Below are 89,756 nucleotides of genomic sequence, written 5' to 3' on the forward strand. Positions count from 1 at the left end.
GATCAGAAGCGAGATTTCTCAGGGGATGATCTGCGCAGAAGATGAGCTTGGCCTTAGTGAAGATCATGGTGGAATTATGGTTTTGGATGAAACCAAATATGAAGTAGGAAAGAATTTTGCCGATTATTTTGAACTGGCAAACGATGAAGTCTTAGAAATCGGTTTGACGCCGAACAGGACAGACGCCATGTCGCATTACGGTGTTGCAAGAGATCTTCACGCTTTCCTTTCAACCAACCAGCAGAAATCCACATTTGAGAAAGTGTCTTCTGAAAGTTTGAACGGGGAAGGCTCACATAATTTCACTTTAGAAGTGGAAAACGCTGAACTCTGCCCAAGATATATCGGAGCTGTAATTGAAGATGTGAAAGTAGCTGAATCTCCGGCCTGGTTAAAAGACAGACTGAAAGCAATCGGTTTAAGCCCGATTAACAATATTGTAGATATTACCAATTATATCCTTCACGGTTACGGGCAACCTCTTCATGCATTTGATGCAGACAAAATCACTGACAGTAAAGTGAAAGTAGGTACCGTAAAAGAAGGAACAAAATTCACGACCCTGGATGGTGTTGAAAGAACTTTGAACGGTTCTGAAGTCATGATCAAAGACGGAAAAGACAACCCGATGTGTATTGCAGGAGTTTTTGGCGGTGCCAATTCAGGAGTTTCTGATGAAACGAAAACCATATTTCTGGAAAGTGCTTATTTCAACCCGGTAGCTGTAAGAAAAGCCGCTAAATTTCATGGCTTAAGTACAGATGCTTCTTTCAGATTTGAAAGAGGAGTAGATCCAAATATCACCAGAACAGCAATAACCCATGCCATCAAAATGATCCAGGAGATGGCCGGAGGAAAATTAATGGGAGACCTGTTGGAAGAATATCCAAAGAAAATCGAAGATAATTATGTGATCATCAGATTCTCAAAGATTGAACAGATCTTAGGAACAAAGATCCACAGGGAGAAAGTAAAGGAAATCTTAAAATCCCTGGAAATCCAGGTTTTAAATGAGATCCAGAACGGGCTTGAAATATCTGTGCCTGCTTACAGAGCAGATGTAACGAGAGAAATTGATGTGATTGAAGAAATTCTGAGAATTTACGGGTACAATAAGATCGATGCTCCACAGAAAATTTCGTTTACACCGGTAAAACTGAGCGCCAACGATCAGGATGAGCTTGAAAATAACTGGGCGAGAACACTGCAGGGACTTGGCTTCAACGAAGTGATGAACAACTCACTCACTTCCGTAAAAGATGAAACCGATGCCGTGAAATTACTAAATCCATTAAGCGGAGATCTGGCGTTCATGAGAAAATCTTTATTGGAAGGTCTTCTTCAGAATGCAGTGTATAACATCAACAGAAAGAATCAGGATATCAAATTCTTCGAATTCGGAAAGATTTATCATAAAAAAGATAAATACGAAGAAAGAAAGCAGCTTGCCCTTCTTGTTACAGGAAGAGATGTTGCTGAAAACTGGCTGCAACCTAAATCCGCAGTAAGCTTTTACAATCTTAAAGCTTATGTAAAAGTCCTGTTAGAAAGGCTTGGAGTAGATTATAAAGAAATTGCTTTAACAGACGAAAGATTCTCCGATTCATTAGCTTACGAAGCGGAAGGAAAAACTTTAGTAAGAATTGGAAAAGTATCTCCGGTTTTATTGAAAGACTTTGACATTGATCAGGAATGTTTCTACGCAGAAATCGAACTTGAATTGGCTCAGGAATTACGTTCCGGAAATGTACTTAAATTTAAGGATATTCCTAAGTTCAATAAGATCAGAAGAGATCTTGCCCTATTGATCGATAAAAATATAAACTATCAGGATCTGTATCAGACGGCGAAAAAGAATAAATCTCCTTTTATCAGAGGGATCAATTTATTCGATGTATATGAAGGAAAGAATCTTCCGGAAGGAAAAAAATCCTATGCGATGAGCTTTGAACTCCTTAATGAAGAAAAAACATTGGAAGAAAAAGAAATTTCAGAAGTGATGGAATCTCTGATCAAAGCATTTCAAAAAGAATACAATGCAGAATTAAGATCTTAATTAAGAATAAATATTACTGAAACGGGCTTTAGCCCGTTTTTTTGTTTTTAATCATTTAGAATTATAAATTCTGCATCCCAATCGGCTCAATCAGCAAAAAAAGAAATTAATCTCCCGGAATCCGGATATTTATTCAATAGAAATGGGCTTTAGCCCGTTTGAAAATGGAAACATCAGTCACCTTGATATTTAAAAATAATCCTGGAAATAGAGCTTTCGAAAGTAATAAAATCCTTTCCGGACCGTTTAAATAATATAATTTCCTTAAATTTGAGTAATTCTAAAAGAAAAAAATGAAAAATCTTTTTTTAAGTATAGCTGCGGCTGCCGTTCTGGCATCGTGCGGTACAATGTCCAGCGCTTCTGCATCTAAAGTGGGGAAAGCGCAGCCATCACTGGCCAATACAAAGTGGACATTGGCGGATAATGTGAAAGGCAAGGTTCCTACCCTGAATATTGAAGGGGAAAAGATCAATGGAAACGGAGGATGCAACAACTATTTCGGAACAGCTACAATAAGTCCTTCTACAGGTGATTTCTCTGCAGGACAGTTAGGATCTACCAAAATGATGTGCAACAATATGAGCGTTGAGCAGAATTTTATGGATATGGTGGGGAAAGCCAATAAATATGTGATTTCCGGAACTACCTTAGAACTTTACAAAGACAATCTTCTGCTGTTGAAATTCAATAAAGCTGAATAAAATAAAAAAGGAACTCAATTTGAGTTCCTTTTTTTATGTTTGGGTAGTTATTATTCTTCCTCTTCCTCGTCGTACTTAGCCAGCTCTTCATCGCACCATTTAAATGCAGCCTCTACCACTTTTGTAGCCTCGTCTGCCATAGTTTCCTCATCGTCGCCTTCCAAATCATCCAGCCACTCAACTTCTTCCTCCTCAACATTTAAGATGAATCTTGGATATTCTGTATGAACTACGAATAAATCTTCAGGAAATTCCGAATTGTCTGCTAATAAAAACTTTGGTAATTTCATTTTTTTAATATTTTAACTTTAATCAAAGATAATAAAATTATTGATATTTGTTCTTGTTGATTTTAATTTTTTGCAAAACTTTATACCTTGTAAGAGTCGTCCTGCGGAGTGTATCTTCAGGTCTGAAAGTAAGGGTAATATCAGAGTTTACTGTACTTAAAAGCTCAGCAACCTGTATTTTTTCCAGATTCTCTTCTTTTAAAATAAAAAACTGTATGGGAACTTTATCCAGCTTCTCACTTTTTAAAAAATCTGCGGCAGCTTTTCTGTTTTCAAGATAATTTCCCTTGGAAAGCCAGGTGAAAACCAGCCCGGATAGTAAGCTTAGTGCAGTGACTAAATAGGTTTTGGTATTGAAAATCCTGAAAAGTCTGTTAAAATAAATAAGCCATACAGGGATTATAAAAGGCCCTATGATCCTATAATCGAGAGGAATGACCGAATAAAAATACTGAACAAAATAAGAGCATAGAATGCCGGAAATACTGATAATGGTAAAGAAATATTCTGTTTCGGACAGCTTATTTTTTACAAAAAGATAAATCATCAAAAAAATATTCAAAGCACCAATACCATAAATCCCATAATTGATGAAGCTTCCACGGGGATCTGCAATATGGATGAAAGGATTGAATGAAGTTGCCAGTCCCTGTATCAATTCTTTCAATAACTTGGAAGTGGGGTGGATTCCTACAGACAGGGCCTGCTTGATATAATTTTCATTAAAATAATCAATAAATAAAAATTTATAAGCTCCTACAAACAGAATTCCTATCACGCCTGAGATAATAAATACCGATGAATATTTTTTTCTCCAAAAAATCAAGCCGTAAAGACCGGTTCCTCCAATGAAGAATAAGGCGCTATATCGGATGTTATAAAGAGAGATTAATGAAAGCGAAAGGTAAAAAACAGCCTTTCCATTTTCAAGTTTTCCTGTAATGATCTGCGAGGCAGTATATAAAAATAAAAATACGAAAGGAATAATAAGAGCTTCGCTCATCGTATAAGCAAACAATGAAACGAAACTGAACAATCCGCATACTGCAATAGCCTCAGGTCTGTAGAACTTTTTTTTCCAGCAGAAATAAATAACAAAAAGATAAGCAGCAATTCCAAGGGCTTTACTTCCCCAGAACTCATCGAAGCCAAGAAACGTAAACAATCTTATACTAAAAGGGTAACCTATCGGAGTTGTAGTATTGTCAATGGTCGGAAGAACATGCGCGAATCTCATAAAGCGGATAGAATCGGGATTTACTCTTCCTTTTTCATTTAATATAAAACGAAGAATGGTCATCATTACAGTGATGATGACCATTGCTATTTGGATGTTTTTTTCCTTTAATTTCATTCAATTATTTCAAAAACATTTTTGAAACTTTTTCAGCTTTTTTGCTTTCCGAATAATCATAGAAACCTTCTCCTGACTTTACACCCAGTTTTCCTGCCATCACCATGTTTACAAGAAGCGGGTTTGGAGCATATTTAGGGTTTTTGAAACCATCGTACATTACATTAAGAATGGCAAGACAGATATCAAGACCGATAAAATCTGCCAGCTGAAGCGGCCCCATCGGATGTGCCATTCCAAGCTTCATTACCGTATCAATTTCTTCTACACCAGCCACTCCGTTATAAAGTGTTTCGATAGATTCGTTAATCATTGGCATAAGAATTCTGTTCGCTACGAAGCCTGGATAGTCATTCACTTCCACAGGAACTTTGCCCAATGTTTTGCTCATTTCATAAATTGCATCAAAAGTCTCCTTAGAAGTAGAATATCCTTTGATGATCTCTACCAGTTTCATGATAGGAACAGGGTTCATAAAGTGCATTCCGATCACTTTGTCAGCTCTTTTGGTAGCTGCAGCAATTTTCGTGATAGAAATAGAAGAAGTATTGGTAGCCAGGATACAGTTGGCTGGTGCCAATTCATCCATCTGTCCGAAGATTTTCAGCTTCAGATCCTGGTTTTCAGTAGCCGCTTCTACAATAAGATCTGCGTTTCCTGCCGCTTCTTTAAGTTCTGTAAAAGTGCTTATGTTTCCTAATGTTTCAGCTTTCTGTTCTTCCGTAAGGTTTCCCTTTGCAATTATTCTGTCAAGGTTAGTGGTAATTGTTTTCAGGCCTCTGTCCAGAGCATCCTGCGATACATCTACCAGATTTACTTTGAAACCGCTTTGTGCAAAAGTATGCGCAATACCGTTCCCCATAGTTCCTGCTCCAATAACTACAATGTTTTTGATCATTTTTTTTCTTTTATTTTTTATAGATAGTTAAATTTTTTATGTTGCTGAGATCAGACTTATAAACAGTGGCAGCCGGATCAAAATTCACGGTGCCGTCGCTGTCCTGTTTCCTTTTTTTGTTTTGTGAAGCTATCGCTGACTGAAGTCCTTTTATGAAAGTGCTCTTCTTCTTTTTGCCCAGCCGGTCTATTCCGATATATAAATTGAATTCACCTTCTCGTCCGAGCCCTCCCTGTTTTAAAACTTCAAAAGCTTTGAGATGATTGCTTTTCTCAAATTTTTTAATATAGTCCGTCACAGGCTTTGTAGAAGGAGTTCCGCAGCAGATGCTGCCATAGCTGATTTGTAGGTAGCTCATGCTCTTTTGTGAAAAAAAGAACACTGAGCAGAGCAGGCTTATAGTTAATAATATCTTTTTCATATCAATGGTTTACCGGATGTTTCAATTGAGATTTTTATCAATTTCTGTGCTTAAAAATAAGCTTAATATTTTACTTATTAAAATCATCCCACACTGCCTTGGAAATATCAGAAACCATTTTACAGTTCACGGCGTCTGCTTCTGTGGAATTGCTTACAAATACGGCAATTGCGTAATGTTTACCGTTCGGAAGGGTGATGATTCCTATATCATTTTCAGCAATGGTAAGGCCGTTGTCATTTTTGCCGGAAGAACCAGTTTTGTGTGCTGTGGGAGTGTTTTTGGGTAATTGTTCAATAATTTTATTAGTTCCGGTTTTAGTTCCGGTCATAATTTTCATCAAATAATCTGTAGACTTTTTAGAAAGCAGCTTTCCGTCATAGAATTTTTTCAGGACCTGTGCGGCAGAATTGGGAGTAGTGTAATTCTCATAAAGTGATTTCCAGTTTTTTTCATGCATCTCCTGTTCATTGTACCTGATCTGGAAATCTTTTACCCCTTTGGAATCCATAAACTGCTGAACCTTTTTTGTTCCTCCAATGAGTTTCAAAAGAAGATCACAAAGATTATTATCACTTAAAGCCACCGTGTAGTCGATCACTTCATTTAAAGTAACTTCAATATTTCCGGCAGGATACTTTTCCCGGAATGGAGACCATGTTTTTTCCTTCAGATCAGTTTTGCTCACGAATACTTTCTGGTCCAGTGAAAGTTTTCCTTTATCTACAAGATCCAAAGCTGCAGCTGCAATATGAAACTTGAAAACACTCAGCATCGGTAACTTCTGATCTCCGTTTTTACTGTATTTAAAATTATTTTCAAAACCCAGTACCGAAATCCCGACCGTTGCTTTTTTACCCTCAGTTATAGAATTGATTTTCTGCTCCAAAGCAGATTTCTGGGCTACAGCCAGTGACGAGATCAGAAGAAAGAAAAGTCCTATTTTTTTCATAATGTATGCTTTAAAGGAAACCCCTTTTAGAGACTAAAAGGGATCTGCAATTTAAGATAATTATTACTGTATTTCAAAATAATTCAGGTTGGAACCGCCGCTTTCGACGTGAAGCCTGATTGTATTGATTCCATTCCGGAGAGGAACGTTTTTAACGGATACTGTTTTCCAGTTTTCATCTCCGCCGGTGGAAGGCAGCGAAACTTTGGCCAGCAGCTTTCCTGAAGCATCTTCCAGTCTGATACCGGCATCATTCTTACCTGCATACCTGATGCTGAATGTATAGTTTTTATCAGCTTTCGCATTAAGGGTATACTGAAGCCATTCTCCTGCTTCCGTTTTTCCTACATAGTATGTATTGGTAATATGATCATAGCAGAGATAAATATCCACACCGTCATTTCTCATCTGCTGTCCGGAATTCCATTCAGACCTTTTCTTGGGATCACTCACCCAGAGGTTAATGAAATCCTTATCCAGATAGGCTGAACCCATCCTTCCCAAATCATACTCTGATGCAAATATTCTTCCCGGGGCCTGATGCTTTTTAAATGGTTTTGTAGAATCATCCGTTACCTGCCTGAACATAGCATCAATAACATCATTCTTAATTTCAACATTGCTGAATTTGTAATTCTCTGCGATCTTCATCAACGCTTTTGTTGCATAGTCTTTAGACGGTTTTTCGCCGCCGTTTTTCCAGTAATTCAGAAGCTTTTCGTATTCAGGTGTAATCTTGACATTGGTGATCCCTGCAATATTATCAATCTTTTTCATCGGCCAAAATGCATAGCCTATATTATGCTTATTCAGAAGCTGGATCAGCTCGGTGAACCATACATTCGAATTTTCTCCGGTTTCTCCAAGCCAGATAGGAATGTTATGCTTTTTTCTCAGATCAAGGATAGACTGGATGGTTTCATCATTATTATAATTCCAGTATTTATGAAAACTGAATACCATATTGCTGTCCCAGATCGGGATTAATCCGTTATAATTATTTCCCCATCCGTTGCCTTCAATAAATATAATGTGTTTTTTATCGTTTTCCCGGATAGCAGTCGTAATGTCCTTTTGCAGTTTCCATAGCGGAGCATTGGACATCTCGTCAGTACCGTTCGGATTTTTTCCGGTGAAATTGATATTCGGTTCATTGATCAGGTCGTAACCACCGATCCAGGGTTCGTCTTTGTACCGTTCAGCAAGCTTTTTCCATAATGCAATGGTTTTTTCCTGGTTTTCACTGCTTTCCCAAAGAGAGGGTTTTGTTTTGTCATTGTCAGAAATATTAACGTCATTTCCCTGTCCGCCCGGCGCTGCATGAAGGTCAAGGATCAAATATATTTTATTGGCAGCACACCATTTCAGAAGGTTATCAGTCATTTTAAAACCTTCTTCCAGCCACATATTCTTTCCTTTTACCGGTTCTTTTTCAATAGGAAGGGTGTACAGATCATAGTGCATGGGCAGCCTTATAGAATTGAATCCAACTTTAGTAAGAAAGTCAATATCTTGCTTAGTAACGCCATTTTTAAGATAAGCCTTATAAAAGTTCCTCATTCCGTCTTCACCGATCAGTTCAGTGATCTTCTCTTTGATCTTATACTGAGGACCTGCAAAATCAGCTGTTTTCAGCATATAACCTTCCTGAAGCATCCATCCCCCGAGGCCCAGACCTCTCAGCTGGATATTTTCACCTTTGTCATTAACTATTTTTTGTCCTTCAGTTTTTAATAATTGTGATGTCCCAAATTGAGACAATAATAAAGCGGATAATAGGATGGCTCTTTTCATATAAAATTTTTTATTTAAATGTTGGAGGGGTAGAGAATAATGTTTTAAGAAAAACAAATATATTTAAAAAATCCTGAACAAAAATTAAAATTATTCAATCAAATCAGATTATTTCCAAAAAATCGGAAACATAATAGATTTTACCTTCATTCCGGGATAACTCTTACAGGTTACATAAGACAGGCTGTGATTCATATAATCACAGCCTGCTAAATGTTATTATTATGGATTTTATTAAGAAATCAGTTTTACAATTTCCAGGGCAACCTTTAAAGCTTCCGTCCCGTCTTCCAGAGAAACTTCCACATTTTTACCATCGGTGATGGCATCTGCAAAAGAATTCAATTCATCAAGGATAGCATTATTAGGCCGAATGTCCGGATATTCAAATAAGATCTGGTTCTTTTCACCATCGGCATTTTCGATGATCATGTCGAATGGAGTAGGGTGTTCAGGAGCATCTTTCATTCGGATCACTTCCGCTTTTTTCTCAAGGAAGTCTACGGAAATGTATGCATCTTTCTGGAAAAATCGGCTTTTTCTCATTGCTTTCATTGAAATTCTGGATGTTGTAAGATTGGCAACACATCCATTTTCAAATTCAATTCTTGCATTGGCAATATCAGGACTTTTGCTTACCACACACACACCGCTTGCATGGATATCTTTGACCTTAGATTTTACCACGCTCAATAAAATATCCAGATCATGAATCATTAAATCTAAAACCACAGAAACATCAGTCCCCCGGGGATTAAATTCTGCCAAACGGTGAATTTCAATGAACATCGGATTCTGAATATAATCTTTTGCTCCGATGAACGCCGGATTATATCTTTCAACATGTCCAACCTGTGCCTTGATACCGTTTTCCTGGCACTTATGAAGAATTTCCTCTGCCTGTTCAAGCGTTTGGGTCACTGGTTTTTCAATAAAAAAATGGAGTTTTTTTTCAATTGCTTTTAGAGCATAATCGTAATGATATAATGTGGGTGTCACAATATCCAGCATATCGATCTGCTCAAGAAGTTCATCAAAATTTTCAAAATATTTATATCCGAATTCAGCTTCTATTTTTCTCCCGTTTTCGGTATCTTTATCATGGAAACCTACCAGCTCGTACTTATCTGACTGGTTAAGAAGTCGTAAATGGATCTTCCCCAGATGTCCGGCACCTACCAAACCTGCTTTTAACATAGATTTTTTTAATTTTTGTAAAGATAAGAATTTTAGGTATTAAGAAATACGTTGTCGCTTTTAGGTTGATAAGTATTGATAGTTTTTTTACTTTTGTAGAAACTACCACCTGTATAACTTAATAACTACTATCTTACTAATGATGCATGATTCGTTTGTACATAAAGGAAAAAGAAAAATCTTGGTCGAGTATTTAAGACATAAGATCGGAATATCGGATGAGAATGTACTTTCGGCAATGAGTGAAGTTCCGAGACACCTTTTTATCGAAAGTATTTTTGAAGATTTCGCCTACGAAGACAGGGCCTTTCCTATATTGTCACATCAAACGATTTCCCATCCCTCAACTGTAGCGGAACAATCCGAGCTGCTGCAGGTAAAACCGGGCGAGAAGGTCCTGGAAATCGGAACAGGCTGCGGATATCAGACAGCTGTTCTGTTGGCTATGAAAGCATTGGTCTACACTGTGGAAAGGCAGAAGGATCTTTTTGATTTTTCAAAGAAGAAATTCCGTGAGCTGCATCTGAATCCAAAATTTCAGAGTTTTGGGGACGGTTTTGCCGGACTTCCTACTTTTGCCCCTTTTGACAAGATCATTATTACCTGTGGAGCTTCAGTTTTACCCACAGAATTATTAAAACAGCTCAACGTAGGCGGAAAGATGGTTATTCCGCTGGGTCCTACCGATGAGCAGATTTTATACAGATTTACAAAAACGGCTCCTACACAGTTTGAAAAAGAAGAATTCGGGGCTTACAAATTTGTTCCGATGCTGGGAGATACAAACCATTAATAAAAGTTTTTTATCTCCACAAACAGATCAAATCATACAAATTTTTGATTAAAAATTTAAATTTTCTTCATTTTTAATAAACATTAAGACTGCTTGGGTATAGTAATTGAATTCACTATAAAATCCTAATCACTCAATTTTTAATATTAAAGTTAAAAACCTCACTTTTTTAGCAGGAGTGAGGTTTTTATTTGAAATTCTCAAGCACAAATTAAATACAAAATAAATAATGAAAGTATTTGTAAACAAAAGAATTCCGGAAGCAGGCATCGAAATGCTGAAAGAAGCCGGGATGGAAGTTTTTATCCCCGAACATGAAAACCTGTCTCACGAAGAATGGCTCATTTACTGTCAGAATCATGATGCCATTTTAAGCGTTGGAGGGGAATTTAAATATGACAAGGATTTTTTTGACCAATGTCCCAATATAAATATAATCGCTTTATATTCTGTAGGTTTTGATCATGTGGATATTAAAGAAGCCAGCCAGAGAAAAGTTCCGGTAGGGAATACTCCTGATGTCCTCAGTAAAGCCACCTCTGATATAGCTTTTCTGCTGATGCAGTCCGTAGCAAGAAGAGCGGGCTACAATTTTCAGAAAGTGAAAGACGGTAACTGGGGTGATTTTGATCCTTTGCATGCTCTGGGACAGGAATTATATGGGAAAACATTAGGGATTCTGGGACTGGGAAGAATAGGTTTTGAAATGGCTAAAAAATCTTATAAAGCTTTTGATATGAAGATCATTTACCACAACCGGAACCGGAATGAAGAAGCGGAAAAGGAAATAAATGCCAATTATGTTTCTTTCGACGAACTTGTTGAACAGTCAGATGTACTGAGTGTTCATGCCAATTTTACCCCTGAGCAGAAAGACCTTTTCAACGGATCTGTTTTTGAAAAAATGAAATTCAATGCTATTTTTATCAATACCGCAAGAGGAGGTTTCCAGAATGAAAAGGATCTGTATGAAGCACTGGTTTCAAAGCAAATCTGGGGAGCAGGCTTAGATGTGACCAATCCGGAGCCCATGTCTAAAGAAAGCCCGCTTTTGGAACTTTCCAATGTGTGTGTGCTGCCGCATATAGGTTCCGCGACTATCGAGGCCAGAACAGGAATGGCGAAAATGGCAGCAGAAAATATTATCGCCTTTTCCAAAGGAGAAAAAATTCCTTATTGTGCCAATCCTGAAGTATATTCTTAGGAGTCAATGACAGCTTGGAACCATTTTTGTTCTGCATTATAAAACCTTAAATACAAAATATTATGACACCTGAAAACAATACCAACGAACAGAACAGAAAGTTAGAAGAAATGGACTACAGTCCTGGTGAAGATATATTTAGTAGAGAAAAGCATATTCCGCTTGATGGTGATGGAAATCCCATATTAAATGATGAGGATGATGACAGAATAGATGGCGGACTTGATATTCCCGGAACCGAAGACGATGATGAAATGGAGGAAATAGGTTCTGAAGATGAAGAAAACAATTACTGGAGCCTAAGCGACAATGAAGACGACCACGAAGAGGAAAATGATGATGTTTTAACTTAAAACTCTGAACATAAAAATACAGCAGCCTTACTGAATTATCAGTGAGGTTTTTTTATTTTTGGAAACCATTGGTTTTCTGCAGAATATCATTCCCCTCCTCCGGAGGGGTGGATTCGCCTGAAAGGAGAAGACGGGGTGGTAAAAAAGAAACACAAACACAATGAAAGAAATACTAACCCACATCAATGGCATCCCCATTCGCAGAAATTTCGTGGAAAATCTACCCTTTAATCCTCATTTAGTCATATTATTGAAACAGAAACGCAAAGCAGGAATTCTGGGTGAAGTTATTTTCTGGAAAAAGGTTCGGGCCAGAACATTTCACAATATAGATTTTGACCGGCAAAGAATTATTGGAAATTATATTGTGGATTTTTATGTAAAAGCTTTAGGGCTCATTATTGAAATTGATGGTTCCAGTCATGACGAAAAGCAGGTTTATGATGGGATCAGGCAGGAATATCTGGAGTCTTTGGGGCTTCTTATTTTCAGAATCCCGGATTTTGATATAAGGAATAATATATATGTAGTGATGAAGGATCTGGAATATTTCATTATTCAGCATTTTGGGACCACCCCGTCTTCCAAAATTCCATGAATTTTGGAATCCACCCCTCCGGAGGAGGGGAATTTGGGTTGGTATTATTATCATAGTCGTTATGTACAAATCGCCTATCAGAGTTTTATATTTTTGGAAACCATTTGTTATCAAGAGAATATCATTCCCCTCCTCCGGAGGGGTGGATTCGCCTGAAAGGAGAAGACGGGGTGGTAAAAAAGAAACATAAACACAATGAAAGAAATACTAATCCACATCAATGGCAGCGATATTCGCAGATCGACACATCATCAAATTCCCTTGCCTATATTTCCTAATTTGAATATCTTTAAAACTTCAAAACGTTGAATTCTAAACATTGAACTTTAAATAGCAATATGACATTTCAAGAACAGATACAGCAGGGGATTCCTGATCAGCTGCCACAGCCTAAACCATACGAAGCCAATATCAACCATGCACCGAAGCGTAAAGACATTTTAGGGGAAGAAGAGAAGAAGCTTGCTCTGAAAAATGCCCTGCGTTATTTCGAGCCCCGGTTTCATGCGGAATTGCTGCCTGAATTCAGGGAAGAGCTGGAAAAATATGGCAGGATTTATATGTACCGTTTCCGTCCGGATTATGAAATGAAGGCGAGGGCGATTGAAGAATATCCCGGAAAGTCTGAACAGGCAAAAGCCATTATGCTGATGATCCAGAATAATCTTGACTATGCCGTGGCGCAGCATCCCCATGAGCTTATTACTTATGGTGGCAACGGGGCTGTTTTTTCAAACTGGGCCCAGTATCTTCTTACGATGAAGTACCTGTCGGAAATGACGGATGAGCAGACTTTAACCATGTATTCAGGACATCCGATGGGGCTTTTCCCGTCGCATAAAGATGCGCCGAGGGTGGTGGTAACCAATGGGATGATGATTCCCAACTATTCAAAGCCGGATGACTGGGAGAAATTCAATGCTTTAGGCGTTACCCAATATGGGCAAATGACGGCGGGAAGCTATATGTATATTGGCCCGCAGGGAATTGTTCACGGAACAACGATCACCGTTCTGAATGCATTCAGAAAGATAAAAAAAGAACCGCAGGGAGGTCTTTTCGTAACTTCCGGATTGGGAGGAATGAGCGGAGCGCAGCCAAAAGCCGGAAATATTGCAGGCTGTATCACGGTATGTGCCGAAGTGAATCCTAAAATCACCAGGATCCGTCACGATCAGAAGTGGGTGAACGAAATTCACGAAAACCTTGATGAATTGGTAGAAAGGGTACAGAAAGCCCGGGAAAATAAAGAAACGGTTTCCCTGGCCTACCTTGGAAATATTGTTGAGGTTTGGGAGAAATTTGATCAGAAGAATTTAAAAATCGACATAGGATCGGACCAGACATCCCTTCACAATCCCTGGGCTGGCGGATATTATCCGGCCGGGCAGAGCTTTGAGGAATCAAACAGGATGATGGCTGAGGAACCCGAACTGTTCAAAGAAAAAGTTCAGGAAACATTAAGAAGACACGCAGCAGCCATCAATAAACATACACAGAAGGGGACCTATTTCTTTGATTATGGGAACGCCTTTTTACTGGAAGCTTCCAGGGCCGGAGCAGATGTAATGGCAGAAAATCCAAGCCTGGGAAGGGAATTCAAATATCCGAGCTATGTTCAGGATATCATGGGGCCTATGTGCTTCGATTATGGCTTCGGGCCGTTCCGTTGGGTGTGTACAAGCGGAAAACCGGAAGATTTACAGAAAACCGATGATATTGCGTGCGCTGTTTTGGAGGAGATGATGAAGAACTCTCCCGAAGAGATCCGGCAGCAGATGAAAGACAATATCACCTGGATCAAAGGGGCCCGGGAAAATAAGCTGGTAGTAGGTTCCCAGGCGAGAATCCTGTATGCAGATGCAGAGGGAAGAATGAAGATTGCAGAAGCATTCAACAATGTCATAAAAAACGGGGAGATCGGGCCTGTGGTTTTAGGCAGGGACCATCATGATGTTTCCGGTACGGATTCGCCTTACAGGGAGACTTCCAATATATACGACGGTTCCAGATTTACAGCAGATATGGCCATTCACAACGTGATTGGTGACAGCTTCCGTGGTGCTACATGGGTTTCCATCCATAACGGTGGCGGAGTAGGCTGGGGTGAAGTAATAAACGGTGGTTTCGGAATGCTCCTTGACGGAAGTGCCGATGCCGACAGAAGATTAAAATCTATGCTCTTCTGGGACGTGAACAACGGAATTTCCAGAAGAAGCTGGGCCAGAAATGAAGGCGCCGTTTTCGCTATCAAGAGGGCTATGGAAGCAGAACCCAATCTGAAAGTAACACTTCCGAATTTCGTGGATGAGAGTTTGTTTTAACCAACCTTGTCAAAGATTTTAAACTTTGACAAAGTTTTTATTATTTTCTGATATTTCTTTTGATTTCTTTAAAGTGCTTGTTTAAAAGGCTTTTGGCATTTTAGCATAGGTAAACCAGCGAATCTGAAAGCATTCAAATTAAGAGTTTGTTGCACTGCTTGTTGTACTTTTGTATCAGGTTGCTTCCCTTTGTAAAGTCCTATATTTAAAGGGATTCTTTGCTTTGCGCTACTTTGCGAAGGTAAACAAAAACCAATACATATAAAACGTTATGGCATCAGTAAAACTAATCCTGAGAACAACACAGGAAGACCAAAGCGGACATTGTCCACTTTACATCAGAGTCATTAAGGACAGAAAAGCAAAATTTCTCACTACAGGTCAGAAACTAAAACCCTCAGAATGGGACCAGGCGAAGCAGAAAGTAAAGAAAAACCATCCAAACAGTGCAAGATTGAACGCTTACCTTTCCCAAATCATCGCAGATGCAGAAGGACAGGTTGCAGATGTATCAAGAAAAAATGAGTCTGTTTCTGCGAAGAATCTAAAAGAAGCGATTAAGGGCAAAGAATCTACTTTGTTTTTTGATTATGCTTTCAAAAGGTTGGAAAAAGTGAGAGGTTCTCTTTCTATTTTGACGTATCTCAAGTATCAATCACATTTGGAAAAATTCCAAAAATATGTTGGCGAAAAAGAGTTTTATTTTGAAGATTTGACCACCGTTTTGCTGAATGATTTTATTACGTATTGCTACTCAACGTTAAAGAATAAAAACAATACGGTTCAGACGAATGTGAGAAGCATCATGAAATTCTATAATGATGCCATCGCCGAAGACGTAGTATCCATCAATCTTTATCCTTTCAATAAGATAAAAACAAAAAAAGATTCCTCAAAAATCAAATTTCTACAAAAGGATGAGATAGAATCGCTGAAAAATGTAGAATTGGAAGAAGGAACAAGAAGCCATATAAACGGAATACAGGTCAATCTTTGAACTTGTGTGAAACAAGTATAATGTTGTCATATTGTCTGAAATACATACAGGTATATCTCATCCCTGTATAAAATAATACTAGGCCTTTTCTTAACCTGTGCGAAATGAATACAGCTTATATTTTCTCTAAATCTGCGTGTAAAATAAATACAGGACACCTGTATGAAATAACACAAGGTCTTTTTTAAACCTGTGTGGAATGAATACAGCTTATTTTCCCTAAATCTGCGTGTAAAATAAATACAGGATAACCTGTATGAAATAACACAAGGTCATTCTTTACACCTTTATGAAATGAATACGGGTGAAAATATTTCCTTCCAAACAGTTGCCTATTTTTTTATTTCTATAGCAAAAGTAATTGACAAACAATGAAAGGTACTGATTATCAATATTCTAAATCTTACTGAATTTTCTTTTCAGAGCCCTGAAAAAACCAGCACACTTTTATGGCAGGGAAATAGAAGATGGCGAGGCTTTTTTCATAATAATTTTAAATTATTTTTCCTATTTGTGATTCGTCATTTGTGATTTGGGACGCGGGAAATTATTTCCCGCGTTTTTTATAGGCTTATTTGGTTATAATTTAAAAGAAATATTGAATTTAAATTTTTCAACGATATGGCATTATGGAGTATTTATTTTAAATATTCATTTCTCTATTTTAAGATAGAGAATTTTTGTAAGATTGTCTATAAAACACAATGAGTATTTAAATGATAATTAAAATAAATTATTTGATAATTATTGATAAAAATAAATAAAATATGTATTGATTTTTAGAATTAATTAAATCGAAATTAATTCTTGCTATAATTAAATTTATCTTATTAAATTGTTATTTTTGAAACATTTTAAATAGTAAATGTGTTTAAAATTTATTAATAATATATTTGCTTGATTAAAAAATATGTATACATTTGACGAAGATATATTCCCTTGTTGGTGATTGTAAAAAGATATATAACAAAATGCAAAAGGGTATATTTCCATCATTGGTATTATTAGATATTTAACCATAAAATATATTTTTATTATGTCATTTAAAGCAAAATTCAAAGCCGCCGGTATCGAGCGCAACATTTTAGCTGTAGACTTCGGAATGTTACAGCAAACCGACCCAACTGGAAGACCATCTTCCATCGCAAGAGGCGGTAAAATACACTTAACAGTTGAAGGAACGGGAGCCACCGATCTTTTTGAATGGATGACCAATTCATTTGAGAGAAAGGATGGGACAGTTACATTTATCAAAAGAGATAGCGATGCTACCCTGAAGGAACTGAAGTTCAAAGAAGCTTACATTGTGAAATACACTGAGGATTTCGATTCTACAGGCGAAAATCCGTTGACGGAGACATTCGTCCTTTCTGCAAAAGAAATCGAAATGGGTAATGCTTCTCACAGAAACGAGTGGGTATAATCTACAACGCTTAAAAATCATTTGTTTTCATCGGTTTTATTTTGTTTAAACAATCCCAATTTGTTTAGTTAGGGATTAAAGTATTCATGTAAATGATTATTTTCAATCCTTAACAACGATGAATAAATTGATTTAAAAACAATCAATTACAATTAATTAACACAAAAAAAGAAAATTATGTCATTTAAAGCAAAATTCAAAGTCGCAGGTAAAGAATTCACTGCGCTTAATGTAAGCTACGGATTATTCCAAGAAACAGATGCAACGGGCAGACCATCTACCGTAACAAGAGGCGGTAAGATCGACGTTGTTATTGAAGGTACCAATTCTACAGAACTTTTTGAATGGATGACCAATTCTTTCGAAAGAAAAGACGGAAGCATTGTGTTCTACAAAAGAGACAGCGATGCTACATTGAAAGAATTGAAATTCACTGAAGGCTATTTGGTAAAACATAAAGAGAACTTTGATTCAACGGGAGAAAATCCATTGACTGAAACGTTTACTATCTCAGCTAGAAAAATTGAACTTGGAGGCGGTTTTTACGAAAATGAATGGCCTAGTTCTATGTAATTATTAAAAGTGTGGGCAGATATTTTTGCCCATACTTTCTACTTTAATAACACTTACAAAATACCAAATACATGTCTTTTTTATCCAAATTAGAATTAGACGGCAACGTTTACAATATTTTAGAGTGTAAATACAGCTTTACACAGGCAACCGACGGCACAGGAAAACCACAGGGAATGCCACAAGGCGGAGAAATTTTCATCCGTATCGAAAGCACAGGAAATCCCGAACTTCTGGGATGGATGCTCGATCATAATCAGACCAAAAACGGCAAAATCACTTTTTTCAGAAGAGATGCAATGAGCAAGCTTCAGGAATTGGATTTCGAAAAAGCATACTGCGTGAAGTTCACCGAGCATTTTAATTCTGTGAATGCAGAACCTTTGCAGATCGAGATGCACCTTATTGCTAAGAAATTTGATGTCAACGGAGCGATTCACGAAAAAACATGGAAGTAATCACTTTCCAAAGTTTTTAGATTAAAATAAAATCCTTTGAAGCTTATTTAAAAAACACAAATCCAAATAAATATAGAAAATTATGTCATATTTAGATGATGAAAACGGTTTCGGCAACGGGAATTTAGGAAGCAATATGCGGCTTAATCATCCCGATGATCTCAAAAAATACTTTTCCTCCAAATCGTTCAAAGATTTCCTGGCTGATAAAACCAGTCCTCTGGTCTATTGCACATTAAGTTTAGACGGGAAACCTTTTTTGGATAAATCGGGTTTTTCGATCAACCTTAATCAGAATACGAATGATCATGATAATTTTACCATTACCGTTCCGGATGATGCTTTAGACAGTTTTCAGGGCTATGTGATGGAGAATTCCAAGAATATTTTAGGAAAGAACATTACGATCAATCTTCATCGTTTCGGGGATGTGCGCCAAATGTTCAGCGGCATCGTTGCCAATGTAAAAAACAAGAAAGAAAACGGCTACGGAAAACTCTATATCAGCGGTTATTCACCAAGCATTCTGCTTGAAAACGGAAAGCTCCGAGCATTCTTCTTGAAAACGGAAAAGACTGCCAGAGTTTTGAGAATAAAACGTTGGAACAGATCATACAATCAGCCACTTCAGAATATCCCGAAAGCTGTAAAATTTTGGTGGAAAACCCGAATACGAAGTATGCTTTGCCTTATACCGTACAATATAAAGAATCGGATTATCAGTTTATCAAAAGGCTGGCTGCGAGATATGGAGAATATTTTTATTATAACGGTCAGCAATTGGTTTTTGGCAATAAAGTACAGCCCATAGTAAATCTTGAAGAAAACATTGACCTTATTGAAGTCGAAGTTGAAATGAATATTAAACCGCAGGATTTCAGTTATTCTGTTTTTGATGTTCAGGGAGGAAGCAAAACGGATAAAAACTCTGCTTCGGCGCAGATACAATATAAAGAAAATCCTTTTCAGGCGATTGCCATTACGGCTTCCAAAAATGTGTACAAAAAGAAGCCTGAAATGCTTTTTAACCACACCGGAATCTCCGACAGCACCGACCGTGAACTGAAAGAAGCGGTAAGAAAGGAAAGAGAAAACAGGGAGAATTTAGTTAGCGTAAAAGGCAAAAGCAAAGACCCCGAACTCAAAATCGGAGGAAGAGCAAAACTGATCGACATCAATGGCAAAGCGATGGAAACTTACCGTATCACGGAAATCAAACATTACCATGACGGCAATACTTATTACAATGAATTTGTGGGTATTCCGGATCTCTTCAATGCACCTTATCAGGATGAGGAGGCAGTTCCTTTTGGAGAAAAACAATCCGCAAGAGTTTTAGAGAATGATGATAAAGCAGGAATGGGAAGAGTGCGGGTACAGTTCCCCTGGCAGGAAAAGAAAGGAGAAAAATCTCCTTGGATCAGACTGATACAGCCACATTCGGGAAGTGGGAAAGGTTTTCATTTTATTCCTGAGATCGGGGAAGAGATATTGGTTGATTTTGAAAGCGGAAATGCGGAAAAGCCTTTTGTTGTGGGAACTCAGTATAATGGGAATGAAACCAGTTCGTATCACACGAGTGGTAATGATAAGAAAGTCATTCACACAAGATCGGGAACGAAGATTATTTTAAATGATGCGGAGGGAAGTGTCTTCATAGAAGACCCGAGCGGGAATACTTATTTGATGGATGGAAAAGGAAATATCAATGTGAATGCACCGAAGAATATGAGTTTTACGGCGGGTGATGATATAAATATTAGTGCCGGAAAAAATATGAACACTACCGTTGGAAATGATCATAAAATAAATATCACTAATAATCACCTGTTCACATCAAAAAATTATAAGCAAACAGTTAATGAAAATAAAACTGTAAATATAACAGGAGATTTAGACGAAACCACTTCTAAGACCACCCATAAAGCTAAAAACGGAGATATATTGATACAAAGTGCTGGAGTTGCAAAGTTTTTAGGGAAAATTGATGCTAAAGTTAACAAAGGCTAATGGACAAAACAATTAAAAATGTGAGATTTTACTTAGGAATTTTTATATTCTCCATCTTAGTTGGAATAATAGTTTTATGTGTTTGTTCTTCTATGTTTGCTGAAGATTTAGGTTATGGATTCTTTATTTTAATTTATGTTTCTATAGGTGTCATACCAATTTCTTGTATATTATTTATAATAAGTAGTCTTATATTTAAAAATAAAACACTCCCATTTTTACTCAAAGTATTTTTAGCTGTAACATTATTATTTTTAATTCCTATATTGATTCTCATTAGACTTTCAACTCAATAATTATGTGATGGAAAAAATTACGCTCTATCTACTTTGCCTATTTGCATTTAGCCAATTGGCAAGTTGCCAAAACAAAACAGAAAAAAAAATGAGTACAGAAATATACGATTGGAAAGAAACAATATCTTGTCCGCCTGGTTATCCAGTAGAAGTTTATAAAGGTGGATTACAAAATCTACAAGAAGGAACTTATACATCTTTAAATTTAGGACTTCATCGAGGTTTGGAAGGATGGGGAAGCACAGGAAGAAGTATGGATTCAGGTGTAAAACCTTTGCCTAATCATCTTAACGTAGTATATCTTTCCTATGCCGAAGACAAGTTTTTTCAGGTAGATTGTGATTTGGATTACGAAAAGATGGCTTCTCTTTTCCATAAAGGCTATGACGTTAAAGCGGCAAGTGGAAGTGGAAAAATAAGACACGAAAACTATGATACTGTTATCGTCGGTTTTGCACCGGGAGGTGTTTGTGTGATTTGGATAGAAGGAGGAGGAAGACAAACAGAAATAGGCCGTTATCAGGGTAAAGAAGTAATAATCCCACAAAAAGAAATAGATGGTCTTGATAGCCACAACCATCTGCTATTTGAACCAGTATACCGTAAGAAAATGATGAAGGACCCCAATATTGTTCCTTTAGCAATACAAGGAAAACCAATTCCCTATGGAATTTGGGATATTTACCGTAAAAGATACAGCTGGAAGCCTGTTTTTGAGTTGCAAGATAGCTCAATTTTAGATAATAAAACACAAGTAATGTTATTTTATATAAATGGCGAGATAGAAAATATTTTCACAGAAAAACTTCCATTGAAAGATTTTGAAAAAAAAACCATTCCTAAAAGAATTGTTTTTTCATTTAAAGATAAGAATGGTAAAGATTATGGTGCAATGGCAGATATAGATGAAGAATCAGCTTTTAATGCTTTTAAAGAAGTTTATGGGGAGAATTCTGAAAATGTAACGGCAGACTTAGACATTCGAGTGAATTTGATCAATACGTTCTTTACTGTAAAACTGAAAGGCAACGGCAAAGATATTTTTATTAAAACTGAAAATTTAGAAGTGTTTTAAAATTATGGGACAAACATTTGTATATAATACTGGAGATTCAAGACCTGCTGTTGATGAACTGCAAGTACAGTTCGGGATGTTCTTTGATGGCACACTCAATAATATGAAATATACCGAGTTGCGGGAAAAATACCTTACCAAAGGGAATGACATAAAGCCTGATGATGATGATGAAACTATTGCAAATAAAGAAAAAATACGCGATGAAGCTCTGAAAAAACAAGATAAGACCTATAATGCAATAGGTAGAACTAAAGTAAGTGCTGCTAATAAAGAGTATCTGAAATATTTGGAGGCTTCCCACCGTGATTTTTTGGATAAGCAGGGTACGGATAATAGCTTTTCTAATGATTATACCAATGTTGCAAGGAAATATAAATGTTGTAAAGAAAGTTATGCTATATATACGGAGGGAATTGGAACAGGGCTGGGTGTAAATGATGAGATGAAAGACCCGACAGACGATATTGTAAAAGATAATTCGCACGGGTTTGCATTTGGTGCAGGAAAAACAGGAGTTAGAGGCAAAGTACGCAAAGGATGTTTGGCTCTTGCAAATAAAATTGGAAAACTTAAATTAAAATTGCCTCCTAATACTAAGCTTACCGAAATCAAAATTGACGTTTTTGGGTTCAGCCGTGGTGCTACTGCTGCACGCAATTTTGTATATGAGGTAGCAGTAAAAGAACCCGAAGCCCCTTCTATAAAAAGAGAAGTAGTAGGCTATAGAAACAGTCGCTCTTTTGGGAACGATGGTGTTACGCCTATATATGAAAATAAAACAATCGACAGTGACCGGCAAGAGGTGGATAATTCTGTATTGGTAGCGGGTAAAATGCCAATACGGGGTTTATTAGGATATTATTTGAGAAAAAACGATATATTATCCCAAGAAGATTTAGATGGGATGTGGCTTATCATAAGATTTTTGGGCATATATGATACCGTTTCTTCTTATGAAGAAACTTATGATGATAGTCTCATTTTTGGTAAAAATTTGGCAAAAAGTGGTACAGGAACTAATCTTTTTAAAGATGATGTAGGGCAACTACATTTGGATTCCTTGAAGGTAAATAAGGCGGTACATTTTACAGCAAAGAATGAACACAGAAAAAACTTTGCTCTTACCCGTCTTAAGATAGGTATAGAGAAAAACTTCCCAGGCGTGCATTGTGATATTGGTGGGGCATATTTGAATGAGACAGAAGTAAAGACAGAAATAGAAACAAATAATCATTTGTCTTCTGATGGTCTTGAAAAATACAGACAGCATCTTATAGATGAATACTGGTATAAAGAAGACCAGTTGGAGATCTTATCAGATTATATGACATCAGGAATGGACAATGGATGGACTCCTCCTGTAACGCGTATGTTAACATCATATAAAAGATTGCAGGGAACTCGTTATCTTAAAAAAGAGTATAGTTATATTCCTCTTCAATTTATGGAAGATTTTTTTCGTACAGAATTGAAAGATAATGCTTCAGAGATTATGCCTATTTCTTGTGCAGAACAATATCAAATAGGTGATCATAATCCTGTATTGAAAGAAGCTTATAAGATTTTGAAAGGTTATGTGTTTGAAGGTAAACCTGAATGGGAATTTGTTCCGGACCATATTTTAAATCCCGTTGATAAAACTACGGAACCCCTATTACCTCCAATTGTTAAACAGGACAACACTTATGTGAAAAAGCCAGAAGTACCTATTCTCATAAAAAAAGAAGAACTTCCTAAGCCTAAAGTAGAGATTGATAGCGAGGGTAATAAAGTAATAGTGCTGGAAGAGGTTATAATAAAGCCTGCCACAGAACAAAGCACATTGCGAAGATTAAGAAACGAATATCTACATTGGTCTGCTAGCAGAAAATGGGCAGGTATGGAACCTAATAATGGTGGTAGTCCCTCAAGTAGTGGTAAACGTGATCATTATTAAAAAATGACAAATTTAAACACGTACAGATTTGAAAGCATTGTTTCGGAAGAAATTATGCCGAACTATTTCACGGAAAAGAAATATACTCGTACTGTAGAAATATTCTTCTTTATAAAATACAAAGAACTCTATCACTATCAGATTCTCTGTACCAAGTTTGATTTTTCCGATCAGGATACAGCAGTAGGCTTTTTCTTAAAAAAAATAAGTTACCTGTTTGATGAACTTGATGTATATGCTGACGAAGAAAATAATATTGTTAAAATAAATAATATTTCGAGTTTACGATTGAGATGGCAGGAACTAAAGACGAAACTATGGGAAACGAATAAGGGAGATGAAGTCGAAAATTATTTCCGCAACATATCTTCAGTTCTTGATAACGAGAAAAACTTAATTTCATTTTTACAAAGTTATAATATGTTCGGTTTATACTTTAATGGGCAATCAGGCCAATATGCAGATGATGGAAAAAAAATAAGAGTGATTACTGAAGGAAAAATAGAATATCTACATAAACAAGATCTTTCTCCAGAAGAAACTGAAATTAAAATGAAAGTTTCCAAAGATAAAAATGAAAACTATATTGAAGGAACTGCGATTTATGAAAAAGGAATTTTGAGAGAAAATTTTGTACAAAGTAAAGAAAACAAATGTGAAATAAAATATTCGTTATTATGGGTTGGTTGATTGGTAATAATAAAAGAGCTTTCGCAGAAAAACTGATGAAAGACATTCGGGCAAGGGAAGAAAGAGAAAATGTCGATGTTATTGGAGACGTAAGCCCAGAAATTCAGGAAAAAAGAGCATCGCAGAACCTGCAGGAGAAGAACAGTAAAAAAATGCAGGAGGTAAGAGAAGAACGGGAAAAGGAAGATGATAAGCAAGAAGGTCAGCTGCTGGCAATACACGGGGCAAAGGTGAAGTTCAATGCTCATATGGGAGAGTTCAAGGTTTTGAATGATGTTCCCACAACACAAGGTAAGCTTACGGGTACTATCGTAGAAAAGCAGATCCCGAATTTTACTTTTTACGACGGGTTTCAGATGCTTTCCCTTACCAAATGGCAAGACTTCGGGACAGTAAATGTCCAGGATAATTTTGCATTGTTAAAGAAATCTACTTTGCCAGGTACAGGCAAAATGCAAGGTAATGTGCCACCAGAAAGTGGCAAAATAGAATTTGTAGATTCAGGACAGGTAAATGTACCAGAAAGTATAAATACCACCGGAGCGCCTGTCCCAAAAACAGAAAAGAAAATCAAAATAAAGTCAAAGCAAAGTACTTATACTGTAGTATTAGACAAAGCAGGTGCTCTCTTTGCCGGCTTTCCTATATTAGAATTTGAAATAGAAGATGGAATACCTAATAATTTTATAGATATTCAAGTTGTAAAAGTGGAACAAGGATTATTAACTAATTCCGTTGGAATAAGAAATAGTTGGGATAAAACCAAACTCCCTAAGGTTAGAGTTCCTATAAAAACTTTCAGTAGTTATACAAATGGAGATACTACATTGAAATTGGATGCATCTGGTAAAGCGACTTATAAGATACCTTTAGATTGGTGGAGAGACTTGGCGAGACAGCCTCTAAGTCAATTTACAACAATGAAAATTTACTTCAAAGTATTATCATTCCAGAATCCTACGGCTGTTAAAGAAAAAAGTTTAGTGGTAAGTGTGGATGTTTCTAATAATTTAACGAGCTTTATTACGTCCAAGAATATTTATTCAACAAATGCAAGGGGGCAGCAAATAAAAGATTTTTCTGTAGATTTTACTGTTAAAGAGGCAAATACTACAGAAATGTATTGTTTTGTACAATGGAAAAAGGGAGGAAGACAAAATTGGGATGCTGGTAAAAATATGACAAGACCTACAACTACAGGTTATGATGGAAATCAACATACGAGTAATTATCCAAGTTGGACACTAGATTCTGGAGATTTAGATCCGCGATATGGAGATCCAACGGAAAGTTCTACATTTGGAAGTACGAAAGGGACTTTAATTGATAAACCAAGTTCTGGGACACCTAATCATGTTATTACACATACATATACAAAGATAGAATTTGACACGCGAATTCATTTGAATTTTGATGTTCCTAATACATTGACAGGGACTGATGGGATTACAGGAATTATTGCTTTACCAGAACCGTTGATTTTGGCTAATGTTTTGTGGGAATCAAGAATTCTTCAAATATGGAATGCAACAACAGGTGTTCCAACGATTACTCATCCAGCTACATATCCAGGACCATAAAGCAACAAAAATGAAGAATATATTAATTTTAATAGCATTAGTATTTAACTTAACATCTTGTTTAAGCCAAGATATAAATAACAAAAATATGGACATTAATAATACAGAATTATTTAAAACAGTATTAAATGTAAGAGTAGGACTTTTTAAGCGATTAAAAGCAATAAATCAATTGGATTTATCAAATAGTAAAGAAATTGTAAATGAATTAATAAAAATACTAAATAGACAAAAAACTGATCCAATACCAGATTTAATAGATTCTGATCCTGTAGCAGATGAAAGAATAATAGATTTACATATAATAGGACTACTTAATAAATTAAAAAATACTACTGAAAATAGTAGAATATCAGTTTTGGTATCTAAAGCAATACCTTTTATTAGAGAATATGATGATGAGAGAAAAATAGATGCAAAAATTATAAAATCTATAAATAATAAAGAAGTGTTTTCTAATATAATAAGTTTAACAAGGATTAATGATCCTGTAATTATAGAAAATGCTGTTGTTGTTTTAAATAATTTAAAATTTCCAAATGCTCCCGTAAGTGGAGATGTAAGTTTTATGTTACCACCTACAAGATTTAAATTTAAATTTAGCTATTTAAAAGATGAAATGGACTTATATGTGAATAAATCAGAAGGTAAAATACAACTTTCAGAAGGTGTTAAAAAATTTGTTGAAAGTAATAATATCCAGCGAGCAAATGATAACGAATTTGTAGAATACGAAAGTTCGCTCATTGAAGTATTAGAAAAAAATATATCCGATATATTTGATTATTATATAGAAGGTAATAAAATTATTATTTGTACACATATAGAATCAGCTAAAAAATGGCAAAATTGGTGGGATGTTAACAAAGAAAAATTTTGAAATTAGAATCAAAAATTATCGAAGTTTCTATGAATATTTTTAATAAAAATGAGCCGTGTTATTAGAGCATTTATTTTAAAACAACTAATAGAAGTAAAGATGTCGTAAATAAGAAACCTATCAAATAGATACATTTAATTAAAAATATTTATAAAACAAAAACAGTTTATGAAGATTTGATGCAAGTTCAAGTTCAGATTTACACAAGGTTCTGAAATAGTAAAACCTGCTGTGAGGCAGGTTTTTTTATTGAATTATGGTGGCGTGGTAACATATACCACGAATCTTAATTTTCAATGTCTAATTAATCCTTAATAATCTCAAAAGGCCATGTATAATGGCTCGATGCGTAAGGGTTTCCGTTTCTGGGAGTAATTATTTTTACTTTTATTCTGAATTTTGTACCCACTGGAAAATTGGTGGTTAAAACCTTGGAACATTGTACAAACATTGTTTCTACATAAGGGTCCTGATCCGGAAGAGGCCTGATATGAACTGAGGCGTATTTACCCTTTTCTTTAATTAAAACACTTTGTACTATAATGTAATCATACTCCATATTTATCTTACTTTTTTTTGTTAGAATTTATCTTAATATTTAGCTCTTCAAATAGTTAAAATAACGGTTACCAAATTTATAAAAACAGGTTTATAATGGATTACGTATTTATACTTAAATTATATTAATTCTGATGGCGGATTTGTACCCGTGCCTTAACTTTCCCGTAATATATACTCAAGGATGCAAACCCGTGATAGTGCTGTTTTTGCAATTAAAAGAGCATGGAAATGGAACCGAATCTGAAAGTGAGGCCGCCGAATTTTGTGGATGAGCGTTTGTTTTAACCAACCTTGTCGAAGTTTAAAATCTTTGACAAGGTTTTGAAATAGTAAAACCTGCTGTGAGGCAGGTTTTTTATTGAATTATGGTGGTGTTGTAACATATGCCACAAATCTTAATTTTCAATTTCTATAGGATTAATTGATTTGAAAGAGGTTTATTTTTCAAGACTTATTTCTTTGTTTGCCATTTTTAGTTTAATAACTTTTCCTTTACTATCTTTTATTTGCTCAGTTTTTAAAGGGATAAATTTTTCTATTTTATCAGCTTCTTTGTAAAAGTTGTTTTTATCAACAGCGTATTTATAATTTCCTTTGAGAATTTGAAAGGTTTTAACATCTGTAGATTCTATTTTTGAGATCTGTATTCCACCACTTGTTGGATGAAAATAGTATATATTTTTATGGTCTTTCGCAAACAAAGAATTTTCTATTTGTTGAAATGTATTAGGATCAATTTCCTGAGGAATAACTCCATTAAAGTATTCTGCCTCTTCCAAGTGACCATTAAATTCTCTTTGAGCAAACGTTCTATGGTAAAGAAATCCATGTTCGTTTTTATAAAAGTCATTTTTAATAGGTATTAGTTTTGTACTGTCTTTTAAATCATATTCTGCAGGATTTGTTTGATAGGATTGATTTGGTGTGTTTTCTGGTTTTTCCTGTAATGGTCGAATTTTATGGGTTTCTTTTTTTTCCGAGCAAGATATTAAAAGAAATACAATGGAAAAAGTAATGATTTTTTTCATTATATATATTTTCCAATAAATGTACAAAGAATAGGCACTTGTTTTAAAACTTTTTAGATATTGAAAAACCTGCTGTGAGGCAGGTTTTTTAATTATAATGTTGATGAGATGTCAAGGTCATTGTAAAGTTGTGAAATTATATCTATAAAATTACTCCTTTCACAAATCTTAATAAGTTCTTCAAAATTGTCAGTTGTTAAATGCTTTAAAAGTAATTCTTTTTTCAGATTATCTGAAAGTTTTGAGTAATAAATTCCCCAAATTAAACTTGTTTTGTCTTTATGGGTAAATTTAATATTAAAGTTTAAACTTAGTCCAATGAGTTCAGATAACCTTTCATCGAGGTCTTTTCTCTGCAATCTTTCTTTACACCAAATCGTAATTGCTTTATTCGGTTTAGGATACCTTAACAGTCTGTTACGTATGTGTTCTGAAATTGCATAATTATCAATTAACCATTCAATATTATTTTGTGATAATTCAATGTCTTTAATGATTACACTTAGACTCCAAGAAATTGTCTCGTTTACTTCAGTGATTAATGATTTAAAAATAAAAAATAATTTATCAGATATTACATTGTCAATAAAAGCTTTCTCCCATTGCCAACGAATTAATTTTATAAAAGTAATTCTCTGAAATCGTTGATTATTATTTATTTTTTTTATAGCCGTGTCTAAAAGATAATTTAGAATACGTTTTTCAGGTTTCGTATATTTAATAATATCTTTATACTCAAGAATAGTCTTATAATCCTGTAATATTTCATCTGGAATATGAGGTGGAAAATGTCTTAAATAATAATTTTCAAGCAAAATAAATTGTTCAATTGTTAATTTCATTTTGACTATCGACTTGTGTAAATTTATAATTGTATTAAAAATCTTTTAATCTATAATGACTAATTATTTAATGTTGTATCTCTTATAATTTTAAAAAAAGCATCTTCTATATCACTATCCGCTAATTCTGTTTTACAAAATAATTTATTTCTAATTCCATTTTTTTTAAAATCAATTGCCCAACCATTCCTTTTTCGAACTTTTGTAATGGTATAGCGGTCTTTAGCATATACTCCGGTCCAATTATCATTATCGACGAGTTGCCAATCAATAAAAAAATTAAGTTTTTCAATTGATTGTCTAAATTCAATGCAACTTTGATATCTTGATGTTTTATTTTTGTTTATTGATTTTCTTAATATTTTTAATATTTTTTCGGGAATATGTCTGAGAAAGATCCGCGGGGGATATTTATCTTTTTTAACTGCTATAAGCCATTCGTTATGCGAAGCAAATGTGAAAGGTATACTATTTGTGTTATTAAGTAATCTGTAAAAGGTAATTCCCATTGCATAAATATCACTTTGCTTGTCCATTGGATTGCCCTCTATTACTTCAAGAGGTTGATGTGGCTTGTAACCTGCTACATCACTTAGATCTATGTGGTAATCTATAGAAAGACCAAAATCAGATAGCTTGGGTTCTCCATTATCTCCAAACATAATATTTCCTGGTTTAATATCTCTATGTAAAATATTATTATTATGCGCGTGTTCCAAACCTAGTAAAGCCTGCTGAACTATTTTGCAACTTTCTTGGCTACTTATAAATCTTTTTTCAATATGCTTTTGAATTGAACCTTTAGCAAGATATTCCATAGATATAATAACAACAGGTTCTCCATTAAAATTTGTAGATCTAACATCTATTACACTGACAATATGTTTGTGTCTACAAAAGTCTAAAACTTGCCCTTCTTTTATAGCTTGAACAAGTTTTGTTGGATTTGGGACTTTAATAACCTTTATAGCCACTTCCTTTTGTAGAAAAGGATCAAAACATAAATATACATGACCAAAAAAGCCATTTCCCAAATGATCAATTATTTGAAATTTATCTAACGTATTAATTGACATTTTATATTTTATAAGAGATTAAACCATGCGACTAAAACAGCTTCTTTTGTTGCTTTATCCCAATATGGGGGATTATTACCAATTATTGTATCAATATGCTTAAATACATCTTCTTTTTTACTAAGACCAAATTTTGTTGCATTAATAGCTTGTGATGAATAGCTATTTATAGAAATATTTTTTCTTTTAGCTATTAAGTTTAGTATTGCTTGAGGATAACATGATGTTCTAATTTGGTCTAATGAGCTAAGATTAAGAGATATTTTATGAGATATTTGGATTGGAGAATGTTTATCAATTATTAATGTAATCTGAGTTTCAAACCATTCCATCAGTTCTGCAGTATCAAAATTATTTGGATAAACAATTTTATTTTTTTCAACTATTATTGGAGGATTTGTTGAGCCATCAAGAGTACAAAATCTTAAATCATTTTTAGTAAAGTTAAAGCCTAAGTATTTCATTTTAATATGGTATTAGTTATATATTAGAAATTATTTAAAGATAAATAATATTTATTATTAATAATTACGGTTTCCCATAATCAAAAACTTCCAGCCTCAAAACAACCTCCTCAACACCTCTGAATCTTTAAAACAATAGTAAATATTACAATGTTCTAATCCTTAATAATCTCAAAAGGCCATGTATAATGGCTTGATGCGTAAGCACGATTTCCGTTCGTGGGAGTAATTATTTTTACTTTTATTCTGAATTTTGTTCCTACTGGAAAGTTGGTTGATAAGACCTTGGAACATTGTACAAACATTGTTTCTAAATAAGGGTCCTGATCCGGAAGAGGTTTTATATGAACTGGGCCGTGTTGACCTTTTTCATTACTTAAAACACTTTGTACTATAATGTAATCATACTCCATATTTATTGTATTTTTTGTTAGAATTTCTCTTAGTATTTAGAGGCTGTTTAAATTTTTAAAATCTCGCTGATCTGGCAGATTATACAGATTTTTATACCTGAAAATAATCTGCTCAATCTCCTAAATCTGCGCGAGAAATATTTTTCTTTAGCAATTATGTCTGCATCATGATTTTTATTGAATAAATTTTAACAGGCTCTTTAGATTTTCAAATAGTTTAAATAATGGTTTTCAAATATATAAAACAGGCTGAATAATGCATTCCGTATTTATACGTAATTATTATAAAACTTCCAACTCAAAAACAACCCTGTTTTCAACCTGCCCAACACCTCCGGAGCTTTGAAACAATAGTAAAACAAACCTCCGGAGTCCTCCGTTGGTTAAAAACAATAGTGTTTGTGACTTCCGTACTTCTCCGGAAGTCTCCTGCATGTTGCGGGAAACCTCCGGAGTGCTCCGGAGGGGTGTTTTAAGGTTGTTTGTCACTTAACAACTTTTTTATATATTTATTTTTTAAATTATTAATCAAAAACACAAACAAATGAAAATTGCACTCACAAAGCTGAACACCAAAGATCTTGCGACTTTGGCTCAGAGAATTATTTCCAATGCCCAGTCAGGAAAATACCCTGTCATTACCAATCATCCTCTTACAGCGACTTTGGAAGCTTCCTACACCGAGTACGATAAGGTATATGCGAAGCAAATCTATAGCGGAAAAGGAAAAGATATTGCCATGGCAGATTATGAAAGGGATGTAGCGTATACCAATCTGAAGGCATTCCTGAACGGTTACCGGAAACTCCCTTCCGCGCTCAATTACCAGTTGGCAGAGGAACTGTATGAGGTATTTAAGACCTTCGGACTGAATCTTAACCGCCTAAGCTATTCTTCGCAGACTGCCCAGATGAAAAAGCTGATCGAAAGACTGGAGCTTCCGGAAAATATGCAGAAAATCAATGCACTTTCCCTGAATACGGCTTTTGAAGAAATGAAGATGAAACACCAGGATTTTGAAACCCATTTTGCAGAACAGGCCGAAGCCAATGCCGGCCTTCGCCAGATGAAAAGCGCCTCCGCCATCCGCAAGGATCTGGAAAAAACATTGAAGCTCTACATTAGTTTACTTACCGTAATGAAAGACGTTCCGGGTTGGGAACTTGCATACACCGATAATAATGAGCTGGTAAAGGCAGCAAAGAATTCTTCTGTGATTACATCAAAAGAGCAGGGCTCAACAGAAAAGAACCCGTAAAGTACAGGCCTAATGAAGGAATATTTAGAACCAAAACCTAAAGAGTCTTGGAATAACAGAAAAATAAAGACAATAAAAAACCCTCCAAAAGAGGGTTTGTATCATTAAGGATTAAGGACGAATTACAGGTCTGCATGCACATAAGCAGTCCTCAAGGCCAGATGTCTCATCACATAAACCCACTGCTGCACATTGGTAAATGTACCCAACTTTACATAATGGAGTGCCATTACCTCCATTTACCTGCTTTAACTGTTCTCTAGAAATCCTTTTTAAATTTTTCATAGTAATTGTTTAATTTGTTTGAATTTCAAATATAACAATATTCCCTGTGCGAAGATTTATTTATTTACTTTTTAAGGAAATATTAACTTTTTTTGTGTTTGATCGCAAAAAAACTCAGCGCAATGCTGAGTTTTTTATATAGGACTTATTTCTTTGGTTTGTTGGGAAATCGCAAAGGCGCAAGATTTTTTTAGCAGTGTGGATATTTAAGGCGCAAGAAAATCAAAAGATTTTCAGCTATGCATTCATTATAAATCTTTGTTCTTGCGATTATTTTTAATGATTAAAGAAAAATATTTCTCTCGCAGATTTAGGAGATTGTGCAGATTTATTTTCAGTAATAACAAATCTGCGTCATCCGCGAAATCTGCGAGAGAATCTATAAAATATAAATTGAAAAGCTTTTATAGATTGAAGCTTTACTTTTTATACATTTTGAGTTCTGCTTCCAGTCTTTGGTTTTCTTTTTTCAGAAGCTCTATAAGATCTCTCTGGCTTTCCAACAGGAATTCCGGAACGTTACAGTAATAATTCCCGCTTACATTTCCTATATTACTGCTATTTGTATTGCTGTCAAAATTATTGATTTGTTTAATTTCCTCGCCATCTTCGTATATTTCCTCCAATGGAACTTCCAGAAAACGGGCAATTTTATCCCATTCATCTTTGAAGATCTTTACATCTCCGCTTTCTTTTCTGCTGTAGTTGGACACATCTGTTGCAATGATATCAGCAATCTGCTGCTGCGTAAATCCTTTTCTTTTTCTTACGCCGCGTAGTTTTTCTTTTTGCATAACCGTATTTTCTACAAATATGCAAAATATTACTCAAAAAAAACAGTTGTTGGCCCTGTTCCGGACAAGAAAATGCATGAACCCAATTTATCCTTGCATTTATTTTTAATGATTAAAGAAAATATTTTTCCCGCAGATTTCGCGGATGACGGAGATTTTTTTATAGCTGAAAATAAATCTGCTCAATCTCCTAGATCTGCGAGATTTTAAAAAATTTAAACAGCCTGTAAATAGAAAAATGGAATTATTTTTCCACGCAAAGGTTTATTTTTAAGCTTGCATATTTCAAGGGAAGCAAAGGGTAGCGGCTGCACCGCTGATGAAGCTTCGGATAAACCGTCCGCTTAATCGAATCAATCTATTTTTTAATGATTAAAGAAAATATTTTTCCCGCAGATTTCGCGGATAACGCAGATTTGTATAACTGAAAATAAATCTGCTCAATCTCCTAGATCTGCGAGATTTTAAAAAATTTAAACAGCTTGTAAATAGAAAATGGAATATTTATTTTTTTCACGCAAAGGTTTATTTTTAAGTCTGTATATTTCAAGGCAAGCAAAGGGTAGCGGCTGCACCGCTGATGAAGCTTCGGATAAACCGTCCGCTTAATCGAATCAATGTTAATTGATCCCTTCTTTGCAGGCTCAAAAAATATGCAGCCTTAAAAATAAACCTTTGCGTCAAAAAAACTTTTAAGAGTAAAACAACACACCCTATTAAGCATCATAAAACACCCACTTAGCCAAATCAATGTTAAAATATTTCTCCTCAGATTAATCATGCGAAATAATTATTTTCAAAATTTTCACGCCACATTCCAACCTTTCCCCACCATCCTGCATCTTTATATAAAAAGAGACTATGAAAATCACCATACCAAAACCGTGTCATGAAAACTGGGAAACAATGTCTCCCGATGCAAAAGGAAGATTTTGTTCCGCCTGCTCCAGGACTGTCCGGGATTTCACCATTGCTTCTGATGAAGAAATAATAGATCTTTTTGCCGATTCTTCAGAGAATATTTGTGGCAAATTCCATGAATCCCAGCTGAACAGAAATCTTCAATATTCTTATCTCAACTCAATGTTTATGAAGTTTGCAGCAGGTTTTATTTTGACTGCGGGAGGCCTGGTTTCTGTAAATGCACAGCAGAACATCACAAACGATACTTTAAAGACGGAAGAAATAAAAGAAGTGGTTGTTCTTGGATTTAATAAGCAAAAAAATCAAAAAATGATGCTTGGAGCAATTACAGTAATACCGGCAGAAGCTTTAGTAAATACTAAAGAAAACGCGACAGCAGGACTTTCTCCAAACCTATCAGGATTAATGGTTAGCCAGATGCCGGGAACTAATTCAGGCGGACAGAAAATAAGGATTGGAGGAGCACACATAACTTCGGGAAATAATCAGAAGCCTTTGGTGGTAATGGATAAAAAAATAATCAGCCTAAAGGATTTAGAGGAAGTAGATCCCAATTCCATAAAAACCATGAATATTCTGAAAGCTTCCGCTGCCACTGCATTGTATGGTGAAAAAGCTAAAAATGGGGTAATAATAATAACCACCAGGAAAAGAAAATAAAGAAGTAAATAAAAAGTCTGCGGCAATCGAAGATTGCCGCAGACTTTTATAATGCAGCAGAAGCTTATTTTTTCACAGCTGCAATCGCTGCTTCATAGTTCGGCTCCTGCGAAATATCGGCAACCTGCTCTTCATAAACAATTTTTCCTGAAGGATCTATCACCACAACAGCTCTGCTTAGAAGGCCCTTCATCACAGAATCTGTGATTTCCACTCCATAAGTTTTTCCGAAATCCGAACGGAAATCTGAAAGCATCACAACATTTTTAATGCCTTCTGCACCGCAAAATCTTTTCTGGGCGAAAGGCAGGTCTTTGGAAATACAGAGAACAACCGTATTCGGCATTTTGGCCGCATCTTCATTAAAATGGCGTACAGAAGCCGAGCATACACCCGTATCTACGCTTGGGAAAATATTAAGGACCAAAAATTTTCCTTTGTAAGAATCAAGCGTTTGATCCTTCATGGCAACATCGGTAAGGGTAAATTGGGGAGCCGCTTTATTTACCGATGGCAGTTTGGCGTACGTGTGTACTGGCTTTCCTCCCATCAAAACAGTATTCTGAGCGAAACTAAATACCGAGAAAAACAATACGGTACTGAAAATTAATCTTGAAAACATAAGTTCTATTTTTAAGCAAAATTATTCTTTTTTTAGCCTCCGTTCATTAATTTTAATTCAAATACCCGCTAAATAGAACAAATCTATCAGCCTCCTATTTTTTTTACCAATTGTAACATCTACCTTTATTCTGTAAAAGGTTAAACTTTACATTCAAATTATAAAAATAAAAATCTATGAATTCAGTAAACAAGCCGTCATTGCAGGATATTTTTAAAAGCGAAAACGAAATTCCCGAAGAATATAAAGTTCCGGAGATCCACCAGAAGGTCTATCTTCTCAACGGAGAACTGGTAGAATGGAACGGGGAAGTTCAGAATATCTATTCTCCCGTCTGTATTCCCACGGAAAACGGCCTGGAAAGAAAGCTCCTGGGAAGCATTCCCAATATAAGCCCTAAAGAAGCTATGGATGTTCTTGAGGCTTCCGTGAAAGCCTATGACAACGGTCTGGGAGAATGGCCTACGATGTCCGTTGAAGGGCGTATACAGTGTATGCAGAAATTTGTTTACCTGATGATCCAGCAGCGTGACCTGGTCATTAAACTGCTGATGTGGGAGATCGGGAAAACCCTGGCAGATTCCACCAAAGAGTTTGATCGTACTGTAGATTATATCAACCAAACCATTGATGCACTGAAGGATCTGGACAGGGAATCTTCCCGTTTCCAGCAGGCCGAAGGAACCATAGCCCAGATAAGAAGAGCTCCACTGGGGGTAGTACTAAGCATGGGACCTTTCAATTACCCTTTAAATGAAATCTTTACTACGCTTATTCCTGCACTGATCATGGGGAATACCATTCTGTTCAAGCTTCCCAAGCATGGTGTTCTGGCCCATTATCCATTACTGAATGCATTCAAAGAAGCCTTTCCGAAAGGAACTGTAAATACCCTTTACGGCAAAGGTTCAGAGATCATCACCCCAATCATGGAAAGCGGAAAAGTGAATGTTCTGGCCTTTATCGGGTCCAGTAAAGTGGCGAACGGACTTAAAAAGCTGCATCCTAAAGTGAACCGCCTCCGTGCCATCCTTAGTCTTGATGCTAAAAATGCAGCAATTGTAACTAAAAATGCCGATCTGGATGTTGCGGTAAGCGAATGCATCCTGGGATCGCTTTCATTTAACGGTCAGCGCTGTACGGCATTGAAGCTGATATTTGTTCAGAAAGAAATTGCTGAAGAGTTTACTGAGAAATTAAGTGCCGCCGTTTCGGCATTGAAGCCGGGTCTTCCGTGGGAAAAGGATGTGAAGGTAACTCCGCTTCCGGAAGTCAACAAACCGCTTTATCTGAAAGAATGTATTGATGATGCATTGGCAAAAGGAGCGAAAGTTTTAAATGAAAACGGAGGTTTTACCGAAGAATCTTTTGTTTTCCCTGCCGTGGTTTATCCTGTTAACAGCGATATGAAGCTGTATCATGAAGAGCAGTTCGGGCCGGTGATCCCGGTGGTTCCGTTTGAGGATATAGAAGAGCCTATTGATTACCAGGTAAATGCTTCACATGGGATGCAGGTAAGCATTTTCAGTGAAGATCCGCAGGAAGTTTCCAGACTGATTGATCCTTTTGTGAACCTGGTAAGCCGTGTCAACATCAATTGCCAGGCACAGCGGGGACCGGACGTTTTTCCGTTTACAGGAAGAAAAGACAGTGCAGAAGGAACGCTTTCTGTTTTCGATGCGCTCCGTTCGTTTTCCATCAGGTCTCTGGTAGCCGCGAAGCTTACGGATTCCAATAAGAAATTATTAAATACAATTGTGAGAGAACACGATTCTAATTTTTTAAGCACCGACTACATTTTCTAGACAGATTTTTGGTTCTGTTTAATGAATCTGTTTAAATTTCTTTGTTGGAAAATCGCGAAGGCGCAAAGTTTTTTAAATTGTGTGGATATTTTCAGGCGCAAGAAAATCAAAAAAAATTCAGCAAAAACTCTATATGAAAAGCTAGAAATTTTATCGAAGATAAAATCTTTGCGCCTTTGCGATTGGCCAGCTATATAAGATGTAAGCTTAAACAGATTTAATATAATAATCCTCAATAAATTTATTTTTTGAGGATTTTCTATTTTATTTTGAAAGCATTAAATAAGCTGTAAATAAGAATGTCATTATGAAAAAAAGACATTGAATTTTATTTTTTGATGTAATTTTTTTTTAAAAGCTGTAACATTTGTATTTTTTGTCCTACTAATTATTGGAAATATAAAATGTTAGTAATTTATGGGTCTGTGATGGCTCAGATTTTAGCTGGCTGTTCAACCTATAAGCCTTTTAAAAAGGAGTTGATGGATAAATTATTCCGTAGTACAGAGTTCTGTTTTCAAAACAAATGTTGAAGCAGAGCTTAAAAACACACAAAGCGAGATCCGGCAGAAATTTTTCTGCCGGGTTTTTTATTTTTAAGGGCCTGTTTAAATTGTATTCAGTAAAATTATGATGCAGAAATAATTAAAAAATATTTCTCCCGCAGATTTATTTCAGTTATACAAATCTGCTAAGTTTTAAAAATTTAAACAGTCTCTAAGAAATGTCTGTAACAATTTTTTATATTTAAAACTAACTCTATAGAGCCCGGAATCATGAAGCCATTAGAGCAGGAATTTTTAGATAAAATTGAAAAACATAAAGGAATCATTTTCAAGATTTCTAAAATGTATATGTCCGAAAAGGATGACCGCGACGATCTTTTTCAGGAAATAACTTACCAGATCTGGAAGGCCTATCCGAACTTCAGGGGACAAAGTGAATTTTCTACCTGGCTGTACAGGATTGCCCTCAACACAGCTATTATTTTTCTGAAAACAGAGAAGAAAAGAAGTTTTATTTCTAATGAAGACTTTTCCGGGTATAAGATCATTCAGGATGAGTACGATTATGGAAAGGAAGAAAAACTAATCCGGATGTATCAGGCAGTTCTGCAGCTGAACCCCATTGATAAAGCCTTCATTTTTTATTATCTGGAAGATTTTTCTGGAAAAGAAATCGCAGAGCAGATGGGAATCTCTGAAGGAAATGCAAGGGTAAGAATGAACCGCGCCAAAAATAAACTGAAGGATATTTTAAACTCAAATAAATCATAATTTTTAAATCAATACCAATGAATATAGAGGAATTAAAAAATGTTTGGAATGAAGATGTTTCCCAGGAAACCCCTGAAATAAGTATTGAGCAAAGAAATAAGATCCACCTTCCGCTGGAAAAAATACGTAAAAATATGCGCATGGAATTTTGGTTTGTAATCGGGGTATTTATTTTTTCATTTATAGTATGTGCCTTCTGCAAACCTTTTAAATTACAGTTTTATATTACCGTTCTTGTGACATCCATGCTCATCGTCACAATCTTCTTTTTCAGTAAATTTTTCAGGCTTTACAATGAGATCAGCAATCCTATGCTCAAAACCTATGATGCTTTGAAAGACCTGGTGATGCAGGTGAATCTCAATAAGCAATACTATCTGTCGTATTACCTGAGTTTTGTGCCTTTCATTGTCTGTGAAATGATCATTGTAATAGAATTTATACCCTGGCCTCAGCCTATGAGTGAGGTGAAAATTGCCGTGATCCTGATAAGCTCTGTTACAATAGGACTTTTTGCATTGTTTATAAGCGGGAAATTCTGGTTTCACCGTTATTATGGAAGGTATATCATACCAATAGAAGATCTTTTGAAAGAATTGAAAAAATGATGGGTTTAATGATGGGTTTCGGCGGGCTGGAAGCCCGCCGAAACCTTTAAAAACTATTTAACTGCTTTCTCTTCTGCAATCTTATTTTTCACCCATTCCAGCTGCGGGTCTTTTTTATCGATGATGTCCTGCATGCTCTCAGTGATCGTAACATCGGGAGTAACTCCTCTTTTTGTATCCATAAAATTGATGTTGGGCTGTACCAGCAGTAATCCGATAGGAAGATTGATTTTTGAATGGGGCAGTTTCTGGTAAGAATAAAACCCGGCTACCGTTCCGTCATTTGCGCCGCCTGTTTCTTCGCCAACCAGTACCGCCCGTTTATCATATTTCAGTTTTGCCGTAATAATAGATGATGCGGAGAAACTCCCGCCGTTGATCAGCACAAATACTTTCCCCTGAAAAGCATTCTTATCAGGTTTTGTCGGTTGGTCGGCTTTCATTTTGTAATATACTTTGCCATCCTTTTTATAAGTACTGAAGGTCTGTGCAAAAACATAAGTAGGATAGGCAAGGCTCTTAAAGGCATATTGGAAGGGAGTGCTTTTCCTGAAATAATTGGTTTTTAACGGAGTGATCCTTGAGGTAAGCTGTGACGGCTTGATGAGGACATACGGCTCCGCTGACAGGTAGGAATACAGGTTATTGATCTCGTGAAGAGATCCGCCGTAGTTGTTGCGGACATCTATAATCAGATATTCAGATCCCGCATTTTTTATTTTAGCAAAGGTTTCCCGGTAAAACTTATCCGAATAATCGCCTGAAAAACTTTTTATTTTGATATAAGCTGTTGTGCTGTCTTTATCCAGGAATTTAAAATTCCGGTTATAGGAATTGTTGAAAGCTACATAATCATTCAATTTCTTTTCCGGAGTTCGTTTTTCCTGTTCTTTATCCTTTTCCAGGTCATTTTCAGATTTAGATTCCCGGTGCAGCGTATAAGTTTGCTTTTTTCCGTTGTACAGCGTTTCTAAAGATGCCGTATCTGCAAATCCGTTTTCTGCGGTATAAAAATTAAAGAAAACATCCTTCAGGAAATATGACTGAAAAGTGGTATTATACCCGTCACTGCTGATCAGTTCCCGGTATTTCTTTATATATTCGGATGCAGGAGTATTATTGATAGCCAGTACTTCAGTTCCCGGCTTTATATTTTCTATTGAATCTTTATTTTGAATGATATATAAATGGTTGTCTGTTATGTGGTATTCAAAACGGCTGAACATTCCCTTTTTATTCTCAAGGGCTTTAATCTGTTTTTTTGTAAATTTTTTTCTTGGAATTCTCAGTGCCAGATGTCCTTCACGGATATCGGCGATCACAGGCTGTAGTTTAAAATAAAACTGAAGCGGAGTTAAAGGCTGGTCGATAGTCTGTTTAAGACTGTCAAATTTATGGTCAAGATCCTTTTTGGAAATATACCAGTAAAGCTGGGGATGCATTTTTTGAAGCTTTAAGTAGGCATAATCTATGTCTTCCTTAAGCTCTTCAGGGCCAATGCACTCCACTTTCTGCTCATTATGCCTTCTTATAGATGTGCATGAGGAAAGTGCTGCTGCCAGCAGTATGATCGAATAATTTTTCAACTCAGTTTGAATTTTTTTTCAATCTGCTAAGTTATAAAGTTTAGAAATACTCTGATTTAAATAAATAATAAATTATTCAGAAAGCTTTATAAATTAAGTTAAAAAAATACTTAAATAAAGTGAAACAGAATAAAAGGCTCTGGGCATCTTATGTTTAGAAACATTAGTTACGATTCCCTTTTAACAAGAACTTTTTCCCATCAGTTCAGAGAATGATGGGAAGAATGATTCAGGCGTGCCATATGTCCTTATATCTTGCAGGGTGGTTTTCAAACTGCTGGCGGACAAAATCACATTCGGGATCTACCAGCAGATCTTTTTCCTCGGAATAGCGTACCAATTCGTCAAGAAGCATTTTGGCGTATCCATGACCTTCGCGTTCTTCAATAATTTTAGTGTAGTAAACAGTCAGCAGCCTTCCGTCAATTTTTATAGACATATATCCTGCTTTTTCTCCGTCAATAAGCAGCTGCAGTTCATCCTGATATGGTGATATCTCAAACTTTATATTTTCCATAGTAGTAAAGATTTAGTTGAGTTAAAAAAACTTGCTTCACTCCAATCCGTAAAGCATTTAATAATCCGGCAGTATCATAAATCCGCTTGGATTTATACTTCTCATTCTTAAAATTACAAATTAAAATAATACGAAGGATGAGTTTCCGGAAACTTAACAAATTTTAAGGTACTTTGGTTTCGTTCAGCAATACAAATATTTTCTGTGTATTGATTATTTGTAAGTGAAACGGCTTTGTTTACATTACGTTATTTTAACTCTTATCCTAGAGTCAGGTTATTTAACAAAGATTGTGAATAGATGTAAATTCTTGGCATTTTAATTGACTATACTAAAACGGTTTAACTTTAAACGAGATATAGATGAAAAAAATATTAATTGCATTAATGCTTGCAGGCACATTTGGCCTCACCTATGCACAGTCAGATTATTATAACGATTACAGAAGAAGCATAACAGATATCAACTGGCAGACGGTGGCTGCAGATCTTCTCCTTTCTGCCACGCAGACCAACCAGCTGAATGCTTTAAACAGCAGATATAGAGATTATGATTCCTGGAACAGGGCATACGTAAGCCATCCGGACCGATGGAGAGAAGACCGGTATAATGAAGTAGAAAGAATTCTAGGAAGGGAAAAATACACTAAGTTTAAAACAAGATACTATAAAGGTCAGAATCCTGTAGCTGTTTATAACCGTAACAAAAATAACTACAAGAAAGTTAAAGCGCACAAATCCAAAGTGCATAAAATGGATAAAAAACACGGGCATCACCATTAGACCCGTGATCAATTATATATTCAGTTTTAAGTGGCCGGCATTTGCCGGCCGTTTTTATTATTTGTTTGAATTTTATAACTTAGCAGTATGGAATCTAAAGAAACAATAAAAGGATTTTATCTACGCAATGAATCTATGGAAAGGCATGATGCTGTTACCACTTCCGGAGTGGGGCACTTTAATGTGTTTTCACGTGAAAGCTGTTCACTCATAACGCCTTACAGCAGGAGAGATTATTATAAGATTTCACTCATCATAGGAAAAGGAAAGCTGCACTATGCAGACAAATGGATCTATGTAGACCGTCCAGTGCTGTTGTTTTCCAACCCTGTGGTTCCATATTCCTGGGATGCAGATGATGAGGACCAGACAGGGTGGTTCTGTCTTTTTACAGACCAGTTCCTGCAGAATGGTTCACGCCTTGGAAACCTTTTAGATTCACAGCTTTTTAAAATTGGGGGAACTCCTGTTTTCTTTGTAGATGAAGAACAGCAGAAGATCGTCTCAGATCTGTTTGTCAAGATGATGTCTGAAATTCAGACTGAATATATGCATAAGTATGATATGCTTCGTGCCTGCCTTCATCTGCTCATCCATGAAACAATGAAAATGCATCCTGCAGAGACCTTTGAACCTTATCAGAATGCCTCCCAGAGGGTCGCATCCCTGTTTATGGAACTCCTGGAAAGACAGTTTCCCATCGACAGCCCGGAAGCATTCCTGAAATTAAAAACCCCTAATGACTATGCACAAAGTCTTTCTATTCACGTAAATTCTTTAAACCGTGCTGTAAAAGAAATGACAGGAAAAACAACAAGCCGGCAGATTGCTTCAAGGATCGTTCAGGAGGCAAATGCATTACTGAAACATACGGACTGGAATATTTCCGAGATTGCTTACGGATTGGGATTTGAAGAGCCTGCCTATTTCACTAATTTCTTTAAAAAACAGACCGGATTGGCTCCCAATGCAGTCAGGACGGCCACTGTTTGAATTTTATAATTCTTAGTTTGAATTCTATAGAGTATCCAATCCATTCTTGTTCTAATTTTGTCCTATCAATTTAAAATCACAGCAATTATGAAATTCAGAAAATTAGGAAACACAGGAGAGCAGTTGTCTGCAATAGGATTAGGGTGTATGGGAATGAGTTTTGCATATGGCCCGGCTGATGAGCAGGAAAGTATCAATACGCTGCATAAAGCATTGGATTTAGGAGTGAATTTCTGGGATACCGCAGATATGTACGCTGCCGGAGAAAATGAAAAGCTGATCTCAAAAGTTCTGGTTCCGAACAGGGACAAGATCTTTATTGCCACCAAATTCGGATTCAGGTTTAAAGATGGAAAGCCAAGCCACAGCGGAGCGCCCGGAACCTATTTCGACGGTTCACCGGAGTGGATCAGACAGGCTGTTGATCTGAGTCTTCAGAGACTTAAAATCGATACCATTGATCTCTATTATGCCCACAGAGTTGATCCGAATATCCCGGTAGAAGAAACAGTAGGAGCAATGGCCGAGCTGGTTAAAGAAGGAAAAGTAAAATACCTCGGGTTATCAGAAGCTTCCGCAGAATCCATCAGAAAGGCCAATAAAATTCACCCAATCACAGCTTTGCAGTCGGAATACTCTATCCTGACCAAAGATGTGGAAAAGGAAATACTTCCGACCATCAGGGAGCTTGGGATCACACTGGTACCTTATTCTCCGCTTGCCAGAGGGCTTTTTGCCAATATCAATGAGGTGCAGAATTTTGGTGAAGAGGACTTTAGAAAAACACTTCCGCGTTATCAGGAAGAATATTTGGAAAACAATAAAAACCTGGCAAGAGAAATCAATGAATTTGCAGAGTCTAAAGGGGTAAAAGGTACTCAGTTAGCTTTAGCCTGGGTACTGAACCAGGGAGGAGATATCATACCGATTCCGGGAACTAAGCGTATTAAGTATCTGGAAGAGAATATTGCAGCGGTGAATATTGATCTTTCACCATCTGATCTGGAAACAATAGATTCACTTCTGAATAAATATCCTAACATAGGCGAAAGATATACCGAAGGCTCTATGAAACTGGTAAACAATTAAAAATATCATATTCCGGATTTCTGGTTTATTCAGGGATCCGGAGTATAAAAAATACATATTCATTATGAACAGAAGAGAACTTTTAAAAAACGGACTCATGGCCGGAGCATTCAGTTTTGTTCCGTTTTCTGATGTTTTTGGCAGTCCCAAAATACTCTCATCGCATTACGGAGAAGATCTTTCAGCATTTAAAAAGCTCAGACTTGGAGACTTGGAGCTGTTCATTCTTACGGATGGATATATTCATGAGAAAAGCCTCGACACATTTGCCCCGAGAGCGGACGTTTCCCAGTTGAAAATGATTTTAAGAGATCATTTCCGTTCCGATGATTATATAGACATGGCCATGAACCTGATGCTTGTTAAGACGAAAGACAGATTGGTCCTGTTAGATGCCGGAATGGGGATTTTTGCAGATGAAAGGACAGGATTTATTCTGAAAAGTTTGCAAAAATCGGGATTTTCTCCGAAAGATATCACAGATGTTTTTATTTCCCACGCTCATCCGGATCATATTGGCGGGGTGGTGGATAAACAGAATAATCTGGTTTTTCCCAATGCGGATCTTTATATTTCAAAGATCGAGCATGACTTCTGGCTGCAGGCTTCCATCAAAGATTTTAAAAACAGCTTTTTAAAGAACCAGCCGGAGTTCCTTAATCAGGTTATTCCGCCTATTCAGAATATTCTGAAAACGATCCGTCCGAAGCTGAAATTTTATGACTTTAAAAAAACTTTGCATGACCATTTCAGTTTTCAGCTGGCGCCGGGACATACGCCAGGCCTTACGGTTATGACGATTTCTTCGGGTAACGAAAAGCTTATATATATTGCAGACCTCGTCCATTCCGATGTTATTCTTTTTCCACATCCTGAATGGGGATTTTCGGGGGACACAGATCTGGATATTGCTACAGAATCCCGTAAAAAATTACTTAAGCAACTGGCAGAAACTAAGACTAAAGCCTTTGCCTACCATCTTCCCTGGCCGGGACTTGGTTTTACAAAGAAGAAAGATACCGCCTATGAATGGATTCCGGAGAGTTTTATGAATTAACCAACAAACGAACTTAAATTTTCTACGACATAGTTTTTCATAATAAATCCTTTCAGAAATGAAGGGATTTGTCTTATTTAATTAGTTAATGGGAGGAAATTTTAACAGTAAATATGGGTCTGTAATAAATTTATTCTAAATATATTGTAACATTTCGCAGGCTTCGTGATCTAAAGGATATAAACAAAAAACATTTTGAAATGTATAAAAATAAAGGGTTGAAAATGAACTTTTTGGTTCCGGTTGGATTATTATTAGTTATGCTGCCCAATATAATGAAAAGGTGGGGGATTGGAAGTGATACTTGGTTTTGGGTTTTTATGATCTCAGGAATACTTTTGGAAATCATCGGAATTTATAGAATGAAGCAGTTCAAAAAAATGCAGGAAAGAAATTAAAGCTTACCCAGCGGATGAATTTCGATGAAATCTACAATACGTACGCGCCAAAGATCCTTAGGGTCTGTCTGGGATATTTCCATGATCAGGAGAAAGCAAAAGATATCACCCAGGAAACTTTTATAGCAGTATGGGAAAACTTTTCAAAATTTGAAAACCGTTCTTCTATCGGCACATGGATTTTTAGAATAGCAACTAATAAATGCCTGCAGGAAGTCCAGAAACAAAGCAAGCGTCCCAGTGTTGAATTTCCACCTAATTTGAAGCAGGAAGATCCGGATCCGGATAGAGGAAAACAGGTTGAAAGATTATATAAATATATCTCTGAACTTCCCAGTATAGACAGGATTATTATTTCTCTGTTTCTGGAAGAGCTGTCTCAGGAAAAAATAGCGGAAATAACAGGGGTCAGCCATGCCAATGTCCGTGTAAAGATTCATCGGATCAAAGAAAAACTTTTAGATAAATTTAGATCGAATGAACACATTTGAAGAAATAAAAGAATTGTGGCTGTCGGAGCAGGAAGTCATACCGCCTAGCGATGAAATCATACAACTGGTGAAAAAGTATCAAAATAGAAAAAAAAGAATGATCTATTTCATGATTTTTATTTTGATTCTTCTGGTGCTTATTTTATGCTACGTCTTTAGCTTCCAGAATTGGAAATTATGGACAACCCCTCTTGGTGAAATTATTATTGTAGGTGCCTTTCTTTTGACAATAAGTATAAAGATGAGACTGCTAAAAAAAGAGAAGCTTAATTACCTTAAAAGTAACAAGGAATATCTGGAGGAAATGAAAAATATAGTCTCTGGCAGAAGAAAAGTGGGGCGGACGGTATTTTTTACATTTATACTGTTCGGATCTGGATATGGTATTTTCATTTTTGAGTCAGTGTATCCGGATATTCGTATGATGTTGATGACCTACTTGGGAATTTTACTTTATATGCTTTTTATGTATTTTGTATTCAGGTTGATCGTCAATAAATATCAAAATAAGCAAATAGAAAAACTATTTAAAAATATAGACCATATTAGTAAACAGCTGTCAGATTAATTTGATATTACTTTTAATAATAGGTTTTCTTTTCTGCAATAAAAAAGCCCCTTCTTTTAAAGGGGCTTTCATTTATATCAGTCGGAGAATTAGATTCCGTCAATAATTTCATTTAAAACAGTGCTTGGTCTCATGGCTGCATACGTTTTGTACGTATCAGTTTTGTAGTAACCGTCAATATCCTGAGCTTTACCCTGAGCGCTTATCAATTCTTCGTTGATAACAGCTTCACTTTCCTGCAATGCTGCTGCAACCGGAGCAAAATGAGCTGCCAATTCAGCATCTGCGGTCTGGTTAGCCAAAGCTTCAGCCCAGTACATGGCTAAATAGAAATGTGAACCTCTGTTGTCGATCTGGCCTACTTTTCTTGCAGGCGACTTATCAGTTGCCAGGAATTTAGCGTTAGCCTCGTCCAATGCATCAGCTAAAACCTGAGATTTTGTATTTCCCTGCGTCTGAGCCAAATGCTCTAAAGAAGCCTGAAGCGCTAAGAATTCACCCAGAGAATCCCATCTTAAGTACCCTTCTTCCAGGAATTGCTCAATGTGTTTTGGAGCAGATCCTCCGGCACCTGTTTCGAATAAACCTCCTCCGTTCATCAATGGAACGATAGAAAGCATTTTTGCAGAAGTACCCAGTTCAAGGATAGGGAAAAGGTCGGTTAAATAATCTCTCAGTACGTTTCCTGAAACAGAAATGGTATCTTTTCCTTCTCTTGCTCTTTTCAGTGTTTCAGTCATCGCATCTTTTACATCAAGAATTCTGATGTCAAGACCTGTTGTATCGTGGTCTTTAAGATATTTTTCTACTTTTTTGATGATTTCTCTGTCGTGTGCTCTTCCTTTATCTAACCAGAAAATGGCAGGCGTATCAGATAATCTCGCTCTGTTTACCGCTAATTTTACCCAGTCCTGGATTGGAGCATCTTTAGTCTGACACATTCTGAAAATATCGTTCTTTTCAACTTTTTGAGAAAGAAGAACGTTTCCTGCTTCATCCTGAACTTCAATTGTTCCGTCTGCAGTTGCCTGGAAAGTTTTATCGTGAGAACCGTATTCTTCAGCTTTTTGAGCCATTAAACCTACGTTTGGAACAGAACCCATTGTGGTAGGGTCTAATTTTCCATGAGCTCTCATGTCATCAATAACTGATTGATAGAAACCTGCATAAGAACGGTCCGGGATGATACAAACCGTATCTTCTTCTTTCCCTTCTTTGTTCCACATTTTTCCTCCGCCTCTTACCAAAGCAGCCATAGAAGCATCAACAATGATATCAGAAGGAACGTGGAAGTTGGTAATACCTTTGTCGGAATTTACCATAGCCACTCTTGGCCCGTTAGCTAAAGCCGCTTCAATATCAGCTTTGATTTCAGTTTCCTGAGCGTTTCCTTTGATTTTTTCGAAAAGATCGGCAAGACCGTTATTTGGATTTACATCTAAAGACTTGAACGTCTCAGCATATTTAGTGAAAACATCTTTGAAATAAGTTTCTACGATAGCCCCGAAAATAATAGGGTCAGAGATTTTCATCATCGTAGCCTTTAAGTGAGCAGAAAGAAGTACGTTTTTGTTTTTAGCTTCTTCAATAGCTTCTTTTACAAAAGCTTTCAAAGCGTTTAAGTTCATTACTGAAGAATCGATAATTTCTCCAGCCTGAAGACCTGCAAAATCTTTCAATAAAGTTTCGGCACCGTCATTTCCTTTGAAAACGATTTTGTATTGTGTTGCGTTTTCTAACGTTGTTGAAGTTTCAGTTCCGTAGAAATCTCCGGTATTCATGTGAGCAACGTCTGTTTTGCTGTCAGAAGCCCAGTCACCCATTTTGTGAGGGTTGGCTTTTGCATAGTTTTTAACCGCTTTTGGAGCACGTCTGTCAGAATTTCCTTCTCTTAATACAGGGTTTACGGCACTTCCTAAAACTTTGGCATATTTAGCTTTAATTGCTTTTTCTTCGTCATTCTTAGGCTCTGCAGGATAATTGGGAACTGCGAAACCTTTAGACTGTAATTCAGCGATGGCCTCGTCTAACTGAGGGGCTGAAGCTGAAATATTGGGTAATTTGATAATGTTTGCATCGGGTTGAGTTGCCAATTGACCTAATTGAGCCAACGCATCATCGATTTTCTGATCATCCTTCAAAAATTCAGGGAAGTTGGCTAAAATTCTTCCTGCCAAAGAAATATCCGGAACTGAGATCTCAATGTTTGCTGATTTTGTAAATGCTTTTACAATAGGTAAAAACGAGTGTGTTGCCAACATAGGAGCCTCATCCGTAAGGGTGTAATAGATTTTTGATTTGTCTGACATTATACTGTTATTTATTATTTGATTTTTTTAAGACTCACAAATTTACTAAATATGATTGTTTTATTAGAGCATTTTGAAATAAAAAAAACTGGCTGATTAAGACAGTCTGATAAATATTAATTTGATCCGGAACTTGTAATATATCCTGTAGATGCACTACCACCGTCTTGGCCACTCCATGTGTTTGTTTTGGCATTAAATACATAAGTTTTACCATCTGATGAATTGTAGATGACAAAATTTCCATTTAATCCACTTATATAACCTGCAGAGGAACTACCTCCGTTCTGTCCGTTCCATGTATTGGTTTTGGTATTAAATACATACGTTTTACTTTCCGAAGAATTATAGACAGCAAAATTTCCATTTGAAGCGATTATATATCCTGTGGAAGCACTTCCTCCGTTTTGTCCACTCCATGTGTTTGTTTTAGCATTAAATACATACGTTTTACCTTCTGAGGAATTATAAACAGCAAAGTTTCCGTTTGAAGGGGTTATATATCCTGTGGAAGTACTTCCTCCGTTTTGTCCATTCCATGTGTTTGTTCTGGCATTAAATACATAAGTTTTACCTTCAGAAGAATTATAAACAGCAAAATTTCCGTTTGAAGGGATTATATATCCTGTAGATGCACTTCCTCCGTTTTGTCCACTCCATGTGTTTGTTTTAGCATTAAATACATACGTTTTACCTTCAGATGAATTGTAAACAGCAAAATTTGAAAATTTATTCTCTACAATATCATCGTTTAATGAAGACGTGGTAAAATTCATATTTACTTTATCAGCTACTAATGCATAAGGAACACTCATCAACTGATTGACTCCTACATTGGTATAGTTGGAGCCGCCCTGAGGATCCATTTCCACTTTTACAAACTTTGAGTTCGTTCCCCAGTTGATTCCTCCGAAAGTTCCTGTAGAAGGGGCTCCTTCACCGATATTCAGATTAACCAATCCTTTGGAATTGGTTGTTTTATGATGGGTTTCAGTATATAAAACAGTCCCTGTAGCAGTATTTTCCAGGATACTTACTTTTAAAGCAACATTCCCATTGGCAATGGGCGCCCCTGAAGCATTGAATGCAATGGTCTGATAGCTGAAAGCCTGCGGAACCTGCGCGCTTAAAAATGTTGCTATAAATAAGCCTAATGCGGAATAAATTTTTTTCATGTTTGAATGTTTTTAAGGGTTTTTAATAATTTTAACAGGTTTGATGTCCGGATTCTTGAATGAGATCATATATATCCCCGGATTCAGACCTCGAAGATCAATTTTTCCATTGTCCGGTTTCACTTTCAAAACAAGTCTTCCGGCAGTGTCATAGACTTCAGCCTCTTCGATTTTTGTCTTTGAATTGAGAGTGATATGAACAAAATCAGTGGTAGGATTGGGATAGATCTTTATCCGGTCTTTTTCAAGTTCTGTGATACCTAAAACTTTTATGACAGATTGGTAGAACACTCCCATTGTTCCTGAATTGGCCTGATCAGGATCAGTTGGAATTACGTAGATTTCTCCCACAGAATGCGTAAAATTGGTGTCGGAAACAGCCCCGGAATTGATATTTCCGATCACAGACTGAGCACAGCCAAAAACAGGCACTCCAAAGAGAAGGAGGGTGATTTTTTTTATCATCGATTTGTATTTTGACTGCTAATATAATCAAAATTTCATATCAAAAATTAATTCAGGCGATAGGGATGCTTATTTTACTTTAAGAATTATTTAACCTTTAATTGACTGCAAAAACTTTCTATTTTGAGTAAATTTGAGAAACTTAAAAAATAAAATTATGTCAGCGATTACACTTAAAGGAAATGAAGTAAATACAATAGGAACCCTTCCGTCAGTAGGAACCACCGTAAGAGATTTTGCGTTGGTAGATTCCGGTCTGAATGTGAAGCTTCTTTCAGATTTTGATGGAAAAAAGAAAATTTTCAATATCTTTCCGAGTATTGATACCGGGATTTGTGCCGCTTCGGCAAGAAAATTCAATGAAGAAGCTTCAAAACTTGATAATACTGTAGTGATTAATGTTTCCAAAGACCTTCCTTTTGCACTGGGTAGATTCTGTGCTGCTGAAGGATTAGACAATGTAGAAACACTTTCAGATTTCAGAAGCAGTTTCGGGGATGATTATGAAGTAACGATCACGGATTCTCCAATGAAAGGTCTTTTGAGCCGTGCCGTAATTGTGACCGACGAAAACAATAAAGTAGTTTACACAGAACAGGTTTCTGAGATTGCAAACGAACCAAATTACAGTGCAGCTTTGGAAGCTTTGAAATAATAAAAAAGTATTTCTTGCCAATTTGAATCATTCTGTTAGTTTAATAGAATGATTTTTTTATTTTTGTGAATAAACGTAATAACCATTCATTGAAAAATAAATTTACCTCTTTTGTATTCATCTGTTTTTTCTTTTGTGGGAATACAGTTTTTAAAGCGCAGGAATCTAATGAGATTCTCAAGTTGAAAAAGAAGTTGTCTTTATCTAAAACTGATGATGATAGAATAGATGACAATAAAAAGCTTTTCAGTGCTTATTATCTTGCGAAAAATATGGATAGTGCCATCGTTTATGCCAGTAATATGATTCCGCTTTTGGAAAAAAAGAACGATGTCAACCGGCAAGGTGAAATTCACTTGGTTCTTGCAGAATTATATTTGACTAAGGCTGATTTCAAATCGTTGGATGTTCATTTAAAGAAAGGAGAGGATCTTTTAAAAAATTCCACCAATTATAACAGCAAAGCAATGCTGAATCATATGTTTGCCATGTCCAATATCTATAAAAAGAATAATGATGAGGCAGCAAAATACTTTCAGAAAAACCTGAAATATTATAAAGATGGAAAAGATATAAGTAAACATTTTGTAATGTTTGCTTATCAGGGTTTGTTTTCTAACAGCTATACACAAAGCAAGTTTAATGATACTTATGGAGCAGCAAACACCTATGTGGACTTTGTGAAAAAATATTACCCGGCCAACCTGAATCAAGCCTATCAGATTCTCGGAAGCTTTTATATAGGGACTAAAAATCATGATAAAGCTATTGATTCATTTAAAAAAAGTATAGAATTCACCGACAAAAAAAATCAGGATCAGATAAACGGTACTTACAGCTTATTGGCTTTATGTTATGAAGATAAAAAGGAATTGGACTCGGCAAAATATTATCTGGATAAGTCTTATGCTTATTTTAAAGACAGTAATTCACCCAATTTAGCAACAATTTATTATGGTTTTGCACTGCTTAGTAAACATGATAAAAATTATACTCTTGCTGAAGATTATATTCATAAAGCATTAAAATTTATGCCTTCACAAGACCTGGCATCTACCAAATTTACGTACCAGACCATTTTGCATGATATTCAGCTTGCAAAACTTTTATCAGAAAATGATAAATCTGTTAACAAAGATGAACTTACAGCTTTGTTGAATGAATTAAATGCTGAATCTGAATATATAAAAAGTACCAATACTTATATTGTTCCGCAAATTATCATCCAGAATTATCAGAATTTATCCAAAATTCATGAGAAATTGGGTAATTATGAACAGGCTTTAATTTTTCACAAAAAATATATTGAGGAGAACGAAAAAATCTACGGCCTGGATAAAATGAAAGAACTTTCTGCTCTGCAATCACAGACTGAGCTTGCCAGCGAAAGAACCCGGATAAAACTCGAAGAAGAAACCAAGCGCATTCAACTACAAAAAGAAATGGAATTAAAAGCCCTCCGTTTTGAGTTTGAAAAAAAACAGGCTGCTGCAAAAACCGATGAAGAACGAAAAAGGCTGGCTTTGGAAGAAGATTTGAAAAGAAAAGAAATTCAATTTAAATTTGATCAGGAACAGCAGGCGGTTCTCTTAAAATATAATCAGGAAAAAAATATCGCAAGAATCAATCAGGAGAAAAAAGATGCCATTGCAAAAGCAGATCTGGAAAGCTCCAAAACCCAAAAAAATATGTGGGCTGTTGGCGCAGGATTGTCTTTACTGCTATTAGGTTTTGCAGGATTTTCATACAATCAAAAGCGTAAGGACAATAAAAAAATAGCCGAGGAAAAGCTGAAATCAGATCAGCTTCTGTTAAATATTCTTCCTCATGAAGTGGCTGAAGAACTGAAAGAAAAAGGAAAAACAAGCGCAAAACATTTTGATGAAGTTTCTGTATTGTTTACAGATTTTGTCAATTTTACGGCAAATTCCGAAAGAATCGGTGTTCAGGAAGTGCTCAATGAGCTGAATATCTGTTTTACCGAATTCGACAGGCTCATGGAGAAATACGGTTTAGAAAAGATAAAAACCATTGGTGACGCCTATCTGGCGGTAAGTGGGTTGCCGCTTTCTAATGGCAGGCACGCAAAAAACGCAGTAGCCGCAAGTTTGGAAATTCTTTCTTATATTCAACACCGCAAACAGGAAAACCCAAACGCTTTGGATATCAGAATCGGAATCCACTCAGGACCTGTGATTGCCGGGATTGTGGGCGTGAAAAAATTCGCTTACGATATTTGGGGAGATACGGTAAATACGGCCGCAAGAATGGAACAGAACAGCGTACCGGGAAGGGTAAATATTTCCGAAGCAACCTATCAGTTAATAAAACAGGATTTTACTTTTGAGCACAGAGGAAAAATTGAAACCAAAGGTAAAGGCGCAATGGAGATGTATTTCGTAAATCAAACCCCAATTTAAATCATTGAAATTTTGAAAAAAAACCTACTCCTTAAATTTTTATTTTCTGCATTGGTTGTATTGCAAACATATTGCTTTGCACAAAATTCTTTTGAAAAACCCAGGATTTTTACTGAACAAGAAATTAAAGACGGTGCACCCATCGACGAGAACAGCAAATTTATTGCAGGGGATAACCCCGCCTTTGCTTTGCCCGAATTCAATGATTCTTCATGGAAACATATCAATTTTAATTCTAAAAAGGTTTATTCATGGAATCCTATGAAATTAAACTCTAAAAAAGGGTCTAAAAAAGATCAGATTTATTGGGTGCGGTACTATTTTAAAATAGATTCTGCAATGACTAATGAATCTTTATGTTTTGATGTCAAACAGCTTGGCGCTTCGGAACTTTATCTAAACGGAAACAAGATTGAAGGCGTTGGCAAAATAAAATCGGGAGAATTTAAAATTGGAAATAGATTTCCGGAGTTATTTACTTTAGGTAATACTAAAGTAAATGTTTTAGCCATACGGTTTTTACCGCTTGTCGGAGCGAAAAAAAAGACCGTCAATCTGAGCCCTGTTGCAATCAGTATAGAACTTGTTTCTGCCAATAAATTGATCAGAGATAAAGCTGAAATGGTGCAGCATTTCAATTTTTACACCATGTTGATCTGCGGAATATTTGGTGCATTAGGATTTATTCATCTATTGTTGTTCATTTTTTATAGAAAAGCGGTTTATAATCTGTATTTCTCTACTTATAATTTTTCAATTTCTTTGATGAGCTATATGGTATTGCTCTTTTCTGAAATAACGGATCCTTTAGTTGTTGATTCTTATACCTTTCTTTCATTTCTTTCGGTAATGGCATTCGGTACTTCGCTTACAGGTTTTGTCAATACATTATTCGGCAGAACTAAAAAAAGGCTCACAGTGATGCTGATTATCTCCGCATCAATTATGGTTCTTTATTATTTCAGTGCTACTTCTGCAGCCAGTCTGGCGTTTTTTTACCTTGTTTTTGTCGCTTTTGAATCTTTTTATTTAATAATCAGAGCGATGATCAGAAGAGAAAAGTCAGCTTTTATTGTTGGAGGAGGAGTTTTGGTGTTCTTTCTTTTTATTGTAGTGGTCATTATTTTCATGTTTTTAAATAAATTGAACACCATTGACCTAAATGAAACAATGGGAGATGATATGATGGGATACGTAATGATCTTTATTTTCATAAGCTTTCCTATTTCAATTTCTGCTTACCTGGGCTGGCAGTTTGCCTCAACCAATTTAAGTTTGGTAAAACAGCTGGATGAAGTAAAACGGTTATCGAATGTAAATCTTAAGCAGGAACAGGAAAAACAGCAGATTTTACAGGATCAAAATGATTTGCTTGAAAAGCAGGTTAATGAACGGACCTTTGAACTGCAGAAAGAAAAACAGAAAACAGAAAACTTGCTTTTAAATATCCTCCCATACGAAGTTGCCGAAGAACTCAAGGAAAACGGAAGTTCTGAAGCCAAATATTATGATGAGGTCACTGTTTTATTTACCGATTTTGTTAATTTTACCCAAAGTTCCGAGAAAATGGGTGCCGAAAAAATGCTTGTTGAGCTGAATGAATGTTTTACAGCTTTTGATTTAATCATGGAAAAGCATGGCTTGGAAAAGATAAAAACTATCGGTGATGCGTATTTGGCAGTTTGTGGTGTACCTATTAAAAATCAAAATCATGCGTACCAGACTGTTTTGGTAGCCTTAGATATTATTGAGTTTATAGAAGAAAGGAAAAAGACCAATCCGGATGTTTTAGACATAAGAATCGGGATCAATTCAGGTTCTTTGATTGCAGGAATTGTTGGCGTTAAAAAATTCGCTTATGATATCTGGGGGGATACCGTAAACACGGCAGCCAGAATGGAACAGAACAGTGAAAAGGGAAAAATAAATATTTCTGAATCCACATACCAGTTGGTGAAAGATAAGATAGTTTGCGAATACAGAGGTAAAATTCATACCAAAGGAAAAGGAGAAATGGATATGTATTTTGCATTTGAAACTAAAAAAGACTTATAAAAAAATAACCCATTCTTTATTTTTAAATATGGAATACGAAAAAATAAAAAAATACATTTTGAATCTGCTCAAGGAAAAGCTTCCTGAGCATTTGTCTTATCACAGTGTCAATCACATTAAAGACGTTATAGAATCTGTAGAGAAGATTGCCGTTTCTGAAAATGTGAACGATGAAGATCTGGTATTACTAAAAACTGCGGCCTTATTTCATGATACCGGATTTTTGTACGGCTCAAAAAATCACGAAGAAAAATCCTGTGAGATCGCACAGCAATATCTGCCCGATTATGGATATTCTCAACCCCGGATTGATAAAATAAAAGGGATGATCATGGCGACAAAAATCCCGCAGACTCCAAATAATAATTTAGAAGAAATTCTTGCGGATGCCGATCTGGATTATCTTGGAAGAGATGATTTTTTTGTCATCGGAGATAAACTGTTCGAAGAACTTTCCATGTTTGGAATCGTCAATTCGGAACAGGACTGGAATCTTCTTCAGGAAAAATTTCTTGAAAGCCATCATTATTTTACCAAAACTGCGATCAACAACAGGAAACAGAAAAAACAGGAAAATCTTGATATCATCAAATCAAAACTAAAAAACTACTGATCATTATTATGAGTTCAGCATCATCCAAACACAGTCCGCTATTTTCAATTGTAGATATTATTTATCTCGTTCTGGGAGTGATCTCCGCAAGTTTTGCTTTGAAATCTTTTCTGGTTCCCAACCACTTTTTAGATGGAGGAGTTACCGGAATTTCACTTTTACTATACGAAGTCTATCATTGGAATTTAGGATTAACTTTATTTATTTTAAATATTCCTTTCATTATACTTGCTTACTTTCAAATCGGGAAGCATTTCGCCATCAGAAGCAGTCTTACAATTCTTTTAATTGCGCTGACAATGTATTTCATTCCTTTCCCGGAACTGACGCATGATAAATTATTAGTTGCCATGTTCGGAGGTTTCTTTTTGGGAATCGGGATCGGACTTTCCATGCGTGGAGGCGGAACTTTCGACGGAATGGAAGTTTTAGCATTACTTACTTTCAAAAAGAGTAGTTTCAGTATTACTGAAATTATTTTAGGAATGAATGTCGTAATCTTCATCATTGCAGCAATATTCTTAAAAGTGGAAACGGCTTTATACGCAATTATGACCTATCTTGTAGCAAGTCAGATTACCAAATATGTCATTGAAGGAATCGAAGCTTACACAGGAGTAACCATTGTTTCCGGAAGCAGCGAAGAAATCAAAAAAGCTCTGGTTTTAACCATGAATAGGGGAATCACCGTTTATAAAGGCGAAAGAGGCTTTATGAAAGAATCTTTTGAACACAGTGCCGATGCCGATATTATTTTCACTATTGTTACAAGACTTGAAGTAAGAAAATTACAGAATATCGTCCGTGCAATCGACCCAAAAGCATTTATCTTTACCCAAACCGTAAGAGAGCCTCAGGGCGGAATCGTAAAGGAAATTATAAAACATTAAAATTTTAACTAAATAATTATATTACCTTGTGAAGATTGTATTTTCACAAGGTTTTTTTGTTAATTTTAAATCTAAATTTTAATGAAATGGTCAAGAGAATTGTTGCCAATATAAAAACTACAGATTTACCTAAAGCAGATGTATTTTATCAGGATATTTTAGGTCTGGAAATATTGATGGATCATGACTGGATTAAAACTTTAGGTAATGAAGAAGAAGCAAAAGTTCAGATAAGTTTTGCAACTCAGGGCGGAATTGACACTGAAGTTCCTGATTTTTCGATTGAAGTTAATAATGTAGATGAAATATATGAAAAGATGAAAAATTCACAATTTGAAATTGCCTACAAAATCACCGATGAAGATTGGGGAGTCCGCAGATTTTTTGTCAAAGATCCGTTCGGAAAACTCATTAATATTCTTTCCCATAAATATGTTTAATTAAAATAATAAAATATGAAAGCAGAGCAAGTCATTCCTATCCTCAGAATTTTTGATTATAAAAAAACTATAGAGTTTTATATAGATTGGCTAGGTTTTGAAATTCAATGGGGAGATCAGCCGAAGAATAATACTCCTCTTTATATGGAAGTCAAAAAAGGAAATGTTGTTTTTCATTTAAGCGAGCATCATGATGATGGAACGCCTGGAACAAAAATTTTTATTTGGGCAGAGGGTGTTCCGGAATATCACAAAGAACTAATAGATAAGCAATATTCATATAATTACCCGGGACTAGAAAAAACATTTTATGATGCTGTAGCTTTTACAGTATATGATCCGTTTGGAAATAAAATCATATTCAACGAAAAATTTGATGAAGAGAAGCATAAACATATTGAATTCTCTTCAATTCATTGATTAAATTAATAACATGGATTTTAATTTTATCAATAGAAAGTGACTTTTGACTATTAAAAAAAACAATTCCAAATGACTTTACCCAAAATTTATAAATTTAATTTAATGATTTCTGTGGAGAATATTTGTGTTCTTCGTGTTTAAAAAACTGCTTCAAATCATCAAAATTATTTATAATTAAAACTACCTTTACGTAATGAAACGCTCCGGAACTGCAATATTACCTCTTCACTACGGAAAAGTCCCGCCCTGGCTTTACGAGCGTATGTCTGTGCTCGGACTTTCAATCGTAGAAGTCATGTTGGCAGATTACGGGAAAGATGAGGTTCTCAAAAGATTGGCAGATCCATTCTGGTTTCAAAGTTTCGGTGCAGTAATGGGCATGGATTGGCATTCTTCAGGAATCACCACTTCTGTAATGGGATCATTGAAACAAAGCATCAATCCGAGATCTAAAGAACTTGGAATTTATATCTGCGGCGGAAAAGGAAGATTTTCCAAAGAAACACCAAATGAACTTCTTATCATCGCTGATAAAACAGGTTTAAACGGAACAGAGCTGGTCCGGGCAAGTAAGCTGTCTGCAAAAGTAGACAACACGGCAATTCAGGATGGTTATCAGTTGTATTTGCACAACTTTATCGTTTCAGACGAAGGAAATTGGGCAGTCGTACAACAGGGAATGAACGATGCAGACGGAACGGCAAGACGTTATCACTGGCATTCTGAAAATATGGAATCTTTTGTTGATGAGCCTCACAAAGGAATTCAGGGAATCAATCAGGGTCAGATCCTGAATTTGACGGCCAGTGAAGCCAAAGAAAGCAGAAAAGGAATTTTAGAAATTTCGCATACCAATTCAGAAAAGATCATGCAGGATTTTGCCAATCTCATTTTACCTGCGCATCATGATGTGCGTGCTTCTGATGTCGATCTGAAAAAGCTGGGAACACTTCTCTACATGACCAGAGAAAACCAGCCCGCGAATTTTGAAGAACTGCTTTTACTGAAAGGAGTCGGTCCACGAACTTTACAAAGTCTGGCTTTGGTAAGCGAAGTCATTCACGGTGCTCCGTCAAGATTCAGAGATCCTGCAAGATTTTCCTTCGCTCATGGTGGAAAAGACGGGCATCCGTTTCCCGTTCCTATCAATGTTTATGATGAAACGATTACTATTCTGCAAAAAGGAATCGAAAAATCAAAATTGGGAAATTCGGATAAATTAAAATCCATCAATAAACTTCATACGATCATTTCAGAAGCCGAGAAAAATTTTACTCCGGATTTTGACATCAATGACGTGATTGAAGAAGAACGCCAGAACTCATGGCGATTCGGCGGGAAAACAGTTTTTGGAGACGCTGAAAAACCTTCAAAACCAAAACCTATTCAGCTTTCGTTATTTTGATATAAAGCAGAACCACCCCTAATCCTTACATCAGCCAATCATCGTTTCTTATCAATGTCTGCCATTGAACTTTCGCCCATCCATTCCACTCCTTTGGAGGGGTGGCAAATCGTAGATTTGACGGGGTGGTTGAAAAATTGTGTAGGTATTCAGAAAGAATAGAAAAAAATTAATAATAGTATAGTAAAATAGAGTTTTTTTTATATATTTCATCAATTTGTTTACTTTTTTTTATTCCGGATTCGAATAAAAATTATATTTTTAAATCCTAAAAAAAACACTATTAATGACCAGTAAATCCCTGGAAATCTGCTATGATTTTCCTTTTTTCCTACAGGAAGAGCTTGAAGAAATATTTCAGGCTCATGAAAAAATATCGTTCCAGAAAGGTGACAGTATTCTTGAAGAAGGAAAAACAGCCAACGAATACTATATCCTGGAAAAAGGTCTGGCCCGCTCATACGTCAATGACTTTAACGGAAATGAGGTAACCACTCACTTTTTTGCTGATAATGAGATTATTATTGAAGTATCGTCTCTTTTTCAGAGAATTCCATCCCAGGAAAATATAATCTGCATTACAGACTGTGAATGCTGGAAGTTTGATTATGATACATTTCAGGAACTCTTTCACAAAATACCCAACCTCCGGGAATGGGGCAGATCATGGATGTCCAAAGAGCTTTTTGCCTATAAACAGCGTTCTGTAGAAATGTTTACCCTTTCCGCTACCAGGCGTTATCTTAATCTTTTAGAGCAGAAGTCCAAGGTTGTCCAGTATGCACCTCTTAAGCAGGTCGCTTCCTATCTGGGCGTTACAGACACTTCCTTAAGCCGTATTCGCAAAGAAATTGTTTCCCATCCAAAGAAAAACTAAATCTTGTCTTATGGCAAGTTGATTTTCATGAAGGCTTGATAATTTTGGTTAAAAGTTTTAACTCAAAATAATTACAATGATGCAAGCCAACCAAATTTATGTCAACCTGCCTGTTAAAGATGTACAGAAAACGAAAGAGTTCTGGACCAGGCTGGGTTTTGAGATCAATGAACAGTTTTCAGATAACAAAGCAGTCTGTGTCGTGATCAAGGAAGATACTATCTACGTCATGTTTCTTACCGAAGAATACTTTCAGACCTTTTCCGAAAGACCTGTTCCAAAAGGAGATACAACACAGGTCCTTGTTTCTGTAGGTCTCAACAGCCGTGAAGAAGTGGATCAGGTAGTGAACGCAGCCGTGGAAAATGGAGCTTCCCAACACGAAGAGCCTCAGGATTACGGATGGATGTATCAGAATTCTTTTTGGGACTTAGACGGACATGGCTGGAATATCACGTTTGCCGATATGTCTCAAATGCCGGCTGAATAAAGATCCCAGTCTATCCTATGTGGCAATAACCACCATAAAATGACATGACCATGGAAACAAAATCAAACGATGTTGAAATAATAAAAGTGCAGATATTCAGCAATTACAAAGTCATTTCAATGAATATCGACGGTATTACCCACGAAGAATCTATGATCTTCCCGAATGGTGAAGCCAATTGCATGAACTGGATCCTTGGCCATTTAATTTACATAAGAAATGCATTCTTAAACGTTCTCGGTGAAGAATCAGTCTGGGACAGTGAAAAATTTTCATGTTACAACAGAGGAGCGATTCCGCTTGAAAGAATTGATGAAATGATCACCTTTAAACAGCTGAAATCTTATCTGCAACAGTCCCAGGATAAACTGGAAGCAAAGCTTATTACTATGGAAAGCTTTAGCCCTGAAACAATTAATGATATTGCGACCTTATCCTTTCATGAAAACTATCATAGCGGACAATTGGGCTATCTCAGAAGAATCTTAGGAAAACCCGGTGCTATAAAATAGTGCTGAAAAAATCTGTGAAATCCTTATCATCTGCGGGAAAGAATAAATCTACAGATTATTAAAACAACTAAAAACAAATAAATGGACACTCCAAAATCAAACAAAATAGAGATCGTTATTCCGGCTTACAGAATGCATTCTCAAAGCTTTCTCAATGTTCTGGACGGTATTTCGGAACAAGATGCCCTGAAAAGAATTGAAGGAAAAACCAACCACATCATCTGGATGGCAGGAAACTTTGTCAATATGCGCTACAGTCTGGGCTGGGTTTTAGGAATTAAGGACGAGGACCCATATACCGATCTTTTCTTCCAGGGAAAGGCACTGGATGAAAATTACAACTATCCGGATTTAGATGAACTGAAGAAAAATTTCCATGACATTTCACCAAAAGTATACCGTAAGCTTTTGGAGGTTACTGATGAAGAGTTGGATGAAATTTTCGAAATCGGAATGAATATTCCTTTCGTCCGTGAAACCAAACTTAATTTCACCGGAATGTGCATCGGCCGAGAGGATTATTTATGCGGGCAGATCGGTCTTATGAGAAGAATCCTGGGCTATCCCGGAATGAAATATGACACAGATGAAAATCTAAAATATTGATCAATGGAACCTAAGGAAAAAGGCTATAAGAATGTCAATGGCATCAGCATGTACTACGAAATCTATGGTTCCGGAAAACCTCTGATACTCATTCATGGAGGTGGCTCCTCGATTTTATTTGATTTTAAAGAAATAATCTCACGGCTTGAAAACCAGTTTCAGCTGATAGGAATTGATCTGCAAAATCATGGCATGACAGATCATCGCGACATTCCTGAAACCTTTGAGCAGGATGCCCATGATGTAGCCGCTTTTTTAAAAGAGCTTCATATCTGGAAAGCTTCATTCTGGGGATTCAGCAACGGAGGAAATACCGTGATGCAGATTGCCTGTCTTTATCCTGAAATAACAGAAAAGCTCATCATTGCATCTTCATTTTACAAAAGAAGCGGAATGATCGACGGCTTTTTCGAAAGCATGGCAGATATTACTCTGGAATCAATGCCCGAACCCCTTAAAGTCAATTTTCTTAATCTGAATCCTGATTTTTCAAAACTTGAAAACCTGTTTGATAAAGACAGCCAAAGGATGCAGACCTTTCAAGACTGGGATGAGACCATATTAACATCCATACAGGCTCCTGCATTATTCATAAGCGGAGACAAAGATGTGATGAAGCCTGAGCATACCGTGGAAATGTGGCGTCTGGTCCCCGGAGCTCAGCTCATGATCCTTCCGGCAGGCCACGGCTCCTATATGATGGCAGATTTGGAAGGAAATACAGACTCCGGTCTGATCAACCTTACAGTAAATGAGGTGGTCAAATTTTTAAACCATTAAGATCACTTGAAGATTTTAAGTTCAGTTAAGATAGCTCCTATTGATCTTTAAGTTTAGCACCCAACTATTATTAATGTTCTTAACCGCTTAATCAACCTTAATAGTTCAATTAAAACTTACACTTAGAGCCTGTTTAAAGAAAAATATTCCTCTTGCAGATGAAGGAAATTATGCAGATTTATTTTAGTGATAAAAATCTGCAATCTGCCAGATCAGCGAGATTTTAAAAATTTAAACAGCCTCTTAATTAACAATAACATTAAAAATTAAAAATCATGGCTAAATTAAATCCGTACCTAAATTTTGACGGGAAAGCAGAAGAAGCTTTCAATTTTTACAAATCCGTTTTCGGGGGAGAATTCCTCGGTGAAATTCATAAAATGGGAAACGCTCCGGGAACTGAAAATTTATCAGAAGAAGAGAAAAACAGGGTAATGCACATCGCATTGCCAGTAGGAAAAGACCTTCTGATGGCTTCGGATATTGTTCCAAGCTTCGGGCAAACTCTTACCATGGGAAATAATAATTATGTTTCAGTTTTCCCGGAATCCAAAGAAGAGGCAGACAGGCTTTTCAAGGGTCTTTCTGAAGGAGGCAGCATTGAAATGCCGATTGAAGACCAGTTTTGGGGAGATTATTTCGGAAGCTTTCAGGATAAATACGGGGTTCATTGGATGGTGAACTATAATGAGGAATACACAAAATAATCCTATATTTAACTGACTTATTCAGGGCAGTTCAACCCGGACTGCCTTTTACTTAAAAATTTAAAAAATAAAAAAGATGGATCCAATTAAGATAGATATCACAATTTTAGCCCCGGTGGACAAGGTTTGGAAGTATTTTAATGAACCTGAACATATCACGAAATGGAATTTTGCCCATGAAACCTGGCATTGTCCCAGTTCAGAAAATGATGTAAGAGTAGGAGGGAAATTTAAAACCAGAATGGAAGCGAAAGATAAAAGCTTCGGTTTTGACTTGGAAGGAACCTATGATGAAGTAATCCCGAATGCCAAAATCAAATATCATCTCGAGGACGCGCGGAGCGTTGAAATCATTTTTGATAAAATAGACGAAAACACCACCAGGGTTACCGAAATATTTGATCCCGAAAAACAGAATTCCGTGGAAATGCAGCGGGATGGCTGGTATGCTATCCTCAATAATTTTCACAAATATGTTGAAAATAACTAAAACACTCATCTTCAGTCATGATAAATCTGGTCATAATGGCAAAATGTTTAAGCTCCATTTATGCTGTTAATCATGTCGTTAAAAGTAATAATTTCCTGTCCGGTATTATTGCAGCACCGGCAAGAAGAGCTTTAGAAAGAGAAAAAATAGACTCTCTTGAAAAACTTTCGGGCTATTCTGAAAAAGAGATCATGAAACTTCATGGCTTTGGAAGAAATGCCATGGAAAAGCTTAAAAATCATATGAAAGAACACCAGGTTTCTTTCAGAAATGAATTATTGTAAATCCCGGATACTTCGTCATTACAGACTGCTTTTTGTCCGCAATGATCGATAAAACTATTTTTTACCTAAAATTTAATACTATGAATAACGATATTTTCCCATGTCTGTGGTTCGACACAGAATCCAAAGAGGCTGCAGAATTTTACTGCGGAGTTTTTGACGGAAAGATCACAGCAGATACCCCCGTTGTCATGAACATTGATCTGTTCGGGCAAAAACTAATGCTGCTCAACGGAGGACCTCATTTTAAAAAGAATGCTTCAGTCTCCTTTATGGTGATCTGCAAAACAGAAGATGAGGTACAGCAGTACTGGGATAAGCTGATACAGGGAGGAATTCCCCTCATGGCTCTCGATTCCTATTCCTGGAGCAGGAAATATGGCTGGGTGCAGGACAAATATGGAGTGACCTGGCAGCTGTTTTTAGGAGACAAACCGGAATCCCAGAAAATCATTCCTACCCTGATGTTCATTCATCAGAATAACGGGAAAGCAATGGAAGCTATGGAATTTTATACCCGGACATTTCCTGATTCCGGCATTGGAAATATCCTGAAATATGGTGACGGAGGAGAAGGACATCCTATATCCGAACCGGCTGAAAATATACAGCATGCCCATTTTACTATTGATGGCTACAGCTTTTTCTGCATGGATAATTCTTATGACCATCAGTTCGATTTCAATGAAGGAATTTCTATCGTGATCATGACGGATGACCAGGTACAGACCGATCATCTTTGGAATACTCTTGTTTCAGAAGGCGGAAGAGAAAGCATGTGCGGCTGGCTGAAAGACAGGTATGGAATGAGCTGGCAGATCGTTCCGAAGAGACTCATTCAGCTGATGAACGATTCCGATCAGCAAAAAGCCCAAAAAGTAGTACAGGCTATGATGAAAATGCAGAAGATCGTTATTGAGGATCTGGAAGAGGCTTATCATTCTTAATAGACCGGTTTGCTGTTGTGTCTTTCAGTTTTCGGCTTGCTGTTTGATGGAGTTTAAATAAAAGATTTGCTTATGAAAACACAGAACAGATCACAATCCAAATCAAAAGTTCCAAAAGAAGGGCTCTTTCCGGAGATCATGCGTAAAGATTACCAGGGAAGCGGGAAACTCAAAGGAAAAAAAGCTGTTATTTCAGGAGGAGACAGCGGAATAGGGCAGGCTGTAGCCGTTCACTTTTCAAGAGAAGGCGCAGATGTTGCGGTCATTTATAAAGAAAGCGACGATGATGCCAAAGAAACAAAACGGCTGGTTGAAGAAGAAGGTCGGCAATGCACCCTCATAAAGGGCGATCTCACGAAAAAAGCATTCAGAGCAAAATGCCTGGAAAAGATAAAAAAAGACTGGAAGAACCTGGATGTCCTGGTCAATAATGCAGGAATTCATACCTCCAAAAACAGCCTCGAAAAGATCTCTGATGATCAGATTCAGGAAACGTTTAACACCAATATTATTTCCATGATTTCTTTTACGAGAGACTTTTTACCGTTAATAGGTGAAGGGGGCCGGATTATCTGCACAACATCTGTGACGGCATATAGAGGAAGCGATCACCTGATTGACTATGCAGCTACCAAAGGTGCGATTCTATCTTTTATCCGTTCCCTTTCAACCAATCTTGCCGAAAAGAAAATTTTGGTCAACGGAATTGCTCCCGGACCTATATGGACACCTCTTGTGAAAGAAGCTTTTGACGATCTTTCAACATTTGGAAAAGATACACCGCTGAAGCGGGCCGGACAGCCCTCAGAAGTGGCACCGGCTTATGTTTTCCTTGCCTCTAAAGATGCAGATTATATCACAGGAGAGGTAATTCACATCAATGGAGGAGATTTTGTAGGAGGCTAGAAAGAATTAACAGAAATTAGAAATTATGTTAGAAGGCCTAAACTTAATGATCTGAAAACTAACATCTAATTTCTGACAATTTAATATTTAATATAAAAAAACAATGCATAAATTATTTTTTGAGATTCAAATTGATGCCCCGCCTGAAAGAGTTTGGGATGTGCTCTGGAGCGATATTACTTACAGGCAGTGGACAACAGCATTTACCGAAGGTTCCTTCTAAATGGGAACTTTTGAAGAAGGAAGCATTATGAAATTTTTTGATCCCCATAATAACGGAATGTATAGCCGTGTGGAAAAAAATATATCCGGGAAAGAAATGAAGTTTCTGCATCTCGGAGAAATTTATGATGGTGTAGAGACTGAACGGGACTGGGGTGATGCCACGGAAGATTATATTTTAGAAGAAACATCAACAGGGACAATATTGAAAATTGAAATTCAGACATCTGAAGAATTTAAAGAATTTTTTGAAGAAAAATTTCCAACCGCTTTGGGAATTGTGAAAAATCTTTCGGAAAATCAATTGTAAACAAAAAAAAACTACAAAAAATATGGAAACCTTATCGTACGAAATTATAATTGACGCCCCATTGCAGAAGGTCTGGGACGTTCTTTGGAATACCGGCACCTATACCGAATGGACCCAGTTTTTCGGTTCCGGATCCAAAATGAAATCTGACTGGAAAGTGGGCGGAAAAACCTACTTCGTGAACGCAGAAGGCGAAGGAATGGTATCAACCATTGACAGTCTTGATGAGCCCAACCATATTATTTTCAAACATTTGGGAATGGTGGACAAAGAAGGAAATGAAGATACCCAAAGCAAAGAAATAATGGAATGGAGCGGCTGTTTCGAAAAATATATTCTTATTGATCTGGAAGGAAAAACAAAACTTCATACTGAAGTACAGGTCGAAAAACAGTGGGAAGATCATATCAATAAAGGGTTTATACAAGGACTAGAAGTTGTAAAAAGCCTGGCTGAAAAACAATAATCGCTAAAATTTAAACAGGCTCTTAATTAAATAACCTTATGGACTTTCAAAGCCTGTAAGGTTTAATGATGTTATGAGTAACCATTATTAAATTTACATGAACTTAAAGCAACAACATGAAATTATTAACCATCCTTTTCAGTACATTTATTTTGGCCCTGCTGGGAACTTGGGCTTTTCAGGGAAAGCCGGACCTTTTATTCTCAGGAAACCTGGGTATGGCTGTGTTCATCATATTTACAGGATTCTCCCATTTTAAATTCCAGAAAGGCATGGCCATGATGATTCCTGATTTTCTTCCCGCTAAAATGTTCTGGGTATATTGTACAGGAATTCTTGAGATCGCTGCGGGAATAGGGCTGATGATTCCTTCAATAAGAGAAATAACAGCTGTACTATTGATTATTTTCTATGTTTTGGTTTTTATCGCCAATATCAATTCTTCTAAGAAAAATATCAATATTTTCAAAGCAGATTATACCGGTCCGGGTATGAAATATCTTTACACCCAAAGAATTCCAATGCAGCTTATCCTGATTGCGTGGACCTGGTATTTTGGAATTTACCTAAATTAACCTGAATCGGGATAAGGCTTAAAAATAAACCCAACGATCAACTAAAGCATTCATTTGGTTTTTAAGTTAAACAAAGCTCTTTACTTATTGTTTTAAACTTATTTTTATAAAATTTCAATAATTTATGTAACATTTTGAAGGTTGGACTGTCATATTATATAGACGATTTTAATTGATTTAAGATCTTTGATAGAAAATTTAACCATCCAAAATATGAATTATGAATCTGAACACTAAAATTTTTGGTACGGCCCAAATCGTACTGTCAGCAATTATGATTAATGCACAGACCTCAACGGCTAAGCTGCCGGGCGACCCTACGCTTCCATCCACTAAAACAAATCTTGAGAAACTGATTTCTTATGATAAAGGAAACTTCAAATACAAAGTAGAAGATTATTTTGCAAGACCCAATGCTTCACAGTTTAAAATATCCCCCGATGGACAGTATCTTTCCTACAAAGAAAAAGATAAGGACAAGAAAAACCATGTCTACGTAAAAGAGCTGAAAACAGGGAAAATCACCAAAGCAATTGTTGAAAAAGACGACCTTATCAAAGGCTACGGCTGGCTCGATAAAAAACGCCTTTTCTTCACCCAGGATAAAGGAGGAAATGAAAATATCCATCTTTACGCAGCGGATATCGACGGGAAAAACCTTAAAGATCTGACTCCTTTTGACGGAATTACACTGGGAACTGTAAAACTGATAAAAGATACGGAATTTGTTGTGGTGACTATGAATAAAAACAACAAACAGATCTTCGAGCCTTATAAGATCAATTTCAACACGGGAGAAATGACCCAGCTGTATGAAAATAAAGATGTTAACAGCCCTATAGATGATTATATTTTTGATAAAGACGGCAATCTGAGAGGATATACCGTCCTTGAGAATGGCCTGACAACCAAAACCTACTATAAAGACCTGCAGACAGGAAAATTTAACCTGCTTAAATCCACAGACTGGAAAGACACTTTTAGCATCATAGGACTTAATGATAATTCCAAAAATAAGGATGAAGCCTATCTTGTCACCAATCTGGACAGTGATAAATCCAGGATAGTCCTTTATGACCTGAAGAAAAATGCAGTGATCAGAGAAGTATATTCAAATCCTGTCTTTGATGTAAGCTCCATAAGCCTTGCCGGTAAAAACAGGAATTACGAACTCGATTATGTAAGCTATGACGGGATCAAAAGTGAAACCGTTCCGGTAAGCCAGTTTTATAAAGAAATTGATGCTAAACTGAAATCTGAATTTAAAGACAAACAGTTTTCTATCGTTTCTTCCGATGATAATAATGATAAGCTTCTGGTTTACGTAGGAAGCGACAAACTCTATGGCGCCTATTACGAATATGATACAAAAAATAAAAAAATAAATCTTCTTTACAACCTGATGCCTCAGCTGAAAGAAGAGGATATGGCAGAAATGAGACCTATTGAATTCAAAAGCAGGGACGGATTAACCATCCGCGGGTACATAACCCTTCCGAAAGCCGCTCTTGAAGGTAAAAAAGTTCCTTTAATTGTGAATCCTCACGGCGGTCCGCAGGGCATCCGTGATGAATGGGGATTCAATCCCGAAACGCAGCTTTTTGCCAGCAGAGGCTATGCAACGCTTCAGGTGAATTTTAGAATTTCAGGAGGCTACGGGAAAGAATTCCAGAAAGCAGGATACAAGCAGATCGGGAGAAAAGCAATGGATGACGTGGAAGACGGTGTGAAATATGCCATAGAGCAGGGTTGGGTAGATAAGGACAAGATTGCAATCTATGGTGGAAGCCATGGAGGATATGCAACCCTGATGGGCCTTATCAAAACTCCGGATCTTTATGCCTGTGGCGTAGATTACGTAGGAGTATCCAATATTTTTACCTTCTTCGATTCCTTCCCGGAATACTGGAAGCCGTACAAAGAAATGGTAAAACAGATCTGGTATGATCTTGATAATCCTGAAGAAGCAAAAATTGCCAAAGAAGTTTCTCCGGTTTTCCAGATCGATAAGATCAAAAAGCCTTTATTTGTAGTACAGGGAGCCAATGATCCAAGAGTCAACATTAATGAATCCGACCAGATTGTAAAAGCGATGCGTGCAAAAGGCTTTGAAGTTCCATACTTGGTAAAATATGATGAAGGACACGGATTTGGAAAAGAACTGAACAGACTGGAACTGTACAAATATATGCTGGGCTTCTTTGCCGAGAATTTCAGCAAAAAATAAATAAAAATTTCTAATAATTAAGAACGGGAAGTGTAATGCTTTCCGTTTTTTATTTTAAATACAAATGACACGATGAAATTATTTGTGACATTAGTGTAAAGATTTGTGGTATCAGTGTTTATTTAAAATCAATAATTATAAAGAATTTGTTTAAACTTCTTTGTTGGAAAATCGCAAAGTTTTAAACTGTATGGATGTTTTCAGGCGCAGGAAAATCAAAGATTTTCAGCAAAAGTTCTATAATAAAAAGTGAGAAATTTTATCTCAGATAAAATCTTTGCGCCTTAAGATGTCTTTTATAATGTCATTTGCGCCGTTGCGATTGGTCAACTATATAAAATATAAATTTAAACAGATTTAAAATAAAAATAATTAAAACCACGATCAACAAAAGAAAAACCGGATTTCCGGAAAAATATTTTAAATTTATTAAAGTAAAACAAAAATATCAATCGTCATAGCAATATGGAGGTTGTCGAAGAAATAACAATGCCACAGGAGGAGAAAGCAAGCATCATCTCACAAACCGTTTCAAAGTACGGCGGAAAGCTGATGTCTTATATTCGTCCCAAAGTGAAAAACACAGAAGATGCGGAAGATATTCTGCAGGAGGTCTGGTATCAGTTCAGCAGTATTACCAATCTTTCTGAGATTGTGAATGTGGGTGGATGGTTATATAGAGTAACTGCAAATAAAATCACAGACAAATACCGGAAGAAGAAAACCGAAAATCTTGAAGACTTTGTTTATGAAGATGAAGACGGAAGTTTTTCCATCAAAGATATCCTTTTGCTGGATGAAAGTGCAGGTCCGGAAGTGAAAATGTTTCAGGATGAAATTTGGAAAAAATTATTTGAAGCATTAGATGAACTTCCCGAAAAACAAAGACTGGTTTACGTTGAAAATGAATTAAACGACAAAACTCTCCAAGAAATTGCCAATGAACAGGGCGAAAATATAAAGACCATTATCAGTAGAAAAAATTATGCTGTGAAGCATTTGAGAAACAGACTGAGAAGATTATACGAAGATTTAAATAGTTAGTAAAAAGAAAGTTATGAATCATAATAAACACAAGAAAGGCTGGATTCTTTTATTCTTATGTCCGCCATTGATTTTATTGGGTGTTACATGGATCGTCATGTCCCTTTGGAATTGTTTGCTTCCTGATATTTTAGGATTGAAATCAATAACCTATTGGCAGGCAATGGGAATTTTGATTTTGAGTAAGATCCTGTTTGGAGGTTTCCATTTTGGAAAAGGAATGAGAGACTTTAAGGAAAGAAAAATGAGAGAGAAAATGGAAGGACTTTCTCCCGAAGAAAGAGAAAAATTCAAAGAAGTCTGGAAAGACAGATGTTCAGGCGGATTCTTCAACAGAAACAACGGATAATTGAAAAATTTTAAGAAGTAGTAAAGTAAAATTGAAATTCATCCGTCTATATAAAAAACAAGAAGTAGTAAAATTTAAAATTTTGAAAAAATGAAAAATTCAGCATTAAAAGGAGCTCTGGGAGCATTAGCTGTTGTTGGGATAGCATTGGTTGCTAAAAAAATAGCACAGAGAAAAAGATTTATGAAAGGTATTTTCAATGAATACGGAATCAGAGAAAGATCACCTTTCGGACTGGCCGACAAAATCAGAGAAATGGACGAAGAGCAGTATCAGGAACTGAAAGGGAAATTCAAAAAAGAATTTACTTCAAGATGCTGCAAAAAGGATAATATTGTAGAAGCGTAAGCAGTAAACAACTAAATTGAAATTGTTAATTCCGGCGCGGGAAGCAAAGCTTCCCGCGCCGGAATTTTTTTATAGGGAATAATGGCTTCGAGAACCTAAGTCACCAGAAAAGTAAGGAGAGTTCATTGTCAATAGGAGAGTAAGGAGATTTGAGAATGACCAGGAAACATACATTTGGGCTCTGCTGAGTGAAACGCCTTTGCGAACTTAAAAAAAACATGAAGCTTATCAAAGAACTTTGTGGTCTTTGCGATAAAAAAACAGCATGGCATACCCATTAAAACGGCATTGTGGCCATTTGTGAAAAAATTGGTGTCATTCGTGTTAAAAAACATATCATTTATGCTGAAAACTGAAACATTCCCCTAAAGAATAAACCCGAAAAAAAATAAATTCCTATTTTTGTATAGTTCAATGAAAGACTACTACTATTTTCTCGGGATTTCTCCGGATGCTTCAGAAGAAGACATCAAAAAGGCTTATAGAAAATTATCTTTAAAATACCATCCGGACAAGAATGATAACGACGATTTCTTTGCCGGGCGTTTCCGTGAAATTCAGGAGGCTTATGAAATGTTGAGTGATCCGGGCAGGAGACGTAGCTATGACCAGAATTTAGAGAGCCATCAGAAAAGTTTCAGGTATAATATTCCGCCTTCTATCAAAACTTTCGCTTCTAATAAAATTCATGCGAAAAAGGGGGAAGAGATTATCATTAACTGGCAGACGAATAATGCCGATGTGGTGAAAATACTGCCTTTCGGCCTGGAAAAACCTTTTGGAGAAAGAACTTTTAAGATCACGGAATTTAAGGACGGGAAATTCCAGCTTTTGCTTCATGCAACGAATTCTCTCCTTCACAAAACCGCTGTGCAAGGAATAACCATTACGGAAGTCTTTGAGAATGATGCTGCTCAGTTCAAAAGTAGTGTAGAGGAAATGTTTAAGCCTCAGCCAAGAACACCTGTCAACCGATTCGGCCAGCCAAAGATCATCATGCTGATCTGGGGAATTCTTATTTTGGCGGCAGCCCTGTATTTCCTATTCAGAAACTACAGTTAATTTAAGCGATCTTTTTTCTTCCCGGGCATTTTTTGCATCTTTTTCCCTTTTTGAATTTCTTACAACATGATTTTTTTTCGCAAAACATGTCTTCATTATTGAATGCATATACTGGAGATAAAGGCGGTACTTTAAATGGGGTAATCATATTCATGCTGCAAATATATTAATTTAGAATAAATATAGATAATAAATTTAAAAAAAATGTTTAAAACTGACTCTTAACAGTTTATAGCTAAATTTATTTCAAAAATGATGAAAATGAAATGATCACTATAAAGCAAATTTTTACGAAACTTTTTCATTTAAAAAATACAGGCAGAACTTCAGAAGAATTTTTATATTCATTTTTTTAATAAACCAATTGTTTCGTTGAGCATTTACAAATAAATCTACAATTATGTTAAGAAATGCTAAATTGAAATTTAAGCAATAAAACAGTCAAAACTCATTAATTTTAAAACTGATATGAAACTTTCTTTGTTATTTCAGCAATTTTGAAGTGTTGTATAATCCTGTAAATTATTGTAATTTTACGAATCTTTTTTTACAAACAAAATCTAATACAAAAAATGAATACAGAACAGTTTGTGAGCCGTCACATTTCCCTTAATGAAGCCGATAAACAGGCAATGTTGGAAAGATTGGGCGTTTCAAGTATTGAAGAACTAATTTCTCAGACCATTCCTTCCTCTATCCGTTTAGAGAAAGACCTTGAGATCTCTGAGCCGCTTTCAGAATACGAAATGCTGAACCATTCTAAAGAGCTGGCATCGAAAAATACCGACTATACAAGTTATATCGGTTTTGGATACCACAATACATTATTGCCTTCAGCTATTCAGAGAAACATCTTCGAAAATCCCAGCTGGTATACCGCGTATACGCCTTATCAGGCAGAAATTGCACAGGGAAGACTGGAAGCGCTTCTGAATTTCCAGACCGTAGTGTGCGATCTTACAGGCTTTGGGCTGGCGAATGCATCTCTTTTAGATGAATCTACTGCAGCAGCAGAGGCTATGCACATGTTCTTTAACAACAGAACGAAGGACCAGAAGAAAGCTAATGCCAACAAATTCTTCGTTTCCGATCTTGTTTTACCTCAGACGCTTTCCGTTTTAAAAACAAAAGCAGAAGGTTTAGCAATCGAGATCGTAGAAGGTGATCACAAAACTCACCAGCTGGACGAAACTTATTACGGGGTCTTATTGCAATATCCGGGTAAAAACGGTATAGTTTTAGACTATACAGAAGACATCGTAAACTATAAGAAATTAGATCTGCAGGTAGTTGTAGCTTGTGATCCGATGGCTTTGGTTAAATTAAAATCACCAGCTTCTATGGGAGCTGATTGTGCCGTTGGAACTTCGCAGAGATTCGGTATTCCATTGGGCTACGGAGGTCCTCACGCAGCATTTTTCTCTTGTAGAGAAGATTACAAAAGAGACATTCCCGGAAGAATCATCGGGGTTTCCCAGGATATGTACGGAAAACGTGCATTGAGAATGGCGCTTCAGACCAGAGAGCAGCACATCAAAAGAGAAAGAGCAACTTCCAATATCTGTACAGCGCAGGTACTTCTTGCAGTAATGGCAGGAATGTATGCGGTTTACCACGGTCCGAAAGGATTAAACTATATTGCTGACCAGATCCACTTTAAAGCAAACGCTTTGAAAAACGGTCTTAAAGCATTAGGATACCAAACCGTTGAAGAGCCAATCTTCGATACTGTAAAAATCACGATGAGTGAGGATGAAAAAGGAAGATTGATGAGAATGATGCTTGATCACAGACTGAATCTGAACTATTTCACAGAAGGAGTTGTAAGCATTGCGATCAACGAGAGTACGACATTGGAGAAATTAAATGATCTGATGGCTTCTTTTGCTCAGTTTAAAGACAAGCAGACTTTCAAATTAGAAATTAAAGAAGGATACAGCATTCCTGAAGAACTGTTGAGAAAAGACGAAATTCTTACGGAGCAGGTATTCAACAAATACCATACGGAAACAGAATTGATGCGTTACATCAAGCATCTTGAAAGAAAAGACCTGTCATTAACGCATTCAATGATCTCTCTTGGATCTTGTACCATGAAGCTGAATGCAGCGACTCAGATGTTACCGCTTTCATGGGACAATTGGGGAAGTGTCCACCCGTTTGTACCTGTTGATCAGGCTGGCGGTTATCAGGAAATGATCCGCGAACTGGAAAAAGATTTAGCTGAAATCACAGGTTTCGCAGGAACTTCTTTACAGCCGAATTCCGGAGCCCAGGGAGAATATGCAGGATTAATGGTAATCAGAGAATATCACATTTCAAGAGGTGAAGGCCACAGAAATGTAGTATTGATCCCTCAGTCTGCCCACGGAACCAATCCGGCTTCTGCAGCAATGGCAGGAATGAAGATTGTTGTGGTTAAAAACCTTGAAAGCGGAGAAATCGACTTTGAAGATTTAAAAGCTAAAACAGAGCAGAATTCTGAGAATTTATCTTGCGTAATGATCACTTATCCGTCAACTTACGGATTCTTTGATGCCAATATTAAAGAAATTACAAGCCTCATCCACGAGCACGGTGGTCAGGTATATATGGATGGTGCCAACATGAATGCTCAGGTAGGATTCACAAGTCCCGGAAACATCGGAGCAGATGTTTGTCACCTGAACTTGCACAAAACTTTTGCTATTCCTCACGGAGGCGGAGGTCCTGGAGTTGGCCCGATCTGTGTGGCCAAGCACCTGGTTCCTTTCCTTCCTTCCAATGCGAATATCAGAATCGGGTCTAAAGAAGCGATCGAAGGTATTTCCGCAGCGCCTTACGGTTCAGGTCTTATTCTTAACATTTCTTATTCTTACATTAAGATGTTGGGAACTGATGGACTGAAAAAAGCGACCGGACATGCAATATTGAATGCTAATTACCTTAAAGAGATACTGGCAGAGCATTTCCCGATTTTATATTCAAATAAGAGTGGAAGAGTGGCTCACGAATGTATCGTAGACTTCCGTCAGTTCAAATCTTTAGGAATTGAAGTGGCAGATGTGGCGAAGAGACTGATGGATTATGGATTCCATGCACCTACCGTTTCTTTCCCTGTTGCAGGAACACTGATGATTGAGCCTACAGAATCTGAAAGCAAGTCTGAAATCGACCGTTTTGCAGAGGCATTAATCTCCATCAAAAATGAGATTGATGAGATTGCCAACGGAGAAGCAGATCAGGCCAACAATGTACTTAAAAACGCTCCTCACACCGAGCAGCTGGTGATCTCAGATTCATGGGATAAACCATACAGCAGAGAAAAGGCAGCTTATCCGTTGGAGTGGGTAAGAGACGACAAATTCTTCGCTTCCGTATCCAGAGTTGATGAAGCTTATGGAGACCGAAACCTGGTTTGTACCTGTGAGCCGATTGAAGCTTATATGTAATCATTGACAATCAATATAAAACGCCCGTTTAGAATCTAAACGGGCGTTTTTTTAATTATTTTTATCCTGTTACCTTCTCCGGTAACTGTATATGACAAGAAGTGCTATAGCCATGGTACCAAAAGTTACCATTGAAACTGTTTTAATTGACATCTCACTGTTTTTTACCTGCGATGTATTGTCATCTTTTTTATCACATGAAAACAAGAATACTGCTGTCATCAATAGACAGCCCAAGAGTAATTTTTTAATCATATAGATGTATTTGTTTGGTTTTAAATATTTTACGAGCAAAAAATATACCGGATATTCTATTTGATTAATAATTCTGTATGTGATAAATAGGAATTCTTAAATAACCTGAATCTGGGATAAGGTTTAAAGTAAACGCAATGATAAACAAAGCTTTATAAAGTATTCAGTTGATTTTTAAGTTAAACAATGCGTTTCACTTGTAAATAAAGCAATACACAGAAAATATTTGTATTTTTTACTGAATGAAATGTTCTTGTATTTCTTATTCTACATAGCGGAAAATGTTCTTTGTATGCCTTTGCGATAAAATATTCTCATCCCGAATTCAGTTAAATACAAATGGGGAAAATATGGGCAGGTAGACTGGTCAATTCTTTTATCCTGTAATTTTCAATGAATCAATAAGTCCCTCACTGAGCTCGAAATAGTATTTCAAAATCAAGGGACTTCCAGGAAATGTTCCTGAAATTTCCGCTGACAAAACATTCTCTTTCTCATTGTAATCTAAGGGTTTCATGGTGGCCTTATATTCTTTGTTGGCGGTGTCTATCCAGTTTTGTATTTCTGTTTTCCCATTGTGGGTTTTGCCTTCGTCGAATACTACAGCGGTCTCTGTGAAGCAATCAGCATACGCATGGCTGTCAAACTGATTTTGTGCTTTCACTAATTCTGAAATGATGTTGGGTAAATTCATTTTATTTGGTTTTAAATTATCAATTATCAATTATCAATTATCAATTATCAATTATCAATTATCAATTATCAAATGGTTGGTATTGTTCCTCCGTCGATCACAAATTCGGTTCCGGTGAGATAACGGGCCCTTGGCGATACCAGAAAACCTACCAGTTCAGCTATTTCCACGGGTTGTGCGGGCCTTCCGTAAGGAATTCCTCCCAATGCATCCATTACGCTTTTTGTGGCCTGCTCTACCGTGCTGTTACTGCTTTCGGCAATTCGTTCCATCATTCTTGCAGATGATCCGGTCATGATCCAGCCGGGCGAAACGGTTAACACCCTGATTCCTTTTGAGGCGACTTCATTGGATAAGCTTTTGCTGTAATTCACTAAGGCTGCTTTTGCCGCAGCGTAGGGAAGGGTACTGTCGTACAGTGGTAATCTCGCCTGAATAGAGGCGATGTGAATAATGACACCACTTTTCCTCTCAATCATTTGCGGTAAAAAGCCCCGGTCCAGGCGTACCGGTGATAAAAGATTGGTCTGCAGCGAGTACAGCCAGTCTTCATCAGTCAAAACAGCAAAGCCACCGCTTTTCGTCTCCGATCCTCCAAGATTGTTGACTAAAATATCCAGTTTCCCGAATTTCCGTATAACTTCTTCCACCACTTTTTGGGTTCCCTGAGAGGTACTGAGGTCTGCCGAAATAAAATGCAGATCCGGGTTTTGCTCTTCGGGTGGGTTCCTTGCAACGGTAATTACGGTTGCTCCTGCGGCCAGTAATCTTTCTGCGATGGCTTTTCCGGCTCCTTTTGTACCGCCTGTAACTAAGGCTGTTTGGCCAGTTAGCTCATTATTGAAATTAAATTGATTTTCCATTTCTTAAATTCTTTGGTACAAATTTCAGAAGTATCTTAGTTTCCGGCAATAAGGGAAAGTCGAATGGCATAGGGATAATTTTTTCCCCTATTGTACATTTTCGAACAATGGGTTAATTTTGTTATATGCATGAAAGAAAAATTCCTTTAAACTTAAATTGCGGTCTTGATCTGACCGGTGAAGTGCTTTTCGGGAAATGGAAAATCCGTTTGCTGTGGTTTATTAATGAAGGCCATCGGCGCCCGAGTGAACTTCAGCGCAAAATTCCCGATGCTTCAAGACGGGTGTTGAATATTCAGCTGAAAGAACTGGAAGAACATGAACTGGTTTCAAAGATCATTTACGCCCAGGTTCCGCCAAAAGTAGAGTATTATCTTACGGATTTCGGGAAAACACTGATTCCTGTTATTTCCGTATTGGGAAATTGGGGAGATACGTATGAAGAGCGTTTGCGGAACGTTATTTTGAAGAGATAGGATAGGTATAGTTTTGGTAGCGGGAAATTAGGCTGCCACTACCACTTAGGGAAATTGAGCTAACGTTGATTTTTAGTATATAAATTTTTTAATTTATAAGATCATATATAATCTTTCTAGGATATTTTTTCAGCTCATCATATTTCTCTTTCAGTTCCTGAACCTTATTCTCTGCAATTAAGGTCTGTCCGTTTTCCAAAGCTGTTCTAATATGTTCGGCTGAAACGGTTTTTGTAGCCGGCAAAAGCATTACTTTACCGGGATTTCTGCCTGCCTTTTCACATGCTTTTTTTATTCTGTCATTGATGATTTTAAGATTGTGGAGGATGTCTTTCATGGCTGTGTAATTTCCCGGGATTCCAGCTTTTTAATTAAAGCTGATTTTACTGACGTTAAAGCATGGTCTTTCGCTTCAGCAAAAGAAATATTATACTTGCGGTCTACATTTTTCAACTCTTCCGGGAATTTTGAGAGGAGATCGTCATAAAAAGTATCAAGAAACTCAACAGATGGCATTTCATAACCGATCTTCAGCTGGAAACGTCTCAATAAAGCAGTATCAATGATCTCTGCATGATTGGTTGCACAGATCAAAAGGGCATTTTCAGGATAATAATCAATCAGTTGGATCAGGGTATTCACCAGCCTTCTCATTTCGCCTACATCTTTATCGTCGCTTCCTCTTGCTTTCCCGATCTGGTCCAGTTCATCCAGGAAGAGAACGGATCTTTCCCTGGCGGCTTTGTCAAAAATCATTTTAATATTCTGGGAAGTCTCCCCGATACGCGAAGAAACAATATTGCTCAAATTTAAGATCAGTATACTTTTACCTAAAGCATTAGCTACAGCTTTGGCGGTCATTGTTTTCCCGCATCCGGAATTCCCCTGCAGGAGGATCTTATTATTCACCGGAAGCCCGTATTCCTGAAGCTCTTTGACGTAGGTATGCTCTTTGATGAGCTGTACCAGCTGGTCCCTGTTATTTTTACCGAGAAATACATCGTTGAGGGTTACTTCCTCCTTATCCTGAATGATGAGATTGTACAGATTCATGTGAAAGCTAAAAAATGATTCTTATCTGCACAAAGATAAAGTTTTATTGAATGATTACCGGTACTGAAAAATAAGCTGGAATATTATCCAATCACTAAAAACAAGAAAAGCCGAACTATTGTTCAGCTTCACTGTTGGATATATAAATTATTATGAATTAGATTTTGAGATTATGTTTTCGGGCCCTTTTACTCCAATGAGTAAAAGAGCAGAATCTGAATATTCAGATTAAAACATAAACCATACAATTAATATAGGTGTTCTATAAGCTCGTTGCTTTAAAAGAACTTAGTTTCTCTGTTCTCTTTTTACAGTTGTAAAATAAGAAGCGAATACTACTACACATGTTGCGATACCGATGTAAGTTACCATTTTGTTTTATTTTTAATTATTTGACTTTATTTTATCAATTTTCTAATTGCAATATTACAGTTTTCAAATCACATGCCAAAGCAAATAATCATGATGTATATCAGTATGTTATATAGTTAAAAGCTTAATTTTAAATGAGTATTTGTTTACAAAAAATTAATATGTTTTTATGAAATTATTAATATATTTATTGTCTTATCTGTAAAAAATTAAAAAATTGACAACCGTTTAAACACTTCTATATCGAACTTGATAAAACAAAAAATAAGAAATGCGATGCATACTATTCACTTTTAACGTTGTTTTTAAATGTCAGATTTTGGAAGATGGACGAAATATAATGTTAAGAAAACTTATTATTTGTGACTGAATTTTATCCCTGAATTTTTGAAAGCTGTCAGATTTTATGACACCAATTTGAAAATTTTGTCACATATATTGGAAATACTGACAGGTTCCAAACTCCTGCTGTCAGACTTTTTATATAGATGTATTTTTGTTTATTAAAAATATATTGTGTTAATTACTTTGATGAATTATCACATAGAAGTGTAATATATGATGCATTTTTTGACATACAGGTTTTCTTATTTAAACGTCCAGGAAAGGATTGAGATGCAGCAGGAAATTTGCAACCGCTTTTGAATTCAATAAGATGAATCAGAAGTAACTTATTAACCTGTTTTTTTATTAAAAAGAAGCTTTATTGGGTAGAAAATCAATTCAGATATTAAACTTTATAGAAGATGTAAAAAACTATCTTATTGTTCATACCGGCATCGAATACTGTACGAAGATAGATTTGTGATTCTTAAATTGAAGGTTAATGAGTTAGTAAAGCTTCTGATCTTTTTCGCAGTAAAAGCTTCGTCTTTTTCCTAAGCCGGTCTGTTTTTTCACTAGTTTCCCGCCACATTTCGGACATGTGGTTTTGGTATGAACCAGCCAATGTTTCTTTAAAACGAATTCACGTTTCCATTCCAAAAAATCGAAACTGTAATTTCTCGCTTCTGCGATTAGTTCCTTCAGTTTTTTTGCAGGCAGATTTCCTGTTAAACTTTCAGGCTGCACACCAATCCTGAACAAAACTTCATTTTTAATGATATTTCCTACGCCGGAAAAAATATCCTGGTTCATCAAAGCATCACAAACCATCATTCCGGGTTTGGATTTCAGTTTCTTTTCGGCCTTTTTAGGATCCCAGGCATCACTCATAATATCTGCTTCCCAATCTATTGATGATAAAAATTCAGGTTCCACAGATTTAACGGAGCAGGTGTAAAAATACATGCTTCCGGATTTGAAATGAAGTGAGAGGCGCAGGCTTGTATCTGGTTTTGTCTGTTCATCAATACTGTATGATCCGAACATCAGCAAATGAATACGAATAGCTGTATCGTCTAAAACAAGATAAGTCTGTTTTCCGAAAGTACGGATCTCTTTAAGGGTTTGACCAATGAGCGGTTCCTTATCGAATTTGGCATTACCTGAAGCTTCTGTTACTTGATTTCCGACAAACGGCTGCAGGTTTTCTTTCATTAAGATGATGGATGGTCCTTCAGGCATGGCTTTGCTTTTCAATAAAAGTTCAAATACTGTTCCGTAAAAATAAAATTTGGAGTAATTTTGAAAAATGATGAATTTAAACCAGATTTTTACGAATCAGCGTACAGGTAACAATCCGCATACTAAGGCTTCAAGAACTGATTTCCAGAGAGATTTCGACAGAATTATCTTCTCTTCTGCGTTCAGACGACTACAGAATAAGACCCAGGTTTTTCCTCTTCCCGGAAGTGTTTTTGTACACAACAGGCTGACGCACTCTCTGGAGGTTTCGTCGGTGGGGCGGAGTTTAGGAAGTATTATCGGCGAATTTATCTTTGAAACCTATAAAAATGACCTTACGGAGGAATCTAAAAATTTTTATCTTCATAATTTAGGAAACGTTATTGCAGCTGCCTGTCTCTGCCATGATGTAGGAAATCCGGCTTTCGGACATTCGGGGGAAGATGCGATTGCGAGTTATTTTGAAAGGAATGAAAAAGAGCTGAAGCTGAAATTTAATGAAAAAGAATGGGCAGATCTTGTCAGTTTCGAGGGAAATGCCAATGCCATAAGAGTTCTGGCCCAGCGCCAGCAGGGAAAAGATGAAGGAGGAATCCAGCTGACCTTTTCTACTTTGGCGAGTATAGCCAAATATCCCTGTGAAGCCGTTGCCAAGAAAAAAGGGATTATTCACAGGAAGAAATTCGGGTTTTTCCAGAATGAGAAAGATATTTTCCTTGAGATTGCAAAGGCAACGAATTTAATTCTAGAAAGCGAAGAACCCTGTATTTTCAAAAGACATCCTTTCGTATGGCTTGTAGAGGCGGCAGACGATATCTGTTACAACATTATTGATATGGAAGATGCCCACAGATTGGGAATTGTATCCACATCAGATTGCGAAAACCTGTTTTTTGAACTCATCAGATCTGAAAACAATGATACGGAAAGGGTGAAAAATAAGCTGGCTTCCATTTCCAATGAAAATGAAAAGATCTCTTATCTGAGGGCAAAAGCAATTAATGCCCTGATCAATAAATCCCTTGAAATTTACAAGCATAATTTCGAGACCATTCTCCACGGAAATCTGGATAACGGACTTCTTGATATGTATAAATCTGAAAACCAGGCTCTGAAGGATATCGAAGCTTTCTCTATTGAAAAGATCTACAATCATAAAGCTGTGGTAGAAATTGAAAACGCCGGCTATAATGTGATGTATGAGCTTCTTGACCATTTCATTCCATCCATTCTGAAACCTGAAGAAGAGCGAAAATCGTACGATAAAAAAGCGCTGAAACTCCTTCCCAGACAATTCGTATACGAAGACGGATCGGATTATCAGAAAGTACTGGGTGTTGTAGATTTTGTTTCAGGAATGACCGATAATTTTGCCACCGATCTTTACAGAAAAATCAAAGGTATTGATATTGGAATGACGGTTTAAGCTTATTAAAAGGTCTCTGTTATTTTACACTATTAAAAAAGCTTAAGGAATAAAGTATAATTAAGATCAATTATTCTGAGTTAAGACTTTAAAAAAATTAGGGGCTGTTTAAATTTTTGAATCTCGCAGATCCGGCAGATTACGCATATTTTTATAGCTGAAATAAATCTGCCGGATCTGCGAGAGAAATATTTTTCTTTAGTAATTATTTCTACATCATAATTGAATAAAATTTAAACAGGCTCTTAATATTCTTACCCACTTATTATCTTAATGGTTCAAAAACTAAAAGTATAAGCAATTTAAAAAGCATAAAAAATGCCCCTAAAAAGGGTCTAACTTTTTGGGGGCAGTCCATTTCCGGAGTCTCTGTATTATTTTCTGGTTTTGGAAACCTCTTTTATCAGTGTATACTTTATAGAAGATCCGTCAGCTGGCGGATTTATGATTTTTTCGGTTTTCACTTTCAAAACGTATTCATATCCAGGCTCATAAGTGAATCCTTCAATATTTGTATAAAGATTAATCCATTCTTCTGAAGCTTTTTCTTTTACCTGCAGACATTTCATAGGTGCTGTACCTGTACAGTCTGCGGTTTCCGGTCCTATGATGAATGTTTTTTCATCTGCTCCGGCAGTGCTGGATGCAGCGGTACATTGTATGATTGTAAATAATGCCGCTGCAGGAACAGCTCCTTTCAGAATGGTTGCAATCTTCATAAACTTTATTTTATATCGTGGCCGCAATTACTATGCCGGTTTTTGATGCAGTTTTGCTATTGTTTTTTATTTTTTAATTATTTAATTTGAGGTTTCTAAAATTTAACCGAGAACATTTACCCAATATAATATGGAAAATCCAATTCAAATTGAAAATTACAAAATTCAGAAACCTGAGGCATGGGCAGGAAATATGGAAGATCAGGAGCTGATTGATAAAATCAGAGACTCTGAATTTTCCAGGAAACATATTGATGAAGGAAGAGACTACTGCTATTTTCTTGATAAAAAATATTATACAAGCAATAAGGAAAACAGTGAATATGTCTGTATGGCCTATACGCTGAATGAGCCGGGAAATTTAGAAAGAGCCTCTGTTTCGGATGTTATTGTAGAAGAAAATGAAGTATACAGTATTCACAGGATCAGTGTCTTGAGAGACGGTGTGCTGATAGATAAGATTCCGGATACCAAAATAAAAGTACTGGACAGCGAGAGCCAGAGCAGCGGTGGAATTTTGAGCAGCAATAAAAAGATCAATATTACCATTAAAGATCTCCGGCTTTATGATGTTCTGATCCTTGAAGATTCGAGATGTAAAGCATTTACGGAACGTGATTTCCTGAGAAAGGAATTTTCAAAGTATGTATGGGTGAGCCCGGATAATTACTGGGCATACGGAAACTTTAAATTTACTTTTATTAATGACCGGGAGCAGAATATTGCTTATAAAAAAACATTTTTCAGAGATGAGCAGGGAAATGTTCTGGAGCCTGAGATCCATCGTCTGAATAAAGGCGAGAGGTTCATTATAGAAGAACAGAATTACATCAATCCGGTAGATGCGGGCCGTGAAATTTTCCCATTTATAGATTTTGCAACAGAAAACAGCTGGAAAGACCTGTCCAACTATATTGCTCCGATTTATGAAGAAATGTTCAGTAAATATTCTTTAAAAGATTTTGCTCCCCATCTTGCTGAAAAGCTGGATGCAGTACCGGATCAGGATGAAAAGCTACAGTTTGCCATAGAATATGTTCAGAATCATATTTACTATATCTTCAATGCGGATGAAATGAATGGCCACAAGCCGCAGGAGCCATCTGTAACCTATGAAAACAAGCAGGGCGACTGCAAGGCAAAATGTGTTTTACTGAAGGTTATTTTAGATTACATCGGAGTTGATTCCTCGGTGGTTCTTGTTAATTTCCATACCGATTATTACATCAGATATTATCTGCCGTCACTGCTTAGTTTTAATCATGTGGTGGTGAAGATCCATTATAAAGGCCAGGAATATTTTATTGATGCCACAATCCGTGATGAATTCGGACTGATAGAAAACCGCGGTTTCATTTACTTTATGCATTACCTTGAAGTGAAACACGATCAGGTATTGCAGGAGAGAGGATCATATAAATTCCCCTATTACTGTGTTGATGAAAAAGTAGAGTTCAATGCCCGGAATACAACCGGCAGGCTGCAGCTCACCACGACCTATAAAGGAAACCGCGCCAATGCGATGAGAAGGTATTTTAAGGTTACCAATAAAAGGGAGATCATAGACAGCTGGAACAGCTTTATGTTTTATGCCCTCAATTATTCTAATGACAGAAACGGAACCGATGTTAGAAATATATTCAAAGATGCAGTGATTGATATTGTAAGCGATGATAAAAAATTAAATGAATTCAGGATTCATTACACCGCTACAGTAGAAAATCCTTATTATACAGATCCGCAGAAAAACCGTTTCTTAATGTATTTTGACCGGAATGTCATCAAGGCAAGCGCAAGGGATTTCATACATAAAGATCTTCCGTTCTGGCATAATTTCGACAGTGAAAAATATGAGATCAGTTTATATACAGACCAGAAAATTGATACCGAAGAAAAATATACGGTTCAGGAAAGCACTATCAGCAATCCGTATTTTGAGTATAAAAGCCGTAAAAAGATCAGTAAAAACGGAGCCACGGTTTTTATAGAATATAATCCTCTGGTCAATATGGAAATTCCTCGTGATCAGTTTGAAACATTCCGTGAAGATCATCACAGGGTGGCAGACAGTAATTTCGGATTGGGAATAGATATTATAGAACCCGGCCTGATGAATATGATTAAATTTAACTTTAAGAAGAAGTTTAAATAGGTTGTAATATAGTGTATTATGATTTTTATTTAAAGTTTATATTTAAGGTTTTGTTTTATTGATTTCGGCGGCCGGAGGCCGCCGAAATCAATAAAACATCATCCCATCTCCAGAGTACAACCATAACAAATTTTTATTTTTAGAAACTTAAATGGATTTATAAACATTCAGGCATTCAACTTTAAAAGCTGATATATCAAAGCTTTTGTGGTGAAAAAGTACACATTAATGTAAACCTTCAGTATCCTCAGTTTCCTTCAGTTCCGGGGTTTTTCCCCTGAATTTCTGTTGACCGGTCAATAGTTCAAAAAACAATCTGAAATCCGAAATCAATGACCATATAGGATATTTGAAAGTAGCAGGTGTATTTTTCTCAATAACTGCATGGCTGAACCATGCAAAGCCGTATCCAAAGATCGGTATATACCACAGAAACCTTTCCTTTCCTGAACTGATAACATACCAGATCACCACAAATATCAGAAGGGTTCCGATAAAATGAAAGATCCTTGTTCCTGTTTTACTGTGCTCGGTAAGATAGAACTGATAAAATTCTCTGTATGTTTTAATTCTTTCTGACATGGCAAGATTGGTTTATAGTTTATACTGCAAACTATGCAATAATTCTGCCGATTTGATGAGAAAATAAAAAGGCAAATTCGCTGAATTGCGAATTTGCCTTTATTATATTGTATTATGTGTTGTTATTTTGAAACCGTTTCTTTTCTAAGCTTACTGTTTTTATAACCGTAGCAGAAATAAATTACCAGACCCAGAGCGAACCATAGTCCGAACCAGAACCAGTTCTCATGGCTCATTCCTGTAAGAAGATACAAGCAGGAGCTTAAACCGATTAAAGGAATTAAAGAGAAATTTTTAATAAAAGTGAAAACACACAGGATCAGGTTGATCAGAATGAAAACTAAAATCGAAGCTCTGAATTCGCCCTCTTTGGGATCATTCCAGTCTCTTAAATTATTGAAAAATTCAGGTTGCCATAGATAAAAACCAATAAGTCCGCCGATGAAAATAACCGGGAATAGGATTTTACCGTTAATATAAGGAAGATGGAACCTCCCTTTGATCTTCTGTTTTGCAGGAAGCATTAAAACTCCGGCGCAAACCAGTACGAAAGCGAAGATTGTTCCGATACTTGTGAAATCGAGAATAAAAGTTTTATCTGTAAACAGAATAGGAACTCCAACCGCAATACCTGTAATAACAGTCGCAAATGAAGGGGTTTTGTATTTTGGGTGTACAGTCTTGAATTTTTCAGGCATCAGTCCGTCGCGGCTCATTGCATACCAGATTCTCGGCTGTCCCATCTGGAAAACCAGCAATACAGTAGTGATGGCAACAATAGCTACGAAGGAAACGACAAGTTCCATCCAGGCAACATTCGCATTCGATTTTTCAAATATGAATGAAAGCGGGTCTCCTATACCGTCAAACTTCCTGTAATCAACCATTCCTGTTAAAACCAGTGTTAAAGCAATATATATAACCGTACAAAGTACCAGGGAAATAATCATTCCTTTAGGAAGGGTTTTCTGAGGATCTTTGGTTTCTTCGGAAAGCACACTTAATGCATCAAAACCGATGTAGGCAAAGAAAACGCCTGAAACTGCGCTCATTACTCCTGCAAAACCGTTGGGCATGAAAGAAGCTACATGGGTTTCCGGATTTACCGGGATCCAGTTATCCGTATTGATATAAGAAAAGCCAATGAGGATCACTAGAACAATGACTGCTAACTTTAAAATAACTAAGGAGTTATTGAAGTTTTTACTTTCTTTCACTCCTACATAACAAAGCCATGTAATAAGACCGTTGATCACTAATGCAGGAACGTCAACGATGAATTTTAAACTGCCGATCAGTGGGGCAGACTTCCATGCGTTCAGAAGTTCTTTATTCTCGGAACCGTTCTGAAAAGCTTTTCGGGCCTCCGTGTAGCTGCAGGTAAGATAATCGGGGATATGCATGCCCAGACGTTCTAAAAAGCTGGTAAAATAATCGGACCATGAAAAGGCCACATAAATATTTCCGAAAGAATATTCCATGATAAGCGCCCATCCGATTACCCATGCAATAAGCTCTCCGAAACTGGCATAAGCATAAGTATACGCAGAGCCGGCTGTAGGAATTCTGCTGGCAAATTCAGCGTAGCATAATGCGGTAAAACCGCAGGCAAAACCACAAATCAAATACAGTAGAATCACTCCGGGGCCGCCTCTGAAAACCGCTTCACCCAAGCTGCTGAAACTTCCGGCTCCAATAATGGCCGCAATACCAAAAAAAACAATATCCCAAACACCTAAAACCCTTAAAAGGCTGGTAGAAGTGTCTGTTTCTGAATAGTTTTTCCTTCTAAAAAGTTGATTCATTCAATATTTATTTGAGTTTGAAAAAAAGCAAATGTAATCATTTTTTATTTTGGTGTCGGGTATAATCATAATATTTCGTTAAAATAGCTGAGATTATAAGAGCTAAAGGCCTTTATTCTTGATAAATAGGTATTTCCACATAACTGTCGTTGTACCATTTTATTTCCGGCTGCCAACTGGAGAAAGTAGTCTGAAAAAGTAAGTTTGCTGGTTTTTTTAGCCTCTGTAATTATTGCCGGACTGTCAGTTTTGAGACAAGCAGCACATCTGTTTTTCCAAAATAGCAGAGCCGTTTACAAAAATTAATGCTAAAAGTATTCTGATTTTCATGTAATGGTATGTTTTTAGCTGCTGTAGAATGAGGATTAAATCAAAATATTTTTTTAATAACTCTACGTTGATATCTATCCGGTTTTTATGATACTAAAATAATTATTTTTTATCATCAGACCGTAAAAGGTGTTCAACGGGTATTTTGGATTATTAAACCTTTTAAAACTTGCTTAAACAATAAGTTTTTAATATTTTCGTTAACTTATAAGACTAATCTTTTTATTCAGAAAAAGAATGAATTCAAAAAAAATCCTTCTCTCAGCTGCAGTGCTTTATTTCGGAACTTCCGAAGCACAACAGTCACAGTACTTTACACAGAAAGACAATTACAGATTCAGCCTCGCAGAAAATCTTTATCAGACCAAAATATACAATGCTTCTCAGTTCGAATATGCAAGACAATACTTCTACAATCAGAATTTGTCCAAGTCGAGAAAGGAAGCAGCACAGTTTTTTGATAACGTGATCGGGGTGATTCTACAGAAAAACCATGCGGAGGAGGGGTTAACGGCCTTCATGAAAGAATATCCCAATTCTGCGTATTTTGCTCAGGCCAATCTGCCGCTGGCCGATTATTATCTTGCTAAAAAAGATTTTGAAAAAGCTCTAGAGACCCTGAAAAAAGTGAATCAGTACCAGCTTTCAAAAGAAGAAAATACACAGTATATTCTGAAACTGGGCTATGCCAAATTCATGATGGGTGATACCAAAGGAGCTACAGATGCTCTGGAGGAAGCCTATAAAACAGCTGATGAATCTCAGAAAGGAGACATCGCGTATATGCTGGGTCACCTGTATTATTCCAACAGACAGAGTGATAAAGCGTTCCAGTATTTTGATTCTGTAAAAGACCAGCCGAAGTTTTCCAAACTGGTGCGTCCTTATTATGTACAGATGTACTATAATGACAAGAATTATGATCAGGCGATTACCGAAGGAACTGCTCTTCTGAATGAAGATATTTCTGATTCCTACAAAGCGGAGGTTCACAAGATCATCGGAGAGAGTTATTTTATGAAA

Annotated in this window: 89 protein-coding genes and 1 pseudogene; 61 read left to right on the top strand and 29 right to left on the bottom strand. The window is 36.4% G+C overall.

What is annotated here, in order from left to right; all coding sequences use genetic code 11:
• Together pheT and IX38_RS18590 are read left to right on the top strand one after the other, a co-directional pair.
• Window positions 1-2,056: phenylalanine--tRNA ligase subunit beta (gene pheT / locus IX38_RS18585; protein ID WP_034707442.1), on the top strand; the 2,056-nt coding region annotated here is incomplete at its 5' end.
• 293 nt (window positions 2,057-2,349) lie between these two features.
• A complete protein-coding gene (locus IX38_RS18590; protein WP_034707443.1) occupies window positions 2,350-2,760 on the top strand; it encodes an META domain-containing protein in 411 nt (136 codons plus the stop codon).
• A gap of 50 nt (window positions 2,761-2,810) precedes the next feature.
• Here IX38_RS18590 and IX38_RS18595 read toward each other — a convergent pair whose 3' ends face one another.
• The 7 genes from IX38_RS18595 to IX38_RS18625 all read right to left on the bottom strand — a co-directional run bounded on the left by IX38_RS18595 (window position 2,811) and on the right by IX38_RS18625 (window position 9,666).
• Window positions 2,811-3,050, bottom strand: coding sequence for a hypothetical protein (locus IX38_RS18595; protein WP_007845674.1), 240 nt, complete (start codon window positions 3,048-3,050; stop codon window positions 2,811-2,813).
• A gap of 37 nt (window positions 3,051-3,087) precedes the next feature.
• Window positions 3,088-4,404, bottom strand: coding sequence for a hypothetical protein (locus IX38_RS18600; RefSeq protein ID WP_034707444.1), 1,317 nt, complete (start codon window positions 4,402-4,404; stop codon window positions 3,088-3,090).
• A gap of 4 nt (window positions 4,405-4,408) precedes the next feature.
• Window positions 4,409-5,299 (bottom strand): 3-hydroxybutyryl-CoA dehydrogenase, encoded by an 891-nt coding sequence (locus tag IX38_RS18605; RefSeq protein WP_185097686.1) that lies wholly within the window; start codon window positions 5,297-5,299, stop codon window positions 4,409-4,411.
• A gap of 13 nt (window positions 5,300-5,312) precedes the next feature.
• Complete coding sequence (locus IX38_RS18610) at window positions 5,313-5,660, bottom strand: hypothetical protein (RefSeq protein WP_228377999.1); 348 nt, start codon at window positions 5,658-5,660, stop codon at window positions 5,313-5,315.
• A gap of 133 nt (window positions 5,661-5,793) precedes the next feature.
• Window positions 5,794-6,675: a CGA/CIA family class A beta-lactamase gene (bla-A, locus tag IX38_RS18615; protein ID WP_034707448.1), complete on the bottom strand. Its 882-nt coding sequence runs from the start codon at window positions 6,673-6,675 to the stop codon at window positions 5,794-5,796.
• Between the two features lie 63 nt (window positions 6,676-6,738).
• A complete protein-coding gene (locus IX38_RS18620; protein WP_034707451.1) occupies window positions 6,739-8,469 on the bottom strand; it encodes a cellulase family glycosylhydrolase in 1,731 nt (576 codons plus the stop codon).
• A 234-nt stretch (window positions 8,470-8,703) separates the two neighbouring features.
• Complete coding sequence (locus IX38_RS18625; RefSeq protein WP_034707452.1) at window positions 8,704-9,666, bottom strand: Gfo/Idh/MocA family protein; 963 nt, start codon at window positions 9,664-9,666, stop codon at window positions 8,704-8,706.
• A gap of 142 nt (window positions 9,667-9,808) precedes the next feature.
• Here IX38_RS18625 and IX38_RS18630 point away from each other — a divergent pair, with 142 nt between their 5' ends.
• The 16 genes from IX38_RS18630 (at window position 9,809) to IX38_RS18700 (ending at window position 26,859) form a co-directional block, all read left to right on the top strand.
• The gene (locus tag IX38_RS18630; protein ID WP_034707455.1) at window positions 9,809-10,459 is read left to right on the top strand and encodes a protein-L-isoaspartate(D-aspartate) O-methyltransferase; all 651 of its coding nucleotides are present in this window, start codon (window positions 9,809-9,811) and stop codon (window positions 10,457-10,459) included.
• A gap of 229 nt (window positions 10,460-10,688) precedes the next feature.
• On the top strand, window positions 10,689-11,663 hold the full coding sequence (locus tag IX38_RS18635) for a 2-hydroxyacid dehydrogenase (RefSeq protein WP_034707456.1): 975 nt from the start codon (window positions 10,689-10,691) through the stop codon (window positions 11,661-11,663).
• Window positions 11,664-11,725: 62 nt separating this feature from the next.
• Window positions 11,726-12,016 (top strand): hypothetical protein, encoded by a 291-nt coding sequence (locus IX38_RS18640; protein ID WP_034707457.1) that lies wholly within the window; start codon window positions 11,726-11,728, stop codon window positions 12,014-12,016.
• 160 nt (window positions 12,017-12,176) lie between these two features.
• Window positions 12,177-12,614, top strand: a complete 438-nt coding sequence (locus IX38_RS18645) for an endonuclease domain-containing protein (protein WP_051884882.1) — start codon at window positions 12,177-12,179, stop codon at window positions 12,612-12,614.
• A 338-nt stretch (window positions 12,615-12,952) separates the two neighbouring features.
• Complete coding sequence (locus IX38_RS18650; protein WP_034707458.1) at window positions 12,953-14,938, top strand: urocanate hydratase; 1,986 nt, start codon at window positions 12,953-12,955, stop codon at window positions 14,936-14,938.
• 271 nt (window positions 14,939-15,209) lie between these two features.
• Entirely contained in the window at window positions 15,210-15,935 is a 726-nt protein-coding gene (locus IX38_RS18655) for a phage integrase SAM-like domain and Arm DNA-binding domain-containing protein (RefSeq protein ID WP_051884884.1), read from the top strand.
• Window positions 15,936-16,971: 1,036 nt separating this feature from the next.
• Window positions 16,972-17,358, top strand: coding sequence for a type VI secretion system tube protein TssD (gene tssD, locus IX38_RS18660; protein WP_034707459.1), 387 nt, complete (start codon window positions 16,972-16,974; stop codon window positions 17,356-17,358).
• A 177-nt stretch (window positions 17,359-17,535) separates the two neighbouring features.
• Window positions 17,536-17,931 (top strand): type VI secretion system tube protein TssD, encoded by a 396-nt coding sequence (tssD, locus tag IX38_RS18665; RefSeq protein WP_034707460.1) that lies wholly within the window; start codon window positions 17,536-17,538, stop codon window positions 17,929-17,931.
• A gap of 71 nt (window positions 17,932-18,002) precedes the next feature.
• Window positions 18,003-18,389, top strand: a complete 387-nt coding sequence (gene tssD / locus IX38_RS18670) for a type VI secretion system tube protein TssD (RefSeq protein ID WP_034707461.1) — start codon at window positions 18,003-18,005, stop codon at window positions 18,387-18,389.
• A 600-nt stretch (window positions 18,390-18,989) separates the two neighbouring features.
• The gene (locus tag IX38_RS22455) at window positions 18,990-20,399 is read left to right on the top strand and encodes a type VI secretion system Vgr family protein (RefSeq protein WP_262483461.1); all 1,410 of its coding nucleotides are present in this window, start codon (window positions 18,990-18,992) and stop codon (window positions 20,397-20,399) included.
• Window positions 20,399-20,695: a hypothetical protein gene (locus IX38_RS22780; RefSeq protein ID WP_131368713.1), complete on the top strand. Its 297-nt coding sequence runs from the start codon at window positions 20,399-20,401 to the stop codon at window positions 20,693-20,695. Before IX38_RS22455 ends, IX38_RS22780 begins: the two co-directional genes overlap by 1 nt.
• 7 nt (window positions 20,696-20,702) lie before the next feature.
• Window positions 20,703-21,770 carry a DUF2931 family protein gene (locus IX38_RS18680; protein WP_084680333.1) on the top strand — a complete coding sequence of 356 codons (1,068 nt, stop codon included), beginning with the start codon at window positions 20,703-20,705 and terminating at the stop codon, window positions 21,768-21,770.
• A gap of 4 nt (window positions 21,771-21,774) precedes the next feature.
• Entirely contained in the window at window positions 21,775-23,709 is a 1,935-nt protein-coding gene (locus IX38_RS18685; RefSeq protein WP_034707463.1) for a phospholipase effector Tle1 domain-containing protein, read from the top strand.
• A 3-nt stretch (window positions 23,710-23,712) separates the two neighbouring features.
• Window positions 23,713-24,399 (top strand): hypothetical protein, encoded by a 687-nt coding sequence (locus IX38_RS18690; protein WP_034707464.1) that lies wholly within the window; start codon window positions 23,713-23,715, stop codon window positions 24,397-24,399.
• Window positions 24,387-25,979 (top strand): hypothetical protein, encoded by a 1,593-nt coding sequence (locus IX38_RS22105; RefSeq protein WP_051884891.1) that lies wholly within the window; start codon window positions 24,387-24,389, stop codon window positions 25,977-25,979. Before IX38_RS18690 ends, IX38_RS22105 begins: the two co-directional genes overlap by 13 nt.
• Before the next feature lie 10 nt (window positions 25,980-25,989).
• Window positions 25,990-26,859: a hypothetical protein gene (locus tag IX38_RS18700; protein ID WP_131368714.1), complete on the top strand. Its 870-nt coding sequence runs from the start codon at window positions 25,990-25,992 to the stop codon at window positions 26,857-26,859.
• A 304-nt stretch (window positions 26,860-27,163) separates the two neighbouring features.
• On the opposite strand, the gene IX38_RS18705 is transcribed toward IX38_RS18700, so the two are convergent.
• The 6 genes from IX38_RS18705 to IX38_RS22785 all read right to left on the bottom strand — a co-directional run bounded on the left by IX38_RS18705 (window position 27,164) and on the right by IX38_RS22785 (window position 31,732).
• On the bottom strand, window positions 27,164-27,418 hold the full coding sequence (locus IX38_RS18705; RefSeq protein ID WP_034707466.1) for a hypothetical protein: 255 nt from the start codon (window positions 27,416-27,418) through the stop codon (window positions 27,164-27,166).
• Between the two features lie 439 nt (window positions 27,419-27,857).
• Complete coding sequence (locus IX38_RS18710) at window positions 27,858-28,448, bottom strand: DKNYY domain-containing protein (protein WP_034707467.1); 591 nt, start codon at window positions 28,446-28,448, stop codon at window positions 27,858-27,860.
• A 92-nt stretch (window positions 28,449-28,540) separates the two neighbouring features.
• The gene (locus IX38_RS18715) at window positions 28,541-29,290 is read right to left on the bottom strand and encodes a hypothetical protein (RefSeq protein WP_034707468.1); all 750 of its coding nucleotides are present in this window, start codon (window positions 29,288-29,290) and stop codon (window positions 28,541-28,543) included.
• A gap of 59 nt (window positions 29,291-29,349) precedes the next feature.
• Entirely contained in the window at window positions 29,350-30,366 is a 1,017-nt protein-coding gene (locus tag IX38_RS18720; RefSeq protein ID WP_034707469.1) for a serine/threonine-protein kinase, read from the bottom strand.
• A gap of 8 nt (window positions 30,367-30,374) precedes the next feature.
• Entirely contained in the window at window positions 30,375-30,830 is a 456-nt protein-coding gene (locus IX38_RS18725; RefSeq protein ID WP_034707470.1) for a hypothetical protein, read from the bottom strand.
• Window positions 30,831-31,525: 695 nt separating this feature from the next.
• On the bottom strand, window positions 31,526-31,732 hold the full coding sequence (locus IX38_RS22785; RefSeq protein WP_131368715.1) for a hypothetical protein: 207 nt from the start codon (window positions 31,730-31,732) through the stop codon (window positions 31,526-31,528).
• A gap of 55 nt (window positions 31,733-31,787) precedes the next feature.
• Here IX38_RS22785 and IX38_RS18735 point away from each other — a divergent pair, with 55 nt between their 5' ends.
• Window positions 31,788-32,501, top strand: a complete 714-nt coding sequence (locus IX38_RS18735) for a DUF6261 family protein (protein ID WP_034707472.1) — start codon at window positions 31,788-31,790, stop codon at window positions 32,499-32,501.
• A gap of 231 nt (window positions 32,502-32,732) precedes the next feature.
• On the opposite strand, the pseudogene IX38_RS23585 reads toward IX38_RS18735, so the two are convergent.
• Window positions 32,733-32,786, bottom strand: a pseudogene (locus IX38_RS23585) (bacteriocin-like protein); the annotation flags it as partial.
• Window positions 32,787-33,205: 419 nt separating this feature from the next.
• The gene (locus IX38_RS18740; RefSeq protein WP_034707473.1) at window positions 33,206-33,580 is read right to left on the bottom strand and encodes a helix-turn-helix domain-containing protein; all 375 of its coding nucleotides are present in this window, start codon (window positions 33,578-33,580) and stop codon (window positions 33,206-33,208) included.
• An 861-nt stretch (window positions 33,581-34,441) separates the two neighbouring features.
• Here IX38_RS18740 and IX38_RS18750 point away from each other — a divergent pair.
• Window positions 34,442-35,164, top strand: coding sequence for a TonB-dependent receptor plug domain-containing protein (locus IX38_RS18750; RefSeq protein ID WP_034707475.1), 723 nt, complete (start codon window positions 34,442-34,444; stop codon window positions 35,162-35,164).
• 64 nt (window positions 35,165-35,228) lie between these two features.
• Here the strand turns inward: IX38_RS18750 and tpx (IX38_RS18755) are convergent, their stop codons facing one another.
• A complete protein-coding gene (gene tpx / locus IX38_RS18755; protein ID WP_228378000.1) occupies window positions 35,229-35,786 on the bottom strand; it encodes a thiol peroxidase in 558 nt (185 codons plus the stop codon).
• A gap of 176 nt (window positions 35,787-35,962) precedes the next feature.
• Here tpx (IX38_RS18755) and IX38_RS18760 point away from each other — a divergent pair, with 176 nt between their 5' ends.
• From IX38_RS18760 to IX38_RS18770, 3 genes are all read left to right on the top strand, one after another.
• Window positions 35,963-37,591 carry an NADP-dependent glyceraldehyde-3-phosphate dehydrogenase gene (locus tag IX38_RS18760; protein ID WP_034707476.1) on the top strand — a complete coding sequence of 543 codons (1,629 nt, stop codon included), beginning with the start codon at window positions 35,963-35,965 and terminating at the stop codon, window positions 37,589-37,591.
• Window positions 37,592-38,367: 776 nt separating this feature from the next.
• On the top strand, window positions 38,368-38,868 hold the full coding sequence (locus tag IX38_RS18765; protein ID WP_034707477.1) for an RNA polymerase sigma factor: 501 nt from the start codon (window positions 38,368-38,370) through the stop codon (window positions 38,866-38,868).
• Between the two features lie 17 nt (window positions 38,869-38,885).
• Window positions 38,886-39,476, top strand: a complete 591-nt coding sequence (locus tag IX38_RS18770) for a hypothetical protein (protein ID WP_034707478.1) — start codon at window positions 38,886-38,888, stop codon at window positions 39,474-39,476.
• Between the two features lie 53 nt (window positions 39,477-39,529).
• Here IX38_RS18770 and IX38_RS18775 read toward each other — a convergent pair whose 3' ends face one another.
• Both IX38_RS18775 and IX38_RS18780 read right to left on the bottom strand, forming a co-directional pair.
• On the bottom strand, window positions 39,530-41,062 hold the full coding sequence (locus tag IX38_RS18775) for a S41 family peptidase (protein ID WP_034707479.1): 1,533 nt from the start codon (window positions 41,060-41,062) through the stop codon (window positions 39,530-39,532).
• A gap of 229 nt (window positions 41,063-41,291) precedes the next feature.
• The gene (locus IX38_RS18780; RefSeq protein ID WP_034707480.1) at window positions 41,292-41,579 is read right to left on the bottom strand and encodes a GNAT family N-acetyltransferase; all 288 of its coding nucleotides are present in this window, start codon (window positions 41,577-41,579) and stop codon (window positions 41,292-41,294) included.
• A 362-nt stretch (window positions 41,580-41,941) separates the two neighbouring features.
• Between IX38_RS18780 and IX38_RS18785 the strand changes: the two genes are divergently transcribed.
• The 7 genes from IX38_RS18785 (at window position 41,942) to IX38_RS18815 (ending at window position 46,957) form a co-directional block, all read left to right on the top strand.
• Complete coding sequence (locus IX38_RS18785) at window positions 41,942-42,361, top strand: hypothetical protein (protein ID WP_051884893.1); 420 nt, start codon at window positions 41,942-41,944, stop codon at window positions 42,359-42,361.
• An 87-nt stretch (window positions 42,362-42,448) separates the two neighbouring features.
• Window positions 42,449-43,354 carry a helix-turn-helix domain-containing protein gene (locus IX38_RS18790; RefSeq protein ID WP_034707481.1) on the top strand — a complete coding sequence of 302 codons (906 nt, stop codon included), beginning with the start codon at window positions 42,449-42,451 and terminating at the stop codon, window positions 43,352-43,354.
• 87 nt (window positions 43,355-43,441) lie between these two features.
• Complete coding sequence (locus IX38_RS18795) at window positions 43,442-44,443, top strand: aldo/keto reductase (RefSeq protein ID WP_034707483.1); 1,002 nt, start codon at window positions 43,442-43,444, stop codon at window positions 44,441-44,443.
• A gap of 64 nt (window positions 44,444-44,507) precedes the next feature.
• Complete coding sequence (locus tag IX38_RS18800; RefSeq protein WP_034707485.1) at window positions 44,508-45,500, top strand: MBL fold metallo-hydrolase; 993 nt, start codon at window positions 44,508-44,510, stop codon at window positions 45,498-45,500.
• 200 nt (window positions 45,501-45,700) lie between these two features.
• A complete protein-coding gene (locus IX38_RS18805; RefSeq protein WP_034707486.1) occupies window positions 45,701-45,898 on the top strand; it encodes a hypothetical protein in 198 nt (65 codons plus the stop codon).
• A gap of 14 nt (window positions 45,899-45,912) precedes the next feature.
• The gene (locus IX38_RS18810; RefSeq protein ID WP_034707487.1) at window positions 45,913-46,389 is read left to right on the top strand and encodes an RNA polymerase sigma factor; all 477 of its coding nucleotides are present in this window, start codon (window positions 45,913-45,915) and stop codon (window positions 46,387-46,389) included.
• Window positions 46,376-46,957: a hypothetical protein gene (locus IX38_RS18815; protein ID WP_034707488.1), complete on the top strand. Its 582-nt coding sequence runs from the start codon at window positions 46,376-46,378 to the stop codon at window positions 46,955-46,957. Before IX38_RS18810 ends, IX38_RS18815 begins: the two co-directional genes overlap by 14 nt.
• Before the next feature lie 89 nt (window positions 46,958-47,046).
• On the opposite strand, the gene IX38_RS18820 is transcribed toward IX38_RS18815, so the two are convergent.
• The 3 genes from IX38_RS18820 to IX38_RS18830 form a co-directional block, all read right to left on the bottom strand.
• Window positions 47,047-49,266 (bottom strand): NADP-dependent isocitrate dehydrogenase, encoded by a 2,220-nt coding sequence (locus tag IX38_RS18820; RefSeq protein ID WP_034707489.1) that lies wholly within the window; start codon window positions 49,264-49,266, stop codon window positions 47,047-47,049.
• Between the two features lie 116 nt (window positions 49,267-49,382).
• Window positions 49,383-50,441 (bottom strand): hypothetical protein, encoded by a 1,059-nt coding sequence (locus tag IX38_RS22110; RefSeq protein WP_051884895.1) that lies wholly within the window; start codon window positions 50,439-50,441, stop codon window positions 49,383-49,385.
• 12 nt (window positions 50,442-50,453) lie between these two features.
• Window positions 50,454-50,906, bottom strand: a complete 453-nt coding sequence (locus IX38_RS18830) for a T9SS type A sorting domain-containing protein (RefSeq protein WP_034707490.1) — start codon at window positions 50,904-50,906, stop codon at window positions 50,454-50,456.
• A 157-nt stretch (window positions 50,907-51,063) separates the two neighbouring features.
• Here IX38_RS18830 and tpx (IX38_RS18835) point away from each other — a divergent pair, with 157 nt between their 5' ends.
• The 27 genes from tpx (IX38_RS18835) to gcvP all read left to right on the top strand — a co-directional run bounded on the left by tpx (IX38_RS18835) (window position 51,064) and on the right by gcvP (window position 76,440).
• A complete protein-coding gene (gene tpx, locus IX38_RS18835) occupies window positions 51,064-51,561 on the top strand; it encodes a thiol peroxidase (protein WP_034707491.1) in 498 nt (165 codons plus the stop codon).
• A gap of 194 nt (window positions 51,562-51,755) precedes the next feature.
• Window positions 51,756-53,981 carry an adenylate/guanylate cyclase domain-containing protein gene (locus IX38_RS22115; RefSeq protein WP_165570751.1) on the top strand — a complete coding sequence of 742 codons (2,226 nt, stop codon included), beginning with the start codon at window positions 51,756-51,758 and terminating at the stop codon, window positions 53,979-53,981.
• Window positions 53,982-53,993: 12 nt separating this feature from the next.
• Complete coding sequence (locus IX38_RS22120) at window positions 53,994-56,036, top strand: adenylate/guanylate cyclase domain-containing protein (RefSeq protein WP_051884899.1); 2,043 nt, start codon at window positions 53,994-53,996, stop codon at window positions 56,034-56,036.
• A 28-nt stretch (window positions 56,037-56,064) separates the two neighbouring features.
• Complete coding sequence (locus tag IX38_RS18850; protein ID WP_034707529.1) at window positions 56,065-56,649, top strand: HD domain-containing protein; 585 nt, start codon at window positions 56,065-56,067, stop codon at window positions 56,647-56,649.
• 8 nt (window positions 56,650-56,657) lie between these two features.
• Window positions 56,658-57,539: a YitT family protein gene (locus IX38_RS18855; RefSeq protein ID WP_034707492.1), complete on the top strand. Its 882-nt coding sequence runs from the start codon at window positions 56,658-56,660 to the stop codon at window positions 57,537-57,539.
• 86 nt (window positions 57,540-57,625) lie between these two features.
• Window positions 57,626-57,979 (top strand): VOC family protein, encoded by a 354-nt coding sequence (locus IX38_RS18860; protein WP_034707494.1) that lies wholly within the window; start codon window positions 57,626-57,628, stop codon window positions 57,977-57,979.
• Between the two features lie 15 nt (window positions 57,980-57,994).
• On the top strand, window positions 57,995-58,399 hold the full coding sequence (locus IX38_RS18865; RefSeq protein ID WP_034707495.1) for a glyoxalase superfamily protein: 405 nt from the start codon (window positions 57,995-57,997) through the stop codon (window positions 58,397-58,399).
• A 196-nt stretch (window positions 58,400-58,595) separates the two neighbouring features.
• Entirely contained in the window at window positions 58,596-59,807 is a 1,212-nt protein-coding gene (locus IX38_RS18870) for a DUF763 domain-containing protein (protein WP_034707496.1), read from the top strand.
• 286 nt (window positions 59,808-60,093) lie between these two features.
• Window positions 60,094-60,684 (top strand): Crp/Fnr family transcriptional regulator, encoded by a 591-nt coding sequence (locus tag IX38_RS18875; RefSeq protein ID WP_051884902.1) that lies wholly within the window; start codon window positions 60,094-60,096, stop codon window positions 60,682-60,684.
• 76 nt (window positions 60,685-60,760) lie between these two features.
• On the top strand, window positions 60,761-61,174 hold the full coding sequence (locus IX38_RS18880; protein ID WP_228378001.1) for a VOC family protein: 414 nt from the start codon (window positions 60,761-60,763) through the stop codon (window positions 61,172-61,174).
• Window positions 61,175-61,224: 50 nt separating this feature from the next.
• Window positions 61,225-61,686 carry a hypothetical protein gene (locus tag IX38_RS18885; RefSeq protein WP_034707531.1) on the top strand — a complete coding sequence of 154 codons (462 nt, stop codon included), beginning with the start codon at window positions 61,225-61,227 and terminating at the stop codon, window positions 61,684-61,686.
• 81 nt (window positions 61,687-61,767) lie between these two features.
• Complete coding sequence (locus tag IX38_RS18890) at window positions 61,768-62,292, top strand: hypothetical protein (RefSeq protein ID WP_034707498.1); 525 nt, start codon at window positions 61,768-61,770, stop codon at window positions 62,290-62,292.
• 3 nt (window positions 62,293-62,295) lie between these two features.
• Window positions 62,296-63,072: an alpha/beta fold hydrolase gene (locus tag IX38_RS18895; protein ID WP_034707499.1), complete on the top strand. Its 777-nt coding sequence runs from the start codon at window positions 62,296-62,298 to the stop codon at window positions 63,070-63,072.
• A 275-nt stretch (window positions 63,073-63,347) separates the two neighbouring features.
• Complete coding sequence (locus IX38_RS18900) at window positions 63,348-63,779, top strand: VOC family protein (protein ID WP_034707500.1); 432 nt, start codon at window positions 63,348-63,350, stop codon at window positions 63,777-63,779.
• A 76-nt stretch (window positions 63,780-63,855) separates the two neighbouring features.
• Complete coding sequence (locus IX38_RS18905; protein WP_034707501.1) at window positions 63,856-64,269, top strand: SRPBCC family protein; 414 nt, start codon at window positions 63,856-63,858, stop codon at window positions 64,267-64,269.
• A gap of 35 nt (window positions 64,270-64,304) precedes the next feature.
• Entirely contained in the window at window positions 64,305-64,553 is a 249-nt protein-coding gene (locus IX38_RS18910; protein ID WP_228378002.1) for a helix-hairpin-helix domain-containing protein, read from the top strand.
• An 80-nt stretch (window positions 64,554-64,633) separates the two neighbouring features.
• Window positions 64,634-65,500, top strand: coding sequence for a VOC family protein (locus tag IX38_RS18915; protein WP_034707532.1), 867 nt, complete (start codon window positions 64,634-64,636; stop codon window positions 65,498-65,500).
• A gap of 72 nt (window positions 65,501-65,572) precedes the next feature.
• Window positions 65,573-66,406 (top strand): SDR family oxidoreductase, encoded by an 834-nt coding sequence (locus IX38_RS18920; RefSeq protein WP_034707504.1) that lies wholly within the window; start codon window positions 65,573-65,575, stop codon window positions 66,404-66,406.
• Window positions 66,407-66,656: 250 nt separating this feature from the next.
• Window positions 66,657-66,938: a hypothetical protein gene (locus IX38_RS18925; RefSeq protein ID WP_228378003.1), complete on the top strand. Its 282-nt coding sequence runs from the start codon at window positions 66,657-66,659 to the stop codon at window positions 66,936-66,938.
• Window positions 66,939-66,960: 22 nt separating this feature from the next.
• Window positions 66,961-67,404, top strand: coding sequence for an SRPBCC family protein (locus tag IX38_RS18930; protein WP_034707505.1), 444 nt, complete (start codon window positions 66,961-66,963; stop codon window positions 67,402-67,404).
• A gap of 116 nt (window positions 67,405-67,520) precedes the next feature.
• Window positions 67,521-67,979 carry a DoxX family protein gene (locus IX38_RS18935; protein WP_034707506.1) on the top strand — a complete coding sequence of 153 codons (459 nt, stop codon included), beginning with the start codon at window positions 67,521-67,523 and terminating at the stop codon, window positions 67,977-67,979.
• Between the two features lie 220 nt (window positions 67,980-68,199).
• Window positions 68,200-70,206 (top strand): S9 family peptidase, encoded by a 2,007-nt coding sequence (locus IX38_RS18940; RefSeq protein ID WP_034707507.1) that lies wholly within the window; start codon window positions 68,200-68,202, stop codon window positions 70,204-70,206.
• A gap of 465 nt (window positions 70,207-70,671) precedes the next feature.
• Window positions 70,672-71,250 carry an RNA polymerase sigma factor gene (locus IX38_RS18945; protein WP_034707508.1) on the top strand — a complete coding sequence of 193 codons (579 nt, stop codon included), beginning with the start codon at window positions 70,672-70,674 and terminating at the stop codon, window positions 71,248-71,250.
• 13 nt (window positions 71,251-71,263) lie between these two features.
• Entirely contained in the window at window positions 71,264-71,599 is a 336-nt protein-coding gene (locus IX38_RS18950; protein WP_034707509.1) for a hypothetical protein, read from the top strand.
• A gap of 90 nt (window positions 71,600-71,689) precedes the next feature.
• Window positions 71,690-71,947, top strand: a complete 258-nt coding sequence (locus tag IX38_RS18955) for a hypothetical protein (RefSeq protein WP_034707510.1) — start codon at window positions 71,690-71,692, stop codon at window positions 71,945-71,947.
• A 414-nt stretch (window positions 71,948-72,361) separates the two neighbouring features.
• Entirely contained in the window at window positions 72,362-73,009 is a 648-nt protein-coding gene (locus IX38_RS18960; RefSeq protein ID WP_034707511.1) for a J domain-containing protein, read from the top strand.
• 572 nt (window positions 73,010-73,581) lie between these two features.
• Window positions 73,582-76,440, top strand: a complete 2,859-nt coding sequence (gcvP, locus tag IX38_RS18965) for an aminomethyl-transferring glycine dehydrogenase (protein WP_034707512.1) — start codon at window positions 73,582-73,584, stop codon at window positions 76,438-76,440.
• 631 nt (window positions 76,441-77,071) lie between these two features.
• Here the strand turns inward: gcvP and IX38_RS18970 are convergent.
• Window positions 77,072-77,389 (bottom strand): hypothetical protein, encoded by a 318-nt coding sequence (locus tag IX38_RS18970; RefSeq protein ID WP_034707513.1) that lies wholly within the window; start codon window positions 77,387-77,389, stop codon window positions 77,072-77,074.
• A gap of 68 nt (window positions 77,390-77,457) precedes the next feature.
• Entirely contained in the window at window positions 77,458-78,252 is a 795-nt protein-coding gene (locus IX38_RS18975) for an SDR family oxidoreductase (protein WP_034707514.1), read from the bottom strand.
• Window positions 78,253-78,377: 125 nt separating this feature from the next.
• Here IX38_RS18975 and IX38_RS18980 point away from each other — a divergent pair, with 125 nt between their 5' ends.
• Complete coding sequence (locus tag IX38_RS18980) at window positions 78,378-78,728, top strand: winged helix-turn-helix transcriptional regulator (RefSeq protein ID WP_034707515.1); 351 nt, start codon at window positions 78,378-78,380, stop codon at window positions 78,726-78,728.
• Window positions 78,729-78,816: 88 nt separating this feature from the next.
• Here the strand turns inward: IX38_RS18980 and IX38_RS18985 are convergent, their stop codons facing one another.
• From IX38_RS18985 to IX38_RS18995, 3 genes are all read right to left on the bottom strand, one after another.
• Window positions 78,817-79,065, bottom strand: a complete 249-nt coding sequence (locus IX38_RS18985; protein ID WP_051884904.1) for a type III PLP-dependent enzyme domain-containing protein — start codon at window positions 79,063-79,065, stop codon at window positions 78,817-78,819.
• Window positions 79,062-79,781, bottom strand: a complete 720-nt coding sequence (locus IX38_RS18990) for an AAA family ATPase (protein ID WP_034707516.1) — start codon at window positions 79,779-79,781, stop codon at window positions 79,062-79,064. Before IX38_RS18990 ends, IX38_RS18985 begins: the two co-directional genes overlap by 4 nt.
• Before the next feature lie 1,203 nt (window positions 79,782-80,984).
• A complete protein-coding gene (locus IX38_RS18995) occupies window positions 80,985-81,719 on the bottom strand; it encodes a DNA-formamidopyrimidine glycosylase family protein (protein ID WP_034707517.1) in 735 nt (244 codons plus the stop codon).
• A gap of 70 nt (window positions 81,720-81,789) precedes the next feature.
• Between IX38_RS18995 and IX38_RS19000 the strand changes: the two genes are divergently transcribed.
• Window positions 81,790-83,145 carry a deoxyguanosinetriphosphate triphosphohydrolase gene (locus IX38_RS19000; protein ID WP_034707533.1) on the top strand — a complete coding sequence of 452 codons (1,356 nt, stop codon included), beginning with the start codon at window positions 81,790-81,792 and terminating at the stop codon, window positions 83,143-83,145.
• A 374-nt stretch (window positions 83,146-83,519) separates the two neighbouring features.
• Here the strand turns inward: IX38_RS19000 and IX38_RS19005 are convergent, their stop codons facing one another.
• Window positions 83,520-83,864, bottom strand: a complete 345-nt coding sequence (locus IX38_RS19005) for a DUF4377 domain-containing protein (RefSeq protein WP_051884906.1) — start codon at window positions 83,862-83,864, stop codon at window positions 83,520-83,522.
• 130 nt (window positions 83,865-83,994) lie between these two features.
• Between IX38_RS19005 and IX38_RS19010 the strand changes: the two genes are divergently transcribed.
• On the top strand, window positions 83,995-86,016 hold the full coding sequence (locus IX38_RS19010) for a DUF3857 domain-containing protein (RefSeq protein ID WP_051884908.1): 2,022 nt from the start codon (window positions 83,995-83,997) through the stop codon (window positions 86,014-86,016).
• Window positions 86,017-86,241: 225 nt separating this feature from the next.
• Here the strand turns inward: IX38_RS19010 and IX38_RS19015 are convergent, their stop codons facing one another.
• Window positions 86,242-86,598, bottom strand: coding sequence for a DUF962 domain-containing protein (locus tag IX38_RS19015; RefSeq protein WP_051884910.1), 357 nt, complete (start codon window positions 86,596-86,598; stop codon window positions 86,242-86,244).
• Window positions 86,599-86,720: 122 nt separating this feature from the next.
• Window positions 86,721-88,403, bottom strand: a complete 1,683-nt coding sequence (locus IX38_RS19020; RefSeq protein ID WP_034707518.1) for an APC family permease — start codon at window positions 88,401-88,403, stop codon at window positions 86,721-86,723.
• A 567-nt stretch (window positions 88,404-88,970) separates the two neighbouring features.
• On the opposite strand from IX38_RS19020, the gene IX38_RS19025 reads away from it, so the two are divergent.
• Window positions 88,971-89,756, top strand: a 786-nt coding sequence (locus IX38_RS19025; protein ID WP_034707519.1) for a tetratricopeptide repeat protein, incomplete at its 3' end; no start/stop codon positions are given.

This window comes from Chryseobacterium luteum (genome assembly GCF_000737785.1).
Taxonomy (GTDB): Bacteria; Bacteroidota; Bacteroidia; order Flavobacteriales; family Weeksellaceae; genus Chryseobacterium; species Chryseobacterium luteum.

What these genes read in the sequence shown, in the direction of transcription:
- IX38_RS18590 (WP_034707443.1), top strand. Translation starts at nt 2,350, where the DNA reads ATGAAAAATCTTTTTTTAAGTATAGCTGCGGCTGCCGTTCTGGCATCG.
- IX38_RS18595 (WP_007845674.1), bottom strand. Translation starts at nt 3,050, where the DNA reads ATGAAATTACCAAAGTTTTTATTAGCAGACAATTCGGAATTTCCTGAA.
- IX38_RS18600 (WP_034707444.1), bottom strand. Translation starts at nt 4,404, where the DNA reads ATGAAATTAAAGGAAAAAAACATCCAAATAGCAATGGTCATCATCACT.
- IX38_RS18610 (WP_228377999.1), bottom strand. Translation starts at nt 5,660, where the DNA reads ATGAGCTACCTACAAATCAGCTATGGCAGCATCTGCTGCGGAACTCCT.
- bla-A (WP_034707448.1), bottom strand. Translation starts at nt 6,675, where the DNA reads ATGAAAAAAATAGGACTTTTCTTTCTTCTGATCTCGTCACTGGCTGTA.
- IX38_RS18620 (WP_034707451.1), bottom strand. Translation starts at nt 8,469, where the DNA reads ATGAAAAGAGCCATCCTATTATCCGCTTTATTATTGTCTCAATTTGGG.
- IX38_RS18625 (WP_034707452.1), bottom strand. Translation starts at nt 9,666, where the DNA reads ATGTTAAAAGCAGGTTTGGTAGGTGCCGGACATCTGGGGAAGATCCAT.
- IX38_RS18630 (WP_034707455.1), top strand. Translation starts at nt 9,809, where the DNA reads ATGCATGATTCGTTTGTACATAAAGGAAAAAGAAAAATCTTGGTCGAG.
- IX38_RS18635 (WP_034707456.1), top strand. Translation starts at nt 10,689, where the DNA reads ATGAAAGTATTTGTAAACAAAAGAATTCCGGAAGCAGGCATCGAAATG.
- IX38_RS18640 (WP_034707457.1), top strand. Translation starts at nt 11,726, where the DNA reads ATGACACCTGAAAACAATACCAACGAACAGAACAGAAAGTTAGAAGAA.
- IX38_RS18645 (WP_051884882.1), top strand. Translation starts at nt 12,177, where the DNA reads ATGAAAGAAATACTAACCCACATCAATGGCATCCCCATTCGCAGAAAT.
- IX38_RS18650 (WP_034707458.1), top strand. Translation starts at nt 12,953, where the DNA reads ATGACATTTCAAGAACAGATACAGCAGGGGATTCCTGATCAGCTGCCA.
- IX38_RS18655 (WP_051884884.1), top strand. Translation starts at nt 15,210, where the DNA reads ATGGCATCAGTAAAACTAATCCTGAGAACAACACAGGAAGACCAAAGC.
- tssD (WP_034707459.1), top strand. Translation starts at nt 16,972, where the DNA reads ATGTCATTTAAAGCAAAATTCAAAGCCGCCGGTATCGAGCGCAACATT.
- tssD (WP_034707460.1), top strand. Translation starts at nt 17,536, where the DNA reads ATGTCATTTAAAGCAAAATTCAAAGTCGCAGGTAAAGAATTCACTGCG.
- tssD (WP_034707461.1), top strand. Translation starts at nt 18,003, where the DNA reads ATGTCTTTTTTATCCAAATTAGAATTAGACGGCAACGTTTACAATATT.
- IX38_RS22780 (WP_131368713.1), top strand. Translation starts at nt 20,399, where the DNA reads ATGGACAAAACAATTAAAAATGTGAGATTTTACTTAGGAATTTTTATA.
- IX38_RS18680 (WP_084680333.1), top strand. Translation starts at nt 20,703, where the DNA reads ATGGAAAAAATTACGCTCTATCTACTTTGCCTATTTGCATTTAGCCAA.
- IX38_RS18685 (WP_034707463.1), top strand. Translation starts at nt 21,775, where the DNA reads ATGGGACAAACATTTGTATATAATACTGGAGATTCAAGACCTGCTGTT.
- IX38_RS18690 (WP_034707464.1), top strand. Translation starts at nt 23,713, where the DNA reads ATGACAAATTTAAACACGTACAGATTTGAAAGCATTGTTTCGGAAGAA.
- IX38_RS22105 (WP_051884891.1), top strand. Translation starts at nt 24,387, where the DNA reads ATGGGTTGGTTGATTGGTAATAATAAAAGAGCTTTCGCAGAAAAACTG.
- IX38_RS18700 (WP_131368714.1), top strand. Translation starts at nt 25,990, where the DNA reads ATGAAGAATATATTAATTTTAATAGCATTAGTATTTAACTTAACATCT.
- IX38_RS18705 (WP_034707466.1), bottom strand. Translation starts at nt 27,418, where the DNA reads ATGGAGTATGATTACATTATAGTACAAAGTGTTTTAATTAAAGAAAAG.
- IX38_RS18710 (WP_034707467.1), bottom strand. Translation starts at nt 28,448, where the DNA reads ATGAAAAAAATCATTACTTTTTCCATTGTATTTCTTTTAATATCTTGC.
- IX38_RS18715 (WP_034707468.1), bottom strand. Translation starts at nt 29,290, where the DNA reads ATGAAATTAACAATTGAACAATTTATTTTGCTTGAAAATTATTATTTA.
- IX38_RS18720 (WP_034707469.1), bottom strand. Translation starts at nt 30,366, where the DNA reads ATGTCAATTAATACGTTAGATAAATTTCAAATAATTGATCATTTGGGA.
- IX38_RS18725 (WP_034707470.1), bottom strand. Translation starts at nt 30,830, where the DNA reads ATGAAATACTTAGGCTTTAACTTTACTAAAAATGATTTAAGATTTTGT.
- IX38_RS18735 (WP_034707472.1), top strand. Translation starts at nt 31,788, where the DNA reads ATGAAAATTGCACTCACAAAGCTGAACACCAAAGATCTTGCGACTTTG.
- IX38_RS18740 (WP_034707473.1), bottom strand. Translation starts at nt 33,580, where the DNA reads ATGCAAAAAGAAAAACTACGCGGCGTAAGAAAAAGAAAAGGATTTACG.
- IX38_RS18750 (WP_034707475.1), top strand. Translation starts at nt 34,442, where the DNA reads ATGAAAATCACCATACCAAAACCGTGTCATGAAAACTGGGAAACAATG.
- tpx (WP_228378000.1), bottom strand. Translation starts at nt 35,786, where the DNA reads ATGTTTTCAAGATTAATTTTCAGTACCGTATTGTTTTTCTCGGTATTT.
- IX38_RS18760 (WP_034707476.1), top strand. Translation starts at nt 35,963, where the DNA reads ATGAATTCAGTAAACAAGCCGTCATTGCAGGATATTTTTAAAAGCGAA.
- IX38_RS18765 (WP_034707477.1), top strand. Translation starts at nt 38,368, where the DNA reads ATGAAGCCATTAGAGCAGGAATTTTTAGATAAAATTGAAAAACATAAA.
- IX38_RS18770 (WP_034707478.1), top strand. Translation starts at nt 38,886, where the DNA reads ATGAATATAGAGGAATTAAAAAATGTTTGGAATGAAGATGTTTCCCAG.
- IX38_RS18780 (WP_034707480.1), bottom strand. Translation starts at nt 41,579, where the DNA reads ATGGAAAATATAAAGTTTGAGATATCACCATATCAGGATGAACTGCAG.
- IX38_RS18785 (WP_051884893.1), top strand. Translation starts at nt 41,942, where the DNA reads ATGAAAAAAATATTAATTGCATTAATGCTTGCAGGCACATTTGGCCTC.
- IX38_RS18790 (WP_034707481.1), top strand. Translation starts at nt 42,449, where the DNA reads ATGGAATCTAAAGAAACAATAAAAGGATTTTATCTACGCAATGAATCT.
- IX38_RS18795 (WP_034707483.1), top strand. Translation starts at nt 43,442, where the DNA reads ATGAAATTCAGAAAATTAGGAAACACAGGAGAGCAGTTGTCTGCAATA.
- IX38_RS18800 (WP_034707485.1), top strand. Translation starts at nt 44,508, where the DNA reads ATGAACAGAAGAGAACTTTTAAAAAACGGACTCATGGCCGGAGCATTC.
- IX38_RS18805 (WP_034707486.1), top strand. Translation starts at nt 45,701, where the DNA reads ATGTATAAAAATAAAGGGTTGAAAATGAACTTTTTGGTTCCGGTTGGA.
- IX38_RS18810 (WP_034707487.1), top strand. Translation starts at nt 45,913, where the DNA reads ATGAATTTCGATGAAATCTACAATACGTACGCGCCAAAGATCCTTAGG.
- IX38_RS18815 (WP_034707488.1), top strand. Translation starts at nt 46,376, where the DNA reads ATGAACACATTTGAAGAAATAAAAGAATTGTGGCTGTCGGAGCAGGAA.
- IX38_RS18820 (WP_034707489.1), bottom strand. Translation starts at nt 49,266, where the DNA reads ATGTCAGACAAATCAAAAATCTATTACACCCTTACGGATGAGGCTCCT.
- IX38_RS22110 (WP_051884895.1), bottom strand. Translation starts at nt 50,441, where the DNA reads ATGAAAAAAATTTATTCCGCATTAGGCTTATTTATAGCAACATTTTTA.
- IX38_RS18830 (WP_034707490.1), bottom strand. Translation starts at nt 50,906, where the DNA reads ATGATAAAAAAAATCACCCTCCTTCTCTTTGGAGTGCCTGTTTTTGGC.
- tpx (WP_034707491.1), top strand. Translation starts at nt 51,064, where the DNA reads ATGTCAGCGATTACACTTAAAGGAAATGAAGTAAATACAATAGGAACC.
- IX38_RS18850 (WP_034707529.1), top strand. Translation starts at nt 56,065, where the DNA reads ATGGAATACGAAAAAATAAAAAAATACATTTTGAATCTGCTCAAGGAA.
- IX38_RS18855 (WP_034707492.1), top strand. Translation starts at nt 56,658, where the DNA reads ATGAGTTCAGCATCATCCAAACACAGTCCGCTATTTTCAATTGTAGAT.
- IX38_RS18860 (WP_034707494.1), top strand. Translation starts at nt 57,626, where the DNA reads ATGGTCAAGAGAATTGTTGCCAATATAAAAACTACAGATTTACCTAAA.
- IX38_RS18865 (WP_034707495.1), top strand. Translation starts at nt 57,995, where the DNA reads ATGAAAGCAGAGCAAGTCATTCCTATCCTCAGAATTTTTGATTATAAA.
- IX38_RS18870 (WP_034707496.1), top strand. Translation starts at nt 58,596, where the DNA reads ATGAAACGCTCCGGAACTGCAATATTACCTCTTCACTACGGAAAAGTC.
- IX38_RS18875 (WP_051884902.1), top strand. Translation starts at nt 60,094, where the DNA reads ATGACCAGTAAATCCCTGGAAATCTGCTATGATTTTCCTTTTTTCCTA.
- IX38_RS18880 (WP_228378001.1), top strand. Translation starts at nt 60,761, where the DNA reads ATGATGCAAGCCAACCAAATTTATGTCAACCTGCCTGTTAAAGATGTA.
- IX38_RS18885 (WP_034707531.1), top strand. Translation starts at nt 61,225, where the DNA reads ATGGAAACAAAATCAAACGATGTTGAAATAATAAAAGTGCAGATATTC.
- IX38_RS18890 (WP_034707498.1), top strand. Translation starts at nt 61,768, where the DNA reads ATGGACACTCCAAAATCAAACAAAATAGAGATCGTTATTCCGGCTTAC.
- IX38_RS18895 (WP_034707499.1), top strand. Translation starts at nt 62,296, where the DNA reads ATGGAACCTAAGGAAAAAGGCTATAAGAATGTCAATGGCATCAGCATG.
- IX38_RS18900 (WP_034707500.1), top strand. Translation starts at nt 63,348, where the DNA reads ATGGCTAAATTAAATCCGTACCTAAATTTTGACGGGAAAGCAGAAGAA.
- IX38_RS18905 (WP_034707501.1), top strand. Translation starts at nt 63,856, where the DNA reads ATGGATCCAATTAAGATAGATATCACAATTTTAGCCCCGGTGGACAAG.
- IX38_RS18910 (WP_228378002.1), top strand. Translation starts at nt 64,305, where the DNA reads ATGGCAAAATGTTTAAGCTCCATTTATGCTGTTAATCATGTCGTTAAA.
- IX38_RS18915 (WP_034707532.1), top strand. Translation starts at nt 64,634, where the DNA reads ATGAATAACGATATTTTCCCATGTCTGTGGTTCGACACAGAATCCAAA.
- IX38_RS18920 (WP_034707504.1), top strand. Translation starts at nt 65,573, where the DNA reads ATGAAAACACAGAACAGATCACAATCCAAATCAAAAGTTCCAAAAGAA.
- IX38_RS18925 (WP_228378003.1), top strand. Translation starts at nt 66,657, where the DNA reads ATGAAATTTTTTGATCCCCATAATAACGGAATGTATAGCCGTGTGGAA.
- IX38_RS18930 (WP_034707505.1), top strand. Translation starts at nt 66,961, where the DNA reads ATGGAAACCTTATCGTACGAAATTATAATTGACGCCCCATTGCAGAAG.
- IX38_RS18935 (WP_034707506.1), top strand. Translation starts at nt 67,521, where the DNA reads ATGAAATTATTAACCATCCTTTTCAGTACATTTATTTTGGCCCTGCTG.
- IX38_RS18940 (WP_034707507.1), top strand. Translation starts at nt 68,200, where the DNA reads ATGAATCTGAACACTAAAATTTTTGGTACGGCCCAAATCGTACTGTCA.
- IX38_RS18945 (WP_034707508.1), top strand. Translation starts at nt 70,672, where the DNA reads ATGGAGGTTGTCGAAGAAATAACAATGCCACAGGAGGAGAAAGCAAGC.
- IX38_RS18950 (WP_034707509.1), top strand. Translation starts at nt 71,264, where the DNA reads ATGAATCATAATAAACACAAGAAAGGCTGGATTCTTTTATTCTTATGT.
- IX38_RS18955 (WP_034707510.1), top strand. Translation starts at nt 71,690, where the DNA reads ATGAAAAATTCAGCATTAAAAGGAGCTCTGGGAGCATTAGCTGTTGTT.
- IX38_RS18960 (WP_034707511.1), top strand. Translation starts at nt 72,362, where the DNA reads ATGAAAGACTACTACTATTTTCTCGGGATTTCTCCGGATGCTTCAGAA.
- gcvP (WP_034707512.1), top strand. Translation starts at nt 73,582, where the DNA reads ATGAATACAGAACAGTTTGTGAGCCGTCACATTTCCCTTAATGAAGCC.
- IX38_RS18970 (WP_034707513.1), bottom strand. Translation starts at nt 77,389, where the DNA reads ATGAATTTACCCAACATCATTTCAGAATTAGTGAAAGCACAAAATCAG.
- IX38_RS18975 (WP_034707514.1), bottom strand. Translation starts at nt 78,252, where the DNA reads ATGGAAAATCAATTTAATTTCAATAATGAGCTAACTGGCCAAACAGCC.
- IX38_RS18980 (WP_034707515.1), top strand. Translation starts at nt 78,378, where the DNA reads ATGCATGAAAGAAAAATTCCTTTAAACTTAAATTGCGGTCTTGATCTG.
- IX38_RS18985 (WP_051884904.1), bottom strand. Translation starts at nt 79,065, where the DNA reads ATGAAAGACATCCTCCACAATCTTAAAATCATCAATGACAGAATAAAA.
- IX38_RS18990 (WP_034707516.1), bottom strand. Translation starts at nt 79,781, where the DNA reads ATGAATCTGTACAATCTCATCATTCAGGATAAGGAGGAAGTAACCCTC.
- IX38_RS18995 (WP_034707517.1), bottom strand. Translation starts at nt 81,719, where the DNA reads ATGCCTGAAGGACCATCCATCATCTTAATGAAAGAAAACCTGCAGCCG.
- IX38_RS19000 (WP_034707533.1), top strand. Translation starts at nt 81,790, where the DNA reads ATGAATTTAAACCAGATTTTTACGAATCAGCGTACAGGTAACAATCCG.
- IX38_RS19005 (WP_051884906.1), bottom strand. Translation starts at nt 83,864, where the DNA reads ATGAAGATTGCAACCATTCTGAAAGGAGCTGTTCCTGCAGCGGCATTA.
- IX38_RS19010 (WP_051884908.1), top strand. Translation starts at nt 83,995, where the DNA reads ATGGAAAATCCAATTCAAATTGAAAATTACAAAATTCAGAAACCTGAG.
- IX38_RS19015 (WP_051884910.1), bottom strand. Translation starts at nt 86,598, where the DNA reads ATGTCAGAAAGAATTAAAACATACAGAGAATTTTATCAGTTCTATCTT.
- IX38_RS19020 (WP_034707518.1), bottom strand. Translation starts at nt 88,403, where the DNA reads ATGAATCAACTTTTTAGAAGGAAAAACTATTCAGAAACAGACACTTCT.